The sequence below is a fragment of the Sorangium sp. So ce1014 genome (genome assembly GCF_051521505.1).
Lineage (GTDB): Bacteria > Myxococcota_A > Polyangia > Polyangiales > Polyangiaceae > Sorangium.
In genome coordinates this window covers 2,970,344-3,085,686 of the sequence record NZ_CP150356.1, presented here as the reverse complement: position 1 = coordinate 3,085,686, position 115,343 = coordinate 2,970,344, and the positions used below count along the sequence as shown (strand labels likewise).

Below are 115,343 nucleotides of genomic sequence, written 5' to 3'. Positions count from 1 at the left end.
GCGGCGCGCCGCTCGGCCCTGGTCGGCGGCGCGTCGTCGTCACCGAGCGCGCGCGCGAGCAGCGCGTCGTGGTCGGCCCTGTCGAGCCCGACAGGCCGAGCTGCGGCCCGGAGCGTCTCCGCGAGCGGGACCTCGCCGCGATCGAGCGCCTCCGCGAGCTCGCGCGCGGCGCGCGGCTCGTCGTCGGACGCCGGCGCGAACGGCTCCGCCTCGGGCGAGACGAGCGCGAGCCGCCGGCCGCGCTCCGGGCCGCCGCGGCGCTCCACGGGCCCGTTTCCGGTCGGCGGGGGGCGCGGATCCGAGGGCCGCCGCGGCTTCATCGCGCCCCTTCCTTATGCGCCGCGCGCGGCGCGGCAACCCCCGCGGCGAGCACCTTCTTCAGCGCGGTCATGGCGCGGTGCAGGACGACATCGAACGTCGCCACGCTGACCCCGAGCGCGAGGGCCACCTCGTCGCGGGGCCGCTCCTCGAGCACCCGGAGCCGGATCGCCTCGGCGTAGCGCGGGTTGAGGCGCCCGAGCGCGTCATCGACCCGCGCCCGCGCGTCGGCGAGGTCGCGCTTCTCGCAGAGCTCGGCCTCGCCGCGGGCGGTGAGATCGGTCTCGGCGGCGTCGATCTCGCGCTGCAGATCCTCGGGCTCGAAGAGCGCCTCGCGGCGTCGCGCGCGGAGCATGTCGAGCGCGATGCGCAGCGCGATCACGCGGAGCCAGGGGTAGATGCCGCAGCTCTGCCACTGGAACTGGGAGAACCGCTCGACAACCCGCGCGTACGTCTCGGCGAGGGCGTCCTGCGCGGCCGCGTCGGAGCCGAGGCGGGGCAGCAGCACCGCGCGGTACAGCGCAGGCCCGTACCTGCGGAGCAGCTGGCCCAGCGCGGCGCGATCGCCCTGCGCGGCGCGATCGCATTGCATGCGCTCCGCCTCGAGATCAGGCCTCGCTGCTGCCACCGCCGTCACAGCGGCGACGATACCCGGACGTGGGACGGTTCGCACCGAAGTCCGCCTTGCGCCCGCGGCGGGACGGCGCCCCCCGCGGCCGTGGAGGAACGCGGGCGCGCCGCCGAGGTGCCGCCGCGCGCCTCCGCGAGGGCGCCACGCGGCGGCGGGGACCGAGCGCGGGAGGGCTGCCGCATTCACACCTCGACAACGGCCCAAAGCCGTGGACCTTACGGCCCGGAGCCTCCACATTGTGCCGGCCTCGACGCGGAGCGTTCTCCGTGAAAGGAAGCCCTCGTGACCCTCGATACAACGTTCAGGTCTCGCGCACGCCCCGGGGTTGGGCGGCGCGTCGGGACCGGCCTGTGACGGCAGGGCCGTCCGGCGAGCGGCGGCGCTCGTTGAACTGCGCGCGCTGCGGCGCCCTCAACGGGAGCGACTTCAGCCGATGCATCCGCTGTGGAGCGCCGCTGCTCCTCCCTTCGGCCCGCGCCGTGCCGGCGAGGGGGCCCCTCGATGGGCGGAGCCTGCTCGCGACAAAGATCCTCGGCGGGCTCACGGCGTTCGTATTCGTCGGGCAGATGGTGGCCGCGCACTCCCGCGATCTCGGCCTCCTCTCGGCGTGGGACAGGTCGAACTACCTCCGCTTCGGCGCGCTCCTCGTGGAGCCAGGCGCGCCGTTCGAGCCGTTCCGCCTGCTCTCCGCGGTCTTCGTCCACATGGGCGTCCTCCACTTCGGCATGAACATGATGACGCTCGGCATGCTCGCCCGCGCCGCCGAGCCCGCCGTCGGCTCGGCGCGGTTCGCGATCGTCTACGTCCTCACGGGCCTGTTCGGCTTCATCGCGAGCGCCGCCTGGAACCTCTTCGTGCAGCCCGAGGTCGTGTGCACCGCGGGCGCGAGCGGCGCGGTGTTCGGCGTGATGGGCCTCCTGCTCGGCTGGCTGCTCCGCCGCCGCGACCCGCGCTGGAAGGACCTGGCGCTCCAGGCGGTGTTCTACATCGTCCTCTTCGGCTTCGTCGTGAACGCGTCGAACACCGGCATCCGCATCAACAACGCGGCGCACATCGGGGGCCTGGCCAGCGGCGCGCTGCTCGGGGTGATCTACGCGGGCCCGGCGCGGATCCGGTTCGAGGGCGTGATGAACGCCGGCGCGCTCGCCGGCGTGCTCGCCTGCCTCGCCGCGCTCGGGCTCGCCCAGCGCTCGCCGCTCTGGCGTGCCACGGAGTCGATCGACGGGCTCTCGCGGATCGAGGCGCCCGCACGCGAGGAGCGCGACGAGCCCGGGGAGGCTCCGCGGGAGGCGACCGGGGCGCTGTCGCCGCGGTCGGCGGGGTCGCCCGCGCCGGACGGCCCCTGACGAAGCGTGACGCTGATTGCCGCGCCCTGCCCGACCGTCTAAGCGCCATCCTCGCATTCACGTGGGGGCGGGCCTGTCCGTCCGTTCCCTCTCAGGAGACGTCATGGTCCGAACCTCATCGCGCATCGCCTCGTGCGTGCTTGCCGCGTCTCTCCTCGGCGGCTGCCACGTCACCATCCAGAGCGGCAGCAAGTCGGCAGAGACGTCGCCGCCGCCCCCACCTCCCCCCGCCAAGACCGCCTCCCGGTCGCGCAAGCCGGCCAAGCCGGATCCGGAGCCGGCGCGCCGCAAATCCCCGAAGTGGCGCCTGCCCACGCACAACGCGCCGCGCATCACCGCCCCGAACGTGTTCGGCAACGGGGAGAGCGGCGCCTTCCGGGGGCTCGCCTACGTGATCCCCGAGAACAGCCGGAAGCTCCCGAGCTTCGACGGGCTCGTGCCGTTCGCAGTGCTGTACACGGACAAGTTCGAGGTGAAGTCGCAGGACTTCTCCGCCGGCTTCCCGGGAGCGCTCGCGCAGAACGAGTGGTTCGCCCTCCGCTTCGAGGGCGAGTTCAAGGCGCCGCAGGAGGGCATGTACCAGTTCCGGCTCACCGCGGACGACGGCGCGATCCTCTACATCGACGACAAGCGCGTGCTCGCGAACGACGGGGTCCACACCGCGAAGAGCGCGGACGGCGAGACGCGGCTCACCGAGGGGACGCACCGGCTGCGGCTCGACTACTTCCAGGCGCAGCGGGGCCAGGTCGCGCTCCTGCTCCAGATGGGCCAGAAGGATAAGCTCGAGCCGCTCGTCGGGCTCCGCTGACGAAGGACCGCGCCGGCCGGCCGACCGGAGCTCGGCCAGCGCCGTCCGGCGCCGCGCGCTGCAGGCTGACGCGTGCCCGCGCACGCCACGGCGCCCCCGATCCCCTTTTCGTGTATCGTCGCCGCCGTCCATGGCGTCGGTGAACCCACTGTCGCGCGAGCTCGTATTCAAGATCGTCTATTACGGGCCCGGCCTGGGCGGGAAGACGACCACGCTCGAGTACCTGCACGCCACCGCGAAGCCCGAGTACCGCGGCAAGCTCGTCTCCCTGGCGACGCCGGTCGACCGGACGCTCTACTTCGACTTCCTGCCGGTCCGGCTCCCGCAGCTGCGCGGGATGAACGTGCGGCTCCAGCTCTTCACGGTGCCGGGGCAGGTCTACTTCAACGCGACCCGAAAGCTTGTGCTCACGGGCGCCGACGGCATCGTGTTCGTCAGCGACTCGCAGGCCGTTCGCGCCGACGCGAACATGGAAAGCCTGGAAAATCTGCGCGACAACCTGGCCGAGCAGGGGCGGGGGCTGCAGCACATCCCGCTCGTCTTTCAGCATAACAAGCGCGATCTGCCGGATCTGCTCCCCCTGGAGGAGCTCGACGCGATGCTGAACCCATTCCGCGCCGTCTCGCTGGCCACGTCGGCGAAGACGGGGCTCGGCATCTACGAGGGGCTCGAGGAGATCAGCGCCGCGGTGCTGCGCGCCTTCGAGAGCCGCCTGCCCGACGCGATGGGCAGCGGGCTCGGCGGGTTCGACGCGATCGAAGGCGGGCTCGTCACCGCGCTGCGCGACGCGTCGCCGCCGCCGTCAGCGCAGTTCGATGCGGTGATCTCGCGGCTCGCTCCGCCCAGCAAGCCATGGTCGACGATGCCCCCGCACTCGACGATCGACGAGCCGGGCGAGGGCGAGGCCGCGCCCGGCTCGACCTCCTCGCCGGGTCTCGACGTCCCGCCGCGCAGCACCGGCGTCGGGGATCCGGTGAGCCGCGGGCTGCCGTCGTCGCTGCGGCTCGCCGCCCGGAGGCTGGCCGCGTCCGCGGAGGCCCCGGCGACCGCGCGCGCGGATGGACCGTCCGCGGCCACGAGGCACCTCGCCCAGCCGGGCCTCTCGTTCGTGGCGCTGTGGCCGACCGCCGAGCGCGAGGTGGTCGCCGAGATCGAGGCGGCCATCGCCGCCGAGCGGTACGCCGTGGCGCTCGAGCGCTGCAACGCGCTCGTCGCGGGGATCCTCGACAAGGCGGCGGAGCTCGCGGGCTCGACCGACGCGCCGCGCGACACCGCGACGGTGCCGGCGCTGCTCGGCCTGGACGGGCGCCGCTACCTCGGCTTCCGCGCCGCGGTCCGGAGAGCGCGCTCCGGCAGCGAGGTGACCGAGCGCGACGCGCTCAAGGCGTTCGCGTTCGTCATCGAAGCGCGGCTCGCAGAGAGCGCGATCTGACGCGGCCCTGGTGCGAGGGCAGCCCCGCCGCCGTCACAGCCGATCGAGCGAGGCGACGCCGGAGTAGCGGCGCATCGACACGCTCATGAGCAGCGCGATCGCGACCATCACGGTGGTCACGCTCGATCCGCCGTACGAGAACAGGGGCAGCGTGACGCCGACGACCGGCAGCGCGCCCGACGTCATGCCGAGGTTGATGACCGCGTGCCAGAAGATGATCGCCGCGCAGCCGACGCCGAGCACCGCGCCGAAGCGGTCCTTCGCCATCGACGCGATGCGGATCCCCCACACGACCAGGAACGCATAGAGGCACACGAGGACCACGCACCCGACGAACCCCCACTCCTCGGCGAAGACCGGGAACGGGAAGTCGGTGAACTGGTCCGGCAGGAAGAGGAACTGGTTCTGGGTGCCCCGGAGGTATCCGTTGCCGAACAGCCCGCCGTTGCCGATCGCCACGCGCGAGTGGTGGGCGTGCCAGCCGCGGTGCAGGAGGTCCTCCTCGGGGTGGAGGAACACGAGGACGCGGGCGCGCTGGTAATCGAGCAGCACGTACTCCCAGAGGATCGGCACCGCCACGAGGATGGACACGACGAACAGCGCGGCGCTCTTCCACCGCACCCGCGTGACCGCCGCGATCGTCAGGAAGACGAACACGAGGATGGTCGCCGTCCCGAGATCGGGCTGCTTGAGCACGAGGAGCGCAGGGACCGCGGTCAGCGTCGCCGGGATCGCGAGATCGCGGAGGGTGCGGCCCTCGTTGCGCGGGTCGTCGTGCAGGAACTTCGCCAGCGCGATGACCAGGAACACCTTCATGAACTCGCTGGGCTGGAAGCGGAACGCCCCGAACTCGATCCACCGCGCGGAGCCGCGCACGTCGCGCGCGAGCACGAAGACGAGCGCCAGCGAGAAGACGCCGAACGTGTAGAGAACGTACCCGAGGCGCTCCAGGTGCCGGTAGTCGATCGCGATCAGGACGCCGCCGATGATGCCGCCCATGAACAGCCAGTAGACCTGGCTGATGTAGAGCTCCGCGCGCGAGCCGGAGTAGACGCTCGTCGCGCTGTAGAGGTTGACGACGCCGAGCACCGCGATCGACACCGCGGCGATGAAGAGCGGCCAGTCGAAATGGTCGCGATCACGAGCTGAGAGGGAATCGCCCCGGATCATGGCGTGCGCCCCGACGCGGCGGGCGCGCGGCCCGCGCTGCTCTTGCCCGCGCGCGGCCCCTCATTGGGGCCGCCGCGCCGCTCCTTCGCGAGCTCCTGGTACGCGCGGACGACCTCGAAGGCGACGGGCGCCGCGTGCTTGCCGCCGGCGCCGCCGTGCTCGACCAGCACGACCACGGCGACCTCGGGCGCGCGCGCCGGCGCGTAGCCGGCGAACCAGGCATGCTCGCGGTTGAAGTACCAGACCCGCTCGGCCTCGACGCCGCGCGTGAGCCGGTGCGAGACCTGCGCGGTCCCGGTCTTGCCCGCCATCTCGACGCCGGCGACGCGCGCCTTGAACGCCGTGCCGCCCTCCTCGTTCACACCGGCGACCATCGCCCGGTGCACGAGGGTGAGGTTCTCCGGCCGGATGTCGATCTGGCGGCGCACGCGCGGCGTGAACTCCTGGACGACCGTGCCGGCGCTCGTCTCGACGGCCCGCACGATCTGCGGCTGGTACAGCGTGCCGCCGTTCGCGAGCGCCGCGTACGCCAGCGCGAGCTGGAGCACGGAGACCGTCGTCGCGCCCTGGCCGATCGCCGCGTTCAGGCCGAACCCGAGGCGGAACTGGCCCTTGTTCCGGAGCGTCATCCACGCCCGAGTCGGCATCCTGCCGCCCGCCTCCGCGTTGATGCCGAGCCCCGTCCGCGCGCCGAGCCCGTAGCGCTGGCCCATCTCGGCGATGACGTCCATGCCGACGCCGTACTCCGCCGCGAGCCGGTAGAAGAAGACGTTGCACGACTCGGCGATGGCCTTCTGCATCGCGACCGGTCCGTGCACGTGCGTGCACCGGAAGGTGCGCTTGCCGAACGTGAGCGCGCCCCGGCACCGCGAGGACTGCCGGGGATCGATGAGCCCCTTCTCGAGCGCCGCCAGCGCGGTGAACGGCTTGAAGGTCGAGCCGGGCGGGTACGCGCCGGAGAGCGTCTTGTCGAGGGCGGGCTTCAGCGGATCGGAGTAGAGCCGCCGGAAGGCGTCGCGGATGACCTGCTTGCCCGAGCCGCCCGAGAGCGCGTTCGGGTTGTAGCCGGGCTTCGAGTAGAGCCCGAGGATCCTGCCGGTGCGCACGTCGATGACCGCGACGCCGCCGGCGAGCTCGCCGCGCATCGCCTTGTCGATCGCCTTCTGGATGTCGGCGTCGAGCGTCAGCCGGAGGTCGCGCCCGGGGATCGGGTCGACCCGCAGCGGCTCCTCGATGATCCCCTCGCCGCCCGTCCGGCGCCGCCCCTTGGCGTCGACGAGCACCTTCTCCCAGCCGCGCGTGCCGCGGAGGTAGCTCTCCCAGGCGCGCTCGATCCCGGTGACGCCGATGCGGTCGCCCTCGATGTAGCCGACGCTCCGGAGCGACGCGAGCCGCTCGGCGTCCACCTCGGCCATGTAGCCGAGGACGTGCGAGCCGACCTCCTCGTACGGGTAGTAGCGCACCGGGACCGGCACCACGTCGACGCCCGGCAGCTCGGCGTCATGCGTCGCCAGGGTCGCCACGGCGTCGCGCGAGATGTCCTCCTTCAGCAGGATCTGCTGGTTCTTGCGCGGGCCCTCGTCGGCGCGGATCGAGGTGATGAGCGCCTCGAGCCGCGCGCGCTCCTCGATCCCGACGCCGAGGTACTCGACGATCTTCGGCCAGGTCGTCTCCATGTCGAGGCGACGCGGGACCACGTACACGTTGTACGAGGGCCGGCTCGCCGCGAGCACCTTGCCGTTCTTGTCCCGGATGATGCCGCGCGTGGTCGCGAGCGTCACCCGCCGCACGATGTTCTCCCGGGCGATGGCCATGTTCTCGTCGGCCTCGAGGATCTGGAGGTAGAACAGGCGCCCGATGAGCAGCATGAAGCCGACCACCATGCCGAGCGCGATCCACCGGAAGCGCCGGCGGAACTCGCTCACGTCGGAGCGCTGGACGAGGAGGCTCACCGCGGGCTCTCCCCCGGCCGCGGGACGTTGATCGTCGCCTGGTGCACGCGCTCGGCCAGCGCGAAGACGAACGGCGCGAAGAGCGCCGTCGAGACCGCGTGCGGCGCGACGAGCAAGGCGAGCGCGCGGGGGCGCGCCGCGTCGCCCCCGAAGATGGCGGTGAGGATCACGATGAGCACCCCCTCGACGAGGCCGAAGACGAAGGCCAGCGCGATCTTCGTGAGCAGCGTCTGCGCGGCGAGCCGCACGCCGGCCGCACGCGACACGACGAAGGTCGCCACGGTGATGAAGGTGAACAGGCCGACCGGCGCGCCGGTGAAGAGATCGAGCAGGTAGCCGAGCAGGAAGGCGAGCGCGGCGCCGCGCGCCATCGAGTACTCGTGCACCCCCATGAACACGACGAGCGGCAGGAGCAGGCTCGGCGTGGAGCCCGGGATGTTCAGCTTGCCGATGAGCCGGAACAGGTTCGACTGAACGATCAACAGGGCGGCGCCCATCGCCAGGAACGCGGAGTTTCTCATCGCGTCACCTCCGCTGCGCCTGCGGCGGCGCCTCCTCCGGAGGCGTCGTCGTCACGATGAGCACCTCCTCCAGCCGGGAGAAATCGACGGCCGGGGCGACGTAGACCTGCTGGTAGATGCCGAAATCGCGGCGGACGACCTGCGTCACGGTCCCGACCGGGATCCCCTTCGGAAAGCGCCGGCCGACGCCGCTGGTCACGAGGAGGTCGCCGACCTCGATCTCGTCGGTGCGCTGCACATACTCCACGCTGCAGGAGTACTTGCTCTCGTCGCCCGTGCCGCGGACGAAGCCGCGCGCGCCGGTGCGCTCGACGATCACATCGACGCCGCTGCCCCCGTCGACGACGAGCCGCACGTCGACCGTGTCGCCGGCGCTCTTCAGCGTGGTGCCGACCACGCCGTCCGCGGAGAGGACCGGCAGGTTGGAGCCGATGTCCCGCGCCTCGCGGTCGAGCGTGACGCGCACCACGCGGAAGAAATCGTTGGTGCTCTTGCCGACGACCTGGGCGCTCACCACGTCGGTGCGGAGGCTCTGGCGCAGATCGAGCAGCCTGCGCAGGCGCCGGTTCTCCTCCTCGAGCGCCTCGAGCTTCCGCACTCGCTCGCGGAGGCGGGCGATCTGCGAGGCCTGCCTGGCGTTGTCCTCCTTGACGTCGACCAGGTAGATGTAGTCGCCCCAGAGGTTCGAGAGGCCGCGCGCCAGGGTCGCGGCCGCGTACTGGATCGGCGCCGCGAGGCCGATGACGATCCGGTCGGCCCCCGTGTTCTGCTTGGGGTCGCGCATGCTGGCGCGCAGGAACCAGAACGGCACCGCGAGCGCCAGCAGCACGATCACGAAGTCGCGGTAGCGTTTCAGGTTCACCGTGGCTCCCGGACCCAGGTAGTACGGGACGACCCGCGAGGCCACCCCTGTCGTCGCCGCGCGGCGCCCGCCCCCGCGAGGCGCGCGCCGCAGCAGAGCCCCGCCGGCAAGCTCACGGGCGGGGCACGAGACCAGACGTCAGCTGATCGTGACCTCTTTCAAGAGCTCGAGGTGATCCAGCGCCTTGCCGCTGCCGAGCACCACGGCGCTGATCGGGTCGTCGCACACCATCACGGGCAGCCCCGTCTCCTCGCGGAGGAGCACGTCGAGGTTCTTGAGGAGCGAGCCGCCGCCGGTGAGCACGATGCCCTTGTCGACGATGTCGGCGGCGAGCTCCGGCGGCGTGCGCTCCAGCGCGATGAGCACGGCGTCCACGATGGCGTTCGTCGGCTCGCTCAGCGAGTCGCGGATCTCGTCGGAGTTGACGACGACCGTCTTGGGGATGCCCGCGACCATGTCGCGCCCCTTGACCTCCATCGTGAGCTGCTGCTCGAGCGGGTACGCGTTGCCGACCGTGATCTTGATGCGCTCCGCGGTCTGCTCGCCGATGGCCATGTTGTACTTGCGCTTCATGTAGGCCATGATCGACTCGTCCATCTTGTCGCCGCCGACGCGAACGCTCTGCGAGTAGACAATGCCGGCGAGGGAGATGACGGCGACCTCGGTCGTGCCGCCGCCGATGTCGACGACCATGTTGCCGCTGGGCTCGGTGATCGGCAGCCCGGCGCCGATCGCCGCCGCCATCGGCTCCTCGATCAGGTAGACCTCGCGCGCGCCGGCGCCCTCGGCGCTCTCCTTCACCGCCCGCTTCTCGACCTCGGTGATCCCGAAGGGGACGCAGATGATGATGCGCGGCTTGACGAGCGTGCGGCGGTTGTGCGCGCGCGCGATGAAGTACCGGAGCATCGCCTCGGTGATCTCGAAGTCGGCGATGACGCCGTCGCGCAGCGGCCTCACCGCCTGGATGTTGCCCGGGGTGCGCCCGAGCATCTCCTTCGCCTCGCGGCCGACGGCGAGCACCTTCTTGCCGCCGCGAGCATCACGCTGGACGGCGACCACCGAGGGCTCGCATGACACGATCCCCTTGCCCTTCACGTAGATGAGGGTGGTGGCGGTGCCGAGATCGATCGCGAGATCGTTCGAGAACAGGCCGTAGAGCCAGTCGAAGATCATCGCTTCGCCCTAAAAATGAACAAGGTTAAGCCTCGCACCGCGAGGGCGCAGAAGCCAGACCCGAGGCCCGCAAGAGCGGGCCCGGCGGCAGCGGCCAGCAGTTGCAGCGTGGCCTAGCCCTTCGAGATCTTGCCTTCTTTGTGCTCGGTGTGCTTGCGCTCGGTGGGGCAAAACTTCTTGATGACGAACTTCTCCGTCATCGTCCGCTTGTTCTTCGTCGTGTGGTAGTTCGCGCGGCCGCAGGTACCGCACGTCAGCTTGATGATGTCGCGCATCGGAGATCTCCGAAAACAGGGCCGATCTGTTTCACAGACGGCCCTGGTTGAACCTAGGCGCGGGCAGCACGGGAGCGCTGGGACCGCAACCGGCAGGGGACCAGTGGACATGAGCGGGCTCAGCGACGCCCGACCGCCCGTCTGGAGGGCGCCTACCCTACGAGAAACGGTGCAGTTGTCAACCGGGAGAGCTCATTCGTCGTCCCAGTCGTCACCCGTGCGACCGCGATCCCAGTTCTGCTTGTTGTTGCTGCGCTTGCCAGCAGCGCCGGGGGCACCGCCACCAGCACCGGGAGGGCCATCGCCGTCGTGTGCGCCGCGCCGCCGGCGATCGTCGAACGTCTTGCGCGCAGGAGGGGGAGGCGCGCCGCCACCAGGGCCGCCCGCGAAGCCGCCGCCACCACCGCCGCCGCCGGGGAAGCCACCGCCACCGCCGGGGAAGCCGCCGCCGCCACCGCCGGGGAAGCCGCCGCCGCCGCCGAAGCCACCGGGGCGCTGCTCGCGCTCGGGCCGCTCGCCCTTCGGATGAGCCAGGTTGACGACGAGGCGCCGGCCACGCACGTCCACACCGCGCAGCGCATCGATCGCGCCGCGCGCCGCATCGGCGCTGGCCATCGTCACGAAGCCGAACCCGCGCTTGCGACCGTCAGGGTCCATGGGCAGGTGGACCCGCACCACCGGCCCCGCACCCGTCGCGCCGATCAGCCCCTCGACCTCCTCGACGCTCGCGTCATAGGGGAGATTGCCGACGTAGAGGGTCCGATCGGGCGCTCCGGCCGGCCCGAGGCCCGCACCGCCGCCCCCGCCCCCGCCGCCGAGACCACCACCGACGCCCGGACCGCCGCCGGGGCCCATCGGGCGCCCCTCGCGCCGCGGCGGCTCGGCCTGGAAGGGGCGGACCGAGATGGACTTGCCGCCCTGAAAGGACCCGTCGAGCGACTCGCGCGCGGCGTTGGCTTCGCCGGTTGTCGAGAGCGTGACGAAGCCGAAGCCGCGCGGACGACCTGTCGCGCGATCTTTCGGAAGACTGACCTCGACGACGTTGCCGCCGGTGGCCTCGAAGAGCTGCCGCAAAACGTCTTCGGTGATGGAGTCGGGCAAGCCCGCCACGAACAACTTACGCGAATCTTCAGCCATTGTAGAAAAACCTGGGGTTGGCCCCTGCGTTCCCTCTTATTTGGTCCACTCGCTCCGTGATCGATGTCGATGATGCGGAGCGTTCCGCGAGCGCGCCTCGATCGACCCCGCCTTCGGCGGAAGGGGCAACCGAGCTCAAACGAGCGAAGGTCGGCGGGCCGACCCTCTGGTGCAAACTCCACCCCACGATATCTAGCGCCCCTGGCGCGTCAAGGGACCCGCCACGGGCGAGCGAGCCAAAAGCAGGCCCGTAAGGAGCGGTCCCGGGGCCCCCCAACGCCAGAGGCGCAGCTCCGGCGGACCGGGCAGCCACGCCGCCCCCCTCCGTCGCCGGCGGGCAGCGCCGGACATCGACGTCGGGAAGAGCAGCGCTCGGGAGGGCTGCGTCATCCAGCGCTGGCCGCATCATGAGGGGATCGCTCGATGTCGTTCTGTCCGACACGACCGGACGACGGCGCGCAAGCAACTGAAAACACAGTGAATTTTTGCGACGTCGCGAGACGCGCGGGCCCCGATGCGCCTTCCCAGGAAGCCAAGGGCCGCCTGGACGACTGGCCCAGCGAGGGCGCCATTCGCCGCCTGTGCTGCATGGAAGCGCCGGAGGAAGGGTTCGACGGCCGGGGCGCACGAGGCCCGCAGGGCGCGGCTCGGGGGATTACCGATTGACCCGGGCGCGGGACGCCCGGGGCTCCTCGGTTTCGTCGCCCTCATCGTCCCCTTCGTCGTCGTCGGACGCGTCATCGTCCGCGACGCGCGGAGCGCCGTTGAGCGGGCCCACCCCGGCGCTCGACGGCTCGCCGCGCGCCGCCATGCGCAGGAAATAGATGCCCACCGCGAGCAGACCGAAGCAGGCCCACTGCGCGGGGGTGAGGCCGCCGTAGCGCGGATCGCCGCCGACGAGCGTGCCCTCCCGCTCGCGCAGGAAGTCGAGCCCGAACCGCACCGGCGCGTACGCGGTGCACATGATCCCGAGGTAAAACCCGAGAGGACGATGGGGGTTCCGGCGCCAGAGCACCGCGAACGCGATCGCGAGCGGGATCGTGAGCAGGCACTCGTAGAGGCCGAGATCGAATCGGCCGACGTAACCGTTCCCGAGCGGGTATCGGACCGCGAGCCACGCGTCGGAGAGGCGGCCCGGGTGATCGTGGACCGACGCGCAGCCGGCGCGCCCGAAGACCCACGCGAGCGGAAACGCGCTGGCGACGACCTCGCAGTAAGGCAGGATCTTCTCGCGGCGATAGAAGCGCCAGGAGGCGGCGCCGATCAGCGCGCCGGTGAAGCCGCCGAAGCTCGACAGGCCGTCCCAGAGCGCGAGGAGGTAGAGCGGATCGCGGGCGACCCGCTGCGGGTGATAGAAGATCGCATCGAAGACGTGCCCGCCGATGAAGCCGGCCGCCACGACCCAGAAGATGAACTCGCCCATCTTCTTCTCGTCCAGCTTCCGCTCGCGCGCGTGCCGCGTGGCGACCACGGCGCCGATGTAGACGCCGAGCGCCACCAGCGTGCCGAACGGCTTGATCGACGGCGGCTTCGCCGGATCGATGAGCTGGCCAACGAGCGGGATGTGCTCGAGGAACGAGAGCGGGATCTCGGGGAGATCGATGTAAGGGATCAGGGGGCCAGACACGCCGCTCCCCCTAGCGCAGCGGCGATGCGAAAGCCATCCGCCGTCAACGACACCGGAGCGACACCGGTCGTCGACGCCTCGCGCGCGGCGTCGACGACCGATGGCCGCTGACGCGCGCTCCGCGCGGCGCCGGCGGACGGAGGCTCGAGGGCCGCCCGCGCTCGGGCGGCCGCGGCGTTAGCAGGCAGGCCCCGCGAGATGACCACGCCGGCGTCATCAAGAGTTCGCCATTCGCCGGGGAGAGGCGTAAATCTGCCGCATGAGCCGCTCCCCCGTGCGCGTCGCCACGCTGACGCTCAGTGACACCCGCACCCTCGACGACGACGAGGGCGGACAGCTCCTCGGAGAGCTCCTCAAGAAGGCCGGCTTCACCGTGGCGTCCCACGCCGTCGTCCGCGAGGAGCCGGAGCTCCTGCGAGCGGCGATCGAGCAGATCGCGAGCGCAGGAACGGTCGACGCGATCGTCACGACGGGCGGGACCGGGATCGCGCCGCGCGACCGGACCGTCGAGGCGCTCGCGCCGCTCTTCGACAAGACGCTCGACGGCTTCGGCGAGGCGTTCCGGCGCCTGAGCTGGGACGCCATCGGGCCGAACGCGATCCTGTCGCGCGCCGCCGCGGGCGTCGCGCGAGGGCTCGTGGTGATCGCGCTCCCGGGCAGCCCGAAGGCGGTGGAGCTCGCCGTCACGCAGCTCATCGGCCCTGTCCTCGCGCACGCGGTCGCGCTCGCGTCGGGCACGGGCGGCCATCACCACCGGCACACACAGCACACAAAAGACAGCACCCAGGACAAGGAGCAGCGCGGATGATCCCCTTCGAAGAGGCGCTCGCGCGGCTGCTCTCGGCCGCGGTCCCGGTCGGCCCGGAGCGGGTGTCGCTCGACGACGCGGCCGGACGCGTGCTCGCCGAGGACATCGCGGCGGCCGACGCGATGCCCGCCTTCGATTACAGCGCGATGGACGGCTACGCCGTCGCATGGGCCGACCTCGCGGGCAGCGGGCCCTTCAGGCTCCCCGTGCGCGGCGAGAGCGCGGCCGGCCGGCCGCTGCCATCGCTCCAGCCGGGCACGGCGTGCCGGATCTTCACGGGCGCGCGGCTACCGCCCGGCTCCGACGCGATCGTGCCCCAGGAGGACGCAGAGCGGAGCGGCGACGAGATCACCGTGAAGGAGGCGCCGCGCGCCGGCGCCTGGGTGCGGCGCCGGGGCGCGGACCTCGCGGAGGGCGCCGTCGCGCTGCGCAGGGGAGCGCGCCTCACGCCGGGGAAGGTGGCGCTCGCGGCGGCGCTCGATCGACCGAGCGTCCTCGTCGCGCGCCGCCCCGTGGTCACGTTGCTGTGCTCCGGCGACGAGCTGCGCGGGCCCGGCTCGCCCGGCCCCGCCGGCACGGTCGCGGAGTCGAACAGCTACTTCATCGCCGCGACCGCGCGCGCAGCGGGCGCGGCGGTCCGCGTCGGGCCCTTCGTCCCCGACGACGCGGCGCGCGCCGCCGAGGCGGTGTCGACGGCGCTGCGCGGGTCGGACCTTGTGGTGACCGTCGGGGGCGTGAGCGTCGGCGACCACGACGTGGTCCGCCCCGCCCTCGAGGCCGCGGGCGTGACGCTCGACTTCTGGCGCGTCGCCATCAAGCCGGGGAAGCCGCTCGCCGTGGGGCGCGCCGAGCTCTCGCGGAGCGGCGTCGTGCACGTGATCGGCCTGCCGGGCAACCCGGCCTCCGCCTCGCTCACCTTCATCCTCTTCGGCGTGCCGCTCCTGCGCGCGCTCCAGGGCGACGCCGCGCCGCTGCCGCCCCGGGTGATCGTCCGCGCGGCCAGCGCGCTGCGGCGTCAGCCCGGGCGCGCCGAGTTCCTCCGCGCCCGCCTCGAGATCTCGAGCGGCGAGCTCGTCGCGCGCATCGCAACGAACCAGGCCTCGGGCGCGGTCACGAGCTTCGCCGAGGCCGAGGCGCTCGTCCTCGTGCCGGCCGATCAGGAGCGCATCGACGAGGGCGATCGCCTCGAGGCCATCCGCCTCGCCGAGATCTGATCTCGCGCGCGCCGTGCGAATGCGTGTTCGCATGGCGGCGCGCGTCGCGTCGCGTCGCGTCGCGTTGGCGAACGGCGGCCGGTTTTGCCTGCGATCCCGTGCTTTTTTGTCGCGCGCCAGCGCGGTGAGCGCGCCTTGACCCTCGCGCAGGGGCGCCGGAAGATGGCGGAAACATGCTCATCCTCGGGATCAACGCCTATCACGGTGACGCGTCGGCCGCGCTGCTCGTCGACGGACAGCTCGTCGCGGCGGCGGAGGAGGAGCGGTTCAGCAGGATCAAGCACTGCGCGGGCTTCCCGCGGCTCGCGGTCGAGTACTGCCTCAGCGCCGCCGGCGCGCGGGTCGAGGACATCGATCACATCGCGATCGGGCGCGACACGCGGGCGCACCTCGGCGACAAGCTGCTCTACGCGCTGACGCGGCGCTCGCCGGCCGGGCTCCTCAAGGGCTCGCTCAGCGCGAGCGACCCGAAGGTGCACCTCGGCGCCGCGCTCGGCATCGACCCGAAGCGCATCCGCGCCGAGCCGCACAACGTCGAGCACCACCGCGCGCACCTCGCCTCCGCGTTCTTCCCCTCGGGCTTCGACGAGGCGGCCGTCGTGTCGATCGACGGCTTCGGCGACTTCGTGAGCACGATGTGGGCGCGCGGCCGCGGCAACAAGCTGGAGATCCTCCGGCGCGTCGGCTTCCCCCACTCGCTCGGGCTGTTCTACTCGGGCCTGACGCAGTACCTCGGCTTCCCGAAGTTCGGCGACGAGTACAAGGTCATGGGGCTCGCGGCCTACGGCCAGCCGGAGCTGCTCGACAAGCTCCGGCAGGTGGTGCGCATCAAGGACGGGGCCTTCGAGCTCGGGCTCGAGTACTTCCAGCACCACACGAAGGGCATCTCCATGACCTGGGAGGGCGAGCCCCGCTACGGCGCCATCCACTCCGAGCGCCTGATCGATCTGCTCGGCCCCGCGCGCAGCCCGAAGAGCCAGGTGGAGGACCGCTTCAAGGCCGTCGCCGCCTCGACGCAGGCGGTGTTCGAGGAGGTCTACTTCGAGCTGCTCGCGACGGCGAAGCACCTCACCGGCTCGCCGCGCCTCGCCCTCGCGGGCGGCTGCGCGTTCAACAGCGTGGCCGCCGGGAAGATCCGGCCGAAGGGGCTGTTCGACGACGTCTTCATCCAGCCCGCGGCCGGCGACGCGGGCACGTCGTTCGGGGCGGCGCTCTACGTCCACCACCACAAGCTCGGCAACCCGCGCGCCTTCCACCAGACGCACAGCTACTTCGGCCCGGCCTTCTCGCAGGAGACGATCGAGGAGGTGCTCCGCAAGGAGCAGGTCGCGTTCGAGACGCTCCCCGACGAGGACCTGATCCCCCGCGTCGCCAGGGCGATCAGCGAGGGCAAGGTGGTCGGCTGGTTCCAGGGGCGGATGGAGTACGGCCCCCGCGGGCTCGGCAACCGCAGCATCCTCTGCGACCCGCGGCGGCCGGACATGAAGGACATCATGAACGAGCGGATCAAGCGCCGCGAGATGTTCCGCCCGTTCGCGCCGGCGCTCCCGCTGGAGCGCGTGGGCGACTACTTCGAGCAGACCTCGGCGGACCCGTTCATGGTCAAGGTCTACAAGATCAAGCCCGAGCGCCGCGCCGAGATCCCCGCCGTGATGCACGTCGACGGCACGGGCCGCCCGCAGACGGTCACCGCCCAGGAGAACCCGCGTTATCACGCGCTCCTCCTCGAGTTCGGCCGGCTGACCGGCACGCCGGTCCTCGTGAACACCTCGTTCAACGCGAGCGAGCCGATCGTTTGCACCCCGAAGGAAGCGCTCGACTGCTTCGTCCGGACGAGGATGGATGTGCTCGTCCTCGAGCGGGCCTACGTCGAGCGCGCGCAGACCCCCTAGGCCGCGGCGCGCAGCCCGGCGGTTCACGAGAAGCGGCGAAAAGCGCGCCGGAAGCGGCCGGGAAGCCTCAGGCGAAAGTTCCTGGTTGACGTGGAGCGAGGGGACGGCAAATGGGCGTCCCCGGCATGTGGAAGAACGGGACGCCGGGCGCCATGCCCACCTCGATGGAATGCCGGAGCAGGAGGCTCCGGCGACCGGAGGTGCTTGGACGCCCAGCCTCGAGCATGATGCCGGCCCGCCGCGCCGAACGCGCGCGGACCTGGTACCCCATGGGCCCACGGCGCGGCACGCGCTCGCGGCCCCTCCTGCGTAAGGGTCCGCACCGCGGCGGCCCAGGCGGTCAAAGAGGATGGATGCGAATCGGATGAAGCTCGTACTCGAAGACGGCACGACCATGACGGGCCGGTGCTTCGGCGCCCCGCGCGCGGTGAGCGGCGAGGTCGTCTTCAACACCGGCATGACGGGGTACGTCGAGACGCTCACGGATCCCTCGTACAGAGGCCAGATCCTCACGATGACGTACCCGCTCGTGGGCAACTACGGCGTGCCCGCGCCGCGGCAGGCAGGCAGCGTCGACGGGCCCTACGAGGCCGACCGCATCCAGCTGCAGGGGCTCGTGGTCCAGAGCTACATGGAGCGCTACAGCCACCATGCCGCGGTCCGCTCCCTCGGCGCCTGGCTCGCGAGCGAGGGCATCCCGGCGATCACGGGGATCGACACGCGCACGCTGACGCGGCGGCTGCGGGAGGCCGGCACCATGAAGGGCTGGCTGTTCCCGGCCGAGATGGACCTGGAGCGGGTGAAGCGCTCGGCCGAGGCGGTGGACATGCGCGAGGACGTGTTCCGCCTCGTGTCGCCCCGCGAGCCGATCACGTACGAGGGCGGCCCCATGAAGGTGCTCCTCATCGACGCGGGCGCGAAGGACAACATCGTCCGCTCGCTCCTCCAGCGCGGGGTCACCGTCGTGCGGGCCCCCTACCACGCGCCCATCGCCGAGCTCGCCGAGAGCGCCGACGGCATCCTCATCGGCAACGGCCCCGGCGACCCGAAGGACCTCGGCCAGCTGGTCGCCGCGGTGCGCGGCCTGCTCGGCACGTACACGAAGCCGATCTTCGGCATCTGCCTCGGCAACCAGATCCTGGCGCTGGCCGCCGGCGGGGACACCTACAAGCTGCCGTACGGCCACCGCGGCGTGAACCAGCCGGTGCAGGACCTCCTGAGCCGCCGCTGTTACGTCACGAGCCAGAACCACGGGTACGCGGTGAAGCACGAGTCGCTCCCCGCCGAGTGGGAGCCCTGGTTCGTCAACATCAACGACGGCACGAACGAGGGCATCCGCTCGCGGCTGCGCCCCTTCTTCAGCGTCCAGTTCCACCCCGAGGCGACGCCCGGGCCAGAGGACGCGGGCTACCTGTTCGACGACTTCCTGCGCCTCTGCGGCGCGATGAAGGGGTCCGCCGACGCGCGATTCAAAGCCGCAGGGGCCGCCGGCGCGGATCCCCGCCCCACCCCCACCGCAGGAAAGAGCTGAGCCATGTACGGCGCCTATCTCCCCAAGAAACCCCGGCGCGTCCTGGTGCTCGGCTCCGGCGCGCTCCAGATCGGTCAGGCCGGCGAGTTCGACTACTCGGGGTCGCAGGCGATCAAGGCCCTCAAGGAAGAGGGGATCGCCACCGTCCTCGTGAACCCCAACATCGCCACCATCCAGACGAGCGAGGGGCTCGCCGACCGCATCCACCTCTGCGCGGTCACCCCGGAGTTCGTCGAGCGGATCATCGTCAAGGAGGAGGTCGACGCGATCGCCCTCTCCTTCGGCGGACAGACGGCGCTCAACTGCGGGCTCGAGCTCCACGACACCGGGATCCTCGACAAGTACGGCGTGCGGGTGCTCGGCACGCCGATCAAGTCCATCCGCGACACCGAGGACCGGCGGCTCTTCATCGAGCGCCTCGACGAGATCGGCGTGAAGACGGCCCGGAGCCGCGCCTGCCGCACGCCGGCCGAGGCCGCGGCCGCGGCGCGCGAGATCGGGTTCCCGGTGATGCTCCGCGGCGGCTACGCGCTCGGCGGCAAGGGCAGCGGCATCGTCGAGAGCGAGCGTGACCTCGACGAAGCCGTGCGGCGCGGCTTCGCCGGCGGCGTGCCCCAGGTGCTCGTCGAGGAGTGCCTCCGCGGCTGGAAGGAGATCGAGTACGAGGTCGTCCGCGACGGACGCGACAACTGCATCACCGTCTGCAACATGGAGAACCTCGATCCGATGGGGATCCATACCGGGGAGTCGATCGTCGTCGCCCCGTCGCAGACGCTGAACGACGAGGAGTACCAGCTCCTCCGCTCGGTCGCGCTGAAGACGATCCGCCACCTCGGGATCGTGGGCGAGTGCAACATCCAGTATGCGCTCGACCCGCACAGCACCGATTACCGGGTCATCGAGGTGAACGCGCGCCTGTCCCGGTCGAGCGCCCTCGCCAGCAAGGCGACGGGCTACCCGCTCGCCTATGTCGCCGCGAAGATCGCCATCGGCTACACGATGCCGGAGATCGCCAACGCGATCACCCGCAGGACGACGGCGTTCTTCGAGCCGGCGCTCGATTACCTCGTCTGCAAGGCCCCGCGCTGGGATCTCGGCAAGTTCCGCGGCGCCTCGATGCGGATCGGCAGCGAGATGAAGAGCGTCGGCGAGGTCATGGCCATCGGCAGGACGTTCCCCGAGGTCATCCAGAAGGCGCTCCGGATGCTCGACATCGGGGTGAAGGGGCTCGACCCCGAGGCGTTCACCTTCACGGACCTCCGCGACGAGCTGCAGAACGCGACCCCGCTCCGGATCTTCGCGGTCGCCCGCGCGCTGCAGGAGGGGATGTCGGTCGACGACATCCACGATCTCACCAAGATCGACCGGTGGTTCCTGCACCAGATCGAGCCCGTCGTGCGGATGCACAGGGACCTCAGGGCGCTCAAGGTCGCCGTCCCGGCGCAGGTCGACAGGGCCGCGCCCGTGCAGGAGCCCGCGATCGACGAGACGATCCTGCGGGAGGCGAAGCAGCTCGGCTTCAGCGACCGGATGATCGGCACGCTGACGGGCGCGGCGCGCGGCTCGATCCGGGAGCTCAGGAAGCGGCACGGGGTCGTGCCGCACCTCGCCCAGATCGACACGCTCGCGGCCGAGTTCCCCGCCGAGACGAACTACCTCTATTCGAGCTATCACGCGTCGGCCACGGACGTCACGCCGTCCTGGCGGAAGAAGATCATGGTGCTCGGCTCCGGCGCCTACCGCATCGGATCGAGCGTCGAGTTCGACTGGTGCTGCGTCAACGCGATCCGCGCGGCCTCGGAGCTCGGCTACGAGACCATGATGCTGAACTACAACCCGGAGACGGTCAGCACCGACTACGACACGTGCGACAAGCTGGTCTTCGACGAGATCAGCTTCGAGACGGTGCTCGACATCTACGAGCGGGAGCAGCCGTACGGCATCGTGGTCAGCATGGGCGGGCAGGTCCCGAACAACCTGGCGCTCCGGCTGCACGAGGCGGGGGCGCGCATCCTCGGCACGAGCCCGGGGAGCATCGACACCGCCGAGAACCGGAAGAAGTTCAGCGATCTGCTCGACCGGCTGGAGATCGATCAGCCGCTCTGGGCCCACGTCGTCGACGCGGCCGAGGCGGGCGAGATCGTGAAGAAGCTCGGCGGCTTCCCCGTCCTCGTGCGCCCGAGCTACGTGCTGAGCGGCGCGGCCATGAGCGTGGCGCACGAGCCCAACGAGCTCGATCGCATCCTCGCCCGGGCCAAGGCCGTCTCGCCCATCTACCCCGTGGTGGTCTCGAAGTTCGAGACCCACGCCCGCGAGGTGGAGATCGACGCGGTCGCCGACCGGGGGGAGCTCGTCCTCTGGGCGATCAGCGAGCACGTCGAGAACGCCGGCGTCCACAGCGGCGACGCGACGCTCGTGCTGCCCCCGCAGTCGCTCTACATCGCGACGATCCGCAGGATCAAGCAGATCGCCCAGCAGGTGGCGCGGGCGCTCTCGATCACCGGGCCGTTCAACATGCAGTTCCTGGCCAAGCACAACACGGTGAAGGTCATCGAGTGCAACCTGCGCGCGTCGCGGAGCTTCCCGTTCGTGTCCAAGGTGACGGGGAACAACTTCGTCCGCGAGGCGATGCGCCGGATGCTCGGCGTGGCGCAGCCGGTAGAGAACCGCGGGCTCGATCTCGATTACGTCGCCGTGAAGGCGCCGATGTTCTCGTTCTCGCGCCTCGTGGGGGCCGATCCGATGCTCGGCGTGGAGATGGCGAGCACCGGCGAGGTCGGCTGCTTCGGGGACGACATGCACGAGGCGCTCCTGCACGCGCTGCTCGCGACCGGCTTCCGGTTCCCCAAGAAGGGCGTCTTGCTGTCGCTCGGCCCGCTCGAGGACAAGTACTGGTTCGCGGACGAGGCGCGCGTCATCGCCGAGCACCTGAAGCTCCCCATCTTCGCGACGCCGGGCACGGCCGAGGCGCTCCGGGCGCTCGGGCTCGCGTGCACGAGCCTCGCGAAGAAGCCGGACGACGGGGAGACGGCGATGAGCGCGATCGAGCAGGGGAAGGTGGATCTCGTGATCAACATCCCCCGCGAGTACGACCAGCTCGGGCGCCCGGACGGGTACCTGATCCGGCGGCGGGCGGTCGACGCGAACATTCCGCTCATCACGGATCTCCAGCTCGCGCGCGCGGTCATCGGGGCGATGCGCGCGAAGGACATCAAGGATCTGCGGACGCTCGCCTACGACGAGTACATCGCGCGGAGCCCGGTGGCGCTGCGCTGACGGGCAACTCTCGGCACGGGAAGCCTTGCCGAGCTGCCCGGCCCGGGGAGCCCCTGTTCGTCGCGCGGCGCGGGGGCCCCGCCGGACTCGCCTGAGCCATCGGTCATCGGGCTCCGCCGGATGATCGATGGCAATCGGGGCTCAGACATCGGCCCTCCCCGCGCCGCGCGACGAACAGGGGCTCGCCGGGCCTACCGTCTCTGGAGCTCCTCGAGACGGCTGGCTCCGAGGCGCCTCGGGCTCACCACTCTGCAGCTCCTCGATACGGCTGGTTCTGAGGCGCCTCGATCCTATCGTTGTCGTCGACTCAAGGTCGAGCGCGAGGGACTCGCCCTCAGTCGTTCGTGACGATGAACCAGCCGTTCACCATGCTGCCGGCGGTCGTCGAGCGCGATCCAAGGATCGTGGTTCCCTCATTGCGGAGGCACATGCCGATATTCCACGAACCCTCGGGCGGCACGGTCGTGCCAGAGACAGAGTAGGTCGTGGGGGTCGGCGTGAAATAGTGGAACGCAAAGCTGTTTCCGAGGAAGTTGACGATCTCGCCGGTGCCGTCACTCCGCTGGTAGCAGAGGCCGACCGGGGCGACGAACGGAGCGCTGGACGACCCCAGCCCGAGGATCGCAGAGGCCGATCCGGTCACACGCTGCCTGCCGGTGATGGTCACCGACCCCGGAGGACCGACGAAGACATACGCGGCGCTGCCGCCATCGAAAGAGGGGGCAACGTTGCCCGCAATCGCGAACGTCGCGAGCACACCCGACGGGCCGACCGGCCCCTGCGGGCCCTCCGGCCCGCGAGGCCCCTGGGGGCCCTCAGGACCCTTCTCGCCAGGTAGACCCGCCGGGCCCATCGGCCCATCAGGCCCAGGAGGGCCCGGCGGCCCCTGAGTCCCCTGAGGACCCATCTCGCCAGGCAGACCCGCTGGACCCTGGGACCCAGGAGGCCCCGGCGGCCCCGCGATCCCGCTCGGGCTGCCGACCCAGTTGCCGTTCTCGTCGATGATGACCTTGTCGCCGATCTTCACCAGCTTCGGCGTGATCTCACCAACAGCATTGTTCGCGACCATCGCGTACGGAACGCTCCCGATCGACGTGCGAGGCTCCATCTCCCGATCGTTCGCGACCGTGATCCCGAGGTAACGGACCGAGCCGTCGAAGACCTTCGTGGCCTGCTCCTCGGTGAAATCGAGCACCGTGGAGAAATAGCCGTCATCGAACGAGATCGAGATCGTCTCGCTCCAGAGCGGCGAATCGTCGTCCTCGGGCGCCTCGGCGGCGTAGACGGCGAACGTCACCAGGAGCGCGTCATTCACCGGCTCTCCGTTCGCGGTGAAGAGCCGACCCTGGTGCGTGATCTGCGTCGGCACCGCGGCGGACGCGCCGCGCACGACGCAGACCGAGGCGGCGAGAAGGACACAGATCGCGAGGACACGCCGTCCCATCCCGTTCATGGCAAGCTCCCGTTCGCCCCCACCAGCCCGCCCTGCATGCGGTAGCTCGGCGAGGTCGTCTTTCCCTGATTCTGCGTCGGCTGACCGAGCGTGAAGACCATGCGGTAGCTCGGACTGCTCACGACCTTGCCCGCGCTGACCACATCGCTCGCAGCGACGCCCCGGTCCGCGACCTCGGTCCCCCCCTCCCCGCCCCCGCCGTTCGAAGCCACCTGCGGGCCAGCTCCCGCACCCCCGGCGCCCCCAAACCCCCCGCCGCCAGACCCAGGCCCGGTCACCGTCACATCATCGCTGCCGCAGCTGCAGCCCGGAGACACGGCGAGCGATGCAATAAGCAGGCCAAACCGCACAGGAAATTGCCATCGCGCCATCAACGTGTTCCCCTCTGCTTCCGGGGCTTACGATCCGGAACAGCAGGGTACGCGCGAGGCCACCAAGGTTCAATCGAATCCAGAACCATCGTGAGACATCGCCGCTTTACGTCGGGGTCGACGGAGGCACCGCGAGCACGACAACGCGCCGAAACGCTCACGTCGCAAGAAGATGTCCGAAGCGAGGTGCGCTACGAGAAACATTCGCTCTCCGGCGGAATGCTCTCGCTCCTTCGTTTCCGCTCCTCCGTGTTTGCGCCGCGCAGCCGGTCCAGCCGAGAGCCCGCCCACCCCGCGCACCGCTCAGCCGGCGCACCGCTCAGTCCGCCGGCTGCGCTCCGGCGCTGTCCGACGGAGGAGACTCCGCGGAGGGAGCATGCTTTACCTTGGCCATGGATCTGAAAGTCCTTCTGGCGACCTTCTGGACGGTGTTCCTGGCCGAGCTCGGCGACAAGACGCAGATCGCGGTCTTCACGCTCGGCGCCGCCGGCAAGAGCCGCATATCGGTGTTCGTCGGCGCGTCCGCCGCCCTGGTGCTTAGCACGCTGATCGCCGTCGCGCTGGCCGAGGCGGTCAACTCGCGCATCAACCCGCGCTGGACTCAAGGGCTCGCCGGCGCCCTGCTCATCGTGATGGGCGGCATCTACCTGGTCGGCGCGATCCGCCCGGCCGCGGGATAGCCCGCAGCGCGATCCGCGCCGCTACAGCTCGCCATGGGGCGGGTCCGCGCCGCCGGGCCGGTCGCCCGCGCCGGCCGGAGGGCAGGGCGCCCCGCCGGCGGCGGTGCGCAGCTCCTCCGAGACCGCCCCCTGGTTGAACGTCATGAACCACCGGAGCGACCACCAGAGCAGGTTGAACCAGGCCGGCGCAGGCAGCCGGCGCGTCACGCCGACCTCGGCGAGGCCCGCCGTCGCGAAGAAGACCGGCAAGAGCGTGCCGAGATCCGCGCGGTAGTCCATGGCCTCGCGCACATCCGCGTTGATCCCGACGAAGGCGTGCGCGACGGCGCGCGCGACGCGCGTCGGGCCAGGGTGGCCCTCGGGCCGCGGCGCGACGAGCAGGTGGCCGTCGTCGGAGCGCGCCTCGCCGACCAGCTCGGCGAGCCGGGCGCGGAGGCGCTCCGGATCGAGACCACCCTCGAGGCGCTCGACGATCACCGAGCCCGTGGCCGGACGGACCGTCACGACCTCGCAGCCAGGATCGGCCGCGAGCTGCGACGCGACCCCCTCGCACGCGCGCCGATGGCCCGCCAGCGCCGGCGCGCGCAGGCGGACGCGCCGCTCCAGGACGTGGGCGACGAGCACCGGCGGCCTCATGACGACGGCTCGCCGTGGAGCACGGAGGCACCGTTGCTCCTGCGCGCCGCGCGCTCGCCGCGCACGGCACCCCCGGCCTTGTGCCGGACGCGCTCCGCGACCTCGGCCCAGAGATCCTCGGCGTGCTCCCGCTGGCGCTCGACCAAGGCGAGGCCCAGCCTGCCCAGGTGAAGCCCGAGCGCCGCGATCTCGACGACCACCGGCCGGAGATGCTGCTTCTTGCCCATCAGGAGGACGGCGCTGCCGACCCCCAGGGCGAACGACGGTGGATGAAACCTCATGATGCAGTATTCCCCTTGCGCGGACAGGCGGCGCGCGCGGCGCTCACGTCCTCGTCCGCGCGCCCGACGTTGACGGTGTTGTCGACGTTGACGCTGTCGACGGCATTGACCGGGTTGACGATCACGATCTCGCGGCCGGCGCCCGCAGCGCGCCCGAGAGAACCGCGGAGCAGCGAGGGCAGCGCGCCCGCGGTCACGGCGAGCGCGAGCTCGCCAGGGCGGAGGCGCGGCGCCCCGAGCAGGCGGCCGAGGGTGCGGGAGCCGAGCGCGAGCGCCTGGAGCGCGGAGGTCGCGGCAAGCGCGCGCGCCACGTGCGGGTTCTCCCGGCGCGGCAGGGGCCCCGGAGCCCCCTCCGCGGCGCCGGCGCGGCAGGCGAGCATGTGGAGCAGCTGCGCGGTCACGAGCGCGGTGAACGCCCTCGACCCCGCAGCGGCGCGGCCGCCGAGCGCGTAGGCAGCGAGCGACGCCCCGGACATCAAGGCCGCGTCGAGGCCCAGCGCGCGGAGGTCGCGCGGGCCGAGCAGCGGCGCTGCAGGGTCGCGCGGGGGGCGGCGCATGACGCCGGGCTCGGCCGGCTCCAGCGCGAGCGCGAGCGCGGGCGCGACGTCGGTGAGCAGGTTGATCCAGAGGAGCTGCAGGGGCGTGAGCGGCGAGACGCCCGCCAGGGCGCCGGCCAGCATCGCGAGGACCTCGCTCGCGTTCGTGGCGACGAAGTACGCGATCGCGCGGCGGACGTTGTCGTGCAGCCGGCGCCCCTCGCAGACCGCCTCGGTGAGGCTCGGCAGGTCGTCCTCGGCGAGGACCACGTCGGCCACCGCCCGCGCGATGTCCGTGCCGCGCTTGCCCATGGCCACGCCGACGTCCGCCGCCTTGAGCGCGGGGCCGTCGTTCACGCCGTCGCCCGTCATGGCCACGATCTCGCCGCGCTGCTGGAGCGCGCGCACGATGTCGAGCTTGGCCTCGGGCGTGACCCGGCTGTGCACGGCGTCGGCCGGGATGCCGAGCTCGACGCCGATCGCGCGCGCGGTCCGCTCCTGGTCGCCCGTGAGCATCAGGGTGCGGATGCCCGCGTCGGAGAGGGTCGCGAGCGCCTCCCGCGCGCCGGCGCGCGCCGGGTCGCGGAGCCCGATGAGGCCAGCGAGCTCGAGCGGGGCGTCGTTGTCCGGCCGGCCGTTCCGCCGCCACGCGAGGGCGAGCACGCGCAGGCCGCGCGAGGCCATCGCGTCGTTGTGCCGGAGCACCTCGTCGCGGCCGGCGCCGCGCGGGGCGTCGCAGCGCGCGACGACCTGCTCGGGCGCGCCCTTCACGAGCTCGATGTGCCCGAGCTCCGGGTGGTCGTGGACCGTCACCATGAACGCGCGCTCGGCCGAGCGGCGCTCCTCGCTCACGCGCCGCGCAGCGAGGCGCCGCGACGACACAGGGTAGCCGGCCGCGAGCGCGAACTCGACGAGCGCGCGCTCGGTGCCGCTGCCGTGGACGACCTTGCCGACGTCGCTCAGCTCGACGTCGGCGTTGAGCGCGGCGATGCGCGCGAGCGCGTGCACGCACGGGGCGCTCACGGCGACCTCGCGCCCGTCCTCGCCGACGAGCGTGAGCCCGCGCGGCGACCCCGCGCCGTCGCCGCGCTCGCCGCCGCCGCCGCCGCGCTCGTCGCGCGCGGCGCGGGCGACCCGCAGGACGCCCTCGCCGGGGAGGAAGATCTCGGCGACCCGCATGCGGTTCTCGGTGAGCGTGCCCGTCTTGTCGGCGCAGACGACGCTCACCGCGCCGAGCGTCTCTGCCGCGGCGAGGCGGCGGATGACGATCCCGCGACCGCGCAGGCGGCGGCTCGCGAGCGCGAGCGCGGTGGTGCCCACGGCGGGGAACCCCTCGGGGATGGCCGCGACGCCGAGGGCGACGGCGCTCCGCGCGAGCGCGCGGAGCGGCCGACGCCGCGCGAGGCCGACGACCACCACCGCCGAGGAGCTCGCGAGCGCGAAGGCCGCGAGGCGCCGGCCGATCCAGGCGAGCTCCTGCTCGATCGGCGGGGTGCGCTCGCCCTCGCGGGAGAGCGCCCGCTGGATGTCCCCGAGCGCGGTCCGTCGGCCCGTCGCGACGACCACCGCCGCCCCCTCGCCCGAGGCGACCGTGGTGCCCGCGTACACCATGCCCCGGCGCTCGGCGAGCGGCGCGCCGGCGTCGACCTTCGCGGGGCCCTTCTCGACGGGCTCGCTCTCGCCCGTCAGCGTGCTCTCGTCGACGGTGAGGTCGCGCGAGGCAACGACGCGCGCGTCCGCCGCGACCGGCTCGTCGGCGCGCAGCGCGAGCACGTCGCCCGGCACGATCTCCGACGCGGCGAGCCGCTGCTCGCGCCCGTCGCGCACGACGCGCGCCCACCCGACCCTGAGGTCGCCCCAGGCGTGCAGGAGCTCCTCGGCGCGCGACTCGGTGTACGTGCCGATCACCGCGTTCGCGCCGACGACGAGGAGGACGGCGCCCGCGTCGACCACATCGCCAAGCGCGAGCGACAGGCCCGCCGCGCCGAGGAGCAGCGCGGTGGGCACTGTAAAAATCTGCTCAGCGAGGATCTCGATCGACGAGCGGGTCGCGACGCCCGCGAGCTCGTTCGGACCGACGTCGCGGAGACGGCGCTGGGCCTCGTCGGCGCCGAGCCCCGCGGTCAGGTCGACGCCGAGCGCGCGGGCGACCTCGCTCACGTCCTCGGCGTGGGCCCGGTGGGGGGCGGCGGCGCCCTCGCCGTCTCGCTCGGCCGGCGCGCGTCCGTCTCGCTCGGCCGGCGCGCGCCCGCTGCGACGACCGCGTTCGGCCGGCGCGCCCTCGCGGCGCACGCGGCGGTACGCCCCGCGGACGAGCGAGCTCACCCCCTCGGCCACGGCCAGCGCGGCGCGGCGCGCGGACGGCGGCGGCGGGGCGCCGGCGACGGCGTGGGCGGCGAGCGCGGTGGCGGACGCCTCGGCCGCGTCTTCCCGCAAGAGCACGAGCACCCGCCCGGTCCGCGCGCTCGCCCGCGCGGACACGACGCCGGGGATCGCGGCGAGGTCGCGCTCGATGCGCGCGGCGCGCGCAGGATCCCCGAAGAGGCCGCCCACCTCGGCGCGCACCCGCGCGATCCCGGCGCGCCCGTGCAGATCGCGCCCAGGCGAGCGGCGGAGCCGCCGCGCGCTGCCGCCGCAGCGTCCCCTGCCCGCGCCGGTAAAACCGATCCAGCCCGTGCCCGAACGCCCCATGATCCTCCCCGCGCTGGGCTCGAGACCTCTTCAAAGGTCGAGCCAGCGCCGGTGTGCGAGCCGGCCACATCACCCGGCCGGGCCGGCGCGGCGGCGCGCGGGCCGCGCGCGGCTTCAGCCGAAGCTCCGCTTGAGCTGCTCGATCTCGCGCTCGATCTCGACCACCGCCGGCGCGCCCCCGACCGCGGCCCGGAGCCCGGCCAGGGCGCCGCCGACGTGACCCGCGACGCGGATCCGGCCGGTCGCCTCGACCCGCTCGCGGAGCATCCCGGCGACGCTCCGGAGGGCGCGCTCGTCCGCGGCCAGGGCGAGCCGCTGCTGCGCGTCGGAGAAGGTCGCGGGATCGGCGCTCTCGGCGAGCCACGCCCAGGGCCAGGTCGCGCGGCGGTGGCGCAGGTCCTCGAGCCCCTTCTCGGCGCGGGCCGCGGAGGTGATGCCGCCGAGGTCGTCAAGCATCTGCAGGCCCACGCCGATCTCGCGGCAGCACCGCGCGATGCGCCGCGCGAGCAGCTCCCTCGCGCCCGCAGCGCGGGCCCCGAGGTAGCCGCATAAGCTCATCAGGCTGCCCGTCTTCAGGCGCGTGATGGTCGCCACCACCCGGGGCACGAGCGGCTGCTCCAGCACCGCGACGCGCACGGTGAGGTCGAGCGCCTGCCCCTCGTGGCAGCGCATGAGGGTGCGGCCTAGGCGGCGGTAGAGCGCGAGCCGGGTCGCGGCGCCGAGGCGCGTGCGGCCGAGCAGGTCGAACGCCCAGAAGTACATCCAGTTGCCCGTGTTGATGGCGAGCGGCACCCCGCACACGCGGTGGAGCGCCGGCGCACCGCGCCGCGCGGCGGAGTCGTCCTGAACGTCGTCGACGATCAGCGAGCCGGCGTGGAGGATCTCCACGAGCAGCGGCAGCTCGTCGGGCATCCGCGCGGCGTCGCCGCCGCCGAGCGCCCAGCAGAGCGCCACGAGCCGGGCGCGGAAGTCCTTGCCGGGGCGCTGCAAGAAGCCCCGCGCCGGCCCGACCAGCGCCTCGCCCCACAGCTCCTCGGGCAGCGCCGCGGGGAGCGCGCCGAGCGCCCGCTGCAAGGCACGGGTCAGGGGCGGCGCGCGCGACGCATCTCCCCGCGTGGGGCCGTTCACCTGTCGCTCCCCGTCGGGATCTTCGTCGCGCTGGTGGGTTGCAGGAGGAGGGCTCGACCGCGGCTCGCTCATGGATTCATTGCTATCTGGCAGACCGGGTGACACGGAGCCGCGCCCGCCTCGCGCGGCGCACCGCTTGCGTTCCGATGACGACGCGCGCACAGCAGGGTCCCATGACTGCACGCTTGCTTGAAGACAAGATCATCGCCATCCCGGGCGCGAGCTCGGGGATCGGACAGGCGTCCGCGTTCGTGTTCGACGGTGGGTGGACCGCCTGATGATCGATCGTCGAAGCGGCCCCCTCACGCCTCCGGCGTGAAGGCGCCGAGGCCGCCGAGCGCCGGCAAGCCCCGCGCCCGGCGCCTCACCCCCGCGCCGCGATGGAAGCGAGGAGGGTCTGCAGAGCGCTCGGCTCGATCGGCTTGATGAGGTGCATGGAGAAGCCGGCTTCCTGGGCCCGGCGCCGATCTTCCTCCCGGCCATAGCCGGTCAGCGCGATCATGAGCGAGGGGGACGGGCCTGGATTTCCCTTCAAAGCGCGCGCCACGCCGTAGCCATCCATCCCGCCGGGAAGACCGATGTCGCACAGGATGACCTCCGGCAAGAACGAGCGGGCCGCCTCGACGCCGGCAGGCCCGGACAGGGCCACCTCGACCTGATGGCCCTCCATGGCGAGCAGCGCTTGCAAGGTCTCCGCGGCGTCCACGTTGTCCTCGATGATCAGGATGCGCAGCGATCGCGCCACGATGTCCGACGCCGGCGCGGCGTTCACGGCCGACGGCGCGCTCCCGCGCTCCAGCGGCAGGCGGAGGACCATCTCGGCGCCATGGCCGATGCCCGCGCTCTCGGCCGAGACCGCGCCGCCGTGCAGCTCGACGAGCCCCTTGACCAGCGCGAGGCCCAGCCCGAGCCCGCCCCGGCTGCGGTCCAGGCTGCGCTCGGCCTGGCTGAACGGCTCGAAGACGCGCGCCAGCATCGCCGCATCCATGCCGATGCCGGTGTCGCGGACGCGGATCGCGGCGGAGCTCTCGGACGCCGCCGACAGGGTGACCGTCACCCGGCCGCCGGCGTCGGTGAACTTGTTCGCGTTGTGCAGCACGTTGCCGATGGCCTGCGACAGCCGGGTCGGGTCGCCGTGGACCCACAGCGGCACGGCCGGGATCTCCAGCGAGAGCCCGAGGCCGCTCGCCTCCAGCGTGCTGCGGTAGTCCTCGGCGGTCTGCCGGAGCAGCTGCGTCAGGTCGCAGCGCTGCTTGCGCAGCTCGATCCGGCCGCGGGCCACGCGCGAGACGTCGAGGAGATCGTCCACCAGCCGGGCCATGTGCGAGACCTGCCGATCGAGCACGCCGCACGCCCACGTCTTCGACGGCTGCTGGGGCCCGGACCGCCGCAGGAGCTCGGCGGCATTGCGGAGGGGCCCGAGCGGGTTGCGCAGCTCGTGGGCGAGCATCGCCAGGAACCCGTCCTTGCGCTGGTCCGCCTCCTTCAGCGTCGCCTCGGCGCACTTCTGATCGTGGATATCCGTACACGTGCCATACCACTTCTCGATCTCGCCCGAAGCCCCACGCACGGGCACCGCGCGGCCCAGGTACCAGCGGTGCTCACGGGCACCGAGGACCCAGAAGCGGTATTCGATCTGGAGCGGCTCGCCGGACAGGACGGAACGACACCAGCTGTCCGTGCACAGCTGGCGATCGTCCGGATGCACGAAGGAGACCCAGCTGTCGCCGGTCGCCTCGCCCTCCTTCACACCGCAGATCTCGTACCACCTGCGGTTGTAGTAATCGACGCTGCCGTCCGGGCGCGCCGTCCAGGCGACCTGCGGCATGGCGTCGGCGAGCGACCGGAATTTCGCCTCGCTCTCCCGGAGCGTGTCGCTGACCTGCTTCCTCACGGTGATGTCGTGGGCGACGCTGATGACGAGCCGCCTGCCCGCCGCGTCCTTTCCCAGCGGAGCCCCGCGGAACAGCCACGTGCGTTGCTCGCCGTTCGCCGTGGTGATCGCGGCCTCGAGCTCGCCGCTTGTGGCGCCCTCCAGCGCGTACAGGGCCTTGATCCTCGAGAGGATGGCGTCCTTCTGCGCCGGATGCGCCCTGGCGAGCCACTCCTCGACGGTGGGGATCTCCCGGCTGGCGTAGCCGGCGATGTCCGTCCACGCGCGGTTGACGCAGACGACCTGGCCGTCGTCGGCGTGAATCATGATGGGGAACGGGATCGCCATCACGGCGCGGCGGAATCGCTCCTCGCTCTCCTGCAGCAGGAGCTCTGCATCCTTGCGCTCGGTGATGTCGATGACCGAGCCGACGTAGCCGAGGAACTCGCCGTCCGGGCCGAGCCGCGGCGAGCCCGAGGCGATGCACCAGCGGAACACGCCGTCGTGCCGACGCAGGCGGTAATCCAGCCGGAAGGGCTCGCGCCGCGCCTCGGCCCGCCGGAAGGCCGCCATCGTCGCCGGACGGTCCTCGGGGTGGATCGCGTCGAGCCAGCCAAAGCCGAGGCATGTCGCCTCGGTCTGGCCCGAGAACTCGGACCACCACCGGTTCCCGTACGTGGCGCGCCCGTCGGGGCCGGTGACCCAGACCATGACGGGCGACTGATCGGCCATGTTGCGGAAGCGCGTCTCGCTCTCCCGGAGGCTCAGCTCGGCGAGCTTCCGGCCGGTGATGTCGCCGACCACGCCCGCCATCCGCAGCGGGCGCCCGTCGCGGTCCCGCTCCACCAGCGCTCGGCTGTGGACCCAGCGCACCTGCCCGTCGGGGTGCAGGACGCGGTGCTCGACGGAGTAGTCCGTCTCGCCGCGCAGCGCGCTCTCGACGTGCGCCCAGACCCCGGCCCTGTCGTCGGGGTGCAGCATCCGCGTGAAATCGTCCACGGTGCCGTCGAACTGCGCCTCGTGGATGCCCGCGCACTCGAGCGCTTCGCGCGACCAGAAGAGGTGTCCGCTCGGCACATCCCACTCCCAGACGCCGAGCTGGCCGCCCGTGAGGGCCAGCCGCAACCGCTCCTCGCTCTCGCGCAGGCGCGCCTCGCCGACCTGATCCACGACGGCCACCTTCAGGTGCGGCTCGCCCTCGATCTGCCGGCGCGGCGCCCCCTCCCCTCGCGCCGGCTCGTCGATGTCGGTGGCCGTGCCGAGCCAGCGGGTCCCCCCGCCGCCGATGCCCTCCATGGGCTCTGATCGAGCGAGGAACCAGCGATAGGCGCCGTCATGCCGCCGCACGCGGACCTCCAGCTCGAGCGTCGCGCCCCGCTCGATGGCCGACCTCCATGCGGCGGTGCAGCGCGCCGCATCCTTCGGATGGAGGACGGCGGCCAGCCCGAGGCAGGTCGCCTGCTCCGCCGTCAGGCCGGTGTACTCGCGAAAACGGCCGTTGACATAGTCGCACGAGCCGTCGCTGCCGGCGGCCCATACCAGCTGCGGGATGCTCTCGGCGAGCAGACGGAACTGCGGATCCATCCCGCGCGGCTCGGCTCCACACGGCCTGGCACTGCGAACATACTTTGTTGAGATCACGCCCATTCGGTTCGAGTCGATCGACTCCGCCCGGCGTCGCCGATGAAACGTTGTGGACGCTTTGGCTGCGCTCAGCTCGTTTCGCAAGGGCCGGGGGATGGACCGCCGAGGTGGAGTCCTCGGCATGCCAGGCAGGCCCGGCGACCCTGGCGAGAAGAGCGCGAGCCCTAGCCGCGTCCGAACCGCTCCACGAATTGCCGGTGCGCGGCGAGCTCGGGCGCATCTCCGCTCCAGAGCTCCTGCTCGCGGTAGCCGGTCGCCACCGACAGCACCTCGATCCGCCGCCCCTCGGACCTGAACCGCACCCGCCACGAGGTCACGGCGAGCCGCATCGCGTCCCCGTCGGCGCGGATCCGCCGGTAAGGGTGCGGCTGCGGGCCGAGCGCGAGCACCCGGTCCACCCGCTCCCGCAGCGCGACCCCGTGCGCCGCATCGAGCCAGGCGGCCTGCTCGGCCGCCCGCTCGCCCCAGACCACCTCGAAGCCCGGCTCCGGATCCGCCGGCGCCTCGGCCGGAGCGAGCGGCGCGACCCAGCCGGTGCGCGCGTGCGGGTAGGCGTCCGCGTACGGCACGTACGGCTTCAGATCGAGCACCGGCGTGCCATCGATCATGTCCACGCCGCTCACGCGCAACGTGAGGCCGTCCACCGCGAGGAGCTTGACCACGCTGAGGCCGATCGGGTTCGGGCGGTGCGGCGAGCGCGTCGACAGCACGCCGCGCCGCTTGCCGGCGCTCCGAGGCGGCAGGACCTTGGGGCGCCAGCCCTCGTTGAGGTGGAACCAGAAGACCACCCAGAGGTAGTCCCACCCCTCGATGTCGCAGAGCGCGTGGTCCAGGTCGCGGCCGGGCACGAGCTCGATCGTCCCCTCCGCCCCGGCCGCGGCGTGCGGCTGTCGCGGCGCGCTCACCCGGTCGGGGAACGGGGTGCGCACCACGCCGATCGGCGTGAACGTGACAGACGTCAGCATCGCGCCGGAATCCATGGGATCGCCGTCGCCTCCGTCACGGGAGCGGCACCTCGACGATCAGGACCGCCGGGCCCTCGAACGCCACCCGGCCGCGCTCGATCGGGGCCCGCTGCGCCGCGCCGCCGAACCGCGGCTCCTCGCTGAACGCGAGCACCCGCGCCTCCGGGCGGCCGAGGTCCAGGGCGAGCGCGCCGCGGAGCGCGACAAGCGCGATCACGGCGATCTCGCCGCCGCGGCGCTCGATCCGGACGGCGTCCGGGGAGAGCGCCTCGGCCGAGAAGGCGTCGCGCGCGCGGCCCCGCAGCGCCGGGTGCGACGCGCGGAGGCCGAGGAGCTCGCGGTACCAGGCGAGCACGCCGGCGTGCTCCGGCCGCTGCCGCTCGCTCCAGTCGAGCTTCGAGCGCTGGAACGTCCGCGGATCCTGCGGGTCCGGCACCTCCGCGCCGCCGAACGAGGAGAAGTACTGGAACTCGCGCCGGCGGCCCTCGGTCACGAGCCGGCCGAGCTCGGCGTTGTGGTCGGTGAAGTACTGGAACGGCGTCCGCGCGTTCCACTCCTGGCCCATGAACAGGAGCGGCGTGTACGGCGTGAGCAGGAGCAGCGCCGACTTCGTCCGGAAGGCCGCCGGGCTCACCTTGTCCCCGAGCCGATCGCCGAGCGCGCGGTTGCCGATCTGATCGTGGTTCTGGATGCAGTGCACGAACCGCGGCGGCGGCACCGGCTCGGCGGGCGTCCCCCGCGGCTTGCCCGCGTGCTTCGAGACCTGCCCCTCGTAGAGCCACCCCTTGCGGATCGTCGCGGCGAGGTCCTCGGCCGTGCCCCGGTGATCCTCGAAGTAGCCGTCGCGGTCGCCGGCGAAGAGGACGCGGAGCTCGTGGTGGAAGTCGTCGGCCCACACGCCGTCGAGGCCGTACCCGCCCTGCTCGACGGGCTTCACGAGGCGCGTGTCGTTCAGGCTGTCCTCGGCGATCACCACGATGTGGCGCCCCTCGCCGGCCGCCCGCGCGCGCTCGGCGATCTCGCGGAGGATGTGGGGCTCGGTGTCGTCGACGATCGCGTGCGTCGCGTCCAGGCGGAGGCCGTCGATGTGGTAGTCGCGGATCCACATCTCGGCGTTCGTGATCGCGAGCGCGCGCACCTGCTCGGCGCCCTCGCCGTCGTAGTTCACCGCGTCGCCCCAGGGCGTCTTGTGGCGATCGGTGAAGTAGCGCTTCGTGTAGGCGCGGAGGTAGTTCCCGTCGGGGCCGAAGTGGTTGTAGACGCAGTCGAGGATCACCCCGAGCCCCGCGGCGTGCGCCGCGTCGACCAGGCGGCGGAGGCCCTCCGGGCCGCCGTAGGCCGCGGCCGGGGCGAAGAGGTCGACCCCGTCGTACCCCCACCCGCGCTCGCCCGGGAAGCTCGCGACCGGCATGAGCTCGAGCGCGGTGATCCCGAGCTCCCGGAGGTCGGCGAGCCGCTCGATGAGCGCGTCGAACGTGCCCTCCGGGGTCGCCGTGCCGACGTGCACCTCGTAGAGGACGAGGTCCTCGAGCGCGACGCCCTTCCATCCCGCGTCGGTCCACGCGAACGAGGGGTCGTCGACCGCCGACGGGCCGTGCACGCCGAACGGCTGCGCGCGCGCGTAGGGGTCCGGGAAAGGCCCCTCGCCGTCGATCCGCACCTTGTAGAGCGCGCCGGCCCCGAGGCCCGGCGCCGTCGCCTCGAAGATGCCGCCGCCGGTGGGGGTCGCGGGCAGCGTGCCCGTGATCTCCTCGCCGCCCTTGCCGTAGAGGACGATCTCGATCCGATCGTGGTCGGGCGCCCAGACGCGGAAGCGGACCGCGTCGCCCTCGATCCATGCGCCCATCGTGCGAATCGCCTTCATGTCACTGACCTCGCTGGGTCGCCCGCAGCAGCAAGGCGACGGGAAAATCGGAGAGCACGCGGTCGAGCGGGAGCACCGCGCCGTCCCTCGGCTCGGACGTCGCGGCCGCGTCGCGCGGCGAGGCACCGGACGGCGACGCCTCGATCTCGGCGCCGGTGAAGAGATCCGTGTAGAGGCCGGGCTCCACGTCGACGAACGTCCCCGCCCACGCCTTCCCCGTCGGCGGGGAGCAGGCGCCGCCGAGCAGCCGCGCGCTGAACCGGGGCGCCACCACGACGAGCGAGCGCCCGTCCTGCTGGCCGCGGCGCGCGAAGGCGACGACGTGCGTCTCGCGGTCGCCGATCACGGCGCGCGGGGCGTAGTCCCCGCCGGCCCCGAAGAGCGCCGGGTGCCGCCGGCGCAGCTCGAGCGCGACGTGCGTGACGAAGAGCTTGATGCGGCCGTCGCGCGCCGCGGCGCAGAGCTCGCGCGCGAGCGTGACGTTGCCGCCGTTCCACCGCGCGCGGATCTCGGCGAGCGCCTCCTCGCGCGACGGGTAGTCGACCGCGCGGCGGTTGTCGGGGTCGACCAGGCTGAAGTCCCACACCTCGTTGCCCTGATAGATGTCGGGCACGCCCGGCGACGTGAGCTTCAGGAGCGTCTGCGAGAGCGAGCCCCACATGCCGTGGTACGCGACCACGCGCGCGAGCGGCAGGAGCGCGCCCACCACGTCCGCGGACGAGATCGCCTTGCGCACGAACGCCTCGACGGCGGCGTCGTACTCGGGCTGCGCGTCGATCCAGGACGTGTTGACCTTCGCCTCCTTCGTGGCCTTGCGCATGTAATCCACGAGCCGGTCCGCGTAGGACGAGAGCGCGTCGCCCTCGGGCGCGCGCGGGCCTCCGGGAGCGCCGAGCAGCGGATCGATCGGCAGGCTCCCGAGGAGCGTCTGGTAGAAGAGGTACTCCTCGTTGCTGTCCGGCGCGAGGCGGCCCTCGATCTCGGCCTTGAGCGGCGCCGCCGCGGCGGCCGCGCGGTGGAGCGCCTCCTCCCAGGCGGACGGGATCTCCGACAGCACGCTGATCCGCGCGCGCACGTCCTCGCTCCGCTTCGTGTCGTGCGTCGAGGTCGCGAGCATCGAGGCGGGCCACGTCTTCTGCCGCTGCACGTTGCCGCGGTGGAACGCGAGCACGCTCGCGCCGTAGCGCTCGGGCTCACCGCCGACCTCGTTCAGCGACACGAGCCGGTTGTAGATGTAGAACGACGTGTCCTCGAGCCCCTTCGCCATCACCGGCCCGGTGAGCTGCTGGAGCTTCATCACGAACTCGCAGAAGTGGCGCCGGTCCTCCTCGCGGAAGAGATCCGGATCGAGCATCAGGACCGAGCGCACGAACGTGAAGATCGTGCCCTCCATCGTCGGGTTGCGCCGGCGCGCGAGGGCGACGGCGCGGCCGATCGCGACCCGGTCGTGGTCCGAGATCGTCGGCGTCTGCTCGTTGACGTAGGTGCGGTACACCGGGAAGCACGCGATCACCTCGCGCAGGGCCTCGTTGAGCGAGCCCAGGGTGAAGTCGCGGAAGCGGCGGTCGCGCTCGGTGAGCCGGTTCAGCGCGTGCGTGAGCACGTTGAGCTCGCTCGCCAGCGCCGTCCGCAGGATCACCTTCTTCTTCTCGTAGACGAGCGCCTCGAACTCCAGGTGATCGCCGATGAACCGCTCGTAGATCGCGTTCATCGGCGCCTCGCTCGAGGAGTCGACGAAGAGCTCGCCCACCGCCGCGGTGAACTCGTAGCCGCTCGTCCCGTGGACGGGCCACGCCTCGGGCAGCGTCTCGCCGCGGGCGAGGATCTTCTCGACGACGACGTACATCGGCCGCGCGATCGACGCGCCGCGCGGGGCGTGCGCCCCCCCGGCGCCCGCGCGCTCGTCGATGGCCGCGCGGATCGCCGGCTCCAGCTTGGCGAAGCGGGCGGCGGCCGGCGGGCGGCTGCGCGCGTCCTCACGGCTCCGCGGCTCGGCCTCGGCCTCGGCCTCGGCCTCGGCGAGGAAGCGGCGGCGGCAGCGCTCGATCAGGTAGCCCCGCTGCAGGTCCTCGAAGTAGCCGATCGGGTCCCAGAGGCCGTCGGGGTGGTCGATGCGCAGCCCCGTGACCTGTCCGCGCTCGCAGAGCTCGAAGACGAGCCGGTGCGCCTCGGTGAAGACCGGCCGGTGCTCCATCCTGATCGCCGCGAGCTCGTTGATGTCGAAGAACCGCCGGTAGTTGATCTCCTCGGCCGCGGTGCGCCAGTAGCTGAGCCGGTAGGCCTGCTCCTCGAGCAGCGCCTCGATCAGGTCGAAGCTCGGCGGATCGCCCACCTTGCCGTTGATGCGCGCGACCCCCTCCGCCACCGCCGACGCGACGTCGGGCGAGTCCGAGACGAGGGCCGCGAGCCGCCGCCTGAGGATCTCCTTCTCCCGACGCCGCTCGATCACCTTGGCCCGCTGCGTCTCGGTCCGCGGCGGCATGTTGCGGAGCCCTGTGATGATGCTCTGCAGCTCGAGCAGCGCGTCGTTCTCCTCGCCGAGCGCGGCGACGAGCCCGGGCACGAGCGGCCCGATGATCATCCCGTACGTCCGCGGGTTCACCGGGAAGACGTGATCGAAGTACCGGAGGACGAACGCGCCGTTGTCGAACTCGATCTTGAGCTCGCCGCGCTCGAGCACGCGCCCGTAGTGGTCGCCGAGCACAGGGAGCAGCACCTTGTGCTTGAGCTCCGTCTTGAGCGGCGCCCAGTCGATGTCGAAGAACGGCGCGTAGAGCGAGCTCGGGCCGTTCTGGAGCACGTCGTTCCACCAGGCGTTGTCGGAGGTGCCGACGCCCATGTGGTTGGGCACGAAGTCGAGGAGGAAGCCCATGCCGTGCGCCGCGAGCTCGCCCGTGAGCCGATCGAGGTCGTCGCGGCCGCCGATCGCGGGGTTCAGCGCGTTGTGATCGACGAGGTCGTAGCCGTGCAGGCTCTCCGGAGGCGCCTTGAAGAAGGGCGACGAGTAGAGATCGCTGACGCCGAGCGCGTCGAGGTAGGCGACCACGCGCCGCGCCTGCTCGAAGGTGAAATCCTTGTTGAGCTGCACGCGGTACGTGGCGCGCGGCAGCCGCGGCGCCACGCCCTCGCACGCCGCCGCGACGAGCCGCGCCGCCTGCTGCGCTGCGCCGTCTGGCTGGCTGCTCACCTTTTGATTCCGATCGTCCGGCGCTTCCGTCATTCGTCGAGTGCCTCCGGGGCAGAATCTACTTCGAACGAAGCGTCGTGCAGGGAGGATCTGTCATAATTGCCGCGAGCTCCTGTCGATCTGGACCGGCCGACGAAGGGAGAACCCGAGGCACATAGGGAATGGCAGCAGAGGTGCGCCCGGAGCCGCCCGGACCTCTGCTGAGCCCGGTACACCGTGCTCGGACAGGGCGGCGCGGCGCCCGGGCAGCGCGAGCGCCGTCGACGCGGTCCTCCGTAGGTTCGCCGTGGCGCCGCCCGTGCGGGCGGAGCGAGACAGACAGCCTTCGTCCAACCGGATCAGGAGATCCATTGATGACCAGCGCTCGGAGATTCGTCGCGCGCTCAGACGCACGGCGCAGAGCCCTGGAGTCCGCGAAACAGGCCGCGTCCGCAGGCTGCGCGGTCCTGAGCGTCGGGCCGACCGGAGCGGGAGCCGAGGCGCCGGCGGCGGCGCGTTCGGACGAGACGCGCGTCAGCGCATGAGATGGAGCCCCGCGCGTTCGTCGTGGGGCGGCGAGCCGACGGGAGGTGTCACGCCCGCGCCTTCACCCGCTTGGTCTTCTTCTTCTCCTCCTTCCGCTCCAGGAGCCGCAGCACCGCCACGGACCTGTCGACGAGCAGGTAGCGCTCTCCCCCTGCCCGCGCCGGCACCGTGCGCGCCGGCTCCCCGGCCGTGCGGGTGTCGATGAGCACCTCCCACCGCTCGCCGAACTCGATCGCGGGCAGCACGAACTCGAACGGAGAATGGTTCGCGTTGATGAGCACGAGCAGCGTGTCACCCACGATCGGCTCGCCGCGCGGGCCCATCGACCAGATGGCGTCGCCCCCGAGCAGATAGCCTATCGCCCTCGCGTTCGGGTGCGTCCAGTCCTCCGCGTTCATCTCGGCGCCGTCGGGGCGGAACCACACGACGTCCTTCAGCCCGCTGCCGTGCACATAGCCGCCCGAGAAGAACGTCCGCCGGCGCAGCACCGGCTGGCTGCGCCTGAGGGCGATGAGGCGGCAGGTGAACTCGAAGAGCTCCTTCCGCCGCTCGTCGAGATCCCAGTCGTGCCACGACATCTCGTTGTCCTGGCAGTAGGCGTTGTTGTTGCCGAGCTGCGTCTTGCCGATCTCGTCGCCGGCGTTGATCATCGGCACGCCCTGCGAGAGGAGCAGCGTCGCGAGGAGGTTGCGCTTCTGGCGCTCGCGCAGCTCGACGACCGCCGGGTCGCACGAGGGGCCCTCGACCCCGTGGTTGTAGCTGTGGTTGTTGTTCGTGCCGTCCCGGTTCCCCTCGCCGTTTGCCTCGTTGTGCTTCTCGTTGTACGATACGAGATCGTTCAGCGTGAAGCCGTCGTGCGCCGTCACGAAGTTGACGCTCGCGTACGGCCGGCGCCCGCTCGACGCGAACAGATCGCTTGACCCGGTGAGCCGGTAGCCGAGGTCGGCCGCGAGCAGATCCCCCTTCCAGAAGCGGCGGACCGAGTCGCGGTAGCGATCGTTCCATTCCGTCCAGAGGACGGGGAAGTTGGCGACCTGATAGCCGCCCTCGCCCACGTCCCACGGCTCGGCGATGAGCTTCGTGCGCGACAGGACCGGGTCCTGGTGGATGATGTCGAAGAACGAGCTCAGCCGGTCGAAGTCGTGGTGGCCGCGGGCGAGCGCCGACGCGAGGTCGAAGCGGAAGCCGTCGACGTGCATCTCGGTCACCCAGTACCGCAGGCTGTCCATCACCAGCTGGAGCGTCTGGTAATGGCGCGTGTTCACCGTGTTCCCGCAGCCCGTGAAGTCCATGTAGTAGCGCGGGTTGTGCGGCACGAGCCGGTAGTAGCTCCAGTTGTCGATCCCCTTCAGGGAGAGCGTCGGGCCGAGGTGGTTGCCCTCCGCTGTGTGGTTGTAGACGACGTCGAGGATCACCTCGATGCCGGCGGCGTGGAGCGCCTTCACCATCGCCTTGAACTCGGTCACCTGCTGGCCGAGCCGCCCGCTCGCCGAGTAGCGGCCGGCGGGCGCGAAGTACGAGAGCGTGTTGTAGCCCCAGTAGTTGATGTGCCCGCGCTCCCAGATCTCGCGCTCGCTCGCCATCTCGTGCACGGGGAGCAGCTCGATCGCGGTGACGCCGAGCTTCTTGAAGTGGGCGATCGCCGCCTCGGAGGCGAGCCCCGCGTAGCTGCCGCGCAGGTGCGCGGGGACGCCGGGGTGCCGCTGGGTGAACCCCTTGACGTGCACCTCGTAGATGATCGTGTCCTGCCAGCGCGTCGCCGGCGGCCGGTCCCCGTCCCACGCGAAGCGGTGGTCGACGACGACCGATTTCGGCGCGCCCCCCGCGCTGTCGCGGTGGCAGATCTCGAGGTCGTCGAGCGGGGGCGGCGGCGTGAGCGGGGGCGGCGGCGAGGAGGCGCACTCCTTCCCGCGCGCCTCGGCGCCGCGGCGATCGCTCGCCGTCGTCCTTCCCGCGCGTGCGCCCTCGCCCTTCTCGGCCGCCGCGCCGTCGCGGGCCGCCTCCTTGGGCCGGCCGGCGCCGCCCTCGGGCGGCCCCCCGCGGTCGTAGGCGTAGAGCGGCGCCTTCCAGTTCGGCTCGTTGGAGAGCGCGTACGCGTACGGATCGACGAGGAGCTTCGCCGGGTTGAAGCGGTGCCCGGAGCGCGGGTCGTAGGGCCCGTGCACCCGGTAGCCGTAGAGCTGGCCGGGCTTGAGCCCCGGCACGTACCCGTGGAAAACATGGGCCGTTCGCTCGGGGAGCTCGATGCGCTCGCGCTCCACGACATCGTCGACGGCCTCGAAGAGGCAGAGCTCGACCTTCGTGGCGGACTGAGAAAACAGCGTGAAGTTGACCCCCTCGCCGTCATAAACGGCGCCGAGGGGGGTCGGCGTGCCGGGCCATATGCGTCTGGTCATCGGAAAAACCTGTGGAGCCGCCCTATTCGCGAAATCGGCGCCGCTGTCGAGACACAAGCGCCCGCGGCTCGATTTTTCGCTCCCGGGGCCCGGATCCCTGCAGCCCTCAGGCGGCGCCCGCTCGCCGCGGTCGGGCGCCGCCTTCCGCGCTGCCCGGCCCGGCGCGGAGCCGCCCGCGGGAAGGCAACGACGCGGCGGCGGCGGGGCGGCTCGACGGAGCAGAAGGAGCATCGCCAAGCGCGCGACCCGGGATAGACTCCGCCCCGAACGCCTGGAGCCAAGCGAAAAACGCCCATGTCTTCCCCCTCTGCCGAACATCAGTCCCAGGGCTCGTCCCCGAGCTCGCCACCTCCCTCCGGCGCGCGCCGCCGCATCTCCGGCGTGACGGTGCCGCTCTTCTCGCTGCGCAGCGATCGCTCGTGGGGCATCGGCGAGATCGGTGATCTCCCCGAGTTCGCCGCGTGGATGCGCGCCGCGGGGCTCCGCCTCGTGCAGCTCTTGCCGCTCGGCGAGGTGGCGGGCGGCGAGACGTCGCCGTACATGGCGCTCTCCGCGTTCGGCATCGATCCGATGTTCATCTCGCTCTCGGCCGTGCCCGAGCTCCCGGCGGAGCTCCACGGCGAGGCGCTCGGCGACGACATGGCGGCGCTCGATCGCGCGAGGACGAGCGCGCGCGTCGACTATGATCTCGTGCGCCGCGTGAAGGGGCGGGCGCTGCGCTTCGCCTTCGACAGGTTCGAGCGGGAGCACCACGCGAAGCGGACGCCGCGCGCGGCCGAGCTGGCCGCGTTCGTGAAGCGGCAGTCGGACTGGCTGCCCGACTACGCGCAGTTCCGCGCGTTCAAGGACGGCTTCGACGGCATCGCGTGGTGGGACTGGCCCGAGGAGATCCGCGAGCGGAGGCCGGAGGCGCTCGAGAAGCTGCGGCAGGAGCGCGCGCGGGACATCCTCTATTACGAGTACGTCCAGTGGCTCGCGCACGCGCAGTGGGAGGCGGCGCGCGCGGATCTCCGGGACAAGGGGGTCGAGATCATGGGCGATCTCCCGTTCATGGTGGCGCGCGACAGCGCCGACGTGTGGGCGCATCAGGGCGAGTTCCGGCACGACAGGTCGGTCGGCGCCCCGCCCGACCAGTTCGACACGGAGGGCCAAAACTGGGGGCTTCCGCCGTATTTCTGGGCCCGGATGCGCGAGACCGACTTCGCGTGGCTGAGGCGGCGCTGCCGCTACACCGGGCTGCTCTGCGACCGGTTCCGGATCGATCACCTGGTCGGCTTCTACCGGACGTACATCTTCCCGGAGCGCGGGAGCCAGGGCCAGGGGGGCGAGCGGCCCAGGGCGACGTTCGATCCGGCGGAGGAGCCGGAGCAGCGCGAGCACGGCGAGCGCGTGGTGCGGGCGATGATCGAGGGGGCGGCGGAGACCGGGGCGCAGCTCGTGGCGGAGGATCTCGGCGCGGTGCCGCCGTGGGTCCGGGCGTCGCTGACCGAGCTCGGCGTGCCGGGCTACAAGGTGCTGATCTGGGAGAAGGACGACGTGTCGTTCCGCAATCCGGCGGAGTATCCGGCGCTCTCGGTCGCGTGCTTCGGGACGCACGACACCGACTCGGTGGTGGCGTGGTGGGAGTCGCGGGACGACCGGGAGCGCGCTGGGGTGCTCGATCTGCCGCAGCTCTCGCCGCGGCGGCAGGAGCTAGGGCGGGAGTTCACGAAGGAGACGCACCGCGCGCTGCTCGACCTCATCCACGGGTCGAAGAGCGAGCTCGTGCTGCTGCTCGTGCAGGACGTGCTCGGGACGCGCGAGCGGATCAACACACCGGGGACCGTGGGGCCGGAGAACTGGTCGCTGCGGTTGCCGGCGGCGCCGGCGGCGATGGATCAGGATCCCGAGGTGCGGGCGGCGCTCGATCGGGTGCGGGAGAGCATCCAGGCGAGCGGGCGTGGTTGAGCGCTGAGCCGAGCTGCCCGGAACTGACGCTCGCGGCCCTCGCCGACGTGCGGCATCGCTGCAAATCCATTGACCCGCTGTAAGTCCCAGTCCGCCCCGCGCGCGGGCGGTTGGGGAGCCCACGCAGACTGACTCGCTGCGTCGCGGTGGCGCATTTCACGAGCTCGTGAAGTACATGCCGCCGAAACATTCCGGAAAACTGGCCTCTCTTACCTTCGCCGTCGAGGAGGCCACCAGTGAACGAAATCAACGCCTCGGACACCACCTGGCTCCTGGTCTCGTCGGCAATGGTACTGCTGATGACGCCAGCGCTGGCCCTGTTTTACGGGGGCATGGTCCGAACCAAGAACACGCTCAGCACATACATGCACAGCTTCTTCGCCATGGGTATCGTGACCCTGGCGTGGGTGACCATCGGGTACTCGATGGCGTTCGCCGAATCCAAGGGCGGGTTGATTGGCGGCCTCGATTACGCGTTCCTGAACGGCGTAGGCACCGATCCGCGCGAGGGGATGACGGTGCCTCATCTCCTGTTCATGGTGTTCCAGCTGATGTTCGCCATCATCACGCCGGCGCTGATCTCGGGCGCCTATGCCGAACGCATCAAGTTCTCGTCGTACGTGGTGTTCACGCTGCTGTGGTCGCTCGTGGTCTACAGCCCCATCTGTCACTGGGTGTGGAACCCGGGCGGGTGGCTCCTGTCGCGCGGCGCGCTCGACTTCGCGGGCGGCACCGTGGTGCACCTCGCCTCGGGCGTGAGCGCGCTCGTGATGGCGATCATGATCGGCAAGCGCAAGGGGTACCCGGCGCGCAAGATCGTGCCGCACAACCTCACCATGACGCTGCTCGGCGCCGGCATGCTGTGGTTCGGCTGGTTCGGCTTCAACGGCGGCTCCGCGCTCGCCGCGAACGGGCTCGCGGTGGTGGCGTTCGTGAACACGCACATCGCGGCGGCCATCGGCGCGCTCGCCTGGGCGCTCATCGAGGGCGTGCGCTTCGGCAAGCCGTCGCTCCTCGGCGTGGCGTCGGGGCTCGTGGCGGGGCTCGTCGCCATCACGCCGGCCGCGGGCTTCGTCGGGCCGATGGCGTCCGTCGCGATCGGGCTCGCGGCAGGCGCAGTGTGCTACGGCGCGGTGATGATGAAGGGCAAGCTGGGCTATGACGACAGCCTGGACGCCTTCGGCATCCACGGCGTGGGCGGTCTGCTCGGCGCGCTGCTCACCGGCGTGTTCGCCTCCAAGGTGTGGAATTCGGCCGGCCAGGACGGCCTCATCAAGGGTAACTCGGCGCTGCTCGTCGAGCAGGCGATCGCGGTCGGGGTCGCGGCAGCGTACGCGGCGGTGGTCACCTTCGTGCTCGTGAAGGGCATCAACGCGGTGATGGGCTTCCGGGTCAACGACGAGACGGAAGACGAGGGCCTCGACGGCGCCCTCCACGGCGAGGAGGCCTACTCGCTCGGCGAGGGCGGCGCCCACGCCGTGGAGTCGACGCCGCCGGCCTCCCCCGTGCCCTCTGGGTCGCCGGTCCTCGCGCGCGAAGGCGCCTGATCCAGCGCAGCGGAAGCGCGCCCGCGAGGGCCGCCTGGCACAAGCCGGGCGGCCTTCGCCGTTTTGTCCCCCGCCCTTCCGGCGCGGGCGTCGAGCGGCGCGAGCGCGTCACCTGCACGCGAAGAGAGGCTCGCCGGTCTCGCGGCAGCGCTGCTCGCACGAGATCTTGGCGCACCCGCAGCGGCGCAGCGCGCCGCGGTCGCCGGCGCGCTGATCGCAGTCGTCGCTGAGGCCGCGGCACTCGGCCTCGCAGCGCGCGAGCTGAGCAGGCGACGGCGTGCAGTCGACGACCTCCTGTCGCCCGGCGGCGTCACCGCCGCTGCACAGCTCGATCGACGCGACCTGCTCGAGCAGCGGGATGCGCCCTCCCGTCATGCACTGCGCGTGCGGCTCGCAGACGTGGTCGCGCAGCACCGCCATCACGCGAACGCGCTGCCCCTCCAGCGCTCGCCAGCCGGGGCCGAGCCAGCGCTCGGCGTCCTCCCGCGACATCATCCTCCCGGCGATGAGCGGCTGTTCGCCCTTCGTGAGCGTCAGCGTGCCGACCCAGCGCTCACGCGGGGACGCCTCGCCAGGTCGCTCATTCTCCACCGGCGGAGACGCCGGCGGGGTGACGGCGGGCGCGGAGCTCGCCGCCGGCGCCGCCGAGGCGACCTGCGCCGCGGGCGCCGTCGAGGCGGCCCGGGCCCCTCGCGCCGGCGCAGCGGGCGCGCTCTCCGCGCAGCCCATCGCCCCGGCGCCGCACGCGCCGGCCAGCGCCCCGCAGAGCCACAGCCGAGCTCCCGCCGCGGCGGGATGGCGCCGCGAGGCGCGCACCGGGATAACCGAGAGAGAAGAAGGCACGCGCCATTTTACCACGCGCCGATCCCAGCAGCGGGGCCGCGCGCCATGCCGCGTCAGCTCGCGGCGCGCAGCCACTGCCGCGAGAGCTCGAGCACGCGCGCGTTCTCGGGGATCTCGCCGAGGAAGCTCCGGCGGTGCGCCGCCGGCAGCTTCTCTGCCCGCGCGAGCAGCCGCTCGCGCGCGCCGGCGATGACCGCGGACGCGCCCTCGCGGTCGCCCGCCGCGTGGAGCGCCTCCGCATGGACGAGGTGAGCGAACGTGCTCTTGTACCCGGGCGCGCCCCAGCGCTCGTGCGCCGCCACGACCTCCTTCGCCGTGGCGAGCGCGTCCGCGACGCGGCCCGCGGCCAGCTGGATCGAGGAAAGGAGCGCCCGCGCGCCCACCTGCTCCAGCGGCAGAAACGCGAGGAGATCGATCGCTGTCAGCGCCTCGCGCTCCGCCGCCTCCAGATCTCCCTCGCTGCGGAGCAGGCTCGCGAGCGCCCAGCGCGCGAACCCCTGCTGCAGCGGGTTGCGCCGCTCCAGCCCCATCCCCAGCATCGCCGCCGTCTCGGCGCGCGCCCCGTCGAGCGCGCCGCCGTCGATCAGCATCTCGATGCGCAGGAACGTCCGGAGCCACGAGACCGGACCGAGCTCCTCGCCCGCGGACATCGTCTCGAACAGCTCGCGCTCTGCCCGGTGGAGATCGCCGAGCAGCCGGGCGCTCATCCCGATCGCCACCTGCGACACGATCGAGCCGCGCCAGTGGCCCGCCTGCACGAAGCTCGCGCGCGCCGCCTCGGCCAGGCACAGCCCCGTCCACAGATCCCCGTCCCGCCACGCCTCGTGGAACGCCTGCGCGATCTGCAGCCACCCGCGCGCGGCGGGCTCCCGCTCCGCGACCGGCTCCGCCACCTCGCGCACCCGCCGGGTCAGCGCCTCGGCGAGCCTGAACTCGCCCAGCTGGACCGCGTAGTAGCTCCCGACCGCGAGCGCGAACACCGCCACGCCGGTCGCCTCCGGCGCGAGCTCGACCGCCTGCAGGGCGCGCACCGTCGCCGTGAACTCGTCCAGCCGCCCCAGGTGGATGTCCGCGGTGATCTTCGCAGGCACCATCCTCACCCACGGCATGCTCCCGGGCGTCAAGAAGCGCTGCGCCTGCTCGAGGTAAAGCAGCGCGTAGTCCCACTCGCTGCGCCACGCGTGGACCTCCGAGAGCACGCCGAGGAGGCTCAGCTGCGCCGCGTCCGGCACGCCGCACTCCAGCCCGCGCCGGGCGCGCGCGATCGCCGCGTCCGCATCGCTCCCCCGCAGCGCCTGCTCGGCGGCGCGCAGGTAGAAGCTCCCGGCGCGCAGGAGCTCGAGCCCCCGCTCGTAGTGCTCGGCGAGCATCGTCGGATCGCTCGCGCCGTTCTGCTCCAGGAACGCCGCGGCGAGCCGGTGCCCGAGGACGCGATCCGTGTCCGTGAGCATCTCGTACGCCCCCTCCCGCAGGAGCGCGTGCCGGAACATGAACTCCTCCTCCCCGGGATACCGGCTGTCCTGGCGGCGGACGATCACCTCCCCATCGCAGAGCTCCGAGAGCACGTCGCGCGCAGCGGGCCACGGCTCCGCGCTCCCGAGGAGCGCCGCGACGCCGCCCCGCCAGAAGACGTCGCCGAACACGCTCGCCGCGCGCAGCACCTTCCGCGCCTCGCCGTCGAGCGCCGCGAGCCGCGCCTGGACCATCGCCAGCACCGTCTCCGGCAGCACGTCGCCCTTGCCCTCCGCCACGGCGCGGATCAGCTCCTCCAGATAGAACGCGTGGCCGTCCGCGTGCGCCACGAGCCGCGCCACCGTCGCCGCATCCAGATCCTCGCCGAGCGCATGGCGGACCAGGCGCTCGCACGCCTTGCGCGGCAATTTTGTGAGATGAATACCGCTCAATGCGCGCCCGCCCCAGAGCGACGGGAACAGCCCGTGGACCTCGGGGCGCGCCAGCCCGAGCACCATGAACGGCTGCTCGCCGAGCGCGCCGAGCACCGCGTCGACGAAGCGCACGGTCGGCAGATCGCCCCAGTGCAGGTCCTCGAGCACGAGCAGGACGGGGTGGGCCGACGTCTCGGCGGCGAGGAAGTCCTCCCACGCGCGGCGCATCTGCTTGCGCATGGTCTCCGCGTCCTCGCGGGCCGCGCGCAGGAGCGCGCTCTCGGCGCCGGTGAACTGGACGCCGGCGATCTCCCCGAGGAACACGGCCACGCGCTCGCGGTCGGGGCCGGGGACGTGCCGCGCGACCCGCGCGAGCACCTTCTGCTTGCGGGCAGAGGCCGCCTCGCCGTCCTGGATGCCGCACGCGCACCGGATCGCCTGCCCGAGCAGGCCGAACGCGGAGCCCACGCGCAGCGCGTCGCCGCAGCCGGTCCAGATCTCGACCGGCTCGCCGTGGGCGCGGAGCGCGCGCGTGAACTCGTGGGCGATCCTGGACTTGCCGATGCCGGCGGGCGCCGTCACGAGGACGGCGCGGGCGCCCGGCATCTCGACGCACTCGGCGAAGATCGTGTTCAGCGTGAGCAGCTCGCGATCCCGGCCGACGCACGCGCTCGCCTTGCCGAGCAGCGTCCGCGCGCTGCCCGCGAGGTCGCGCTCGCCGTGGAGCTCCCTCCGCTCGCCCTCGCCCGACACCTCGAACCGCGCGCCGAGGAGCCGGGCCGTCACGTCGTCGACCGCGATCGGCGGCGCGCGCGGGTCGGGCTGCCGCTGGGCGGCCCGCCTCGCCGCGCAGGCGCCGAGCAGCCGCGCCGCCCGGTCGATCGCCTCCCCCATCGGCAGCTGCCGCGCCATGTGCGCCCGGCCCGTGGAGAGCGCCATGGGCCGGGTCGGGGCGAGCTTCCGCAGCGCCAGCGCGCAGCGCGCCGCGTGCGCCGCCTGGTCGGTCGCGTCCCGGCTCGCGACGATGGCGATCACCGAGGAGCCGTCGGCGAGCGCCTCCATGTGCCCGCCGTGCGCCTCCACGACCTGCCGCAGCTGCACCTCCACGGTCACCTGCAGCGTCTGATCGAGCGGCGCGGTCTCGACCTCGGCCGGCGTGGGTTCCCTCCCCAGGAGCAGCACGGAGAGCAGCCGCAGCTCGCTCGAGGTGAGCGCGTCGGAGCGCTCCGAGGCGGGCGCGCGCGGGGGGATGCTGCCGGCGCACCGCAGCGTGCTCAGGATCACGGCGACGGTCGCCCCGTCGCCGAGGCGCTCCTCCGGCTCCTTGGCGAGCATCAGGTGGATCACCGCGTCGAGCTGGGGGGGGACCTCGGGGCGGAGCGAGCGGACCGCGGGGACCTCGCCGAACAGGATCTTCGCGAGGATGGCGGGGATGTTCTCGCCGACGAACACCGGGCTGCCCGTGAGGCACTCGAAGAGCACGCAGCCGAGGGCGAACACGTCGGCGCGCGGCGTGAGCGCGCTGTACCCGACGCGCGCCTGCTCCGGGGCCATGTAGGCCGGCGTCCCGAGGGCGACCCCCGTCAGGGTCATCGGCGTCGCGTCGAGCCGCCGCGCGATCCCGAAGTCGAGGACCTTCACCTGGTCTATCTGCCCCTCGACGAGGAACAGGTTGCTTGGCTTGAGATCGCGGTGGACGATGTCGCGGGCGTGCGCGGCGGCGAGCGCCTCGCCGGCCTTCACCCCGAGCGTCACCGTCTCTTCGATGGTGAGCCGGCCGCGCAGGAGGCGCCGCGCGAGGTCCTCCCCTTCGAGCCATTCCATGGCGAGATAGGACTTGCCCGAGCCGGTCCTCCCGTGCGCCACGTGCCGCACGATGCCCGGGTGGGAGAGCTCCGACAGGAGCCTTGCCTCCCGCTCGAACCGCGCCTCGAGCGCGCTCCCGCCGAGCACCACCTTGAGGGCGACCGTGGTGCCGGTCGCCCGATCGAGCGCCCGGAAGACCTCCCCCATGCCGCCGGAGCCAGCGAGCTCCAGGAGCTCGAACCGCTGCCCGACGACATCGCCGACCTGCATGAAGCAAGTATCGCCCGGCGGCCGATGCCCTGTCCAGCGCGCGCGGGAGAGGGAGAGTCGGTCCTCGTGGGTTCCTCGCTCGATTCCTCGTGGGTTCCTCGTGGGTTCCTCGTGGGTTCCTCGCTCGATGTCTCTCGTGTCCGGCAATCACGCTGGCAGACGACATGCACGTTCATAACGTGCTTATGTCCAGACATGTCTACACCGAGCGATGAGCGAGCATGGGAATCCACAGCCCTGCGCGCGTGCTCAGCGCGCGCGGTGGTCAATCCGAGCTCCGGCGCCGTTACGTCTCGTGCGGAGCGCGCGGCCCCCTTCGACGCGATGTCCTCGAGCTCCGACGACAGCGATTGATGGGTGGACAGATCGCCGAGATTGAGCGCCGGCGGTCGAGGGCGGCAGCAGCTCCGGAGCGATCGTGTCGCTCACCCAGGCGAGCTCTTGGTCGATGAAGAGCCGCTCGATCCCATAGCGAATCGATGACTGATGCGCTTCGCTTCGCGGCGGCCATGTCGCCCTCCAGGCGGCGGAGCGTACGACGTTACCCCGCGCGCTCGTGCTCCCGTGGCGCGCCCCCCGCAGCGGGCTCCGCCTCGCTCACCGCGGCGCCGCGGCACTCCAGCACCACGCGCTCGCCCGCGGCCTTCCGGTCGCGGGCGCACGCCAGACGAATCGCGCTCGCGGCCCGCCGCGAAGGCGCGCGGAGGGCCGAGGCACTCGTCGCCTTGCCGGCATCGGCGCGTCGTCCGGGAGCCTTCCCCACCCGGGGATCCTCGTGTACACGCGGGGGAAGCAAACCAGCAACGGCGCCCGTAATTCCTGTGAGTTGTGAACCACCCGCGTGTACACGAGCCCCGAACCGTTTGGCGACTGAGCTAGCATTCTCTCCGTCATGGCGCGCCGCTCCCCACGAAGTCGCCCCTTCCCCCGCAGCGAGCCCGAGCAGCCGGCGCGAAGGGAGGCGGCGATGAGCAGCGCGCCGGCCGTACTACGTACGCTCGTGTCGGTCCTCGGCGCCTGCGCTGCGCTCGCGCCGGCCGGGGCGCGCGCGGAGGAGTGCGACCGCGCCGCCGCGGACGTGTCGTGGGTGCGCCTCGCAGGCGCGGAGGTGCAGTGCCCTGCGGCGTCCCGGTTCCGCGCCGAGATCTCGCGGCGGCTCGGGCGGGAGCTCGTCACCACGGGCAAGGTCGCCTCGATCGAGGCCGTGGTGCAAGGGCAGCCCGGCGCCTGGTCGGCCACGATCCGGACCCAGCTGTGCGACGGCGCCCCGCCGACCGTCCGCGAGTTCTCCGACCACGGCCTGAGCTGCGACGGGATCGTCGCCGCCGCGGCCGTGCACATCATGCTCACCACCGATCCCGAGGCCGGCCTCGCCCCCCCGGCCGCCGAGACGCCGCCGAGCCCTCCACCTCCGCCGGCCGCCGAGACGCCGCCGAGCCCTCCGCCCCCGCCGGCCGCCGTGCGTCCGCCGAGCCCTCCGGAGGCCGTGCGGTCGCCGGAGCCGCCGTTCCCCTGGCCGGCGGAGACCCGGGCAGCGCCGCCGCCGGCCGAGGGCCCGCCGCCCGGGGGGATCTCGGTCGCCTGGCGCGGGTTCGCGTCCGTGGGCATCGTCCCCTCGCCCGGGGCCGGCGTCGCCCTGTCGGGCGAGTGGTCGATCCTGCCGCGATGGACCCTCGAGACGGGGGCGCTCTGGCTCCCGGAGCAGCACGCGACCCGGCGGACGTTCGCCTTCGGCCTCACGGCGGGCTGGCTCGGCGGGTGCCTGGAGATGGTCCGGAGCCGAGCGCTCGTCTTCGGGCTCTGCGGCCGGGTGGTGGCGGGCGCCATCTACGCCGTCATCTACGGGGACGAGCAGATCACCCCGACGATCCTGCCGACCGACGTCGGCTCGCGGGCGTGGCTCAGCCTCGGGGCGGGCACCCGGCTGGGCGTCCGCATCGTCGGGCCGCTGCGGCTCGAGACAGGGATCGACCTCTTCGTTCCGATGACGCGGTACAGCTTCCAGCTGCAGGACGGGCAGCCGGCGGGCTTCGAGCAGCCGGCCGTCGCCGGCGCGGCGTTCGGGGGGGTCGGGATCACGTTTTGATGAAGGATCCTCCGGCTGACGGCATCCACCAGAGCGTGGAGCAATGCTTACAAGCCGAGGCCCTGGGCGACGCCAGACAGCCGCCACGGAGCCTCGTCGCCCTGCACGCCGAGCACGGCGGATTCGTCTGGGCCACCCTGCAGAGGTTCGGCATCCAGCGCCCGGACCTGGAAGATGCCTTCCAGGACGTCTTCATCGTCGTCCAGCGGCGGCTCCCGTCCTTCGACTGGGCCTGCCCCATCACGACCTGGCTCTTCGCCATCTGCCGTCGCGTCGCCGCCTCGCACCGCCGCCGCGCGCACACGCGCCGGGAGCGGCTCGGCGAGGCGGTGGACGACGTGCCGGACTCCGCGCGCGGCCCCGAAGAGATCACCTCCCAACGTCAGGCGAGATTGCAGCTCGATGGCATCCTCGAGGCCATGGATCTCGACCGAAGAGCCGTGTTTGTCATGTTCGAGATCGAAGAGATGCCCTGCAACGAGATCGCGAGCCTGGTCGGCGTCCCCGTCGGGACCGTATACTCGCGGCTCCACGCAGCACGAAAAGAGTTCGCCACGCTGCTGAAGAAGAGCGAGGCCGAGTGCGCACGCAGGGGGGCCAGATGAGCGATCCGAAGCGATGGAACCAGGAAGGTGGCGGCGCCCCGCTGGGAGCCCGCGAGCTCCTCCTCGCCGCCGCGCGCCCGCGATCGATGACCGCCGCCGAGCTCGCGCGCACCGCGGCCCGGGTGGCGCCGCTGGGGACGACCGCGGCCGCCGGTGCGACGGTGCCGATGTGGATCAAGGGGATCTTCCTCGCGGTGGGCCTCGGCGCCGGCGGGGCCGGGCTCCACGTCGCCCTCGACGAGGGCCGGAGCGCCGCCGCGTCGGTCGCGCCGCCCCCGTTGCTGACGGACCTGCCGCTGGAGCAGCTGTTCTCGAGCGCGCGGGGCGGCGCCCCCGCCGCGGCGCCGGCGCCCGAGGCTCCGGCGCCTGCGCCCGAGGCGCCGCCGCCGGCCGCAGCCGCCGCCCGCCGGGAGGCGCCGCGAAACACCCGGCCGGCCGCGCCCGCGCCCGAGGCGATCGCCGCGGTGGACAACGACGACCTGGTCCGCGAGTCGAACCTCGTCGACAAGTCGAGGGCCGCGCTCGCGCAGGACCCGGAGGCCGCCCTGGCCGCGCTGGACAGACACCAGACCGATTTCCCGAAGGGGCGGCTCGCGGAGGAGCGGGAGTTCATCGCGATCCGCGCGCTGACGCGCCTCGGTCGCGCCGACGAGGCGCGGGCGCGCGCGGCGGCGTTCGTCGCGCGCTATCCCTCGAGCTCCTTCGCCGAGCCGGTGCGCCGGATCGTGAGCGCGGCGCCGTGAGCCCGTGACGCCGGCGGGCCGGGTGCCGGGAGAACGACGCGCCCCCCTCACGATTCCGTGAAGGACCGGCGGGATCGGCAGCATTCACGGGAACCGCTCCGGGCCCACGGGCCGCACGACCGGAGCCGCGGCGTTCGATCCATGGTTCCGGGACGAGCCGGGGGTCCACCTCGCGATCCCGTACACCGTCCCCAGGAACGTGAGCGATCGCGGGACAGGCATCTTCCTGGAGACGGAGTTCTTCCCCATCGACGACCAGGGCTGGGGCAACGAGGAGCGCGAGCACAACGACGGCTTCACGTACGACCTCCACACGACGTTCGAGTCCATGAATGGCGATCACCTCGTTCACGAGGTTCCGCTCGTTCACGAACTGCGATCCGATCGTGATCCCCTGGCACCGGGACCGCGCGCCACGAACACGACACCTGATAGAGCTTGATCGCTTCGTAAACAGTACTAAGTTCCAGCCCGCGTTCACGGGCAGCTGCTCCGCGCGATGAAAGCGCCGGAGCGCCTCGTCGCGGGACCATAGCTCGACGGGCCGGTGCTGCCGTGTCGGCGGCGGCGAGGCGTGCCCCTTGTGGGCGCGCGCTGGCTCCGTCTCTTCGCGGACCGGCGCACGCGCTCGCCCGCGGTCGTCGAGCCCGGCCCACACCTTCATCCGCCGTCCGCGTGCGCGCGCTCTGCAGCGCGACGCCATCGTTGTTTGTCGTCGTGGTTCTCAGGAGGTTTCATGTTCTCTAGGTGGTCGAGTTCGAGCAGTTCTGTGCACTCTCATTCTGGTTCTGCCCCCGCCGGGGCGTGGCGGAGGGCGCGGCGCGCCGCGCTGGTTTCGCTCGCGATGCTGCCGGTCTCCTGCGCGGACATCGCGCCGGGGGACGGCGAGGCGGTTGATCTCGCGGAGGGCGAAGCCGCGTCCACCGCCCAGGCGCTCTCCCTGCCGTTCGCCATCGAGGGGCGAAGGTCGCTCGTCGTCACGAACGCCGACATCCTCAGCGCCTTCACGCTGAAGGACGCGCTCCAGCAGCTCATCGATCAGGCGGGCGTCAGCATGACGCCCCTCCAGCTGTTCCGGCAGCTCATGGACACGAACCGGAAGGCCGCGGACGGGCTCGGCCTCGGCCCGAACTGCGATGACGTGGTGATCCCCGGCTCGGACGGGTCCATCAACGGCTGGCCGATCGACTGCGCCCGCGCCGTGGGCTTCGAGGCCGACAGGGATCCTTTCGCCGACGAGACGGCCGACAACGCGTACGTCGCCACGACCCTGTCAAACCGCTTCGACCTCGCCCCGCCGGACGGCGCCAACTGCGGTGAGTACCGCGTGGTCTTCGCGAGGCGCTCGGGCATGACGCCGGGCGCGTTCCAGCTGCGCAACTTCATCATCTTCGAGGCCCGGCTGCCGAACCCGACGCCGAGCCTCGGCCGGGAAGGGTGCCGCCCGGTCGCCAATTTCTGGTACGGCCTGTCGGATACGACGAAGAGCCTGGCGACCCGGAGGGACGCGCTGCACGACTTCTACTTCGAGGGCCTGCCCGGGTTCGAGCCCGTCATTCACATCGATCACTACGGCCAGAGCGCAGGGCCGTACGGCGGCCAGATCCGGACCAACGAGTTCCTCTTCGCCCCCGAGGTCGTCGGGGATCCGCCCGTGCCCTTCACCACCTGGAACCTGCGGGAGTTCAGGCTCCTGCACGGCGGCTCCGGGAGCAGCGCCACGCTGGTCGTGACCCCGTCCTTCGTGAAGGACACCCCGGCCGCGCCGCTCTTCGATCCCGCCTCGACCGACGCGCGCGCCGTCGCCTTCCGGAGCACGTCGTTCCCCGACCTGGTGGAGCGGCTCGCCGCGGCGGACGACATCAACCGCTTCGCCTTCGAGCCGGGCTACCCGACGACCATGAACGCCGGGGAGAGCCAGATGATCGGCCTGCAGAACAACTACTTCGCGACGTTCGGCAGCGGGCCCTCGGCGCTCAGGACGAGCATCCAGAGCAAGCTCACCGCCATGGGCAGCACGCTCACGCCGGACCAGATCGTCGGGCGCGCGTTCTCGCTCTCGTGCAGCGGGTGCCATGAGCCCATCGGCGACGCCACGGGCTCGCCGACGGTCGATCTCGACCTCGGCACGACGAAGACGCTCGCCAAGACGAGCCCGTTCATCCAGACGACCGAGCAGCTCGAGAGCGACCCCATCGAGGGCGGGCAGCGCTTCATCATCTCGGAGGCCCTCACCGACCTGTTCATCCCGTTCCGGAAGGACGTGATGGCCGACTTCCTCCTCAACAACCCGATCCTCGGGTTCGAGAAGCCGGGCGCGTGGACCTCGACGCAGGCGCAGCTGTCGGTCCACACGGGCCGCGCGGAGGAGGGCATCGCCTCGCTCCAGGTCCAGACCCCGGCCAGCTACAACGAGATCGTCAGCCCGAGCTTCAGCACCGCGGGCCTCACCCCGGTGGGCAACAAGATCACGCTCGACCTCTTCGTGTCCCCCATCCAGCCGGCCCCGGGCTGGGCCGGCAACATCGAGGTGCTGATCTCCATCCCCTCGGCCGGCATCAACAACCAGTGGGCCGGGAACACCTCGCTCAGCCTGGTCACCCCGGGGTCGTTCCAGAGGATCCAGTTCGCCGCGCTTCCGACCGCGACCCTGAACGCGCTGAACGCGGCGCCGAGCGACGTGAAGCTCCAGTTCAACCTCAACGTGACCAGCAACACGGGGCCCTACTACCTGGACAACGTCCGGTTCGAGAACTAGCCGCGAGCGCGCGTTCGTGAGAGCGAGCGCGCGCTCATGAAGAGGGCGCCGGCTCCCCCCCAGCCGGCGTCCTCTTCTCTTTCTTTTGCGCTCCGACATCGGCCCTCCCCACGCGCGCCCGCGCACGGCCACTCTAGGTGCCAGGGAGCACCGCGACCGCGCCCTCCGTTCCCGCGCAGACAGGCTCCCATCCAGGGCGGCAGCGCCGGTCCGCCGAGCTCAATCCGTTTTAACGGACAATTCATCCGTTATAGTAGACAACGACGAGGGGCTTTGTTATGACGCGCCCATGTCAGGCATTGCCATCATCACTGGAAGTGTTTCCGCGCGCTCGAAGACCGCCGCGCTGGCTGCCCGCATCGCGGCGCGGCTCGGGCGCGAGGGGTTTCGCGTCACCCTCCTCCACGTCCGCGACCTCCCCGCCGAGGACCTCCTCTTCGGCCGCGTCGACTCCCCCGCCGTGGCGGACGCGGCGCGGATCGTCGCCGAGGCGGCCGGGGTCGTCATCGCGACACCCATCTACAAGGCCTCGTACACCGGCGTGCTCAAGGCGTTCCTCGACCTCTTGCCGCAGTTCGGGCTCGCGGGGAAGGCCGTGCTGCCGCTCGCGACGGGCGGGACCCTCGCGCACGTGCTCGCCATCGACTACGGGCTCCGCCCGGTCCTCCAGTCGCTCGGCGCGCGGCACGTGCTCGCAGGGCTGTTCCTCCTCGACAAGGCGCTGCGGCTCGGCGAGGACGGGCTGCTCGACATCGACGACGAGCTCGGGAGCAAGCTGGAGGAGATCGTGAGGCCCTTCATCGACAGCGTGCTCCGCGAAGGCCTCGCGCTCCCGGCGCGCGAGGTGGCCGCCTGAGATCCGGCCGGGGAGCAGGGCGGCGCATGCGATCGGCTCAGCTCTGCGACCGCTGGGGGAGGATGTCGTTGGCGATCACCTCGCCGAACGGCCCCGTGAGGTTGGGGCGGACATCGGATCCCTTGCGCTCGATGGAGAGCCGCGGAAAGAGCAGCTCGGCGACGCGATAGGCCTCTTCGAGGTGCGGATACCCCGACAGGATGAACGTGTCGATCCCGAGCGCGGCGTACTCTCGCATGCGGCGCGCGACCGTCTCCGGATCGCCCACGAGCGCCGTGCCGGCGCCGCCGCGCACGAGCCCGACGCCGGCCCAGAGGTTCGGGCTGATCTCGAGCGCCTCGCGCCGCCCGCTGTGCAGCGCCGCCATGCGCCGCTGGCCCTCGGAGTCGAAGCGCGAGAACGCCTGCTGCGCCGCGGCGATGGCGCGGTCGTCGAGGTGCCGGATGAGATCGTTCGCGGCGGCCCACGCCGCCTCGGCGGTCTCGCGGACGATGACGTGCAGGCGGATCCCGAAGCGCACCTCGCGCCCCTCGGCGGCCGCGCGGCGGCGGACGTCCGCGATCTTCTCGGCCACGGCGGCCGGCGGCTCGCCCCAGGTCAGGTAGACGTCGTGGTGGCGCGCTGCCAGGGCGTGCCCCGCGGGCGACGACCCGCCGATGTAGAGCGGCGGGTGCGGCGCCTGGATCGGGGGATAGAGGATCTTCGCCCCCTTGACGCGCAGGTGCTTGCCCTCGAAGTCGACCGTCTCGCCGGCCATGACGCGGCGCCAGATGGTGAGGAACTCGTCGGTCACCGCATAGCGCTCGTCGTGGCCGAGAAAGACGCCATCGCCCTCGGCCTCCGCGGGATCGCCGCCGGTCACCACGTTGAGCAGCAGGCGGCCGCCCGACAGGCGGTCGACCGTGGACGCCATGCGGGCAGCCCACGTGGGAGAGACGATCCCCGGCCGCAGCGCGACAAGGAACCGGAGCCGCTGCGTGAGCGGGATCATCGCCGACGCGATCGCCCAGGCATCCTCGCAGGACCTCCCCGTGGGGAGCAGCACGCCGTGATAGCCGAGGTCGTCGGCGGCCTGCGCGATCTGGCGAAGGTAAGAGAGCGAGACGGGGCGCGCCCCCTCGGCGGTGCCGAGATAGCGGCCATCGCCGTGCGTCGGAAGAAACCAGAAGACGTTCATGAAAACACGGGCTCCTCGCCCGTGGCTCGCCGGGCCGGAGGCCCGCAAGCACGTCTCGCGCCGCAGCCGTGAGCGATGGATCTCCGCGCGATGGCCGGCCGCCGCCTGAAGGCGGCTGCGCGCCTCGGGCCTCTGTCGTTGCTGCTCCAGCAGCACCCCGCACGCAGCGCTTGCTGCTGGAGCAGCAGCGCCGGACAGGCTCCCTCGCTAACCCCGGCGGCCCTCTTCGTCGTCCGGACGGTGGACCATGCAGCCATACATGAACGCCGGATAGTCCGCATCCTCGCCCTGATTGCGCCAGGCGGAGACGGGGGTGATCCCATCGTCCGTCAATCGCCACGGACCGAGGAGCGCGCGGATGGCCTCCGGGGAGCGCATGTGAAACTTGAGCCCTGGAGCCTCGAGCATCTCGACGATCTTCGGGTACTGGAGGCCCATCTCGCTGTCGAAATCGAGCGCCATGGTGCTGCCGGGCGGCGCCCAGTCGTACAGCGACGCGAACGCCGCCTTCAGCTTGTCATCGGAGATGAAGGCGGCGACGCCCACGAAGACGATGCCGAGCCGCCGGATCGGACCGAGCACGCGCTCGACCGACGCCTGATCCAGGGTGGTCAGGTCCGACGCATCGCAGTAGATGTAATCGGCGTTCGGCAGGTCGGCCAGGATCTCCCGCCCCATCGAGATGTTGGTGGGATCCATGTCGGTGTAGAGCACCCGCGCGTCAGGCACGACCTCGTGGACGTTCCCCGAGGTCGGCAGCCCCGCCCCGAAGACGATGAGCTGATCGATCCCCTGCGCGCGGATCGACCTCGTGGCGCGCCCGATGAACCGGCGGAGGACGCGAAACATGCCTCGGAAGTCCCCGTACGCAGCCTCGAACTCCTTCGCCGCGTCGACGTCGACCGGCAAGTAGTGCCTGCCGCCGAGCCAGTAATCGATCATGCGAGCCGAGTTCGCGCCGGCGAGCTGGCTACCGGATGCTGAAGTACTCATCGTCTATCTCCGATCTCACGTCGCGCGCCGGTGAGGTGTCGCGCCGCCCGGGCGCTCGCCCGCCCGGCGCGGCACATCATCGGCGCGCGACCATCATGATCCCATCGTCTCCGATGGATGTCGGCGTCCTCGTGAAACGAGCTCTCAGGTCAGCGGAGAGCCTCATTTTCATGATCTCCGCCGCCGGATGCCGATCGTACCAGAACCGCTGCAGGACCTCCGCCGCCCTCGCTATTCTCTCCTCGAGGTCGGCCTCGTCGCAGCGCAGCTCGACGTTCACCCTCACCATATCCACGTTCTTGAAGCCGTGGCTCCACAGCACATCCGCGGCCGTCGCGAGCAGATGTCCATGGTGCTCTGCCTCGTCGCCCGCCACGGCGCAGCAGTTGCTGTTCAGCAGACCGACCATCTCGTTGTCAGGGGCCCCCTGCACGATCACGATCCTCGATCCAGGATCGCGCTTGTCGCACACCCGGATCATCTCCTGGACGGCCCCCACGACGTCATCGACGTAGTGGAGCACCCACGCCGACACGACGCCGTCAAACGTGTCTTCCTCGAGCGGCAGGCTCTCCGCTCTGCCGTGCAGCACGCGTATCCTGCCGTCCTCCCGCCGCTCCTCGTCCATCGCGGAGACGTTGGCCGCGTCAGGCTCGACGGTGATGCAGCCGCCGAATCGCTCCGCGATGCGCCGCACGACAGCCCCGGTGCCCCCGCCGACGTCCAGGATCCTCCTGCACCCATCGAGCGCATCGAGGATCGGGGGGATGTCGTTCCGGACGAACCGGCTCGACGCGAGGGCCCAGGCCTGATGCGTCAGCCGGTGCGGCCTCCGGCGGCGGGCGGGCATTCGCTCCGGCGCCCCGCAGGGAGAATAACATTTGACGTCAAACCAGGACATGGCCTCTCCTGTCGGCATCAGGACGCGAGCCAGGCGCTCGAATCTCGTGGATGACATGCGCGTGAGGGCCGTCGCTCTCACGGTGCACTATCCGGGACGTATACCCGAGCTGCGCGGCGACCGCGCCCGGGTCGTTCTCTCCTCCGGCCACCTGCGAGAAGGGCATGAGCATGACGGTCTCGGGCGTGATGAAGCCTCTCGCCTGGGTAAGAAACCTCTCAATGATGGGCCGTCCACCGTCGCGCTTCATACCGAAGACGCCTCGCCGGGTCGTGCTCGGGTAAAATGGCTGATTGAACACGATGAGGTCGAACGTCGCGCCAGGCGAGATCGCCGCGAACAGGTCGCTCTCCACAGCGCGAACCCGCAGCGGAGGGTTCCTCGCCGCGTTCTCTGTCGTGCATGCGATCGCGGGTGGATGGTTGTCCACCGCCCAGACCTCCCTGGCTCCGTTCTTGCTCAACACCAGGGCGAGGTACCCCGAGCCACACCCCATGTCGAGCGCGCGACGGGGCGTGTACCGCCGGAGGACGGCCGCGAGCCGGCGCGGCGAGTAGCCGAGATCGGGAGGGAAGACGTCCTCTGCGACGCACAACCGAAGTCCGTCGATCTCGATCCCGTACGGCTGTCGGCGGCGGATCGCGTACAACTCGTCATCGCGCCGAGCATGCTCGCTCAGACCCATTCTTCAACTATAAGTTCGAGCCGCGCCGCAACAAGAGAGAAAGCACGACCGCCTGTCCGCGTCACGAGGAGGACCCTCGGAATCGGCGGCGCGCCCAGGGCGGCGCTCAGGACAGGCGGCGAGTCCTTCTGCTCTGCTCCAGCGCGTAAGCGATCCCGCTTTGCAGGGTCCCCTTCGTCACGATGGCCCCGAAATCGACGTCGAGCGCGACCAGCGTCTGCGCGACGTCGCCGCGAACGCCGGTGATCACCGCCTGCGCCCCGAGCAGCCGGAGGGCGCTCGCCGTGCTGATGAGCGAGGCAGCGACGCTTGTGTCGATCGATTTGACGCCGGTGATGTCGAGGATCACGACCTGCGTGTCGTTCGCGTCGACCCCCTGCAGCGCCGTGTGCAGCACCTGCTCCGCGCGCGCCGCGTCCATCGTCCCGATGAGCGGCATGACCATGATGCGATCGGTGATGGGGATGAGCGGCGTGGACAGCTCGGCCAGCCTGTCATTCTGGACCCGGATGATCTCCTCCTGGAGCGACGCCCGGGTCTGCTCGGAGCGCGCGCGCTCGGCGAGCTCGATCTCCAGCCGCTCGCCGGCCACCCGCAGCTCCTCGGTGCGGTGCTGCAAGTGCGCGTAGAGGAGCGCGTTCTCGACGGCGATGGTCGCCTGCGACAGGAGCAGCCCGAGCAGCTCGATCCGCGCCGCGGTGAACGCATTGCTGATGACGTCGTTCTCCAGGTAAAGAACGCCCGTGAGCCGGCCTCGGTGGACCATCGACATGCAGAGGACCGACCGCGGGCGGCTCGCGACGATGTACGGATCGGCCGCGAAGCGCCCGTCCTCGATCGCGTCGACCAGGATCACCGGCTCTCGGGTCCGGGCGACGTACTGCACGACCGAGGCGGCGATGTCGGCGCTGTCCTCGACGGGCATCGTCATCCCCGTGCGGAGCACGTCGGGATCGACGGTCGCGAGCGCCTCGACCACGAGCCGCTCGCCGCGTTCGAGGACGAGCGCGCCCTTGCGCGCCCCCGCGTTCTCCACGGCGATCCGCATCAGCTGCTCCAGCACGTTGTCGAGCTCGACCTCGCCGGCGATCACCTGCGCCGCGCGGATCATCGCCGTCACGTCGAGCACCCCTTTTCGCGCTGTGTTGGCGCTCGAGGAGCTCGTGCTCGACACCGTGAAGGATACCGTCCCGTCCGCGCGGCGCGAGCCCACCGCGGGCTGGAGGGCGAGCTCTGGATACCTGTCCACGAGGGATTGCGCCTTGGCCGTGGCCCCCCAGCGGACGTACCCGTAGCACGCGCTCGTCAGGTAGAACCGCGCCGTCCTGTCCCTGCCCTTCGCGAGGTGGAACTTCGCGTAAAGCTCGCTCGCGAGCGCCTCGTCCCGGGTGAACCCGCTCTGCTGCGCGGCCTCGATCGCCTCCTCGTAACGCGCCATCGAGGTCAGCTCATCGCCGGAGAGGCGCGAGCGCTCGGCGCCGACAAGGAGGTGCTTGTGCCGGTAGTTCTCCGGGCAGCTCTCGGCCCAGCGCGCGAGCTTCGCGTGATGCTCCTCGAGCATCGCCGCGCTCCGCGCCGGCCCCCCCAGGGCGTCCTCGCCCAGGGCGGTCAGCGTCAGGCAGACGTAGAACGACAGCTCCGCCGTGGAGAAATACCCCATGCTGCTCCCGAGGGTCCGCTCGGCCTCCAGCGCCGCCGAGAGCGCGGCGGCGTGCTCCTCGTCCAGGAACAGGAGCTGCAGCTTGACCACGTGATACCAGCAGGCCGCGAACATGGCGCTCGGCGCGCTGAACGTCGCCACGAGCTCCGCTTCGTTGAAGTCGTCGTCGCTCAGCGCGGCCCTGCCCTCGGTGCGCCCCTCGAGGCAGGCGACCATCTGCCGCGCGATCGTGAGAAAGGTCGTGGACAGCGCGTTCTTTGTCCGCGCCATGAGCCCCAGGAAGCGATCGAGCTCCTTTTTGACCGACGCGAGCTCCTCGCCGAGCCCGAGCCGCGCCATGATGATCGCGTTGCACGTGTAGGAGAGATAGGGGAAGTCCGCGGACACCATCCCTGCCTCGAGCCCGCGCCGGAGGAGCTCGATCGTCTCGCTCAGCGGGGAGAAGAAATGGGCGTAGACGCCGAACGTGAAGTGGATCTTGCAGGCCAGCTCGACGTTGTTGAACCGCCGGTCGAGGGCGAGCCCGAGCCGCCCGAACCGCTGCGCCTCGTCGTACCGATCGCGCAGCACGGCCATGTAGAGGCCGTACAGCACGAAGCCGAACGCCGACACCTCCGAGTGACCGTGCCTGAGCGAGAGGTTGACCTGCTTCGCCGTGACGAGCGCCGCGAGCCTCGCGTCGGTGAGGTAGGCCGGCGAGGAGAGGTTCGTCAGCAGCTCCAGGACGGTCAGCGTCTCCTGGTCCTCGAGCTCCGGCGCGTCGACGAGCTCCTCGATCCGCCGGCTCCCCAGGTGGACGGGCACCTCCGCGAGCTCCGCGTCGAGCGCCGCCTGGTACTGCTCCTCGGAGCGAGGCAGCTCGATCCCGAACAGCGCGAGGCCGGCGCGCCCGACGCTCATGCAGTCCGCGACCTTGAACAGGGTGAGATAGAGGATGATCCGCAGGTTATGGACCTGCGCTCGCTCCAGCGTGGAGCTCGCGCGGGACAGCAGGAGATCGAAGAGCGACTCGGCCCGATCGAAATGACCGCACATGTACTCGCACTCGGCGCATGTCACGCAGAGCGCGAACATCAGGTCGCCGTCGCGCTCCCAGGACGCCTCGCCGAGCAGCGATGTCCCGGCCGCGAGGTAGTCGGCGGCCGCCTGGTGGGCGTTCGCCGCCTTCGCCCGCCTCCCCGCGGCCAGGTTCAGCCTGGCGAGCTCGACGCGCTCGCCCGGCTCGGAGATCAGGTCGGCGGCGAGGTTCACCTGGTTGGCGACGGCGAACAGCGCGTCGTCGCGCGGGCTGCTGCCGGCCCTGGCCAGGAGCAGCCTGCCGATCCGTAGGTGCGCGGCCTTCCGGCGCTCGTCGTCGAGCAGCGAGTACGCGGCCTGCTGGACGCGATCGTGCAAGAACCGGTAGGAGACGTTGAAGCGGGTCGAGGGCTCGTCGTCCGCCGCGTCGCTGCGCGCCGGGCCGTGGACGAAGCGGTACTCGCTGTCCGTGGGATGGATGAGCCCGTCCCGCAGGGCCTCCCAGAGGTCGGCGGCCGTGTCCCCGCGCGATCGATCGCAGAGGACCGAGAGCACCTCCAGCTCGAACTCGTGGCCCACGCACGCCGCGAGCATCAGGGCGCGCTGCGTGTCCGGCGCGAGCTCCTGGAGCTTGCCCGCCATGAGCGCCACCACGTTGTCCGTGATCTTCATCGCCTGGATCGGCGCGAGATCCCATGTCCAGGAACGGGAGCGCGCGTCGAAGCGCAGGAGCTCCTCCTGGCGGAGCGCCCGCAGGAACTGGTTCACGAAGAACGGGTTCCCGCGGGTCTTCTCGAAGACGACCTCCGAGAGCGGCGCCGCCTGCTCCACCGCGCAGTCCAGCGCCTCGGCCACGATCTGCGCGACGGCGGGCCGCTCCAGCGGCTCGATCGCGATCGTGTGGACGGCGACGCGCGCGCTCCGCAGCGCGTCGGCGAGGAGGCGCAGCGGGTGGGCCGCGGCGACCTCGCCCTCCCGGGTCGTGCCGATGACCAGGAGATGCGCGGTGCCCGGCCCGGTCATCAGCGTGTGGATCAGGTTGAGCGAGGCCGCGTCCGCCCACTGGAGGTCCTCGAGCGCGAGCACGACGGGGTGCTCCCGCGTCGCGAAGATGCGGAGGAAGTTCTGGAACACCAGGTTGAACCGGTTCTGGGACTCGGTAGGTCCGAGCTCGGTGACGGCCGGCTGGGGACCGATGACGAGCTCGAGCTCGGGGACGAGATCGATGAGCACCTGGCCGTTCGGGCCGAGCGCCTCGAGCAGCTTCGCCTTCCAGAGATCGAGGGCGTCGGTGCGCTCTGCCAGGAGATTCCGGACGAGGCTCCGGAGCGCGCTCGCCACGGAGGCATACGGGGTGCTGCGGCCGATCTGCGCGAACGCGCCCGCGATGCAGTACGCGCGGCGGTGCGCGAGCGCCTTGTGGACCTCCTGCACCAGGGCGGATTTCCCGACGCCCGCCTCGCCCGAGACCAGGAGGAGCTCGACCGAGCCCCGGCTCGCGCGGTCGAACGCGGCGAGGAGCGTCGCTGCCTGCTCCTCCCGGCCATAGAGCTTCTGGATGATCCGGAGCTCGCCGACGCGGTCAAGGCGCCCGAGCACGAACGGCTGGATCTGACCGGTCGCCTCCAGCTGGCTCAGGCAGTCTTCCAGATCGGCCTTGAGCCCGGCGCCGCTCTGGTAACGCGCCTCGGCGCTCTTGGCCAGGAGCTTCATCACGATATCGGAGACGATCGGGGGGAGCTGCGCGTTGACCTCCGCCGGCGGCACGGGCCTCCTCGCGATATGGTGGTGCACGAGCTCCATCGCGTCGTTCGCCTGGAACGGGAGCGCGCCGGTGAGCATCTCGTACAGGGTGACGCCGAGCGAGTAGAGATCGCTGCGATGATCGACGACGCGGTTCATCCGCCCTGTCTGCTCGGGCGACATGTACGCGAGCGTCCCCTCCAGCGCGTCCGGCGCCAGCGCGACCTGGTTCTCGCGCGACAGCCGCGTGGCGATGCCGAAGTCGATCAGCTTGACCTGCATCGTCTCGGGGTCGACGAGGATGTTGTGCGGCTTGATGTCCTTGTGAATGACATGGCGCTGGTGAACCGAGTCGATGATGTCAGCGACCGACGCCACGATCCGCAGCGCCGGCGCGAGGCTGAGCCGCTGCGACCGGATCATGTCGCTCAGCGACCGCCCGCCGCTGTCCTCCATGATCAGCGCCAGGCCATTCCCGTGCTTCCCCACCTCGATCACCACGGGGATGCCCGGGACACGAAGGTCCCTCATGACCGCGTGCTCGTGCCGGATCTTGGCCAGCTCTCGCGGGTCTGGGTACTCGCTCTTGAGGAGCTTCACGGCGACAGGCAGCTGATCCGCATTCCGGTGGCCTCGATAAAGAACCGACGTGATTCCTTCGTAGATTTTTTCCGTCGCGGTGTAATCCTGAAGAATTAGCATGTAACGAGCCCCTCTGGGCCATCGTACAGCAGCTGAAGGCTTGAGTTCCACCTGCCCTGTTGAACAGCCCCGTGTGAACTACCGACGGAAAGAGATGTGGAGTCGGGGCCGCGTCGCTTCGCGAGCGCCAGGTCGCGTCCGACTGCGACGGTATGGGCCGTCCATTACGAAACCGGCGACGCGCAGGGCGGATCGCCTTAGGATGCGCGCATGTCCAGCAAGCAACCCGAGCTCCCCCCGGCCCCGCTCGAAGCGCGGGCGGGCCGGGCGAGCCGCGCCCTCGACGCGCTCGAGAGGGCGGGCAACAAGCTCCCCGATCCCGCGCTGCTCTTCGTCGTGCTCGCCGCCGCGGTCGTGATCTTGTCCGCGGCGCTCGCGCCGCTCCAGTTCAGCGAGATCGACCCGAGGACGAAGCAGCCGCTCCAGGTCCAGAGCCAGCTCTCGGGCAAGGCCGTCACCGAGTTCCTCGCGAGCATGGTCCCGACCTTCACGGGCTTCCATCCGCTCGGCGTGGTGCTCGTCGCCTTGCTCGGCGTCGGCATCGCCGAGCACTCGGGGTTCATCAACGCCGGTCTGAAGAAGCTCCTCGCGATCACCCCGAGGGTGCTGCTCACGCCGATGGTGATCGTCGTGGCCATCATCAGCCACACGGCGGCCGACGCGGGCTACGTGCTCGTCATCCCGCTCGCCGCGGTCATCTTCCAGGCCGCTGGCCGGCACCCGCTCGCGGGCATCTCCGCGGCGTTCGCGGGCGTCTCTGGGGGCTTCAGCGCCAACTTCATCCCTTCCAGCCTCGACCCGCTGCTGCAGGGCCTGACCCAGGCCGGCGCCGGCATCCTCGATCCGAAGCGCACCGTCAACCCGCTCTGCAACTGGTTCTTCTGCAGCGCCTCCTGCCTGCTGGTCGTCGGGCTCGGCTGGTTCATCACCGACCGTGTGATCGAGCCGCGCCTCGCCCGCACGCCCGTCGACGCCGCGCCGGAGCAGGAGCCGCGCGTGGCGGAGCTCACGCCGCGCGAGGCGCGCGCGCTCTGGGCGGGGCTCGCGGCGATGGCGCTGTGCGTCGCCCTGCTCGTCGCCGCGAGCGCGCCCGCGTCGTCGCCCCTGCGCGCGCCGGGCGGTCAGCTGACGAGCAGCACGGCGCCGCTCATGACCGCGATCGTGCCGCTCATCTTCCTGTTCTTTCTGATCCCCGGGATCGTCTACGGCTACACGGCGGGCACATTCACGAGCCACCGTGACGTGATCGGCGGGATGAGCAAGACGATGGGCACGATGGCCTATTACCTGGTCATGGCCTTCTTCGCCGCGCAGTTCATCTACCTGTTCAACAAGTCGAACCTTGGCGCGCTCCTGGCGCTCAAGGGCGCTGCGACGCTGCAGGCCATGGCGCTCCCGAGCACGGTGACCATCGTGGGCATCATCCTCCTCACCGCGACGGTGAACCTCCTCATCGGCTCCGCGTCGGCGAAATGGGCGCTGCTCGCGCCGATCTTCGTGCCCATGCTCATGTCGCTCGGCATCTCGCCGGAGCTCACCCAGGCGGCCTATCGCGTCGGCGACTCGACAACGAACATCATCACGCCGCTCATGGTGTATTTCCCCCTGGTGGTGGTGTTCTGCCAGAAGTACGTGAAGGGCACCGGGATTGGCACGCTCATGGCGCTGATGCTGCCTTACTCCGTGACGTTCCTCGTCGTGTGGAGCCTGTTCCTCCTCGCCTACTGGCAGCTCGGGCTCCCGCTCGGGCTGGACGCGCCCTACGTCTACCCCTGATCGCCTGCGCTCCCCGCCGCGGAGCCCGGGCTGCGCCGCGCGCTCGCGGAGGAGAGGGAGCGAGCGACGTCCACCCACCTCTGCGCCCTCGGTGCGCCTCGGCCAGGCCGAGATCTCGACGAACGCGCACCAATTGCGTGCCCCGCGCGACCAATGCGCATGCGATGCGGCCTCAGCCGTGAGATCCTCTAGTGTGCTCGCGTATTTACGCGACGGCGCGCGGCGTGCAAGCGCGGACATTGTGTAGGGCTGAACGGCAAAGCGAGGAGGGTGTTTGTATGAGCTCAATGCATCGCGGTGCGGCATCGAACGCTGTCGTGGTGTCCTCGGCACCCCCCATGACCGGCGGCGGCGCGCCAGGCGCTCAGGGCGCAAGGGGGCGAGTGCCCTCGGACAAGGATGCCGAGCCGCCACCCTCCGTCGCGGGGGCGCTGGCCGCCGCGGCGGTGGCCGGGGGCGCTGAGCGCTCCGAGTCCTGGGGTCTCTGCGGCGCACTGCTCGCCATCGCCACAGGCTGGCTCGCCTGGTCTCTACCGTCACCGAGCGCCCGCGACGTGCTGCTCGTCGCCCTCTGCTTGACCCTCGTCACGCTCGAATACCGCCGGGCCGGAGCGCAGTTCCGGAAGGCGATCGTCGCGGCCGCGGGGAGGCGCGGCCTGCCGGCCGGCGAGGCGGCGCGCGAGGCGGCGCGGCTGGACGCGGCCTTCCGCGCGGCCCGCGCCGCGGATCGGGGCGAGACGGTCGCTGACGCAGAGCGCCGCTGATCCGCGTAGACGATGGCCGTCGTTCAGGCCTCGTCGCGACCCCGGCGAGGCGTGGCCTCGTGGGTCGCCGGCGCCGATTGCGGCTGGCGGATACGCCCTCATTCCATGAGATACTCGGGCCGCGATGACACCGGGGGAGCGCTTGGGGGCGCGCTACACGATCGAGCGGCAGGCGGGGAAGGGCGGCCTCGGCACCGTGTATCGCGCGCGCGACGACGCGAGCGGCACGCCCGTGGCCATCAAGGTCCTCAGGGAGCCGACTGACGAGAAGCGCAGCCGGTTCGCCCGCGAGGCGCGCGCGCTGGCCGGCCTGTCGCACCCGTGTATCGTCCAGTACGTCGCCCACGGGACGACGCCGGACGGCGAGCTCTACCTCGCGATGGAGTGGCTCGAGGGGGAAGACCTCGGGGCGCGGCTCTCCCGGGGCCGGATGGAGCCGATCGCCGCGCTCAGGCTCCTCTTGCGGGTGGCCGAGGGGCTCGCGTTCGCGCACGCGCAGGGCGTCGTCCACCGCGACATCAAGCCCCAGAACCTCTTCCTCCCGGGCGGCGAGATCGAGCGGGCGACCCTCGTCGACTTCGGCCTCGCGCGCCTCGAGGACGCGACGTCCTCGCTGACGCGCACCGGCGCGACGGTGGGCACGCCGTCGTTCATGGCGCCCGAGCAGGTGATCGGCGAAGGCGAGGTCGACGCGCGCGCGGACATCTACTCGCTCGGGTGCGTCCTGTTCGCCTGCCTGACCGGCCGGCCGCCCTTCGCCGCGTCGCATCCGCTCGCCCTGCTGGCCCGGGTGGTCTTCGAGGAGGCCCCGCGCCCGAGCGCGCTGGTGCCCGGGCTGCCGCGGGAGCTCGACGCCTTCGTGGCGCGGCTGCTCGCCAAGCGGCCGGAGGAGCGCCCCGCCGCGCGGGCCGTCCTCGACGAGCTGCGCGCGCTCGCCGAGCGCGTCGCCGAGTCGTCCTCGAGCGCGCCCGCGTCGGTCGCCGGCCTGACGCGCCGCGAGCGGCGCCTCGTCAGCGTGATCCTCGCGTCCGACGCGGCCGGCGGCGGCCGGATCCCCGCGCGCGTCGACTCGTGCGAGATCACCGCCTCGCTCAGCGACGCCCCGCTGCTCACCACGCTCTTCGACACGTCGCAGGCGCTCCGGCAGGTCGCCGCCCGGCACGGCGCGCAGCTCGAGCTGCTCCGGGACGGCTCCCTCGCGACCGTCCTCTCCGGCGCGGGCTCGCCGACGGATCTCGCCGTGAACGCCGCGCGCTGCGCCCTCGCCCTCCGCGACCTCCTGCCCCGCGCGCGCGTGGCGCTCACGACCGGCTGGGACGAGCTCGAGAAGACGCAGCCCATGGGGCAGGTCATCGACCGCGCGAGCGCGCTGCTCGCGGCGAGCTCGGCCGATGCGGTCCCCGTCCTCCTCGACCGGATGACCGCGGATCTCCTGGGCGACCGCTTCGAGGTGGCCCCGGACGGCGTGGGGCTCGCGCTCGTCGGCGAGCTCGAGCCCGCCGACGAGGCGCGCAAGCTGCTCGGCAAGCCGACGCGGTGCGTGGGGCGGGAGCGCGAGCTGCTCCTCCTCCAGGCGACCTTCGACGAGTGCGTGGCCGAGTCCGAGGCCCGCGCGGTGCTTGTCACGGCGGAGGCCGGCGTGGGCAAGTCGCGCCTGCGCCACGAGCTCGTGCGGCGCCTCGGCGCGCGCGGCGAGCCCTTCGAGCTCTGGATCGCGCGCGGCGATCCGATGCGGGTGGGCGCGCCGTTCGGCCTGCTCGGCCAGGGGGTCCGCCGCGCCGCGCGGCTGCTCGACGGCGAGCCGCTCGACGCGCGGCGGCAGAAGCTCGCCGCGCGCGTCGCGGTGAACGTCGCCGAGCCGCTGCGGCGGCAGGTCGCCGAGTTCCTGGGCGAGATGGCGGGCACGCCCTTCCCGGCGGACGACAGCGTGCTGCTCCGGGCGGCGCGGCAGGACGCAAAGCTCATGGGCGACCAGATGCAGGCCGCGTGGGTGGAGCTCGCGCGCGCCGAGTCCCGGGCGCGACCGCTGCTGCTCGTGCTGGAGGACCTGCACTGGGGCGACCGGCCCACGGTCGAGTACGTCGACGCGGCGCTCCGGGTCCTCGAGGGCGAGCGGCTGATGGTGCTGGCGCTCGCGCGCCCCGAGGTGCGCGAGGCCTTCCCGGACCTGTGGAGCAAGCGGGCGCTGACGGATCTGCGGCTGACGGCGCTCTCGCGGAGGACGTGCGAGAAGCTCGTCGGCGAGGCGCTCGGGGGGCTCGACGCCGAGGGCGTCGCGCGGATCGTCGACCGCTCGGGGGGCAACGCGTTCTTCCTGGAGGAGCTCGTGCGCGCCGCGGCGGAGGGCCACGGCGGCGGCGTCCCGGAGACGGTGCTCGCGATGATGCAGTCGCGCCTGGAGGGGCTGGCGCCGGACGCGCGGCGGGTGCTGCGCGCGGGCAGCGTGCTCGGGGGCGCGTTCTGGCGCGGCGCGGCGGGCGCGCTGCTCGGGGCCGAGGCGAGCGAGGCGCACCTCGACGCGTGCCTGGCGGAGCTCGCGCGGAGCGAGCTCATCACGCGCGTGCACGAGTCGACGTTCCAGGGCGAGGTGGAGTACGCCTTCCGGCACGCGCTCGTGCGCGACGCGGCCTACGAGATGCTGACCGAGGAGGACCGGCGGCTCGGCCACCGCCTCGCGGGCGCGTGGCTCGCCGAGGCCGGCGAGACCGACGCCATGGTCCTCGCCACGCACTTCGAGCGCGGCGGCGAGCTCGATCGCGCGGTCGGCTGCTACCGCCGGGCGGCCGAGCAGGCGCTCGGCGGCAACGACTACGCGGCGGCGATCGGGCGCGCCGAGCGCGCGATCGCGTGCGGCGCGGCCGGCGAGGCGCTCGGCGAGATCGAGGCCGTCCAGGCGGAGGCGTACCAGTACCGGGGCGAGAGCGCGGCGGCCGAGCTGCACGCGACGAGGGCGATGTCGGCGCTGCCCGAGGGGGGCGCGCCGTGGTGCCGCGCGGCGTGCGTGGCGCTCTGGGCCTCCCACCTGGTGGGGCGCGAGGACGGCGTCGTCGCGCTCGCCAGGGCGCTGTGCGCGCGGTGGTCGGCGGAGGCGACGACCGGGCCCGAGCTCGTCGCCATGGCGCAGGCGGCCATCGTCCTGCTCTACAAGAAGGGCCGGAGCGAGGAGACGGAGGCGCTGTCGTCGCGCATCGACGCGTCCTTCGCGCGCTTCGAGCACGACCCGACCGTGAGCGCGCCGGTCCTGCGGCTGCGCACGCATTGCGCGATCCTGGCCGGGGACGTCGGCACGGCCCGGGAGCTCGGCGAGGAGTCGATCCGCACCTTCGAGGCGGCGGGCGACGTGCGCGGCGCCTGCGGCGCGCGCGGCAACGCCGGCCACTTCTGCAACGAGCTCGGCGCGTACGCCGACGCCGCGCGCCTGCTCCGCGCCGCGATCGCCGACACGGAGCGGCTCGGCCTGCTGTACATGGTGGCGTTCGCGAAGGAGAACCTCGGCCGAACGCTCAGCTACCTCGGCGAGCTCGACGAGGCGCGCGCCCTGCTGGACGACGCGCTCCGGTCGTTCGTGGCCTCGGGCGATCGGCGCATGGAGGGGGGCACGTACGTCTATCTCGCGGACGTGGCTCGCCTCGCGGGGGATCTCGCTCGCGCCGAGGCGGAGGCGCGCCGCGGCTGCGAGCTCCTGGCGGACGTGCCGCCGCTCATCCCCTGCGCTCTGGGCACGCTCGCGGGCGTGCTGCTCGCCGCGGGGCGCGCCGCCGAGGCGCTCGAAGCCGCGAACCGGGCCGCGGACCTCGCCGCCCCGATCCTCGCCTCGCAGGGCCACCTCGAGGAGGGCGAGTCACAGATCTACCTGGTGCGCGCGGAGGCCCTGGAGGCGTGCGGCGCGCACGGGGAGGCGCGCGCCGCGATCGCCACCGCCCGCGGCCGGCTGCTGGAGCGGGCGGCGCGGATCGCGAACCCCGCGTGGCGGGCGCGATTCCTGGAGAACGTGCCCGATCACGCCCGCACGCTCGCGCTCGCCGGCGCGTGGCTGGGCGAGCGCGACAGCTGACCAGGAAGTCACTTTGGCGGAGGGCGCCGGATGGCAGCTTGTCAACTCGCCGGGGGGCGAGTCGTGCCTCCAGCTGACGTCGTCGAGAATCTCGGAATTTAACGCCAAGGCGCAAAGACGCCAAGACGCAAAAAGGCAGAGAGAGAATGACCGAGGAGGGGATTCTCAAGGTCGTCGTCGACCCTGCGATCGAGGCGCATCGTCCCCTTGGAGGCCCGGGGTTGCTCGAGATCCGTCTTTGCGTTGATTCCCCATCTCCCACGAGACACAAAGTTTCAGTCAAACGGTACAGCGAGCTGCCCAACATGCCACGGGCGGCGGCCGTGCGTGCCGGCGGGACACCGGCGCGCCGTCATGGCATCTCCCTACCATGCACCACAGATTCTGCGGCTCCGCCGATCTTCACAGCGCCATGGTCCTGTGAGCGAGAACGCTCGACACGCGCTGTCGTCCACGCCGACTCCCGCGCTTGCTTCCGAGAGACGCGCCGCGTATCGTCGGCTGTCTGAGAGCCCTCCGCGGCGGTGAAGGCGCGCGGGCCAGTCGAGATCACGCTGTGCAATCGCCCTGGCCTCTCCCGATCATCGCCCTGACGCCGGCCTCCTGCGGGGCCGTGCTGTGGCGCATGCAGGGCGCAGAACGGCTCACGGTCATCGTCAAGGCCACGTTCGCCCTCGTCCACGACCGGAACGCCGAGCTCGCCGCCCCGGCGCCGCTGGTCCGCTCCGACAAGCTCCGCGAGGGGCGCGGCAGCCTGGAGGAGGCATGTGAGACAGCGCCCTACCTGCCGGGCGCAGGGGTCCTCGTGCGTGGACACGCGGCCGCCCCCGCGGGGACGACCGCGACGGCGCTCTCGGTGCGGGTCGCGCTCTTCCGCGAGGATCGCTGGGTCTTCAACAAGGTGCTCCACGTCTACGGCGAATCCACGCGAGAGGCGCCGAGCCCGCGTCCCTTCAGCCTCATGCCGCTCGAGTACGAGCGCGCGTTCGGCGGCCCGCACATCGACGCCAACCCGGTCGGCGTGGGCTCCGGGACGGCGCTGCCGAGCGTCGTGGATCCGGCCCATCCGGTGAGGCCCGCGGGCGTCGGGCCCATCGCGAGGCACTGGGCTCCGAGGAGAGGCCTCCTCGCGCGGGATCAGGCGCCCGACCTCCTGGCGCCGGAGCTCGATGCCAGCTTCGATTTTCGCTATTTCCACGCCGCCCCCGCGGACCAGCAGATCGAGCTCCTCCGCGGCGACGAGTGGATATTTCTTCAGGGGCTGCACCCGCACATGCCGTGGATCCGGTCCAGGCTGCCCTCGGCGCACGGGCTCGCGCGGCTCCATCGGACCGGGCCGGGAGGCGACGACCCGGGGCAGCCGATCGAGCTCGTCGCCGACACGCTGACCCTCGATGCGGATCGCCTGCTCTGCTCGCTCGTCTGGCGGGGGAATGTCGCGCTCCTGCCGGGCGACCTGCCGGCCCGGATGCGGGTGGTCGCGGGCGTCGAGATGCCCGGGCGGCCCCTGCCCTGGTCCTCGACGTCGACGGCGGCGGGCATCGCTCCGCCGCTCGCGCCCGTCGCGATCACGGAGCTGGGGAGCGCGCTCGCCCCCCGGGGGGCGGAGCTCCCGGCGGGGCACTGGAGCGCCGTCACGCAGCAGGTGACGAAGCTGCATTCGCTGCCCCCGTTGCCCTTCTCGCAGCGCCAGGAGCCGCACTGGAGCGCCGTCACGCAGCAGGTGACAAAGCTGCAATCGCCCCCTCCCCTGCCCTTCGTGCAGCGCCAGGAGCCGCACTGGAGCGCCGTCACGCAGCAGGTGGCGCCGCTGCAATCGCCGCCTCCGCTGCCCTTCGTGCCCGCGCCCGAGCCGCCGCCGCGCCCCGAGCCTGCCCCCGGCTCCGTGCCGTTCGCGATGCCCTTCGCCCATTCCGGCCCCGACGCCGCGTCGCCCGAGCCGCCGCCCCGGGTGCAGCCGCCGCTCGCCGGGCTCGACCAGACGCACCCCGTCATCGACCAGCCGCCCTCGCAGGCGCAACCGTCGCTCGCGCCGCCTGGAGAGACCAGCCCTGCAGTGGACGAGCCGCATTCTCCGGAGACCGCGGCGCCAGCGCTTGAGATCCCCGCGCCCGCGAGCGCCACCTCGCCCGCCGAGCCACCTCCGCCCGAGCCACCCCCGCCCGAGCCGCCCCCGCCCGAGCCTCCCGCCCCCGAGCCGCCCCCGCCCGAGCCGGAAGCGCGCGGCCTGCGCGCGGCGGTGCTCGCCCGCCTGAAGAGCGGCCAGCCGCTCGACGACCTCGAGCTCGCCGGCGCCGAGCTCGCCGGCATCGACTGGAGCGGCGCCTCCCTCGAGCGCCTCAACCTCGCCGGCGCGACGCTCGCCCGGTGCGACTTCACCTCCGCGCGCCTCGCCAGGGCCAACCTGAGCGGCGCCGATCTGACCGACGCGCGCCTCACGGCGGCCGACCTGACGCGCGCCGACCTCTCCCGCGCCACGCTGGACCGCACGCAGCTCTCCTCGGCGACCCTCACTTGCGCCGACCTCACCTCGGCCAGAGGCGCGCACACGCGCTTCGAGGGCGCGTCGCTGGACGGCGCCGACCTGCGGCAGGCCCGCCTCACCGACGCCGTCTTCGACCGGGCGAGCCTCGCCGACGTCAACGGAAGCAAGGCCGACCTCTCGCGATCGAGCTTCGCGAACACCAACCTCGCTGGCGCCCTCCTGCGCGCGGCGAAGCTCAAGCAAGCGAGCCTCGCGTGCGCCAACATCGATGGCGCCGATCTGCGCGAAGCGGACCTCGCGGGCGCCAACGTCTATGGAGTCAAGCTCGCAAACGCGAAGTCGAGCGGCGCGATCCTGAGCGCCATCGTCGAGATACCACCGGCGGCAGAGGACATTCACGTTTCTTCACAAGGTTGACGCGCTGACTCATCTACGTCTAGCTCCATAGAACGAGCTCCCTCGGGAACGAAGGCGGAGCATTCACCTCCTCGCACCCTGGAAGAGACACGACCATGAGCGACCTCATCACGTTCTCCTCGAGCATCCTGCAGGGCCCGGCGCGCGTCGTCGGTTTCCGCGGCGTGGAGGCGATCTCGCGCCCGTACAGGGTCGAGATCTTCCTCTCCATCCCGAGCGAGGGCGAGGACGACACGGACTTCGCCGAGATGGTCGGAGCCAAGGCGCGGCTCTCGATCGACCGCCCGGAGGACATCAATCCGCCCTATGTGTTCACCGGCGTGCTCGCCGGCGTCGACCTCGTGCACGAGTTCGGCGGACGCGCCCTGTTGCGGGCGGTCCTCGTGCCGCGGCTCTGGGGGCTCACCCTGTCGAAGCACAGCCGCATCTTCACGAAGAAGAGCGTGCCCGACGTGATCAAGCTCGTGCTCGAGGAGAACGGCCTCACGGGCGGCGATGTCGAGCTCAACCTCGGCAGCTACGAGACCGAGGAGCACATCTGCCAGTACCGCGAGAGCGACTTCGACTTCATCTCGCGCTGGATGGAACGGGAAGGGATCTATTACTATTTCGAGCACACCGACGACGGTGAGAAGCTCATCCTCTGCGACGACAGGAGCTACCCGGCCGAGCCGCTCGGCGCGCCGGTCCGCTACCACCCGCAGACCGGCGAGGACCGGAGCGCCTCGGCCTCGTTCCGCACCTTCTCCTGCCAGCACGGGGCGCTGCCGTCGCGGGTGAAGCTCAAGGACTACGACTATGTCCGGCCGCAGTTCCCCCTCGCGGGCGCGGCGCCGGTGTCCCCGTACGGCACCGGGGAGATCAGCCTCCATGGCGAGCGCTTCTTCAGCGCCGACGCCGGCAAGCGGCTGGCCCAGCTGCGCGCGGAGGAATACCTCGCCCGGGAGGCGGTCTATCAGGCCACCGGCGCGCGGCTCCACCTGCGCTCGGGGACCACGTTCGAGCTCGAGGACCACCCGCGCGCGCGGTTCAACGCGAAGTACCTCGCGGTCGAGCTGCGCCACCACGGCAACCAGTCCGCCGGGCACAGCGACTTCGCGGAGCTCGCCGGGCTCCTGCACGAGGAGGTCTATTTCGTCGAGGTGTCGGCCATCCCGGCGGCGACGCAGTTCCGGGCGGAGTCGCGGACGGCGTGGCCGCGCATCTACGGGTACGAGAACGGCTCGGTCGACGGCTCCGCGTCGAGCGAGTACGCGCAGATCGACGAGCACGGGCGCTACCTGGTCAAGCTCAAGTTCGACGAGGCGAGCCCGCGCGACGGCAGCGGCTCCACGTTCGTGCGCATGATGCAGCCGCACGGCGGCGGCGTCGAAGGGTTCCACTTCCCGCTGCGCCGGGGGACCGAGGTCGTGCTGAGCTTCCTCGGCGGCGACCCGGACCGGCCCGTGATCGCCGGCGTGGTGCCCAACGTGCTCACGCCGAGCCCGGTGACGAGCGGCAACCACACGAAGAACGTCATCCAGACCGGCGGCAGGAACCGCCTGGAGCTGGAGGACCAGGCCGGGGCGCAGCGCATCACGCTCTCGACGCCGTACTCGAACACGTACATGCGCATGGGGTCGCCCAACAAGGGACACGAGCTCATCGGCAAGACCGACGGCAACATCCTGCTCGACAGCGGGGTGAACATGGACTTCCAGGTCGGCGCCAGCTGGACGAGCACCGCGGAGGACGACATCACGACGACCGCCACCTCAGGCGACATCACGACCACCGCGAGCGCTGGCAACATCACGACGACCGCCACGGCGGGCACCCTCACCGAGACGGCCAAGGGCGATGTGACGATCACCTCCGAGTCGGGCAATGTCCACATCAAGTCCCTGGCCGCCGACGTGAACATCTTCTCTCAGTCGGACCTCAACATCGAGACGAAGGGGAACAGGAACGAAAAGACCACGGGCAACGACACGAAGGAGCGGGAAGGCAACTACGTCCTCATCACGAAGGGCAGCGCGAGCTCCGAGGTGCACGGCTTCAGCTCGTCGATGACCATCGGGGCGGGGAGAGACATCAAGCTGGGCGCGTTCCTGTCGGTCGCGGCCGCCGCGTCGACCGATCTCAAGCTGAGCCGCGCCGTCTCGGTCACGGTCGGGCAGGCGTTCGACCTGAAGGCCGGCAGCTTCACGTCGGTCAACGTCTCCAAGTCGCTCGACATCAAGCTGGCGAGCACGACGGAGCTCAAGGCGACGAGCGCGCAGGAGTTCACGGTGGGGAGCAAGCAGTCGTTCTCGCTGAGCAGGAACATGGAAGTCACCGCTGGCCAGAAGGTGTCGTTCAACCTCACCAACTCCGTGGAGTTCAAGCTCGGCGCGTCGGTCTCCGTGAAGAACGGTCCGGAGCTGACCATCCAGGGCCCGAAGTTCACGACGAAGACCGTCGAGCTCAAGAACGGGAGCTTCACCCTGCAGAGCGTCGCGGCCGAGATCAGGAAGCACGGCATCTTCGTGGTCAGCTAGCGACGACGCGCGCCGCGCGCGCGCCGTCACCACGCCAGCGAGACATCGACCTCGACCGCGAAAGGGCGGAAGCGAGGCCCCACCCGCGAACACCGATCCTCCGAGCCCCATGCGTGTCATCAAGCCCCTCCGCCTCTCCGTCCTTCAGCGCGTGCTCACGGTCCGGCGCAACCATCATCTGAGCATCGGGCTCCTCGTGTTCTTCCCGCTCGACGCGCCGGAGGTCCCGCTGCCCGAGGTGTCGATGTGGCAGCGGGTGATGCCCGCGCTCGGCAAGGACGGCCTCCTCGACGAGGGGATGCCCAAGCCGCGGGGCGAGGTCCTCGTCTTCGGCAAGGCGTTCTCGCCCGGCGGGGAGCCTCGGCCGGCGTTCGCCGCGGGCCTGGAGGTCGGCCCGGTCGACAGGCCCCTCGTCGACAAGTCCATCGCGGTCGTCGGCAAGCGGCGGTGGCACCTCGGCGCGCCGACCGAGCCCGAGCCGATCACCGAGATGCCGCTCGCCTGGGAACACGCCTTCGGCGGCGCGGATTACCCGCCGAACCCGAAGGGGATGGGGCTCGCCCCGGTCGAGGAGGAGGGAACCCAGGTGCATCCCCTGCCCCACCTCGAGGACCCGCGACGCCTCCTCATGTCGCCGGGCGACAGGCCGCCCCCCGCCGGCTTCGGGGCGCTCGATCCCACGCTCGCCTCGCGGACGGCCAAGCTCGGCACCTACGGCGGCGAGTGGCTCCAGCACGATTTTCCCGGGTTCGCCCGGGATCTCGACCCCGAGTACTTCCAGGTGGCCCCGGAGGACCAGCGGCTGCCCGACTACTTCGAGGGCGGGGAGGCCATCCGCCTGAAGAACCTGCACCCGGCGCGGCCGCTGCTCGAGACCCACGCTCCGAAGCTCCGCGCCCGGTGCTTCGTGCGGCAGCGGGGCGAGACGGGCGAGACGGTGGCCCACGGCGAGGAGCCCCTCCGGGAGGTCGCGACGCGCCTGGAGACGGTGCTCCTCTTCCCCAACCTCGAGCGCGGCGTCGCGATCTTCCGCGGCGTCGTGCCGGTGGCCGAGGACGACGCCGAGGACGTGCGCGTGCTGATCGCCGGCCTCGAGCGGGCCGACGCGCCGAGGCCCGTCGAGCATTACCGCGCGGCGCTGGAGAGGCGGCTCGACAAGGACAAGGGGCACCTCCACGCGCTGCGCGAGAAGGAGCTGCTCCCGGAGCCCGAGCCCGACGCCCCGTCGTTCCCGGACGAGGTCATCAGCGACATGGACGAGCTCATCCGGCGCGAGGGGGCGATGGAGGAGCGGTCGATCTCGCGGGCGCAGCGCGAGCTCGATCAGGCGCGGCTCACCCTGCTCGTGCTCGGGATGAACCCGGACGAAAAGCTCCCGCGGGAGATCAAGCGCCCGGAGGAGCCGAAACCCGACGAGCTCGCGGACTACGCCGAGCGGATGGACCTGGAAGCCGCGGAGCTCCAGAAGGACGCCGAGGAGCAGCGCAGGGCCACCGAGGAGGAGGTGCGGAAGCTGTGCGCCGAGCAGGGGCTCGACTTCGACGCGGTGATCGCGAAGAGCAAGAGCGACGGGGGCGGCCCGCCGAAGTTCAGCGCCGACGAGGAAATGGCCCGCCTGCGCGAGCTCGCGGAGGCGGGACGCAAGGCGGGCGCCCCGATGGACGACATCGAGGCGAAGCTCGCGGACCCGGCGTTCGCGGCGAGCCTCCGGAACGCCGAGGAGAACGTCCTCCTCGCGTACCGCGCCTTCGCTCACTTCTATCCGCCGGCCGAGCCGGCGCCCGAGGGGAAGAGGTCCGACCTGCGCGCCGAGGTGGAGCGGGCGCTCGCCGCCGGCGAGTCGCTCGCCCGGCGCGACCTGACGGGCGCCGACCTCCACGAGCTCAGCCTCGCGGGCGCCGACCTGCGCGAGGCGCTCCTCGAGGGCGCGGATCTGTCGGCGTGCGACCTCGGCGGGGCCGATCTGACGGGCGCGGTGCTCACGCGCGCGAAGCTCGAGGGCGCGCGGTTCGGGAAGGCCACGCTGCGCGGGGCGAACCTCGGCGAGGCGCGCGCCTCGCGCGCGAGCTTCGACGGGGTCGACCTCCGCAAGGCGGTCCTCCACAAGGCGTGGCTCGAGGAGGCCCGGTTCTCGGGGGCCGACCTCGCCGAGGCCGACTTCCTGGAGGCCCGGGTGCGAGGCGCGGATTTCAGCGGCGCGCAGGGGGACGACGTCCTCTTCTTCCAGCTCGATCTCACGGGCGCGCGCTTCGCCGGCGCGAGCCTGCGCAAGGCGACGTTCTTCCAGTGCACGGGGGCGGGCGCGGATTTCAGCGAGGCCGAGCTCGAGGACGCGGCCTTCGTCGAGTTCAAGGGCGAGGAGGCCTCGTTCCGCAAGGCGAGGGCCACGGCCCTGCGCGTGGTCTCCGCCTCCGCGCTGCCGGGCGCGGACTTCACCGGCGCCGAGCTCGCGCGGGCGAACCTCCGCGGGGTCGACCTGGAGGGCGCGATCTTCGAGGGCGCCACGGCGGACAACGCGGATTTCAGCGAGGCGAACCTCCGGAAGGCGCGCCTCGTGCAGCTCTCGGGCAAGGGCGCGCGGTTCATGCGATCGGACCTGACCGACGCGGATCTGACGGGCGCGAACCTCATGGACGCCATGCTGCAGAAGGCGAAGGTGCCCGGCGCCCGCTTCGAGAACACGAACCTCTTCCGCGCCAACCTGCTCGACGCGAAGGGCGACGCGCGGACCACCTTCTCCGACGCGCACATCAAGAACGTCGTGTTCACGGGGCAGAGCAAGTGACCCGCGACGAGCTGATCGCGAAGGTGGCCGAGGGCGAGGTCATCGCCGGGGAGGACCTGTCGGGGCTCGACCTGTCGGGGCTCGACCTGTCGGGCGTCGTGTTCGAGAAGACGACGTTCCGCGGCGCAAAACTGAAGGACGCGAAGGTCAGCGAGTCGATGTTCAACGGGTGCGACCTCTCGAGCGCCGACCTGTCCGGCGCGCGGGCCCGCCACGCCGTGTGGAGCGGGTGCGCGCTCCTCCACGCGCGCCTCGACGAGAGCGACCTCGTCTCCGCGAGCTTCGCCGAGTGCGACGTGTCGCGGGCCAGCTTCGACCGCGTGAACCTCACGATCGGGAGCATGATCAAGGGGCGCGCCGACGAGACGAGCTTCCGCGAGGCCAACCTGGACCGGTTCTCGCTCGTGGAGACCGAGGCAGCGCGCCTCGCGCTCGACGGGGCGAAGCTCAAGCAGGCCTGCTTCATCAAGGCGGACCTGTCGACCGCGAGCCTGCGCGGCGCGACGATGCACCTCACGGTGCTGGTCGGCGCCCGCCTCCGCGGACAGGATCTGTCGGGCATGGACCTGACCCTGGCGCAGCTCACCGACGCCGACCTCGCCGGGTGCGACCTGCGAGGCGCCCGGCTCGTCCAGGCGAGCTTCAAGGGCGCCGACCTCACCGCGGCGAAGCTCGACGGCGCGGACGCCGAGCGCGGCCTCTTCTTCGGCGCGCGGCTCGCGGGCGTCTCCGCGGCCGGCCTCAAGGCGCGGCAGGCGATCTTCGCGGAGGCCGACCTCGAGGCGGCGAACCTCGCCGGCGCCGACCTCTACCAGGCCATCTTCCACCGGGCGGCCTGCCCGCTGGCGAGCTTCCGCGACGCGGACCTGACCTACGCCGACTTCTCGCACGCGAGCGTCGAGAAGGCGGATTTCTCGCATGCAAAGCTCTTCCGCGCCCGCTTCCACCAGACGCGCGACGCGGGCGCGACCTTCACGAGCCGGTCCGCCGCGCTCGGCGACGACCCGGATCTGCTCGAAGCCGAGCGATGGACGCCCTGAGGGGATCCCCCTCCCGACAGCAGGAGAACGAGACCATGCGAGACAATCTGGCCAGACAACGGGTGGAGACCTTCGCGATCCAGGAGGTCGGTACGGTCCTCGGGGCGGTGGACCGGTCGTTCCAGGTGCGCGTCGGGTCGGGCGATTACGTGGCGAAGCGCGCGGTGAGCTGCCTTGTCGAGCCGGCGCTCGGCGACCGGGTGCTCGTCGCGCTGCACGACGCGGGGTGCCACGTGCTCGCGGTGCTCGACCGCGAGGGCGACGCGCCGACGCGCCTCGTGGCCGAGGGGGACCTGGAGGTGAGCGCCCCGGGCGGGCGCGTCACGATCGCCGCGGGCGAGGGCGTGCGCCTCGTCACGCCGGCCGAGGCCTCGGTGGCCGCGGGCAAGGTCCGCGTCGCCGCGAGCGAGGCGTCGCTCGCCGTCGGGGCGATGACGTATGTGGGCGAGCGGCTTGTCGCGCAGGTGGACCGCGTGAAGACGGTCGCGCGGTCGGTCGAGTCGATCGCGGACCGCTGGGTGCAGCGGCTCGACCGGGCCTACCGGTTCATCGCCGAGTCGGAGCAGGTGCGGACGCAGTACTACGAGGTCACCGCGAAGGCCGCGGTCAACATCAAGGCGCAGGCGACGCTCATCTCGAGCGGCGAGCTGACAAAGATCGACGGTGGGCAGATCCACCTCGGCTGACAGGAGGCACCGATGTTCGCGAACACGCAGATGGGAGGCATGGCCCTGGGCGGGCCGGACGTGTGCCTGACGCCGCCGGCGCACCTGCCGGTGCCCTACCCCAACCTGGCGGCGCAGCCGATGGGGGTGCCGGCGGTCTACAACGTGCTTTTCATGTGCACGCCGGCGCACAACATGATGACGCAGGTGCCGCTGACGAACGGCGACAACGCCGGCCTGGAGACGGGCGTCGTCTCGCACACGGTGATGGGCCCCTCGCGGCACGTCACGGCGGCGTTCACGGTGCTCGTGGGCGGCGCGCCCGCCACTCGGATGACGAGCATCACGATGCAGAACTCCGTCAACGCGCCCGGCGTCAGCCTCGTCCCGAGCCAGGTCAAGGTGCTGCTCCTCGCCCCGTAGCCGCCCATGAAAGAGCACAACCGGCTCCGCATCGAGCGCCTCACGGCCCGCTACGCGCGGCGCATCGAGGCGGCGCGCGCCCCGGCGGAGGTCGATTTTCTGAGCGAATTCGATGATTTACGCGAGCGCGTGCTGCGCCCTCCGATGGAGGAGCTCGCCGCCGAGCTCCGGAAGGCGGGCCACGCGCCGCGCATCGTGATCGACGAGGGGCACGACACGCCGAGCATCGAGCTCGCCCTCGGTCTGCGCGACGCCAAGGCGAGCCGCAACGTTGTCGGCTTCTGCGTCATCCGCTGGACCGGCTACCCGCTCCAGATCCTCGCCTACCTCGAGGTCAACCCCACGCCGTTCGATCTGGAGCGGTTCGCCCGCGCCGCGGACGTCGGGCCCGACCGCGTCGAGCACCTCCTCGTCGAGGCGATCGAGCAGATCATGGTCTGCAACGCGCCCTGAGCGCGGCGGGAGCAGCGGAGTCAGCGGGAAGTCAGCGGGAGACGACATCCGGCAGAGTCGGTGCGCTCGCGCTCCGGCCTGCGCGCGGCGGCGGAGGCGCGGGCGCGGCGCGATCGGCCGCTCGCTCGGCGACATGGGTGGGTTTCGGGGCTATGCTCCGCGGATGAGTACCCGAGAGCTCAGCGCGGAGAATTTCGAGCAGACGGTCGAGTCGAACGATATCGTCCTCGTCGACTGGTGGGCGCCCTGGTGCGGCCCCTGCCGGGTCTTCGGGCCCGTCTTCGAGAAGGCCTCCGAGAAGCACGCAGACATCGTGTTCGGGAAGATCAACACCGACGACCAGAAGGACCTGGCCCAGGCCTTCAACATCCGGTCGATCCCGACGCTGTTCATCTTCCGCGAGAAGGTCCTCCTGTTCGCGGAGGCGGGCTCCTTGCCCGCGTCGGCGCTCGATCAGGTGATCGAGAAGGTGCGCTCGCTCGACATGAACGAGGTGCGCGCGAAGATCGCCGAGGAAGAGGCGAAGAGCGCGGCCGAGGGAGGCCAGGCGGCCGAGGGGCCCTGAGCGACGCGCGGCCGGCGGTCGGGAGGAACGCGGCGCGAACCTCCGGACCGCAGACCCGGGTGTTCACGCCCTCGCCCAAGTCACGGATCTCGTCGGCGGACGACTGGCGCAACGGTAAACCACGCGGCGCGCGAGGCCGTCGGCATCGCGGCGGAGGGCGTCGTCATTCCGAGAGGGGGCCGTCGTCATCTGAGGTGGATGTCGTCGTCATCCGCCTGGGAGCCATCGTCACCGGGGCTGGAGACATCCGCATCGAAGCTGAGGCCCGCCGGCATGCGGCCGGAACCCATCGGCATCCGGCCGACCCCCGTCGGCATCGGGCGGCGAGCCCTCGTCATCCCGCCGGAGACGTCGTCATCGAGGCGGGTACCCGTCGTCATCCGACGGGGGGTTCATCGTCATCCGAGGTGGAGCCTGTCGTCATCCGGCGGAGACCCGTCGGCATCCGCTCGCCGGAATAGGCGCGGCTACCGCTCCCCCCGGTCAGCTGCCGCGTCGCGAACGCGCCCGACGGGGACGGCGCCGGCCGCGCGCACGGCGTGAAGCGGTACTTCTCGGCGGCGAAGCCGTCGTCGGCCGCCTCGCTGTCCCCCGTGTAGGTCGCGCCGCCCGTGCCCGGAGCGCCGATCGCGAAGGTGACGTCCTCAAGGATGACCCGATCCTCGTCCATGTAGGCGGTGCCGATCGACGGCCCTCCCATCCCGCCGCCGCCGTTGCCGCCGCGGCCGATCGTGCAGGACGCCCCTGCTCCGCCCAGGCGCCGTGCCAGCCTTCGGCGCTGGCGCGCGCGGCCTCCCGCTCGCCGCCCTCGCCCGACGACGCGCGGGGTTGCCGAAGGCGGGGGGCACGGGTATGCGTAGCCCGAGCGCTGAAGATGATCCGCGAGCTGAAGATCAAGAACTACAAGTCGATCCTCGACCATACGATCGAGCTCGGGCGGATCAACGTCTTCATCGGGGAGAACGGCTGCGGCAAGACGAACATCCTCGAGGCTGTGGCCATGGCAGGGGCGGCCCTGACCGACAAGCTCAGCGTCGAGGAGCTGTTCAACCGGGGGATGCGGGTCGCCAAGCCGTCGATTATGCGGAGCTCGTTCCCGGGTAATCGAGGGAAGGAGATCGTGATCGAGTGCGGGTTCGATGCTGATCCCTCTGGCGGGCACTTATACCGAAGGCTGCGGATTGTAGCTGAGGAGGGCTCTGCTGGTGAGGTCAAATGGTCTGAGAAGAGGGGTAGCGGAAGGAAAACGGTCAAGCTGGGTTCTGGCCCCGATGCAAAGGAGCGGACGCGAGTTCTGGCTGACGCGATGGAACGCTTTGATCGCTTCGTCGCCGAGAACAAAGATGCCGAGCTGAAGAAGAACCTCGCGGCAGATTTTGCTACCGTGCTTGAGCCGACTGACCTAAAGGATTTTTTCAAAGCCTTATTTTCGGCTGTAGATGAGGTAGGCCGCCACGCTCTGCTCGGTGAGATCCTGGGGGACTTTGCCATCTACAATGCCAGCGCGCTCGCCTTAAGGGGCCTTCAGACGGTAAGCCGTCGGACCCCGCTCGGGATCTATGGCGAGACGCTCGACTACGCGATCTCCACCTTGAAGCCCGACGTATGGGCCGATCTGCTGAAGCGCGCCAAGTGTGTCTCCTGGTTGGAAGACGTCGTGGTGGATCCCACGGATCAACTTAAGTACGAAGGCCATAAACTCGGCAAGAGCCAGTCGATCCTCTACTTTCACGACAAGCACATGCGCCGGAAGAACAACATCTTCTCAGCAGAGAACGTCAACGAGGGCGTTCTCCACGTGCTGTTCCACCTGACGCTGTTGGTAAGCGAGGGCACGCCGCGAGTCCTGGGCATCGACAACATCGACACCGCCCTCAACCCCCAGCTCTGCCGCGACCTCATGAAGCAGCTCGCCGAGCTCGCGGTGAAGCACGACAAGCAGGCCCTGATCACAACCCAGAACCCGTCCACCCTCGACGGCCTCAACCTCAACGACGACGCGCAGCGCCTGTTCGTGGTCTATCGCAACGACGAGGGGCACACCCTCACCAAGCGGATCAAGGCCAAGCCGCAGCCGGATGGCCAGAAGCTCAAGCTCTCGGAGCTGTGGGTGCGCGGGCACCTGGGCGGCATCCCACGGAACTTTTGAGCCGTGCGTGTGGGGCTCATCGCCGAGGGGCGCGGGGATCTGGCCGTTCTGGTCAACATCCTCAAGGGGAAGCTGGGTCTCGACTTCGAGGACATCCAGTTCCTCCGGCCCGAGTACGATCAGGACGAGACCGACGTCCACGATCAGGACGAGGCGCAGCGCGGCGGCTGGGGGCGCGTGAAGCGCGAGTGCGTGGAGCGGAGGCGGATCCGCGAGTTCGTAGGCAACGCCATCGACGAGGAGATCCTTGTCGTGGTCCAGATCGACACGGCCGAGGCCCACGATAAGGGATACGACGTCGAGAAGCCTCGTCGCGACGATCCGGGCTACGCCGAGATCCTGAGGCAACGCGTGGTCGATAAGATCGACGGCTGGCTGGAGGGCGAGAGCGATCTCGTGCGGCACGCCGTCGCCGTCGAGGAGACCGAGGCCTGGGTGCTGACGATCTTCTCGCCGAAGGACAGCACGACGCACGGCAATCCCAAGGCACAGCTTCAGAAGCTGCTGAACAAGACGATGTCCGACAAGGATCGCAGGCGACACTTCCAGCTCAAGGAATATGATCAGGCATACGCCCTGACGAAGCCCTTCCGCAAGCTGCGAGACTTGGAGAAGTTCGTCGAGCGCAACCGAAGCCTGCGGCTGTTCGTGGACTCTCTGGGGGCTGGCCGCTCCCGACCTGGACCTACTGAAAACGGTGGGTGAGCGGACCGGGGGCTCGCTGGGCGCCACGACCGCTGGCACAATGTCGGCCCCCCAAGGAGGACGGCATGATCCTTTACGAGCGGTTCGGATCCAACGTCGAGGCGCACCTCATATATGCCGCCGACCAACCACTCGAGGAGTGGGTTCAGATCCTGACGCGACGCCTGGAGGATGGTTCCTGGACGCCGGCGCGCGCCGCTTGGACCGACGGGCTGACCTTGCTGGTGCAGAGGTCCGAAGCCCGTGGCGGCGCAGGCTAGCCAGAATCTCCGTGTCGAGCAGGCTCGGCATCGCCAGTACGAGGCCCGGCGCGCCTACTTCGTCGAGCATCGAGCCAGCGCCGAATTTGCGCAAGCCTTCGGGTAGGATTTGCCGAGCCGCACTGTCTCGTCGAGCACTTTGGGCAAGCGAAAGGTACGGTGTGGGCGGTGCGCCGAGGCGCAGAGCGGGAGCACGCGTCGAGCGTGCTCCCGCCCTTCACTCGAAGAGGGAGGGCGCAGCCGGCGCGTCGTCGCCGGCCTCACGCCGGTCATGCGCGGCGCCCTGCTTGCGGAACGCGCCGGGCGGCATCCCGTGCTCGCGGTGGAAGGCGCGGTTGAAGGCGGACACCGAGGTGTAGCCCACCGCCTCGGCGATCTCGGTGAGCGGTCGATCGGTCTCGCGCACCCACCTCGCGGCCTCGTGCATGCGTGCCTGGGTCAGGTACGCGAGCGGGGAGAGACCCACCTCGGCCACGAAGCGGCGCGCCAGCGTGGGCCGCGAGGTCCCGAGCTTCGCCGCCAGCGTCGCGACGTCCCAGGGCGCGGCGAGGTCCTCGTGGAGGCGCGAGAGCGCAGCGGCGACGAGCGAATCGCGCAGCGCGCCCAGCCAGCCGGCGCCGCCGGCGGGCTGATCGTCGACCCAGGCGCGGAGGAGCTGCACGAAGAGCACGTCGAGGAGCCGCGACACCACCAGGGATTGGCCGAGATCCGCGCGATCGTGCTCGCGCGTCAGGCCGGCGATGGTCTCGGCGAGATCGGGCCTTCCGCGCGTCTTCTTCGCCGGGATGTGGACCAGCTCGGGCAGCACGCGCAGCGCCGGGTGGCGGGCGCCGGGGACGTCGAACGCGTACACCCCGCAGAGCACCTCCGTCTCCGCGCCCTGGCCGTCGCCGAGGCGCATGCGGTGGTCGACGGTCCCGCGCGCCGCGAGCCACGCCGCGAGCGGCATCCGCCGGCTCCGCGCGTGATCGGCGAGCGCGTGCGCGCTGCCGCGCGGCAGGAGCACCACGTCGCCCGGCCCGAGCGCGACCCGCTGCTCGCCGAGGAAGAGCCAGCACGTGCCGGCCGTGATCAGGTGGAAGACCGCGTCCGCGGACGCATCGACGCAGAGCCCCCACGGCGCCCGCGCCGACGAGTGGCAGTAGATCCGGCCGCGCAGGTGCGTCAGCTCCAGCACCCTTCCCAGCACATCGTGCGCCGCGCCCTCGTTCATTGAACGCCACGGTAGCAGCCTTCTCCCGATCGATCGCGCCGTGAGCGCTTCAGACAAAACATCGAGAGCCGGAGCGATGGCTCGTGGCGGCGACAATCCCCAACTTCTCTCGCATCGAACGGCTCGCGCACCGCAAGGGTGGTGATGCCGTATCGGAGGAGGCGGATCGTGAAGCGTGAACCTTTGGAGCCATCGTTGTCCTGGAAGCCCACCTCGCCGTCGTTCATCCTCGGCGCGCTGGGCAGCGCGTTCATGCTGTTCCTCGCGGTGCGCGGCTTCGCCCAGCCGGTGGCGGCCGCTCAGGGCTTCGGCCTCCCGCTCCTCGACGTCGGAGACGCCGTCTATCTCCACATCAAGGCGGGCCGCGATCTCGGGATCGGCCTCATGTTCGTGGGTCTGCTCGCGCTGCGGATGCGCACGGCGCTCGGCGTCGTCACCCTCGCCTCCAGCGTGATGCCGCTCGTCGACTGCCTGGTGACGAGCACGAGCGGTCGTTGCAGCATCCCCTACGCGCTGATGGTCCACGGCTCCGCGGTCGTCTACTGCGTTGTCGCCGCCGTGGTCATGCTGCGGACGCCGCGCCCCGTGCTGGAGCCGCACGCGGCGCTGGAGCGTTGAGCGGCGCGGATCCAGGCTAGCCGGAGGTCTTGTCGCCGCGGTAGTCGGTGGCCCCCGGGATGGCGGGCAACCAGGGCACGCGGTGCACGGTCCAGAGCTGGAAGGCGGGGGGCGGCAGGTCGCCGGGCCGGTCCATCGTGCCCAGGAAGATGTCGAGCTCCCGCGTCCCGTCACGGCGCCAGAACAGCGACGAGCCGCAGGTCGAGCAGAACTGGCGGACGGCGAAGGTGGACGACCGATAGGTCGCGGGTGAGCCGGAGAGCAGATCGAGCTGCTCGTCAGCATAGGTGGCGAACGACGGCATGGGCGAGCCGGTCTGGCGCCGGCACTGGCTGCAATAGCAAACATTGACGCTCGCCGGCGCGCCGCGCGCGCGGTAGCGGATCGCCCCGCACAGGCAGCCGCCGGTGTGGTGAGCCTCGGTCATGGACGTCGCCTCCTTGTCCCTGGATGTCGCGAGCGCCAGCCTGGTCCCTCCGGGCGCGCAGCGCAACCGCCGCACCGCCGCACCGCGGCGTTGCGTCATCGGGAGGCCCGGAGCGGCCGGCAGAGCGCATAACCAAGGACGCAGCCGATGCCGTACAGCGCGAAGTCGCCGGGATCGAATCCGCCGTTCGCGCCGAGCAGGAGCCGCCCCGGGGTGGTGCTGCGCGCGGCCGACAGCCAGGGCAGCTCGCTCAGCTGCAGCAGCTCGATGGCGCACGTCGCGGCGAGGACCGCGAGCGCCAGCCGGTGCGTGCGGGCGGAGATCCACACGAGCTGCGCCGCGGCGATCCACACGACCTCGTAGAGCGCCGCGCCGGCGCCGTTGCGCAGCCAGGCCGGACCGCCGTGGAACCGGGCGATCAGGCCGACGGGGATGACCGCGACGATGAGGAGGGCCAGCGCGACGCGCTTGCGAGCAGCTCCCGGGCTGTGCGCCGTATCCTCCACGGCGCCCAGCATACACCCCTCCAGCCCGGGCCGCGGGGTCGTCGATACGGCACGTCGCGCTCGCCGAGCGCGATACGCCACCTCACGCGCCGCCGCGCGCAGGCCGGAGCGCGAGCGGCGCGGTGCCGGCGAGCAGCCCCGCCGCGAGGGCGAGCACGCCGCCGAAGCCGACGCAGGCGCAGCCGAGCGCGCCCGTCAGGGCGGCGACGCCGCACGCCGAGGCCCAGGAGGCCCCGAGCCGGTTCGACCGGCGCAGCGCGCGCGCGAGCACCACGCCGGCGGCGACCCCGCCCAGAAGGCAGGCAGGGACGCAGATGGAAACGCACCCCTCCGGCGTGCACAGGTGACCGTAAACGCGCGCCGCGTGCGCCGTCGCGAAGGGCACGAGCCCCGCCGCGACCCCCGGGAGCACGCCCCGCCCGAGCTCCCGCCCCCGCCACGACAGCAGCGCCGCGGCGACGAAGAGCGCCGCGCCGAGGATCGCGGTGGTGAGCGGACGGTCGCTCATCAGCGAGGCGACGAGCGCCACGGCGATCGTCGGGGACGCCGCCCAGGCGGCCTGTCGCGCCCTCCCGCGCTCGTACGCACGATAGGCCCTCTCCTTCAGGCCGGCGAGCGCCTCAGGTTCCATAGATCCTCCTCCACGCCTCCCGGAGGCGGGCAAATGCGCGCTCGCGGCGCTTGCGGAACGCCGCGCCCGATACCGATGGATCGCGATCGCCCTCCAGCAGGGTCGCCCTCAGCGTCTCGCGATCCGCCTCGGCCAGCGTGCCGAGCACCTCGCGCGCCGCGTCGTCCAGATCCCGGGCGATCGCCGCGTCCTCCGGCGTGGGCAGGTCGGCCGCGATCGAGGGGATGAGCTCGTCCGGCGCCTCCCTCGACCGGGTCCGCCGCCGCCGCGCCGTGCGGCACTCCCACGCCGCGATGGCGAGCGCCCAGGTGAGCGCGTCCGCTTCAGGGTCGAACGAGCTGGCGCGATCGAACACCTTGAGGAGCGCCTGCTGCGCCGCGTCCTCCGCGTCCGCTTCGCCGCCGCCGAGCATGCGGCGGCAGAACGCGCTGATCGCCGGCCAGAGGGCGGCATAGACAGGCTCGAACGCCGCGCGATCGCCGTCGGCGAGGCGTCTCATCGACGCGTTGAGCAGCGATCGCGCGCGCAGTTCCAACGGGCTGGGTCCTCAGCCGCAGGGGCAGTCCGGACACGGACAATCCGCGCACGGACAGCCGCCGGCGAGCTGCGTGCCAGCATAGGCCATCGACGGGATTGCGAGGACGGCCGCGAACAGGGTCACCTTGAGCCAACGACGCATGGGAGGTCTCCTTTTCTTCTCCGGCCGGCTGTCCTCGCCGGCCTTCCTCGGCTCTAGGCGCGAGCGGGGGCGAGCGTGACACCCGCGCGATCGAAATCCCGGCGACCGAGATCGCGGCGACCGGACCCATGCACGCGCCGGCCGTCGTGGCCGCGTCCCGCCCGGCGTACGAGCGATTGCGCTCGCGCTCCCTGGTTGGCAGATCATTCTGCCGGGCAGGCTCGGCGTGCTAGGGTGCCGTGCCTATGTCCGGCCGCTCGTGGTTCGCTGCCCTCGGCGTGCTCTGCCTCGGGTGCACGCCGTCGCGGCACGACGCCGGCTCGGGCGCCGACCCGGCCGGGAGCGCGGGCATCGCGGTCGCAGAGCCCGAAAGCGGGCGCCCTGCCGGCCCACCGGGCGCCGTCGCGCCGGCCGTCGCTCTCGAGCCGCCGGAGGCTCCGGCGGCCGAGGCCCCGCCCGCGGCGGAGGCGGCGCCGGCGGGTCCCTCCCGCGTGTACTCGAAGAGCCGCGAGGTGTGGATCCGGTCCGCGCCGAGGCCGAAGGCCCAGTGGATCGGCTATCTCTCGATCGGCGGCTCGGTCCGCCTGAAGAGCCCCGAGCCCTTGCGGGGCGCCGGCGATTGCCCGGCGTTCTACGCCGTGGAGCCGCGCGGGTACGTCTGCGTCGACGGCGAGCGCGCCACCCTGGACGCGGCCGATCCCATGCTGAAGACGCTGCTTGCCCACGCCCCGCGGGTCGATCAGCCCTTGCCGTACCTCTACGGCGAGTCGCTCGGGCTCAAGCGCCTCTTGAACGTCGAGGGCATCGACGCGCCGGCGTGGCCCGCGGGGATCCACGATCTGCGGCACATCCAGGTCCGCCCGCGGTCGTCGGTCGCATGGACGAAGGAGGTCGAGGCCGGCGGGGCGACGTGGCTCTGGGCGTCGGATCTGACGTTCGTGCCGAAGGACAAGGTGAAGCCCTATGAGCCGGCCACCTTCGAGGGGGTCCACCTCGGCCCCGACGTGCGGCTCCCCCTCGCGTTCTTTCGCCGCAAGCCGCGCCCCAAGTACCGCCTCACCGAGGACAACCAGCTCGAGAAGACGGACGCCGTGTGGGAGCGCCTCGACCGCGTCGGGCTGACGGGCCAATCGAAGCGGGCCGGCAAGCTGACCTATCTCGAGACCCGCGACGACGGGCGCTGGGTGCTCGAGCGAGATGCGGTGGTCGTCAAGCCGCGGAAGTCGCGGAACCCGTGGGGACGCCGGATCCAGCTCGGCGGCGAGGCGCCCGCTCCCCCGGCCGAGGGGCCGAGGAACACGTGGATCGAGATCGCGGCGCTCGACGGCTGGCTCATCGCGTACGAGGACGACCGGCCCGTCTTCGCGACGCTCATCTCGGCCGGGCGCAACGGCGCTGACGAGCCGGAGAGGTCGGAGAGCCCCGAGCCGTTCGTGCCGCCCTCCACGACGCCGCTCGGCCAGTACCACATCAACCGCAAGTGGGTGACGAAGACGCTCATCACGCCCCACGTCAACGCGGACGACTGGATCGAGGCGGAGGTGCCGTGGAGCCAGCACTTCTTCAGCAAGTATCTCCTGCACGCGGCGTACTGGCACAACAACTGGGGAGACGGGCAGAGCGGCGGGTGCGTGAACCTCTCACCGGTCGACGCGAAGTGGCTCTTCCACTGGACCGATCCCCCCGTGCCGGAGGGGTGGTACGCGGTCCAGGTCACGCGCAAGGACCCGTCGACGCGCCTCGTGATCCACCGCTGACCGCCGCGGCCCGAGCGTGGGTATCGCGCTCGCTCGCGCCTCGCGGGCGCCTCTGCGGGCCGCTACTTCACTGGCGCGCTGGCCGCCTCGTGCTCGGCGGCCATGCGCCGCATGCAGAGCTTGAGGCCGGCGCGGAGGTTGCCCACGGTCGTGACCCCGGAGAGGTCGAGCCCGAGCGCGATCATCGTCTGGGCCACGTTCGACCGGATCCCGGTGATGATCCCCTCCGCGCCGAGGAGCCGGATGGCCTTGATCATCTCGATGAGGTATCCGGCGGTCCGCGTGTCGACCGCATCGACGCCGGTGAGGTCGAGGATCGCGAAGCGAGCGTTCTTGTTCACGATCGCCGAGAGCAGGTTATCCATCACCTCGGAGATCCTCAGGCTGTCCACCACGCCCACCATGGGCAGGGTCAGCACCTTGTCCCAGACCTCGATGATGGGCGTCGAGAGATCGCGGATGACCTTCTGCTGCTTCTCGATGAGATCGATCTTCGCCTGGAGCTCCTGCTCTCGCCGCTTCGCCATGGAGCCGTCCAGGCTGAGGGTGAGCATGCCGTCGGGCTCCCCGTTGCTGTCGCGCACCGGGACGTGCCATGTCTCCCAGGCGGTGCCGTGCCCGTCGTAGACGTTGTACGCGCTCTTCCCCGCGAGCGCCTGCCGGTTGACCTCGAGGGTCTCCGGCACGTTCGCGAAGAGCTCGAGCACGCTCGTCCCGAGGAACTGCCCCGGCTTCACGCCGACGGCCTCCAACCCCTTGCCGTCATGGAACGTGAAGATGCCCTCGCGGTCGTACATGCACACGGTAATCGGCATGTTGTCGAGGATCGCGCGGAGGATCACCTGCGCCTCACGGAGCTTCGCCTCGAGCTCCTCCCTCGTCAGCGCCCCCATCGTGGTCATTTTCTCTTCCCCCACCATGAGAGCTTTCTATCCCGCGCGCGCGCTGGCCGTCGAGCGCTTGTCGACCGTGGCCGGCGAATTTCGTGAACCCACCGGGGGAAACATCGCACAGCGCGCTGAACCCGCCTGCCCTGTTCACACGCGATGTCCGGTGCGGGAATCGACACATGGACTCCCCCGTGCCGGCGCGCCTCCCGCGCCGCAGAGCCGGCGCTGCGCGGCGCGGGTTGACATGGTGTAAGGTACACACTAAGCCTCGTGTAGAAGTACCACGGAGGTCCGGATGTCCGTCGCGTACGAGCACCCACGAGCGGCATTGACGGTGGATTGCGTCGTGTTCGGCCTCGATGAGGAGGATCTGAAGGTCCTGCTCATCCGGCGGGAGCTCGAGCCGTTCCGCGGCAGGTGGGCGCTCCCTGGCGGCTTCGTGCGCGTCGACGAGGCGCTGGACGACGCCGCGCGGCGGGAGCTCGCGGAGGAGACGGGGCTCTCGGGGGTATTCCTGGAGCAGCTCTACACGTTCGGCGCGCTCGGGCGCGACCCGCGCGAGCGCGTCGTCTCGGTGGCGTACTGCGCGCTGGTCAAGCTCGGGGATCACCGGGTCAAGGCGGCGACCGACGCGCGCGAGGCCGCGTGGTTCTCGGTGGACGACACCCCGGGACTCGCCTTCGATCACGAGGAGATCTTCGCGATGGCGCTGGAGAGGCTCAAGGGCAAGGTGCGGTATCGGCCCGTCGGGTTCGAGCTCTTGCCGCCGAAGTTCACGCTGTCGCAGCTCCAGCGGCTCTACGAGAAGATCCTCGATCGCCCGCTCGACAAGCGCAATTTCCGCAAGAAGGCGCTCGGCACCGGGCTGCTCGTGGAGCTCGACGAGGTCGAGCAGGACGTCGCCCACCGCGCCGCGCGGCTCTACCGGTTCGACAGGCGCAAGTACGAGCGGCTGGAGAAGGACGGGTTCAGCTTCGAGATCTGAGGGCGTGCGGTGCTCGTGAAAGGGATCGCCACGCGGCGTCGGCCGGCACGGGGGCGCTCATCGCGGAGCGCCGACCGCGGTCAACGCGGCGCCCCTTCGGTCAGCCCAGGGACACGCGCCATCGAGCGATCGTGGAGCCCGCCGAGCAGCGGCAGCGCGACCATCGCGCCGATCAGCGCGAGGACCATGTCCCACTGCGCGTCCCAGATGTCGCCTTGCGAGCCGAGGAAGGCCTGCCCCACGTCGGACGCGACGAGCAGCGTGACCCACCACTCGAGGAGCTCCCAGAAAGCGGCGATCGCGAGGACCACCGAGAGGATGAGGAAGGTCAGCCAGCCGCCGCGGCGGAGCGGCGTCCGCCGAAGGAGCACCTCGCGGATCGTGAGCGCGGGGAAGAAGCCGAGCGCGATATGGCCGACGCGATCGTAATGGTTGCGACTCAGATCAAAGGCCTCTTTGGCCCAGCTGCCGAGCGGGGTGAGCGCGTAGGTGTAATAGCCGCCGTAGATCAGGATCAGCATGTGGAGGAAGACACCCCAGTAGACGATGTGGGACATCGGGAAGCGCCGGTAGACGCAGATCAGGACGGCGACGCCGGCGAGGCCGGGGCCCACCTCGAGCATCCAGCTCGTGCGTCCGGCCGCGGGGCTCCACACCGTGGCGATACTGATGATCGTGAGGACGGCGAGCAGGAGGAGCGGGAGCTTCACGTGCTCCGCCGTCGTACGGGGCGCGTCGGAGCTCGGCTCGGGCTTCGAGAGATCGGTCGTGGTGGTCATGCGCTCTCCTGGTTGCGGATCATTACCCCTCCCGTCGATCGGTCAGCCTCGCGGCGCCGCGACGCGCCCACGGTACCGTCCCCGCGGCGATCGTGACCAGCGCCGTGACGCCGACGAGGAGGAGCCCCGCAGGCTGGCGGTGGGTGAAGGCAGCCCCTTCAACGCGCGCCCGCGCACGGCGCCCAGGCGCTGCGCCTCGCGCATTCCGCCCCCCCCCAGGGTTGACAAGGTGTACATCGAACACTAAGCTTAGTGTATAGATAACACGAACAGTCGGATGCTCGCCGCGTTCAGGCCCCCAGGGCCGGCGCCGATGGCGGAGCTCTGACGCCGGGAGCGCCGCGCGTGTGGCGCTCAGACGGGCCGATGTCCGGCCGCAGCGCCCCCTCGCCGGGCGCAGAAGGGATGTCCATGTCTCGCGAGGTCGCTTTCTTGACGGACGTGGGAGGAGGTTCGCCGTTCGAGATCGCCGGCGGCACCGTGACCGGGACCGACCACCTCGCGGTGGGGCGGCCCAACCAGGACGCCTACGCCTTCCGGGCCGAGGGCGGCTGTCTTGCCGCGGTGGTCTGCGACGGCTGCGGCAGCGGCGCGCGCAGCGAGGTGGGCGCGGCGCTCGGGGCCCGGCTCGTGACCGAGCAGGTGCTCGGCGCGCTCCGGCGGGGCGCCGACGTCGCGTCGCCGGAGACCTGGGAAGAGGTGCGGCTCGGGACCCTCGCGCCGCTCCGGGCCATGGCCGGCGCCATGGGCGGGAGCCTCGCCGAGGTCGTGTCGACCTACTTCCTCTTCACCGCGGTCGGCCTCGCGATCTCCGGGGACACGGCGTGCGCGTTCTCCCTCGGCGACGGCCTGATCGCCCTCGGCGACGAGCTCCTGCGGCTCGGCCCCTTCCCGAGGAACGAGCCCCCGTACCTCGCGTACGGTCTGCTCGATCGCCCGCCGGGCGGCGAGGCGCCGCGCTTCACCGTGCACCGCGCCTTCCCGTCGAGCGCCCTCCGGACTGCCCTGCTCGGCACCGACGGCGCGCTCGATCTCCTGGAGTCGTCGTCCCGGCAGCTCCCGGGCGGCGGCGGCGAGGTCGGCCCGCTCTCGCGGTTCTGGGAGGACGACCGCACCTTCGGCAACCCGGACGCGGTGAGGAGGCGGCTCGCGCTCATCAACCGCACGGTGACGCGGCCTGTGTGGAAGGAAGAGCGGCTGGAGCGCGAGGGCGGGCTGCTGCGCGACGACACGACCCTGATCGTCGTGCGAAGGGCGCATAGCGCGCGCGCCTGAGGCGCCGCCCTGCGCGGCGTCACGACGGGGAATAGCGCGGGTTCTCGAACGCCCAGAGGAGGCGAAGGTGGACGTGTATCTTGGTTCAAAGCGAGTTCGACTCGACCCCAAGGCCTCGATCGGCAAGGGCGGAGAGGCGGACGTGTTCGACCTCGGCGACGGCCGCGCGCTCAAGGTCTGGAAGACCCCCGATCACCCGGATTACGCCGGGCAGGACGCCGAGCAGCGCGCGGCGCAGGACCGAATCGAGCGCCACCAGGACAAGCTGCGCGCCTTTCCGGGCGCGCTGCCCGGCCAGGTGATCGCGCCCGTCGAGCTCGCGACCGACAAGGCGAGGAAGCGCCTCGTGGGCTACGCCATGCGCCTCGTGCGCGGCGCGGAGCCGCTCCTGCGGTACGGCGAGCCGTCGATGCGCCACCGCGGGCTCTCGTCGGCCGCGGTCTCCGGGGTGCTCGCGGGGCTCCACAGGACCGTCGAGGCGATCCACGGCCGGGGCGTCGAGATCGGCGACTTCAACGATCTCAACGTCCTCGTCGCCGGCGGCGAGGCGTTCGTCATCGACGCCGACAGCTTCCAGTTCGGCCCGTTCCTGTGTCAGGTGTTCACCGAGCGCTTCGTCGATCCGCTGCTCTGCGACCCTTCCCTGCCCCGGCCGATGCTGGGGAGGCCGTATTCGACGGACTCCGACTGGTACGCGTTCGCCGTGATGGCCATGCAGAGCCTGCTCTGCGTGGGGCCCTATGGCGGCGTCTTCCGGCCGCGGTCCGCGTCGGCGCGCGTGCCCGAGTGCGCGAGGCCGCTCCGCCGCATCACCGTGTTCGACCGCGAGGTGCGGTATCCGAAGCCGGCGATCCCCTACCGCGTCCTGCCGGACGACCTCCTGGACGCGCTGTACCGCGTCTTCGTCCAGGACCAGCGCGGCGTGTTCCCGCGCCGGCTGATCGAGGCGCTCGCGTGGACGAGGTGCCCGTCGTGCGGCGTCGAGCACGCGCGCCCTGCCTGCCCGACCTGCGCGGGCGCCGCGCCGGCCGCGGTGAAGGAGTCGACCGTGGTCCACGGCGAGGTGCTCGCGACGCGGATCCTGAGCACGCGCGGGGTGATCCTCGCCGCGTCGGTCGGGCCGGGCGGGCTCTCTTACCTCGTGAACGAGGGCGGGCGTTTCCTGCGGGAGGACGGATCGCTCGTGATGTCCGGCGCGCCTCACCCCGCGATGCGGTTCGCGGTGCACGGGAGGGCGACGCTGATCGGCCGGGGCGGCGAGCTCGTTGTGCTCTCGCCGGACGCGGCGCCCGAGCGGATCCAGGTGGACTGCCTCGGGACGAGGCCCATCTTCGACGTGGGCGAGCGCGCCCGCTACTGGACGCGCGGCGGCCAGCTCCTGCGCAGCGGCAGGCCGGGCGCCGCCGCGCTGTCGGGCGAGGCGGACGCCGTCCCGATGGGCGATGTCCTCGCCGGGCAAACCGTGTTCTGGGTCGGTCCCCGCTTCGGGCTCGGCTTCTACCGCGCCGGGAACGTCTCGATCGCGTTCGTGTTCGACGCCGAGCGGCCGGGCCTCAAGGACACGGTCAAGCTGCCTTTCCCCGGCGGCAAGCTCACCTCGGCCACGTGCGTGTTCGACGCGGGCCCGGGCGCGGCGTCCCGCGCCGGCCGCGGGCGCGCCTGGCTCTTCCTCGCGGCCGAGCAGGCCGGCCGGACGGTGCACCGGTGCCTCGTCGTCGGCGAGGACGGCGCGGTCGAGGCGATGGCCGACGGCGAGGGGGAAGGCGGCTCGTGGCTCGGTGCGCTCACCGGCAAGTGCGCGGCGTCGGGGTTCCTGCTCTCGGCCACCGACAGCGGCGTCGTCCGCGTCGAGGTCCGAGGGGGAGCGCTCGTGGAGACGCGGCAGTTCCCCGGCACCGAGCCGTTCGTCACGCAGGCTTCCCGGCTGCTCGTCGGGCCCGAGGGCCTGTTCGTCGTCGACGCGCAGTCGATCACCTTGCTTCGCATCGCGTGAATCCATGGCTGAGCTGATCGGCCCGCGCTCGCGGGCCGCCTGAGAGGAGAGAGAGAGATCATGAAAACGACCGAGCTCCCGCTGCCCACCTTCTACGATCCGAGGAACGCCGAGCGGTGGGGCTACCACCCCGACGAGACGGCGCTCCACGGCGCCGCCACCGCGTGGCGGAAGGCGCACGGCATGAAGCCGTCGGCCGCGGACGCGCAGAACATCCACCTCCTGCTCATCGATGTTCAGAAGGACTTCTGCTTCCCGCAGGGCTCGCTGTACGTCGCCGGCAGGAGCGGCACGGGCGCGGTCGACGACAGCCGCCGCATCGCCGAGTTCATCTACAGGAACCTCGCGTCCATCACGAACATGACGGTCACCATGGACACCCATTTTGCTTACCAGATCTTCTTCCCGTCGTTCTGGGTGGATCGCGAGGACCGGCCGCTCAGCGCGTACCGCGAGATCACCACGGCGCAGATCGACGCGGGGGAGGTGCGGCCGAACCCGGCCGTGGCGAAGTGGCTCTGCGGCGGCAACTATCCGTGGCTGATGAAGCAGGTCCGGTACTACTGCGAGGAGCTCGAGAAGGCGGGCAAATACAGGCTCTACCTGTGGCCGCCGCACTGCATCCTCGGGAGCGACGGCCACGCGCTCGCGGGGGTCGTGCACGAGGCGCGGATGTTCCACGCGTTCGCGCGCGGGGTGCAGTCGTGGGTCGAGGTCAAGGGCGGCAACCCGCTCACCGAGAACTACTCGGTGATGCAGCCCGAGGTGCTGACGCGCCACGACGGCCAGCCGCTGGCGCAGCGGAGCACGCTCTTCCTGAAGACGCTGCTCCACGCGGACGCGGTGATCATCGCCGGCCAGGCCTCGAGCCACTGCGTGCGCAGCTCGATCGAGGACATCTTGACCGAGGTCGCGCTGACCGACCGCGCGCTCGCGAAGAAGATCTACGTGATGACCGACTGCATGTCGCCGGTCACCGTGCCCGACGGCAAGGGGGGATTCGTGGCCGACTTCACCGCCGAGGCGGACAAGGCCCTGAGCCGGTTCGCCGCCGCCGGCATGAACCTCGTGAAGAGCACCGACCCGGTCGCGCGCTGGCTCGTCTAGCGCCGCGCGGCCTGGCCGGCCGCCCCGGCTTCGCGCGCTGGAACGCATGACCCTGGAGGATCCGATACCATGAGCAAGGACAACGGGAAGACGATGAATGGCGGCGGCTCGCTCGACATCGAGCAGCTGTTCGAGGCCGCGCGGGACGAGGGAGCGCTCTCGCCCGAGGCGATGCAGGCGCTGCACATCACCGACCTGGGCGCCCAGATCCAGGCCGGCTTCGGCGTGCAGGTGGACGACGTCGCGTCGTCGGAGGTGGTGCTGGTCACGGTGATGCCCGACGACTCGGGTTCCATCAAGTTCGCCGGCAACGCCCGGGCGGTGCGCGACGGGCACAACCTCGTTGTGGGCGCCCTGGCCGACTCCAAGCAGCGCGACTCCATCCTGGCGCACAACCGCTACCTGAACGGAGAGGTGCTGTATCCGTATTGCCCGATCGCCCAGGCGTTGAAGATGGATACGAAGAACTACGACCCCATGCTCGGCACGCCGCTCTACGACCAGACGGTGGTGCTCCTCGGAACGGTGATCGCGAAGGCGCAGGAGTTCGCGCTGAGCGGCGTCCCGGCGCGCACCGTCACGCTGATCATCTCGGACGGCGCCGACGCGGGCTCGACGTGGGCCAAGGCCAAGGACGTGTGCGCGCTCGTCCGCGACATGCGCCGGGCCGAGGCCCACATCGTGGCGGCGATCGGCATCGACGACGGGAACACCGACTTCCGCGCCGTCTTCCGCGACATGGGCATCGAGGACCGCTGGATCCTGACGCCGAAGAGCGACGCGGCCGACATCCGCAAGGCGTTCGCGCTGTTCTCCCAGTCGGCGGTGCGCGCCAGCCAGGGCGGCGCGTCGTTCTCCAAGGCGGCCGCCGGCGGCTTCGGAGGATGACTCCCCCTCCCCTTGCTGTCCGCGGTGACGCCTGGTAGCCGTGCTCGCCCTGCGGCCCTCCGCGCGCCTCCCCTCCTCGCGGCGGCGCCGGAGCGCTCCGGGCTCCGATCCGAGGTGGTCTCCGATGACGGTCGTGCGGTGGAAAGCAGTGGAGCGGCGCGTGACCCAGCACTCGCCGTGGCGGCGGATCGAGGATGTCACCTTCGAGCTCCCGGACGGGCAGATCCGCACGTTCTCGCTGAAGAAGGAGGGGCGCGTCGTCTGCGTCCTCGCCCTCTCCCGCGAGAAGCGGGTGATCCTGGCGCGCCAGTACAGGCCCGGGCCCGACAGGATCCTCGACGAGCTCCCCGGCGGCGGCGTCGAGCCGGGCGAGACCCCGGAGGACGCGGCGGCGCGCGAGCTGCTCGAGGAGACGGGGTATGTCGCCGGACGGCTCCTGCCGCTCGGACGCCCGCTCGAGTGCGCCTACTCGACCATCGAACGACACGCGTTCCTGGCCGTGGAGTGCGTGCGTCAGGGGGAGCAGGCGCTCGATGAGACCGAGTTCATCGACGTGATCGAGAAGCCGATCGAGGACTTCGTCGCGCAGCTCAGGGAGGGCGCCTGCACCGACCCGGAGGTCGGGTGGATGGGGCTTTACGAGCTGGGCTGCCTGAGAGCGCACCGCTGATCCGCGCCGCGCGCCCGACCTCGGCGAGCCCGCCTCTCGCCTCGGCGTTGCGAGCGCGTTGCGAGCCCCGCCGGCCGCCGGCTGGGCTATGCTGGAGGTCATGCGCAGGCACGAACACGTCCTCCTGGCGCCCGGCGCAGACGCGTCGGGTCGCACGCTCCAGGCGCCGTCGAGCGGCAGGGCCCGTCCGCACGTCGACGACCGGCTGGCCCCGCCCGAGACGCGGGTGGAGTACCTCGACGGCGCCGAGCTCTTCGCCGCCCCGGCCGATGCGCCGCACGCCACGCAGCATTTCGATCTGACCTACGTCCTCGGCGCCCACGTCGCCGCGGGCTACCGGGGCGCCGTCGACATGCTCACCCGGGCCGACTACGGCAGCGATTATGCGCCCGACGCCAGCGTCTTCTCGCAGAAGCCCGATCGCGGAGGCCACCGGCGGCTGGAGGAGCTGGCCTTCGAGGTCAGCGACAAGCAGGCCCTCGCCGTTCCGACCAGCAAGGCGCGCCGGCTGATCGATCGGGGCGTGCGGCGGGTGTTCTGCATCCTGGTGAAGCAGCGCCGGGTGCTGGAATGGTCGCGCGAGACCGACGGCTGGCAGCCGCTCGCGAAGGATGCGGTCATCGAGGACCGATGCCTCGTGCTCCCGCTGCCGATCCAGGCGCTGCTCGACGCCACCTCCTCGGACGACGCCGTCGCCCGCGCGCTGCTCGAGAAGCGCGTGCCCGCGCTCGAGGCGGCGCTCGCAGAAGGCGAGGCGCGCGGCGCGGCGCTCGGCGCGGCGCTCGGCGAGGCGCTTGGCGAGGCGCGCGGCGAGGCGCGCGGCGTAGCGCTCGGCGAGGCGCGCGGCGCGGCGCTCGGCGAGGCGCTCGGCGAGGCGCGCGGCGCGCTGCTCGGCGAGGTCAGGATGGCGCAGGAGGCGATCGCCACGGTGCTGCAAGCGCGCGGGGTCGTGGTGCCGGCCAAGGTGGCTCGCACGATCGCCGGCTGCGACGATCCGACCCAGCTGCGGCGATGGCTCAAGCGCGCGGCCACCGCGGCCACGGCGGCCGAGGTCGTCGCGGGCTCCCGGCGCAAGCGTTGACGGTCGCCGTCAGTCGCTCCCCCCGCTGCGGCGCACGTGCTTCTTCTCGCTCGTGCGCCGCTTCTCGTCGAGCCGCCTCCTCTTCGACGCCCGCGTCGGCCGCGTCGGCCTCCGCAGCACCGGCACCACGAGCGCGCGAAGGATCAGCGCGCGCAGCTTCTCGCGCGCATCGTCCAGGTTGCGCTGCTGATCACGCGTGAGCTGACTTACTATGAGCAGGCGCCCCTCGGCGTCGAGCCGGCCATGCGCCAGCGCGTGCAGCCGCGTCTTGGCGCCCTCGTCGAGCTCCGGCCACGCGGCGAAGTCGAACCGCAGCTCGACCTTGGAGGCGACCTTGTTGACGTTCTGGCCGCCGGGCCCCGACGCGCGCACGGCGCTCCAGCTGAGGAGCGCGGCCGGGGCGGTCAGCGCATCGTGGATGACGAGGGGGTGGGACACGGCGGCTCGCTCTGCTCTGCGGCGGGCACGAGCGCCGCGCGGAGCGCCTGACCCCTAGCACGCCGGGGCGGCGGCGCCGTCGCTCCGGACGCGGCGGAGGATGAGCTCCTCCAGCCATCGCTCGAACGCCTTGCCCTCGCGCTCGTCGGGGTCGTCGCGGATCACCTCGACGCCCTTCTCGGCGCGGCCGCCGCTGCGCTCGATCAGGGTCTCGACGAGCGAGGTCCACGTGTACGTCTGGATCGCCCCGCCGAGGATCTCCATCACCAGCAGGTCGGCGAGGGTCGAGGCGCGGTTCCACGTCTGCACCTCGAACCGGACCGCCCCGTCGCCTCCGGGCGTGGGCTCGGCCAGGAAGCGCACGGCGCCGGCGAGCGGGTGGCCCTCGAGGGTGGCGAGGGTGATCGTGCGGGCCGAGACCTCCTCGACGCGCACCTGGACGTGCCCGCGCAGCGGCAGGGCCATCGTGAGCGTCGCGCCCGGCGCGATGCGCGTCGGGCTCTCGGGCTCGGCCCCGACGACGACCGTCTTGCGGGGGGTCAGCTCCGGGAGCTCGTCGCGCACGAGCGCGATGAGCCCCTCGGCGTCGAAGCGCGCCCCGCGGATCTCGGCGCTGTAGATCTTGCGGTGCATCGGGCCGAGCCCCTCGGACGGGAGCTGCTCGGGCAGCGAGTCGCCGAGCTTGGCCAGGCTCTCGTCGAGGGGTGTCGCCTTGACGCCGAGCACGTCGAGGGCGTTCTCGCGCCCCTCGGGGATGACGTTGCCCTCGGTCACCATCGTGATCTGGTCGGCGTTGACGGGCGTCTCGATGCCGAATTTCGCCGCGAGCTTCGCCCCGGTCGACTCGATCCACGCCGGCAGCGGGAGCCGGGCCGGGTGCCGGTCGGTCATGGCCTCGAAGCGGTCGAGCACCTTGTTCATCGAGGTCACCTCCGGGCCCGCCAGGTCGAGCTCGCGCCCTGCGAGGTCGGCGCGCTCGACCGCGGCGGCGAGCGCCTCGCCGCAGTCCTCGCACCAGATCGGCTGGAACGGATCGTCGCCCTTCCCGACGAGCGGCACGACCGGCAGCGTGCGCATCATCTTGAGCAGGAGCGAGACCTGGTCGTCGCCCGGGCCGAAGACATTGCCGGGGCGGACGATGATCCACTCGCGCGAGAACGTGCGGCAGATCTCCTCGCCTTGCTTCTTCGAGCGATGGTAGTCCGACTCGCCGCGATCGGCGCCGAGCGACGAGACGTAGACGAGGCGCTGGACGCGTGCCCGCTCGGCCTCGGCGACGAGGTTGCGTGTGCCCTCGACGTTGACGCTCTCGAACGTGACCTCCGGCGGCCGCTCGGCGACGACGGCCGCCAGGTGGATCACCGCGTCGCACCCCTCGGCGGCGCCGTGCACCGACGCGGCGTCGCCGATGTTGCCGTCGAACGCCTCGACATCGCCCTCGAACGACCTGCGATCGTCGCTCGCGTGGCGCGACAGGAGCCGGACGCTGTGCCCTCTCCGCAGGAGTCGCCGCACCACCTCCGGGCCCACCACCCCTGTGCCGCCGGTCACAAGAACCTTCATTCCCCGTTCTCCTTTGCATCCATCGGATGGCCAACGAAAGGCGGCGGCCGTGCCAGGCCCGGCCCGCAGCGTGCCCGGGGCTCTCAGGTCCGGCCGCCGCCCTTGCGCGCGCCGCTCAGGACGCCTTGCGCCGCGCCGACTCCCACCCGCGCCGCACGGTGCCCTTCGCCTCGTCCCACGTGCGACCGCTCTTGAGATCGGTCCACTCCTCCCTGAGCTTGCTCTCGACCCGATCGTCCCAGTCGCGGTGCTCGCTGTACTGGCCCGCCGCGCCCCAGCCGTAGCGCAGCCCCGGCTCGACCTCGTCCCAGTCGCTGTTCGGCACGTGGCGCGGCGGGATCGGCTGCTTGCCGAGCGCCTGCTTCACCGTGTCGTCGACGTCCTGGTCGAGCTCCTGCCCCTTGTTGTTGGTGAAGTCCGCCTTGGTCTGCTCCCAGTCGCGGCGCAGCGCTTCCTTCACGCGCTCCCAGCCGGACGTCCTCTGCTCATCCCACCACCTCGGATTGCTTGCCTGCGTCATGGATACCTCCTCCGTTGTGCTGAAAAGGACCCGGCGCGAAGGCCGGGCCCGGTGCGTGGGAGGCGGCCGTTACACGAACGGTGCCGCCGCGAGCGGGCACCTGGAATCATTTGTGAATACGGTGATTTACAGAGTTCGTCGGGCCGCGGCCTGCCCATCACCTCGCCTCCGGAGGAGGCTCGCCCGCGGCAGGCAGCCACGGATGAGACAAGCTGCCTCAGCTCATCCCGGGGGCGCTCCATGCAACGCCCGGCGCCGGGCGCGACGCGCCAGGATCACCCTGCCGGGCGCGCGCCCTCGTCCCACGCCGGCAGCGCGCAGCGGAACGTCGCCCCCTCGCCGGGGCCGCGCTCGGCCCACAGCCGGCCGCCGTGCGCCTCGACGATCGAGCGGCTGATCGCGAGGCCCACGCCGAGCCCGCGGGCCTTCGTCGTGACGAACGGCTCGAAGATCCGCTCGAGATCCTCGGGCGGGACCCCCTCGCCGGAGTCCGCCACCGAGAGCTCGACGCGGCCTGCGCCGCCCACCTGCGTCCGGACCACCACGCGGCGCACCTCGGGCGGACCGCTGGAGACCGCATCGAACGCGTTGACGAGCAGGTTGCAGAGCACCTGCTGCAGCTCGGCGCCGTCGCCCCGGACGCGCGGCAAGCCCGGCGCGAGCTCGATCCGCAGGGTCGCGCCCGCGCGGAGGGCGGCGCCGGCCAGGAGCCGGCGCGCCTCGCGGACGAGCTCGTTCAGGTCCAGCGCGGCCGCGCTGAGCTCGCCCTTGCGGAGCCTCGCGCGCATCCGCTGGATGACCTTCGCGGCGCGGTGGTCGTCCGCCACCATGTCGTCGAGCGCGGCGCGCACCTCGGCGACATCGGGCGGGGTCCGCGCGAGCAGCCGCTGCGCCGCCTGCGCGTTGCTCAGGATCGCGGCGAGCGGCTGGTTCAGCTCGTGCGCGATCGAGACCGCCAGCTCGCTCATCGCCGACACCCGGTTCAGGCACGCGAGCTCCTCCTGCGCCCGCTGCGCCTCGCTCTCGGCGGCCCGGCTCAGCTCGATCTTGCGCTCGAGGCGCCGGATCTCCGCGCGCAGCGCCTCCGTCCGCCGCGCCACCTCGAGCTCCAGCGAGGCCCGGGCGCGCGCGAGCTCCTCGTGCATCTCCGAGAACGCCCTCGTCGCCGCGCGCGCGGCGAGCTGCGCCCGCACGCGGGCCACGAGCTCCTCGCGGACGAACGGCCGGGTCACGCAATCGACCGCGCCGAGCTCGATCCCCCGCGCCCGGCCCGCCGAGTCGGCGAGCACGGTCATGAACAGGACCGGGATCTCGTGCGTCGCCGGGTCCTCCTTGAGGCGGCGGCAGATCTCGAAGCCGGAGAGGCCCGGCATCGCGGCGTCGAGCAGGACCAGATCGGGCTCCTCGCACCGGACCTGCTCCAGCGCCGCCTCCCCATCGCCGGCCTCCGCGAGGTCGAACGGCTGACCCGCGAGGGCCGCCGAGAGCAGCGCGCGGCTGCCGGGATCGCCGTCCACCAGCAGGACGAGCGGCGGGCGGGCGCGCGCCAGCCGGGAGCCCGAGGCCAGCGGGTCGGCGCGCGGTTCCAGCGCCTCGCCGCCTCGGACACCCTCAGCGACCTGAGCGCGGGATCGAGGCGCTGCCATGACGGAAACTCTGTGACACGCACCCCCTGCGGTCCGCCATGGGACCTTGGTCTCAGGGCGCGCCCCTGGCCTCGTCCCAGACCGGCAGGGCGCAGCGGAACGTCGCCCCCTCGCCGGCGCCGCGCTCGGCCCACAGCCGGCCGCCGTGCGCCTCGACGATCGAGCGGCTGATGGCGAGGCCCACGCCGAGCCCCTGGGCCTTCGACGTGAAGAACGGCTCGAAGATCCGCTCGAGATCCGCCGGGAGGACGCCCTCGCCGGAATCTGCCACCGAGAGCTCGACGCCGCCGCCGTCGGCCGGGCGGGCCCGCACCACCACGAGGCGCGCCTCGGGCGGGCGGCGCGAGACCGCGTCGAGCGCGTTGACGAGGAGGTTGAGGAGCACCTGCTGGAGCTGGATGCCGTCGCCCCGGACGCGCGGCAGGCCCGGCGCGAGCTCGATCCGCAGGGTCGCGCCCGCGAGGAGCGCGGCGCTGGCCACGAGCCGCGCCACCTCGCGGACGACCTCGCCGAGGTCCAGCGCGACCGCGGTGAGCTCGCCCTTGCGGAGCATCGCGCGCATCCGCTCGATGACCTTCGCGGCGCGGCGGTCGTCCGCCACGATGTCGTCGAGCGCGGCGCGCGCCTCGGCGACGTCCGGCGGGGTCCGCGCGAGCAGCCGCTGCGCCGCCTGCGCGTTGCTCAGGATCGCCGCGAGCGGCTGGTTCAGCTCGTGCGCGATCGAGGCCGCCAGCTCGCTCATCGCCGACACCCGGTTCAGGTGCGCGAGCTCGTCCTGGGCCTTCTGCACCTTGAGCTCGGCGGCGCGGCTCAGCTCGATCTCGCGCGCGAGGCGCTGGTTGGCCGCGCGCAGCTCCTCCGTCCGCCGCGCCACCTCGACCTCCAGCGAGGCGCGGGCGCGCGCGAGCTCGTCGTTCTTCTCGGAGAGCGCCCTCGCGGCGGCGTGGACCGCGAGCTGCGTCCGCACGCGGGCCACGAGCTCCTCGCGGACGAACGGTTTGCTCACGTAATCGACCGCGCCGAGCTCGAGCCCGCGCACGCGGCTCGCCGTGTCGGCGAGCACGGTCATGAACAGGACGGGGACCGCGCGCGTCGCCGGGTCCTCCTTCAGGCGGCGGCAGACCTCGAAGCCGGAGAGGCCCGGCATCACGGCGTCGAGCAGGACGAGGTCGGGCACCTCGCGCCGGACCTGCCGGAGCGCCATCTCCCCGTCGATCGCCACCGCGAGGGTGACGGGCTGGCCCGCGAGGGCCTCCGAGAGCAGCTTGAGGCTGCCGGGATCGTCGTCCACCAGCAAGACGAGCGGGGGGCGGTCCGGCGCCATGGCGGACCAGATGCCAGCGCGCCGACGGGTGCGTCAAGCGCTTCGCTGCCACGACGTCTGCCCGCGGGTTGACGCCCTCACCGGGTTGGGCGTGGAATGCGGTCGCTGCCATGCTCGCGACCTCGCCCACGGTGTTCGTTGTGGACGACGACCCCTCGGTGCTGCGCGCCCTCGAGCGGCTCCTGCGCGCGGCGGGGTACGCGGTGGAAGCGCACGCCGCGCCCGGCGCGTTCCTGGAGCGCGCGCCCTCGGAGCGGCCGGGCTGCGTGGTGGTCGACCTGCGCATGCCCGGCCTGGGCGGGCTCGATCTGCAGGAGGAGCTCTCGCGCCGGGGGTGCCCCCTGCCGATCGTGTTCCTGACCGGCCACGGCGACGTGTCGAGCTCGGTGCGGGCGATGAAGGCGGGCGCGATCGACTTCCTCACGAAGCCCTGCGACGACGAGGAGCTGCTCGCGGCGGTGGAGCGCGCCATCGCGCGCGACGCAGCGGCGCGCGCCACCCGGGGCGAGCAAGAGGCGCTGCGGACGCGCTTCGAGGCGCTCACCCCGCGCGAGCGCGAGGTGTGCCTGCGGGTCGCGCAGGGGCTCCTGAACAAGCAGATCGCCGACGAGCTCGGCGCGGCGGAGAAGACGATCAAGGTGCACCGCGGCCGGGTGATGGAGAAGCTCGGCGTCGAGTCGGTGGCGGAGCTCGTGCGGCTCGTGGATCGGCTCCAGGGGCCCTGAGCTGCGGCGCGCGAGCCGCCATGGGACGAAGGTCTCATGGTGAGGCGTCGCCCCCCGGACGGCGAGGCGGCGCCGCCCATGGGACCTTGGTCTTACGGCATCCTGTCGTCTGCCTGCGACGACCCTCATGGGACCAAGGTCCCATGGCGAGGGCCAAGCTTCCGGGATTAACTCCGGCGGACTTCGCGGCGGTGCGCGGAGGCATCGACTCTCATCGACTCTCATCCAGGGATCGAGCCCTTGAGCGGACGGCCGCCCTGGACCTGCGCTCAGCCCGGGCCGCGGCGCGCCGCACCGCGCGACGTCCATCTCCCCAGCTTTCACGGAAGCGCGCTCCGGCGCGCCCAATCATCACAATTCGAATCCAAGGAGGCGAATCCATGACAAGCAATATCACGCCGATCATCAACACCGTAGAGGGCCCGGTCCAGGGGGTCGTCGAGAGCGAGATCCTCGTGTTCAAGGGGATCCCCTACGCCCGTCCGCCCGTCGGCGACCTGCGCTGGAAGGAGCCGCAGCCCGTCGAGCCCTGGAAGGAGACCCGGGTCGCCGACACCTTCGGCAAGGCCTGCCTTCAGCCCACCTATCCCTCGATGGATGGCTCGGGCGACGTGGGGCCGCAGAGCGAGGACTGCCTGTACCTGAACGTCTGGACGAGCGGCGTGGAGCCCGGCGCGCGCAAGCCCGTGATGGTGTGGATCCATGGCGGCGCCTTCAAGATCGGCATCGGCAGCGACAAGCTCTTCGGCGGGGGGCCGCTGGCCAGGAAGGGCGCGGTGGTGGTGACCCTCAACTACCGCGTGGGCCTCCTCGGGTTCTTCGCCCATCCCGGGCTCGACAGGGAGCTCGGGCCGGCCAACTTCGGCCTGCTCGATCAGATCGCCGCGCTGGAGTGGGTGCAGCGCAATATCGCGGCGTTCGGCGGCGACCCTGGCAACGTCACGATCTTCGGCCAGTCGGCGGGGGCCGAGAGCGTCCTCGCCCTCTTCGCCTCCCCGCTCTCGCGGGACAGGACGCCGGCCCTGTTCCACAAGGGCATCGCGCAGAGCCCCTATGCGATCCCGGAGCAGACCCGGCTCAAGGCGTCCGAGCTCGGCGTCAAGGTGGCGTCGGCGCTGTTCAAGCTCAACGGCGCGCAGGCCACGGCCGAGGAGCTGCGGGCGGTGCCGGCGGAGAAGTTCACCGCGATGTTCATGCCGACCCCGGAGAACCCGCGGGGCCAGGTGCCCTACCTGGGCCCGAGCCCGGTGCGCGGCGACGTGGTGTTGCCGACGGGGCTCAGGGCCACCTTCGAGGCCGGCGAGCAGGCGCGAAAGCCGCTCATCATCGGCAGCAACAGCGACGAGGCGAGCGTCCTCGAGGCGTTCGGCATGGATCCGGCGGCCGTCATGCAGAGGATCATCGACGCGGGCGGGGAGGAGGCCGAGGACGCGCTGGAGACCCTGAAGGGTCTCTACCGCAGCGACCCCGAGGTGACCGAGGAGGACCTCGAGGACCCGAGCCGCTTCGCCGGCCTGGTGCTGCGCGACATGCTGTTCACCGCGCAGGCCCGGTGGCTCGCCGACAAGCACTCGAAGGTGGCCGACACGCGGTGGTACTACTTCAGCTACGTGCCTGAGGGGGACCGCGCTGACCAGCCCCACGGCGTCTCGCACGGCGGCGAGATGATCTTCCCGTTCGGGGGCAGGAAGGACAGGTTCACCGCGGCCGATCGGACGATGTCCGAGAAGGTCAGCAGCTACTGGTTCTCCTTCGCGAACACCGGTACGCCGGCGGGCGACACGGCGTGGCCCAAGCACGAGACGGGGGGACTGCTCATGCGGGACAAGACCCTGAAGCTCGGCGAGGAGATCGAGCTCGCGCACGACTTCAGGAAGGTGCGCCTCGACGCGCTCATCGCGCAGTACCCGGTGCTCGAGGCGGCGCTGGCGGCGGGTGGCGGCTCGGGCGGTGGGCCGCGGTAGAGCGGCTCGCCGACGCGCAGAGACGGGCAACCTGGAAGCAGGCGGAGAACCAGACTTCGCCTATTCAGGAAACCGAAACGTCTCGACCGCGACGGCGGGCCGCGGGGCGCCGCGTGGGGCCACGGACCGAGCGGCGCGCGTTGCCCAGGGCGGAGGTGCGCGCGGCGCCTCGCCGGCTCTTGCCGCCCGACCGCGCCTTCTACTACCCTCTCGCCCATGGCCAACCCGACCGCGCTCCTCGAGACCTCCCTGGGCAACATCACGATCGAGCTCTACCTCGACAAGATGCCCATCACCGCCGGCAATTTCCTCAAGCTCGCGAAGAGTGGCTTTTACGACGGGCTGCATTTCCACCGCGTCATCAACGGCTTCATGCTCCAGTTCGGCTGTCCGCACAGCCGCGACCCGAAGAGCCCGCGGGCGGGCACGGGCGACGGGCCCGACGGATGCATCCAGGACGAGCACCCGGCCAACGCCAAGCTCTCGAACGAGCCCGGCACGCTCTCCATGGCCAACACGGGCAGCCCCAACAGCGGCTCGTGCCAGTTCTTCATCAACACCGTCCAGAACGCCTACCTCGACTGGTTCACGCCCGGCCCCTCGAAGCACCCCGTGTTCGGCCGCGTGATCGAGGGCATGGACGTCGTGCGCAAGATCGAGACGGCGCGCACCGACGGAGGCGATCGGCCCCAGACCCCGATCCGTATGAATCGCGTCGTCGTGCAGGAAGCCTGATCCGCGCCGCCGCGCGCCGCGCTGACGTGATCGCGGCGCGCGCCCTGCCCCATCCCCCAGGCATGACCTGGGTCCTCTGCTGGCCTCTCAGCCGCCTGCCGGGGCGCTCGTCCTGGCGTCGAGGCCGCCCTTTCTGACGATGAAGGCGGCGATCTCCTCGACTCCCTTGTTCTCTTTCAGGTTGGTGAACAGGAACGGCCTCTCTCCCCGCATCTTGCGGGAGTCCCTGTCCATCACCTCCAGGCTCGCGCCGACCAGGGGAGCGAGGTCGATCTTGTTGATGACGAGCAGGTCCGATCGGGTGATCCCGGGGCCGCCCTTGCGCGGGATCTTGTCGCCGGCCGACACGTCGATGACGTAGATGGTGAGGTCGGCGAGCTCCGGCGAGAAGGTCGCCGCCAGGTTGTCTCCGCCGGACTCGACGAACACGAGATCGAGCGGGGCCAGGCGCTGCGAGATCTCGCGGACGGCCGCCAGGTTGATGGAGGCGTCCTCGCGGATCGCCGTGTGGGGGCAGCCGCCGGTCTCGACGCCGACGATGCGATCGGCGCTGAGCGCGCCCGAGCGGGTCAGGAACTCCGCGTCTTCCTTCGTGTAGATGTCGTTTGTGACGACGGCGACGCGCCACTCGTCGCGCATGCGCTTGCAGAGGCGATCGACGAGCGCCGTCTTGCCGGAGCCGACCGGCCCTCCGATACCGACACGGAGGGGACCGTGAGTGCTTGCTGTCATGATCGGAACAACCTCGTGTGCTGGGTTTCGTGTTGCATCGACGAGAGATCGACCCCCGGCGTCGCGGCGCCGATGCGGTCGAGCGGCGTGTCCCGGGCACGCCGGGCAGCGCCGGCGATGACCGGCTCGAGCGCCGCCACGACGCGCTGGCCGTCCGTCTGGCCGAGCGGGATCAGGCGCATGCCCGCCGAGACAAGGCCCGAGCCGAAGCCGTGCAGGTACGCCAGGAGCGCCGCATCGAGCGGCACCCCGTGCGCGGCCGCGGCGAGCCCGACCGCGACCGGGAGCGGCGCCTCACCGGCGTGGCGCTCGGCGAACGCGTCGAGGCGAGGGTGCGGCCAGGCGGCGCGGGTGATGGTGAGGAACGCGGCCCCCTGCTGGGCGCTCTCCAGGGCGAGCTCGCGGGTGCCCCGGAGCGCCGCCCCGAGCTCGGCCACCTCGTCGAGCTCCCGGTCGTGCTCGGCGCGGAAAGCGGCCGCGAGGAGCGCCGCATCGACCCGGCCGGAGCCCTCGCCGAGGATCGTCGCGACCCAGGCCCGGAGCTGCTCCGCCGTGCCGACCAGCCCCGCCTCCACCGCCCACTCCAGCCCGTGGCTGTAACTGAATCCGCCGACCGGATAGGCCGGCGACATCCAGCTCAGAAGGCGGTAGAGCGCGCCATCGCCCACGGAGCTCACCCGTGTCGGTCCCCATGACCGTGCTCATGGTCGTGGGAATGCCCATGACCGTGCTCAGGGTCGTGGGAATGCCCATGACCGTGCTCAGGGTCGTGGGAATGCCCATGACCGTGAGAATGCTCGTGGGAATGCCCATGCTCGTGGGAATGCCCATGACCGTGGGAATGCCCATGCTCGTGGGAATGCCCATGACCGTGCGGCGCCTGCCGGTCGTAGGCGCCGCGCTCCGGCGTGAAGGCGGCGCGGAGCGGCGTCGCCTCGGCGCCGAGCCCCCGGACCATGTCGACGATGACATGATCGTGGCGGATGAGGATCCGCGCGCCGTCGAAGGCCGCCGGGATATGACGGTTGCCGACGTGCCAGGCGATGCGGGCCAGGTCCGGCGCCTCGCGGCACGTGACCGCGACGAGCGCCTCGTCCGCCGCGCGCACCCGGATCCAGGCGCCGTCGTCGAGGCGAAGGCCGTCCCCGTCGCCGAGCACGGTCGCCTCCGGTAGGTCGAGCAGAAACTCCCACCCGTCGTCGGTGGCGAGCCGGATCCGCCGGCGGTGCCGGTCGTCGTAGGCGAGCGTCACGCACGCCTCGGCGGCGGCTTCAGGCGTGCTCCCGTGGGGGATGACCTCGATGGCGCGTCGCATGTCAGAACAGGAAGTAGCGCTGGGCCATGGGGAGCACCTCCGCCGGCTCGCAGGTGAGCAGCTCGCCGTCGGCCTTCACCGTGTAATGCTCCGGATCGACCTCGATGCGCGGCGTGGCGCTGTTGTGGATCATGCTCGCCTTCGAGATCCCCGACCGGGTGTTCTCCACCGCGAGCAACGGGCGCGACAGCCCGGCGCTCGCCGCGAGCCCGCGCGAGAGCGACGCCTGGCTCACGAACAGCACCGAGCTCTCGATCGCGTTCCGGCCGTAGGCCCCGAACATCGGCCGGTAGTGCACGGGCTGCGGCGTCGGGATGGCGGCGTTGGGATCGCCCATCGCCGCCATGACGATCGAGCCGCCCTTGAGCACCATGTCCGGCTTGACCCCGAAGAAGGCCGGCGACCAGACCACGAGATCGGCGAGCTTGCCGACCTCGACCGAGCCGATATGCCGGCTGACCCCCTGGGCGATGGCCGGGTTGATCGTGTACTTGGCGATATAGCGCTTGGCGCGGAAGTTGTCATTGTCCTGCTTCTCCTCGGGCAGCTTGCCGCGCTGGCGCTTCATCTTGTCGGCGGTCTGCCAGGTCCGCAGGACGACCTCGCCGACGCGCCCCATCGCCTGGCTGTCGCTCGCCATGATCGAGATGGCCCCGAGGTCGTGCAGGATGTCCTCGGCGGCGATCGTCTCCTTCCGGATACGGCTCTCGGCGAACTTCACGTCCTCCGGGATCTCCTTCTTGAGGTGATGGCAGACCATGAGCATGTCGAGGTGCTCGACGACCGTGTTCCGGGTATACGGCCGGGTCGGGTTCGTGGACGCCGGGAGCACGTTGGGCGCCCCGACAAGCGCGATGACGTCGGGCGCATGGCCGCCCCCGGCCCCCTCGGTGTGGAACGAGTGGATCGTCCGCCCCTTGAAGGCCCGGATCGTATCCTGCACGAAGCCGCCCTCGTTCAACGTGTCGGAGTGGAGCGCCACCTGGACGTCGTAGTCGTCGGCGACGGCAAGGCAGTTGTCGATCGCCGCCGGCGTGCTGCCCCAGTCTTCATGGAGCTTCAGCCCGCAGGCGCCAGCCTCGATCTGCTCGATGAGGCCGGCGGGACGGCTCGTGTTGCCCTTGGCGAACAGGCCGATGTTGACCGGCAGCGCCTCGGCGGCCTGGAGCATGCGCCGGAGGTGGAAGGGGCCGGGCGTGCAGGTCGTCGCGGTCGTGCCGGCCGCCGGCCCGGTGCCTCCGCCGATGAGCGTCGTCAGGCCCGAGCAGAGCGCCTCCTCGACGAGCTGAGGGCAGATGAAATGGATGTGCGTGTCGATGCCGCCGGCGGTCACGATCTTCCCGGCGCCCGCGATGATCTCGGTGCCGGGGCCGATGACGATCGTCACGCCGTCC

General features: G+C 71.6%; 89 protein-coding genes (2 of these 89 running past the window's edge). 43 read left to right on the top strand and 46 right to left on the bottom strand.

The features are described from left to right. Window positions 1-320 carry the start of a hypothetical protein gene (locus tag WME75_RS11930; protein WP_437489953.1) on the bottom strand. It extends 538 nt beyond the left edge of the window, so 320 of the gene's 858 nt are visible here — the first part of the coding sequence; its start codon is at window positions 318-320; the stop codon falls past the left edge of the window. Further along, window positions 317-910: an RNA polymerase sigma factor gene (locus WME75_RS11925; RefSeq protein ID WP_437489952.1), complete on the bottom strand. Its 594-nt coding sequence runs from the start codon at window positions 908-910 to the stop codon at window positions 317-319. Before WME75_RS11925 ends, WME75_RS11930 begins: the two co-directional genes overlap by 4 nt. 389 nt (window positions 911-1,299) lie before the next feature. Between WME75_RS11925 and WME75_RS11920 the strand changes: the two genes are divergently transcribed. From WME75_RS11920 to WME75_RS11910, 3 genes are all read left to right on the top strand, one after another. Continuing rightward, window positions 1,300-2,295 (top strand): rhomboid family intramembrane serine protease, encoded by a 996-nt coding sequence (locus WME75_RS11920; RefSeq protein ID WP_437489951.1) that lies wholly within the window; start codon window positions 1,300-1,302, stop codon window positions 2,293-2,295. Between the two features lie 103 nt (window positions 2,296-2,398). Beyond that, window positions 2,399-3,103 (top strand): PA14 domain-containing protein, encoded by a 705-nt coding sequence (locus tag WME75_RS11915; protein ID WP_437489950.1) that lies wholly within the window; start codon window positions 2,399-2,401, stop codon window positions 3,101-3,103. Window positions 3,104-3,233: 130 nt separating this feature from the next. Continuing rightward, window positions 3,234-4,535 carry a GTP-binding protein gene (locus WME75_RS11910; protein ID WP_437489949.1) on the top strand — a complete coding sequence of 434 codons (1,302 nt, stop codon included), beginning with the start codon at window positions 3,234-3,236 and terminating at the stop codon, window positions 4,533-4,535. Between the two features lie 33 nt (window positions 4,536-4,568). Here WME75_RS11910 and rodA read toward each other — a convergent pair whose 3' ends face one another. From rodA to WME75_RS11870, 8 genes are all read right to left on the bottom strand, one after another. After that, window positions 4,569-5,705: a rod shape-determining protein RodA gene (rodA, locus tag WME75_RS11905; protein ID WP_437489948.1), complete on the bottom strand. Its 1,137-nt coding sequence runs from the start codon at window positions 5,703-5,705 to the stop codon at window positions 4,569-4,571. Beyond that, the gene (mrdA, locus tag WME75_RS11900; protein WP_437489947.1) at window positions 5,702-7,657 is read right to left on the bottom strand and encodes a penicillin-binding protein 2; all 1,956 of its coding nucleotides are present in this window, start codon (window positions 7,655-7,657) and stop codon (window positions 5,702-5,704) included. The genes rodA and mrdA overlap by 4 nt, the downstream gene beginning before the upstream one ends. Next, window positions 7,654-8,178 carry a hypothetical protein gene (locus WME75_RS11895; protein ID WP_437489946.1) on the bottom strand — a complete coding sequence of 175 codons (525 nt, stop codon included), beginning with the start codon at window positions 8,176-8,178 and terminating at the stop codon, window positions 7,654-7,656. Before WME75_RS11895 ends, mrdA begins: the two co-directional genes overlap by 4 nt. A gap of 4 nt (window positions 8,179-8,182) precedes the next feature. Further along, the gene (mreC, locus tag WME75_RS11890) at window positions 8,183-9,040 is read right to left on the bottom strand and encodes a rod shape-determining protein MreC (RefSeq protein WP_437489945.1); all 858 of its coding nucleotides are present in this window, start codon (window positions 9,038-9,040) and stop codon (window positions 8,183-8,185) included. A 138-nt stretch (window positions 9,041-9,178) separates the two neighbouring features. Then, the gene (locus WME75_RS11885) at window positions 9,179-10,213 is read right to left on the bottom strand and encodes a rod shape-determining protein (protein ID WP_061616521.1); all 1,035 of its coding nucleotides are present in this window, start codon (window positions 10,211-10,213) and stop codon (window positions 9,179-9,181) included. Window positions 10,214-10,326: 113 nt separating this feature from the next. Continuing rightward, a complete protein-coding gene (rpmG, locus tag WME75_RS11880) occupies window positions 10,327-10,488 on the bottom strand; it encodes a 50S ribosomal protein L33 (protein WP_437489944.1) in 162 nt (53 codons plus the stop codon). A 192-nt stretch (window positions 10,489-10,680) separates the two neighbouring features. Beyond that, window positions 10,681-11,625: an RNA recognition motif domain-containing protein gene (locus WME75_RS11875; RefSeq protein ID WP_437489943.1), complete on the bottom strand. Its 945-nt coding sequence runs from the start codon at window positions 11,623-11,625 to the stop codon at window positions 10,681-10,683. A 655-nt stretch (window positions 11,626-12,280) separates the two neighbouring features. After that, window positions 12,281-13,252: a prolipoprotein diacylglyceryl transferase gene (locus tag WME75_RS11870; protein WP_437489942.1), complete on the bottom strand. Its 972-nt coding sequence runs from the start codon at window positions 13,250-13,252 to the stop codon at window positions 12,281-12,283. A 259-nt stretch (window positions 13,253-13,511) separates the two neighbouring features. On the opposite strand from WME75_RS11870, the gene WME75_RS11865 reads away from it, so the two are divergent. The 5 genes from WME75_RS11865 (at window position 13,512) to carB (ending at window position 21,973) form a co-directional block, all read left to right on the top strand. Beyond that, window positions 13,512-14,060 (top strand): MogA/MoaB family molybdenum cofactor biosynthesis protein, encoded by a 549-nt coding sequence (locus WME75_RS11865; protein WP_437489941.1) that lies wholly within the window; start codon window positions 13,512-13,514, stop codon window positions 14,058-14,060. Further along, on the top strand, window positions 14,057-15,274 hold the full coding sequence (locus WME75_RS11860; protein WP_437489940.1) for a molybdopterin molybdotransferase MoeA: 1,218 nt from the start codon (window positions 14,057-14,059) through the stop codon (window positions 15,272-15,274). Before WME75_RS11865 ends, WME75_RS11860 begins: the two co-directional genes overlap by 4 nt. Before the next feature lie 173 nt (window positions 15,275-15,447). Then, a complete protein-coding gene (locus tag WME75_RS11855) occupies window positions 15,448-17,166 on the top strand; it encodes a carbamoyltransferase family protein (protein ID WP_437489939.1) in 1,719 nt (572 codons plus the stop codon). 364 nt (window positions 17,167-17,530) lie between these two features. Further along, window positions 17,531-18,697: a glutamine-hydrolyzing carbamoyl-phosphate synthase small subunit gene (gene carA / locus WME75_RS11850; RefSeq protein ID WP_437489938.1), complete on the top strand. Its 1,167-nt coding sequence runs from the start codon at window positions 17,531-17,533 to the stop codon at window positions 18,695-18,697. Between the two features lie 3 nt (window positions 18,698-18,700). Next, window positions 18,701-21,973 carry a carbamoyl-phosphate synthase (glutamine-hydrolyzing) large subunit gene (gene carB, locus WME75_RS11845; RefSeq protein ID WP_437489937.1) on the top strand — a complete coding sequence of 1,091 codons (3,273 nt, stop codon included), beginning with the start codon at window positions 18,701-18,703 and terminating at the stop codon, window positions 21,971-21,973. A 334-nt stretch (window positions 21,974-22,307) separates the two neighbouring features. Here the strand turns inward: carB and WME75_RS11840 are convergent, their stop codons facing one another. Further along, complete coding sequence (locus tag WME75_RS11840) at window positions 22,308-23,426, bottom strand: collagen-like protein (protein WP_437489936.1); 1,119 nt, start codon at window positions 23,424-23,426, stop codon at window positions 22,308-22,310. After that, a complete protein-coding gene (locus tag WME75_RS11835; RefSeq protein WP_437489935.1) occupies window positions 23,423-23,638 on the bottom strand; it encodes a hypothetical protein in 216 nt (71 codons plus the stop codon). Before WME75_RS11835 ends, WME75_RS11840 begins: the two co-directional genes overlap by 4 nt. 551 nt (window positions 23,639-24,189) lie before the next feature. Between WME75_RS11835 and WME75_RS11830 the strand changes: the two genes are divergently transcribed. Next, the gene (locus WME75_RS11830) at window positions 24,190-24,477 is read left to right on the top strand and encodes a TMEM165/GDT1 family protein (protein WP_437494793.1); all 288 of its coding nucleotides are present in this window, start codon (window positions 24,190-24,192) and stop codon (window positions 24,475-24,477) included. 21 nt (window positions 24,478-24,498) lie between these two features. Here the strand turns inward: WME75_RS11830 and WME75_RS11825 are convergent, their stop codons facing one another. From WME75_RS11825 to glgX, 9 genes are all read right to left on the bottom strand, one after another. Beyond that, window positions 24,499-25,113 (bottom strand): HMA2 domain-containing protein, encoded by a 615-nt coding sequence (locus tag WME75_RS11825; protein WP_437489934.1) that lies wholly within the window; start codon window positions 25,111-25,113, stop codon window positions 24,499-24,501. Beyond that, window positions 25,110-25,394 carry a hypothetical protein gene (locus WME75_RS11820; RefSeq protein ID WP_437489933.1) on the bottom strand — a complete coding sequence of 95 codons (285 nt, stop codon included), beginning with the start codon at window positions 25,392-25,394 and terminating at the stop codon, window positions 25,110-25,112. The genes WME75_RS11825 and WME75_RS11820 overlap by 4 nt, the downstream gene beginning before the upstream one ends. After that, the gene (locus tag WME75_RS11815) at window positions 25,391-28,495 is read right to left on the bottom strand and encodes a cation-translocating P-type ATPase (RefSeq protein ID WP_437489932.1); all 3,105 of its coding nucleotides are present in this window, start codon (window positions 28,493-28,495) and stop codon (window positions 25,391-25,393) included. Before WME75_RS11815 ends, WME75_RS11820 begins: the two co-directional genes overlap by 4 nt. Before the next feature lie 240 nt (window positions 28,496-28,735). Continuing rightward, the gene (locus WME75_RS11810; RefSeq protein WP_437489931.1) at window positions 28,736-29,821 is read right to left on the bottom strand and encodes a polyprenyl synthetase family protein; all 1,086 of its coding nucleotides are present in this window, start codon (window positions 29,819-29,821) and stop codon (window positions 28,736-28,738) included. Between the two features lie 292 nt (window positions 29,822-30,113). Continuing rightward, window positions 30,114-33,206 (bottom strand): hybrid sensor histidine kinase/response regulator, encoded by a 3,093-nt coding sequence (locus WME75_RS11805; protein ID WP_437489930.1) that lies wholly within the window; start codon window positions 33,204-33,206, stop codon window positions 30,114-30,116. 224 nt (window positions 33,207-33,430) lie between these two features. Continuing rightward, window positions 33,431-34,231 carry a tRNA (N6-threonylcarbamoyladenosine(37)-N6)-methyltransferase TrmO gene (tsaA, locus tag WME75_RS11800; protein WP_437489929.1) on the bottom strand — a complete coding sequence of 267 codons (801 nt, stop codon included), beginning with the start codon at window positions 34,229-34,231 and terminating at the stop codon, window positions 33,431-33,433. A 34-nt stretch (window positions 34,232-34,265) separates the two neighbouring features. Further along, window positions 34,266-36,095, bottom strand: coding sequence for a malto-oligosyltrehalose trehalohydrolase (treZ, locus tag WME75_RS11795; RefSeq protein ID WP_437489928.1), 1,830 nt, complete (start codon window positions 36,093-36,095; stop codon window positions 34,266-34,268). Window position 36,096: 1 nt separating this feature from the next. Next, window positions 36,097-39,282 carry a malto-oligosyltrehalose synthase gene (treY, locus tag WME75_RS11790; RefSeq protein ID WP_437489927.1) on the bottom strand — a complete coding sequence of 1,062 codons (3,186 nt, stop codon included), beginning with the start codon at window positions 39,280-39,282 and terminating at the stop codon, window positions 36,097-36,099. Between the two features lie 572 nt (window positions 39,283-39,854). Then, the gene (glgX, locus tag WME75_RS11785) at window positions 39,855-42,203 is read right to left on the bottom strand and encodes a glycogen debranching protein GlgX (protein ID WP_437489926.1); all 2,349 of its coding nucleotides are present in this window, start codon (window positions 42,201-42,203) and stop codon (window positions 39,855-39,857) included. A gap of 294 nt (window positions 42,204-42,497) precedes the next feature. Between glgX and WME75_RS11780 the strand changes: the two genes are divergently transcribed. After that, on the top strand, window positions 42,498-44,150 hold the full coding sequence (locus tag WME75_RS11780; protein WP_437489925.1) for a 4-alpha-glucanotransferase: 1,653 nt from the start codon (window positions 42,498-42,500) through the stop codon (window positions 44,148-44,150). A 236-nt stretch (window positions 44,151-44,386) separates the two neighbouring features. Continuing rightward, window positions 44,387-45,697 carry an ammonium transporter gene (locus WME75_RS11775; protein ID WP_437489924.1) on the top strand — a complete coding sequence of 437 codons (1,311 nt, stop codon included), beginning with the start codon at window positions 44,387-44,389 and terminating at the stop codon, window positions 45,695-45,697. A gap of 108 nt (window positions 45,698-45,805) precedes the next feature. Here the strand turns inward: WME75_RS11775 and WME75_RS11770 are convergent, their stop codons facing one another. Next, on the bottom strand, window positions 45,806-46,540 hold the full coding sequence (locus WME75_RS11770) for a hypothetical protein (protein WP_437489923.1): 735 nt from the start codon (window positions 46,538-46,540) through the stop codon (window positions 45,806-45,808). Between the two features lie 53 nt (window positions 46,541-46,593). After that, complete coding sequence (locus tag WME75_RS11765) at window positions 46,594-50,502, bottom strand: protein kinase domain-containing protein (RefSeq protein WP_437489922.1); 3,909 nt, start codon at window positions 50,500-50,502, stop codon at window positions 46,594-46,596. Between the two features lie 1,000 nt (window positions 50,503-51,502). On the opposite strand from WME75_RS11765, the gene WME75_RS11760 reads away from it, so the two are divergent. The 6 genes from WME75_RS11760 (at window position 51,503) to ssuE (ending at window position 57,550) form a co-directional block, all read left to right on the top strand. Further along, a complete protein-coding gene (locus tag WME75_RS11760) occupies window positions 51,503-52,588 on the top strand; it encodes a hypothetical protein (RefSeq protein ID WP_437489921.1) in 1,086 nt (361 codons plus the stop codon). Then, entirely contained in the window at window positions 52,588-53,193 is a 606-nt protein-coding gene (locus tag WME75_RS11755; RefSeq protein WP_437489920.1) for an RNA polymerase sigma factor, read from the top strand. The genes WME75_RS11760 and WME75_RS11755 overlap by 1 nt, the downstream gene beginning before the upstream one ends. Beyond that, on the top strand, window positions 53,190-53,936 hold the full coding sequence (locus WME75_RS11750; RefSeq protein WP_437489919.1) for a hypothetical protein: 747 nt from the start codon (window positions 53,190-53,192) through the stop codon (window positions 53,934-53,936). The genes WME75_RS11755 and WME75_RS11750 overlap by 4 nt, the downstream gene beginning before the upstream one ends. Before the next feature lie 199 nt (window positions 53,937-54,135). Then, the gene (locus tag WME75_RS11745) at window positions 54,136-54,378 is read left to right on the top strand and encodes a hypothetical protein (protein ID WP_437489918.1); all 243 of its coding nucleotides are present in this window, start codon (window positions 54,136-54,138) and stop codon (window positions 54,376-54,378) included. A gap of 402 nt (window positions 54,379-54,780) precedes the next feature. Then, entirely contained in the window at window positions 54,781-56,694 is a 1,914-nt protein-coding gene (locus tag WME75_RS11740; RefSeq protein WP_437489917.1) for a hypothetical protein, read from the top strand. A 289-nt stretch (window positions 56,695-56,983) separates the two neighbouring features. After that, the gene (gene ssuE, locus WME75_RS11735) at window positions 56,984-57,550 is read left to right on the top strand and encodes an NADPH-dependent FMN reductase (protein WP_437489916.1); all 567 of its coding nucleotides are present in this window, start codon (window positions 56,984-56,986) and stop codon (window positions 57,548-57,550) included. Window positions 57,551-57,587: 37 nt separating this feature from the next. On the opposite strand, the gene ssuD is transcribed toward ssuE, so the two are convergent. The 5 genes from ssuD to WME75_RS11710 form a co-directional block, all read right to left on the bottom strand. After that, a complete protein-coding gene (gene ssuD, locus WME75_RS11730) occupies window positions 57,588-58,727 on the bottom strand; it encodes an FMNH2-dependent alkanesulfonate monooxygenase (protein WP_437489915.1) in 1,140 nt (379 codons plus the stop codon). 207 nt (window positions 58,728-58,934) lie between these two features. After that, window positions 58,935-59,720 carry an SAM-dependent methyltransferase gene (locus tag WME75_RS11725; protein ID WP_437489914.1) on the bottom strand — a complete coding sequence of 262 codons (786 nt, stop codon included), beginning with the start codon at window positions 59,718-59,720 and terminating at the stop codon, window positions 58,935-58,937. A gap of 76 nt (window positions 59,721-59,796) precedes the next feature. Continuing rightward, window positions 59,797-60,621 (bottom strand): class I SAM-dependent methyltransferase, encoded by an 825-nt coding sequence (locus WME75_RS11720; protein WP_437489913.1) that lies wholly within the window; start codon window positions 60,619-60,621, stop codon window positions 59,797-59,799. Next, complete coding sequence (locus WME75_RS11715; protein WP_437489912.1) at window positions 60,608-61,306, bottom strand: methyltransferase; 699 nt, start codon at window positions 61,304-61,306, stop codon at window positions 60,608-60,610. Before WME75_RS11715 ends, WME75_RS11720 begins: the two co-directional genes overlap by 14 nt. Before the next feature lie 106 nt (window positions 61,307-61,412). Continuing rightward, window positions 61,413-66,428, bottom strand: a complete 5,016-nt coding sequence (locus WME75_RS11710) for a protein kinase domain-containing protein (protein WP_437489910.1) — start codon at window positions 66,426-66,428, stop codon at window positions 61,413-61,415. Between the two features lie 210 nt (window positions 66,429-66,638). Between WME75_RS11710 and WME75_RS11705 the strand changes: the two genes are divergently transcribed. From WME75_RS11705 to trxA, 11 genes are all read left to right on the top strand, one after another. Then, window positions 66,639-68,204, top strand: a complete 1,566-nt coding sequence (locus WME75_RS11705; RefSeq protein ID WP_437489908.1) for an AbgT family transporter — start codon at window positions 66,639-66,641, stop codon at window positions 68,202-68,204. 383 nt (window positions 68,205-68,587) lie between these two features. Beyond that, complete coding sequence (locus tag WME75_RS11700) at window positions 68,588-68,968, top strand: hypothetical protein (protein ID WP_437489906.1); 381 nt, start codon at window positions 68,588-68,590, stop codon at window positions 68,966-68,968. 124 nt (window positions 68,969-69,092) lie between these two features. Then, window positions 69,093-73,022 (top strand): protein kinase domain-containing protein, encoded by a 3,930-nt coding sequence (locus WME75_RS11695; protein WP_437489904.1) that lies wholly within the window; start codon window positions 69,093-69,095, stop codon window positions 73,020-73,022. A gap of 556 nt (window positions 73,023-73,578) precedes the next feature. Continuing rightward, window positions 73,579-75,924, top strand: coding sequence for a DUF2169 family type VI secretion system accessory protein (locus WME75_RS11690; RefSeq protein WP_437489902.1), 2,346 nt, complete (start codon window positions 73,579-73,581; stop codon window positions 75,922-75,924). 95 nt (window positions 75,925-76,019) lie between these two features. After that, window positions 76,020-78,443 (top strand): type VI secretion system Vgr family protein, encoded by a 2,424-nt coding sequence (locus tag WME75_RS11685; RefSeq protein WP_437489901.1) that lies wholly within the window; start codon window positions 76,020-76,022, stop codon window positions 78,441-78,443. A gap of 109 nt (window positions 78,444-78,552) precedes the next feature. Further along, window positions 78,553-81,228, top strand: a complete 2,676-nt coding sequence (locus WME75_RS11680) for a DUF2169 domain-containing protein (protein WP_437489899.1) — start codon at window positions 78,553-78,555, stop codon at window positions 81,226-81,228. After that, a complete protein-coding gene (locus tag WME75_RS11675) occupies window positions 81,225-82,268 on the top strand; it encodes a pentapeptide repeat-containing protein (protein WP_437489897.1) in 1,044 nt (347 codons plus the stop codon). The genes WME75_RS11680 and WME75_RS11675 overlap by 4 nt, the downstream gene beginning before the upstream one ends. Before the next feature lie 35 nt (window positions 82,269-82,303). Then, entirely contained in the window at window positions 82,304-82,954 is a 651-nt protein-coding gene (locus WME75_RS11670; RefSeq protein ID WP_437489895.1) for a DUF3540 domain-containing protein, read from the top strand. 12 nt (window positions 82,955-82,966) lie between these two features. After that, entirely contained in the window at window positions 82,967-83,356 is a 390-nt protein-coding gene (locus WME75_RS11665; RefSeq protein ID WP_437489893.1) for a DUF4150 domain-containing protein, read from the top strand. Between the two features lie 6 nt (window positions 83,357-83,362). Further along, window positions 83,363-83,809, top strand: coding sequence for a hypothetical protein (locus WME75_RS11660; RefSeq protein ID WP_437489891.1), 447 nt, complete (start codon window positions 83,363-83,365; stop codon window positions 83,807-83,809). Between the two features lie 163 nt (window positions 83,810-83,972). Continuing rightward, window positions 83,973-84,374 (top strand): thioredoxin, encoded by a 402-nt coding sequence (gene trxA / locus WME75_RS11655; RefSeq protein WP_437489889.1) that lies wholly within the window; start codon window positions 83,973-83,975, stop codon window positions 84,372-84,374. 376 nt (window positions 84,375-84,750) lie between these two features. Here the strand turns inward: trxA and WME75_RS11650 are convergent, their stop codons facing one another. Beyond that, window positions 84,751-85,074, bottom strand: a complete 324-nt coding sequence (locus WME75_RS11650; RefSeq protein ID WP_437489887.1) for a hypothetical protein — start codon at window positions 85,072-85,074, stop codon at window positions 84,751-84,753. Between the two features lie 174 nt (window positions 85,075-85,248). On the opposite strand from WME75_RS11650, the gene WME75_RS11645 reads away from it, so the two are divergent. The 3 genes from WME75_RS11645 to WME75_RS11635 all read left to right on the top strand — a co-directional run bounded on the left by WME75_RS11645 (window position 85,249) and on the right by WME75_RS11635 (window position 87,488). Next, a complete protein-coding gene (locus WME75_RS11645; protein WP_437489885.1) occupies window positions 85,249-86,523 on the top strand; it encodes an AAA family ATPase in 1,275 nt (424 codons plus the stop codon). Window positions 86,524-86,526: 3 nt separating this feature from the next. Next, a complete protein-coding gene (locus WME75_RS11640) occupies window positions 86,527-87,228 on the top strand; it encodes a hypothetical protein (RefSeq protein ID WP_437489883.1) in 702 nt (233 codons plus the stop codon). A 65-nt stretch (window positions 87,229-87,293) separates the two neighbouring features. Beyond that, a complete protein-coding gene (locus WME75_RS11635) occupies window positions 87,294-87,488 on the top strand; it encodes a hypothetical protein (protein ID WP_437489881.1) in 195 nt (64 codons plus the stop codon). 217 nt (window positions 87,489-87,705) lie between these two features. On the opposite strand, the gene WME75_RS11630 is transcribed toward WME75_RS11635, so the two are convergent. Then, entirely contained in the window at window positions 87,706-88,701 is a 996-nt protein-coding gene (locus WME75_RS11630) for an AraC family transcriptional regulator (protein WP_437489880.1), read from the bottom strand. Between the two features lie 195 nt (window positions 88,702-88,896). Between WME75_RS11630 and WME75_RS11625 the strand changes: the two genes are divergently transcribed. Beyond that, window positions 88,897-89,319: a DUF4267 domain-containing protein gene (locus WME75_RS11625; protein WP_437489878.1), complete on the top strand. Its 423-nt coding sequence runs from the start codon at window positions 88,897-88,899 to the stop codon at window positions 89,317-89,319. Window positions 89,320-89,335: 16 nt separating this feature from the next. Here WME75_RS11625 and WME75_RS11620 read toward each other — a convergent pair whose 3' ends face one another. From WME75_RS11620 to WME75_RS11600, 5 genes are all read right to left on the bottom strand, one after another. After that, window positions 89,336-89,746, bottom strand: coding sequence for a GFA family protein (locus WME75_RS11620; RefSeq protein ID WP_437489877.1), 411 nt, complete (start codon window positions 89,744-89,746; stop codon window positions 89,336-89,338). 95 nt (window positions 89,747-89,841) lie between these two features. Continuing rightward, window positions 89,842-90,252, bottom strand: coding sequence for a DUF2809 domain-containing protein (locus tag WME75_RS11615; protein ID WP_437489875.1), 411 nt, complete (start codon window positions 90,250-90,252; stop codon window positions 89,842-89,844). Between the two features lie 82 nt (window positions 90,253-90,334). Continuing rightward, on the bottom strand, window positions 90,335-90,883 hold the full coding sequence (locus WME75_RS11610) for a hypothetical protein (RefSeq protein WP_437489874.1): 549 nt from the start codon (window positions 90,881-90,883) through the stop codon (window positions 90,335-90,337). Further along, complete coding sequence (locus WME75_RS11605) at window positions 90,873-91,382, bottom strand: RNA polymerase sigma factor (RefSeq protein ID WP_437489872.1); 510 nt, start codon at window positions 91,380-91,382, stop codon at window positions 90,873-90,875. The genes WME75_RS11610 and WME75_RS11605 overlap by 11 nt, the downstream gene beginning before the upstream one ends. Before the next feature lie 48 nt (window positions 91,383-91,430). Further along, the gene (locus tag WME75_RS11600; protein ID WP_437489870.1) at window positions 91,431-91,562 is read right to left on the bottom strand and encodes a hypothetical protein; all 132 of its coding nucleotides are present in this window, start codon (window positions 91,560-91,562) and stop codon (window positions 91,431-91,433) included. Window positions 91,563-91,807: 245 nt separating this feature from the next. Between WME75_RS11600 and WME75_RS11595 the strand changes: the two genes are divergently transcribed. Beyond that, on the top strand, window positions 91,808-93,319 hold the full coding sequence (locus WME75_RS11595; RefSeq protein WP_437489869.1) for a L,D-transpeptidase: 1,512 nt from the start codon (window positions 91,808-91,810) through the stop codon (window positions 93,317-93,319). 62 nt (window positions 93,320-93,381) lie between these two features. On the opposite strand, the gene WME75_RS11590 is transcribed toward WME75_RS11595, so the two are convergent. Then, on the bottom strand, window positions 93,382-94,239 hold the full coding sequence (locus WME75_RS11590) for an STAS domain-containing protein (protein WP_437489867.1): 858 nt from the start codon (window positions 94,237-94,239) through the stop codon (window positions 93,382-93,384). A gap of 265 nt (window positions 94,240-94,504) precedes the next feature. On the opposite strand from WME75_RS11590, the gene WME75_RS11585 reads away from it, so the two are divergent. Further along, on the top strand, window positions 94,505-95,194 hold the full coding sequence (locus WME75_RS11585; protein ID WP_437489865.1) for an NUDIX hydrolase: 690 nt from the start codon (window positions 94,505-94,507) through the stop codon (window positions 95,192-95,194). Window positions 95,195-95,274: 80 nt separating this feature from the next. Here WME75_RS11585 and WME75_RS11580 read toward each other — a convergent pair whose 3' ends face one another. After that, a complete protein-coding gene (locus tag WME75_RS11580) occupies window positions 95,275-95,973 on the bottom strand; it encodes a DUF2238 domain-containing protein (protein ID WP_437489864.1) in 699 nt (232 codons plus the stop codon). A 411-nt stretch (window positions 95,974-96,384) separates the two neighbouring features. Here WME75_RS11580 and WME75_RS11575 point away from each other — a divergent pair, with 411 nt between their 5' ends. The 6 genes from WME75_RS11575 to WME75_RS11550 all read left to right on the top strand — a co-directional run bounded on the left by WME75_RS11575 (window position 96,385) and on the right by WME75_RS11550 (window position 102,987). Continuing rightward, window positions 96,385-97,248 (top strand): protein phosphatase 2C domain-containing protein, encoded by an 864-nt coding sequence (locus tag WME75_RS11575; RefSeq protein ID WP_437489862.1) that lies wholly within the window; start codon window positions 96,385-96,387, stop codon window positions 97,246-97,248. A 67-nt stretch (window positions 97,249-97,315) separates the two neighbouring features. Next, on the top strand, window positions 97,316-99,241 hold the full coding sequence (locus WME75_RS11570; protein WP_437489860.1) for a hypothetical protein: 1,926 nt from the start codon (window positions 97,316-97,318) through the stop codon (window positions 99,239-99,241). A gap of 60 nt (window positions 99,242-99,301) precedes the next feature. Further along, on the top strand, window positions 99,302-100,348 hold the full coding sequence (locus WME75_RS11565) for a nicotinamidase (RefSeq protein ID WP_437489859.1): 1,047 nt from the start codon (window positions 99,302-99,304) through the stop codon (window positions 100,346-100,348). 69 nt (window positions 100,349-100,417) lie between these two features. Beyond that, complete coding sequence (locus WME75_RS11560) at window positions 100,418-101,236, top strand: hypothetical protein (protein ID WP_437489857.1); 819 nt, start codon at window positions 100,418-100,420, stop codon at window positions 101,234-101,236. Between the two features lie 160 nt (window positions 101,237-101,396). Continuing rightward, the gene (locus tag WME75_RS11555; RefSeq protein ID WP_437489856.1) at window positions 101,397-101,906 is read left to right on the top strand and encodes an NUDIX hydrolase; all 510 of its coding nucleotides are present in this window, start codon (window positions 101,397-101,399) and stop codon (window positions 101,904-101,906) included. A 100-nt stretch (window positions 101,907-102,006) separates the two neighbouring features. Next, window positions 102,007-102,987, top strand: coding sequence for a Uma2 family endonuclease (locus WME75_RS11550; RefSeq protein ID WP_437489854.1), 981 nt, complete (start codon window positions 102,007-102,009; stop codon window positions 102,985-102,987). A 9-nt stretch (window positions 102,988-102,996) separates the two neighbouring features. On the opposite strand, the gene arfB is transcribed toward WME75_RS11550, so the two are convergent. From arfB to WME75_RS11525, 5 genes are all read right to left on the bottom strand, one after another. Next, window positions 102,997-103,425 carry an alternative ribosome rescue aminoacyl-tRNA hydrolase ArfB gene (arfB, locus tag WME75_RS11545; protein ID WP_437489852.1) on the bottom strand — a complete coding sequence of 143 codons (429 nt, stop codon included), beginning with the start codon at window positions 103,423-103,425 and terminating at the stop codon, window positions 102,997-102,999. Between the two features lie 54 nt (window positions 103,426-103,479). Further along, window positions 103,480-104,988: a DUF1990 family protein gene (locus tag WME75_RS11540; RefSeq protein ID WP_437489850.1), complete on the bottom strand. Its 1,509-nt coding sequence runs from the start codon at window positions 104,986-104,988 to the stop codon at window positions 103,480-103,482. A gap of 115 nt (window positions 104,989-105,103) precedes the next feature. After that, window positions 105,104-105,508 carry a hypothetical protein gene (locus tag WME75_RS11535; RefSeq protein ID WP_437489848.1) on the bottom strand — a complete coding sequence of 135 codons (405 nt, stop codon included), beginning with the start codon at window positions 105,506-105,508 and terminating at the stop codon, window positions 105,104-105,106. Window positions 105,509-105,783: 275 nt separating this feature from the next. Next, a complete protein-coding gene (locus tag WME75_RS11530; protein ID WP_437489846.1) occupies window positions 105,784-107,154 on the bottom strand; it encodes an ATP-binding protein in 1,371 nt (456 codons plus the stop codon). Window positions 107,155-107,206: 52 nt separating this feature from the next. After that, window positions 107,207-108,478 carry a hybrid sensor histidine kinase/response regulator gene (locus WME75_RS11525; RefSeq protein WP_437489844.1) on the bottom strand — a complete coding sequence of 424 codons (1,272 nt, stop codon included), beginning with the start codon at window positions 108,476-108,478 and terminating at the stop codon, window positions 107,207-107,209. Window positions 108,479-108,588: 110 nt separating this feature from the next. On the opposite strand from WME75_RS11525, the gene WME75_RS11520 reads away from it, so the two are divergent. The 3 genes from WME75_RS11520 to WME75_RS11510 all read left to right on the top strand — a co-directional run bounded on the left by WME75_RS11520 (window position 108,589) and on the right by WME75_RS11510 (window position 111,902). After that, window positions 108,589-109,203 carry a response regulator transcription factor gene (locus tag WME75_RS11520; protein ID WP_437489841.1) on the top strand — a complete coding sequence of 205 codons (615 nt, stop codon included), beginning with the start codon at window positions 108,589-108,591 and terminating at the stop codon, window positions 109,201-109,203. A 380-nt stretch (window positions 109,204-109,583) separates the two neighbouring features. Next, window positions 109,584-111,167 carry a carboxylesterase/lipase family protein gene (locus tag WME75_RS11515; protein ID WP_437489838.1) on the top strand — a complete coding sequence of 528 codons (1,584 nt, stop codon included), beginning with the start codon at window positions 109,584-109,586 and terminating at the stop codon, window positions 111,165-111,167. A 216-nt stretch (window positions 111,168-111,383) separates the two neighbouring features. Beyond that, complete coding sequence (locus WME75_RS11510; protein WP_437489835.1) at window positions 111,384-111,902, top strand: peptidylprolyl isomerase; 519 nt, start codon at window positions 111,384-111,386, stop codon at window positions 111,900-111,902. Window positions 111,903-111,989: 87 nt separating this feature from the next. Here WME75_RS11510 and ureG read toward each other — a convergent pair whose 3' ends face one another. The 4 genes in view from ureG to ureC are tightly spaced (at most 1 nt apart) and all read right to left on the bottom strand, a layout consistent with a single transcriptional unit that may run on beyond the window. Further along, window positions 111,990-112,634 carry an urease accessory protein UreG gene (ureG, locus tag WME75_RS11505; RefSeq protein WP_437489833.1) on the bottom strand — a complete coding sequence of 215 codons (645 nt, stop codon included), beginning with the start codon at window positions 112,632-112,634 and terminating at the stop codon, window positions 111,990-111,992. Further along, window positions 112,631-113,311 carry an urease accessory protein UreF gene (locus WME75_RS11500; protein WP_437489830.1) on the bottom strand — a complete coding sequence of 227 codons (681 nt, stop codon included), beginning with the start codon at window positions 113,309-113,311 and terminating at the stop codon, window positions 112,631-112,633. Before WME75_RS11500 ends, ureG begins: the two co-directional genes overlap by 4 nt. After that, window positions 113,308-113,949 carry an urease accessory protein UreE gene (locus WME75_RS11495; RefSeq protein WP_437489828.1) on the bottom strand — a complete coding sequence of 214 codons (642 nt, stop codon included), beginning with the start codon at window positions 113,947-113,949 and terminating at the stop codon, window positions 113,308-113,310. Before WME75_RS11495 ends, WME75_RS11500 begins: the two co-directional genes overlap by 4 nt. A gap of 1 nt (window position 113,950) precedes the next feature. Continuing rightward, window positions 113,951-115,343, bottom strand: the 3' portion of a protein-coding gene (ureC, locus tag WME75_RS11490) for an urease subunit alpha (protein WP_437489825.1). 329 nt of this gene lie beyond the right edge of the window; 1,393 of the gene's 1,722 nt are visible here — the last part of the coding sequence; its start codon lies off the right edge, out of view; it ends in the stop codon at window positions 113,951-113,953.

Bases quoted from the DNA above. Each gene is read 5' to 3' on its own strand.
- WME75_RS11925 (WP_437489952.1), bottom strand. From the start codon at position 910: ATGCAATGCGATCGCGCCGCGCAGGGCGATCGCGCCGCGCTGGGCCAG.
- WME75_RS11915 (WP_437489950.1), top strand. From the start codon at position 2,399: ATGGTCCGAACCTCATCGCGCATCGCCTCGTGCGTGCTTGCCGCGTCT.
- WME75_RS11910 (WP_437489949.1), top strand. From the start codon at position 3,234: ATGGCGTCGGTGAACCCACTGTCGCGCGAGCTCGTATTCAAGATCGTC.
- rodA (WP_437489948.1), bottom strand. From the start codon at position 5,705: ATGATCCGGGGCGATTCCCTCTCAGCTCGTGATCGCGACCATTTCGAC.
- WME75_RS11895 (WP_437489946.1), bottom strand. From the start codon at position 8,178: ATGAGAAACTCCGCGTTCCTGGCGATGGGCGCCGCCCTGTTGATCGTT.
- WME75_RS11885 (WP_061616521.1), bottom strand. From the start codon at position 10,213: ATGATCTTCGACTGGCTCTACGGCCTGTTCTCGAACGATCTCGCGATC.
- rpmG (WP_437489944.1), bottom strand. From the start codon at position 10,488: ATGCGCGACATCATCAAGCTGACGTGCGGTACCTGCGGCCGCGCGAAC.
- WME75_RS11875 (WP_437489943.1), bottom strand. From the start codon at position 11,625: ATGGCTGAAGATTCGCGTAAGTTGTTCGTGGCGGGCTTGCCCGACTCC.
- WME75_RS11865 (WP_437489941.1), top strand. From the start codon at position 13,512: ATGAGCCGCTCCCCCGTGCGCGTCGCCACGCTGACGCTCAGTGACACC.
- WME75_RS11860 (WP_437489940.1), top strand. From the start codon at position 14,057: ATGATCCCCTTCGAAGAGGCGCTCGCGCGGCTGCTCTCGGCCGCGGTC.
- WME75_RS11855 (WP_437489939.1), top strand. From the start codon at position 15,448: ATGCTCATCCTCGGGATCAACGCCTATCACGGTGACGCGTCGGCCGCG.
- carA (WP_437489938.1), top strand. From the start codon at position 17,531: ATGAAGCTCGTACTCGAAGACGGCACGACCATGACGGGCCGGTGCTTC.
- carB (WP_437489937.1), top strand. From the start codon at position 18,701: ATGTACGGCGCCTATCTCCCCAAGAAACCCCGGCGCGTCCTGGTGCTC.
- WME75_RS11840 (WP_437489936.1), bottom strand. From the start codon at position 23,426: ATGAACGGGATGGGACGGCGTGTCCTCGCGATCTGTGTCCTTCTCGCC.
- WME75_RS11830 (WP_437494793.1), top strand. From the start codon at position 24,190: ATGGATCTGAAAGTCCTTCTGGCGACCTTCTGGACGGTGTTCCTGGCC.
- WME75_RS11825 (WP_437489934.1), bottom strand. From the start codon at position 25,113: ATGAGGCCGCCGGTGCTCGTCGCCCACGTCCTGGAGCGGCGCGTCCGC.
- WME75_RS11820 (WP_437489933.1), bottom strand. From the start codon at position 25,394: ATGAGGTTTCATCCACCGTCGTTCGCCCTGGGGGTCGGCAGCGCCGTC.
- WME75_RS11810 (WP_437489931.1), bottom strand. From the start codon at position 29,821: ATGAGCGAGCCGCGGTCGAGCCCTCCTCCTGCAACCCACCAGCGCGAC.
- WME75_RS11805 (WP_437489930.1), bottom strand. From the start codon at position 33,206: ATGGATCCGCAGTTCCGTCTGCTCGCCGAGAGCATCCCGCAGCTGGTA.
- tsaA (WP_437489929.1), bottom strand. From the start codon at position 34,231: ATGCTGACGTCTGTCACGTTCACGCCGATCGGCGTGGTGCGCACCCCG.
- treZ (WP_437489928.1), bottom strand. From the start codon at position 36,095: ATGAAGGCGATTCGCACGATGGGCGCATGGATCGAGGGCGACGCGGTC.
- glgX (WP_437489926.1), bottom strand. From the start codon at position 42,203: ATGACCAGACGCATATGGCCCGGCACGCCGACCCCCCTCGGCGCCGTT.
- WME75_RS11780 (WP_437489925.1), top strand. From the start codon at position 42,498: ATGTCTTCCCCCTCTGCCGAACATCAGTCCCAGGGCTCGTCCCCGAGC.
- WME75_RS11765 (WP_437489922.1), bottom strand. From the start codon at position 50,502: ATGCAGGTCGGCGATGTCGTCGGGCAGCGGTTCGAGCTCCTGGAGCTC.
- WME75_RS11755 (WP_437489920.1), top strand. From the start codon at position 52,588: ATGAAGGATCCTCCGGCTGACGGCATCCACCAGAGCGTGGAGCAATGC.
- WME75_RS11750 (WP_437489919.1), top strand. From the start codon at position 53,190: ATGAGCGATCCGAAGCGATGGAACCAGGAAGGTGGCGGCGCCCCGCTG.
- WME75_RS11740 (WP_437489917.1), top strand. From the start codon at position 54,781: ATGCTGCCGGTCTCCTGCGCGGACATCGCGCCGGGGGACGGCGAGGCG.
- ssuE (WP_437489916.1), top strand. From the start codon at position 56,984: ATGTCAGGCATTGCCATCATCACTGGAAGTGTTTCCGCGCGCTCGAAG.
- ssuD (WP_437489915.1), bottom strand. From the start codon at position 58,727: ATGAACGTCTTCTGGTTTCTTCCGACGCACGGCGATGGCCGCTATCTC.
- WME75_RS11725 (WP_437489914.1), bottom strand. From the start codon at position 59,720: ATGAGTACTTCAGCATCCGGTAGCCAGCTCGCCGGCGCGAACTCGGCT.
- WME75_RS11720 (WP_437489913.1), bottom strand. From the start codon at position 60,621: ATGTCCTGGTTTGACGTCAAATGTTATTCTCCCTGCGGGGCGCCGGAG.
- WME75_RS11715 (WP_437489912.1), bottom strand. From the start codon at position 61,306: ATGGGTCTGAGCGAGCATGCTCGGCGCGATGACGAGTTGTACGCGATC.
- WME75_RS11710 (WP_437489910.1), bottom strand. From the start codon at position 66,428: ATGCTAATTCTTCAGGATTACACCGCGACGGAAAAAATCTACGAAGGA.
- WME75_RS11705 (WP_437489908.1), top strand. From the start codon at position 66,639: ATGTCCAGCAAGCAACCCGAGCTCCCCCCGGCCCCGCTCGAAGCGCGG.
- WME75_RS11695 (WP_437489904.1), top strand. From the start codon at position 69,093: ATGACACCGGGGGAGCGCTTGGGGGCGCGCTACACGATCGAGCGGCAG.
- WME75_RS11685 (WP_437489901.1), top strand. From the start codon at position 76,020: ATGAGCGACCTCATCACGTTCTCCTCGAGCATCCTGCAGGGCCCGGCG.
- WME75_RS11680 (WP_437489899.1), top strand. From the start codon at position 78,553: ATGCGTGTCATCAAGCCCCTCCGCCTCTCCGTCCTTCAGCGCGTGCTC.
- WME75_RS11670 (WP_437489895.1), top strand. From the start codon at position 82,304: ATGCGAGACAATCTGGCCAGACAACGGGTGGAGACCTTCGCGATCCAG.
- WME75_RS11665 (WP_437489893.1), top strand. From the start codon at position 82,967: ATGTTCGCGAACACGCAGATGGGAGGCATGGCCCTGGGCGGGCCGGAC.
- WME75_RS11660 (WP_437489891.1), top strand. From the start codon at position 83,363: ATGAAAGAGCACAACCGGCTCCGCATCGAGCGCCTCACGGCCCGCTAC.
- trxA (WP_437489889.1), top strand. From the start codon at position 83,973: ATGAGTACCCGAGAGCTCAGCGCGGAGAATTTCGAGCAGACGGTCGAG.
- WME75_RS11650 (WP_437489887.1), bottom strand. From the start codon at position 85,074: ATGGGAGGGCCGTCGATCGGCACCGCCTACATGGACGAGGATCGGGTC.
- WME75_RS11645 (WP_437489885.1), top strand. From the start codon at position 85,249: ATGATCCGCGAGCTGAAGATCAAGAACTACAAGTCGATCCTCGACCAT.
- WME75_RS11635 (WP_437489881.1), top strand. From the start codon at position 87,294: ATGATCCTTTACGAGCGGTTCGGATCCAACGTCGAGGCGCACCTCATA.
- WME75_RS11630 (WP_437489880.1), bottom strand. From the start codon at position 88,701: ATGAACGAGGGCGCGGCGCACGATGTGCTGGGAAGGGTGCTGGAGCTG.
- WME75_RS11620 (WP_437489877.1), bottom strand. From the start codon at position 89,746: ATGACCGAGGCTCACCACACCGGCGGCTGCCTGTGCGGGGCGATCCGC.
- WME75_RS11610 (WP_437489874.1), bottom strand. From the start codon at position 90,883: ATGGAACCTGAGGCGCTCGCCGGCCTGAAGGAGAGGGCCTATCGTGCG.
- WME75_RS11605 (WP_437489872.1), bottom strand. From the start codon at position 91,382: ATGAGACGCCTCGCCGACGGCGATCGCGCGGCGTTCGAGCCTGTCTAT.
- WME75_RS11600 (WP_437489870.1), bottom strand. From the start codon at position 91,562: ATGCGTCGTTGGCTCAAGGTGACCCTGTTCGCGGCCGTCCTCGCAATC.
- WME75_RS11595 (WP_437489869.1), top strand. From the start codon at position 91,808: ATGTCCGGCCGCTCGTGGTTCGCTGCCCTCGGCGTGCTCTGCCTCGGG.
- WME75_RS11590 (WP_437489867.1), bottom strand. From the start codon at position 94,239: ATGGTGGGGGAAGAGAAAATGACCACGATGGGGGCGCTGACGAGGGAG.
- WME75_RS11585 (WP_437489865.1), top strand. From the start codon at position 94,505: ATGTCCGTCGCGTACGAGCACCCACGAGCGGCATTGACGGTGGATTGC.
- WME75_RS11580 (WP_437489864.1), bottom strand. From the start codon at position 95,973: ATGACCACCACGACCGATCTCTCGAAGCCCGAGCCGAGCTCCGACGCG.
- WME75_RS11575 (WP_437489862.1), top strand. From the start codon at position 96,385: ATGTCTCGCGAGGTCGCTTTCTTGACGGACGTGGGAGGAGGTTCGCCG.
- WME75_RS11565 (WP_437489859.1), top strand. From the start codon at position 99,302: ATGAAAACGACCGAGCTCCCGCTGCCCACCTTCTACGATCCGAGGAAC.
- WME75_RS11560 (WP_437489857.1), top strand. From the start codon at position 100,418: ATGAGCAAGGACAACGGGAAGACGATGAATGGCGGCGGCTCGCTCGAC.
- WME75_RS11550 (WP_437489854.1), top strand. From the start codon at position 102,007: ATGCGCAGGCACGAACACGTCCTCCTGGCGCCCGGCGCAGACGCGTCG.
- WME75_RS11540 (WP_437489850.1), bottom strand. From the start codon at position 104,988: ATGAAGGTTCTTGTGACCGGCGGCACAGGGGTGGTGGGCCCGGAGGTG.
- WME75_RS11535 (WP_437489848.1), bottom strand. From the start codon at position 105,508: ATGACGCAGGCAAGCAATCCGAGGTGGTGGGATGAGCAGAGGACGTCC.
- WME75_RS11530 (WP_437489846.1), bottom strand. From the start codon at position 107,154: ATGGCAGCGCCTCGATCCCGCGCTCAGGTCGCTGAGGGTGTCCGAGGC.
- WME75_RS11525 (WP_437489844.1), bottom strand. From the start codon at position 108,478: ATGGCGCCGGACCGCCCCCCGCTCGTCTTGCTGGTGGACGACGATCCC.
- WME75_RS11520 (WP_437489841.1), top strand. From the start codon at position 108,589: ATGCTCGCGACCTCGCCCACGGTGTTCGTTGTGGACGACGACCCCTCG.
- WME75_RS11515 (WP_437489838.1), top strand. From the start codon at position 109,584: ATGACAAGCAATATCACGCCGATCATCAACACCGTAGAGGGCCCGGTC.
- WME75_RS11510 (WP_437489835.1), top strand. From the start codon at position 111,384: ATGGCCAACCCGACCGCGCTCCTCGAGACCTCCCTGGGCAACATCACG.
- ureG (WP_437489833.1), bottom strand. From the start codon at position 112,634: ATGACAGCAAGCACTCACGGTCCCCTCCGTGTCGGTATCGGAGGGCCG.
- WME75_RS11495 (WP_437489828.1), bottom strand. From the start codon at position 113,949: ATGCGACGCGCCATCGAGGTCATCCCCCACGGGAGCACGCCTGAAGCC.